Below are 115343 nucleotides of genomic sequence, written 5' to 3'. Positions count from 1 at the left end.
CAAATCTTGCTCAGGTTGTAAATCGACACTGCCCATATCAAGAAGACTATCGATGGAGTCCGCATGGTCAGAATCTAAATGTACCGCCATATCGTCTAAATCGTCATCATCCATATCCATGATGGCGGTACCCGCAATCCCAGCGGCACCGGCGGCCATAACCGCTTCTTGTGTCTGCATTTCACGACGTTCTTTATTGCGTTTACGGCGCAGGAACCAGAACACAGCAAGCAGTAAGAACAAGGCAGGGATCACAGCCGCGGCAATCAATAACACAGGACTGTTAAGGATATTGCGCCACAAGTCATCGGGCTCAATAGGTGCCTCTGCCTCTACTTCAGCTTCAACAGCTGTCGTCTCTGGCACTTGCGCAGCTTCAACTTCGGCTTTCAAGGCTTGGTTTTGTAGTTTGCTGGCTTGAAGTGTTTCTTCCAGCACCGCAATCCGTTGATTTAATTCTTCAACTTTAACTTTTAGCGCTTCAACATCTGAAGTGCGCACTGAGAGTTGATCTTGCGTGCGGGCTAATTCATCGGTTAATGACAGATTTTTGCTTTCTGCCGCTTCTAACCGCGCCGTCACATCTGAACTCAGCATCTTGGGCTTTTCTGGAACAGGTGTTTCAGCAACCGCTTTAGGTGGTGTCACTTTCGTTTCAACAATCACCGCAGGAGCCGTGACTGGCGCTTTAGCTGTCGTCACCTTAGCTGGCGGTTTAGATGTTGCTTTCGCCGGAGCCCTAGATTGTCTATCACTTTGCTCTGCTCTGGCTATCGCCATACGATTGGGGATCGACAGCATGACTTCTTTAGACGGAATGAGCAGGATCATACCGCGTTCTAAACTGTTATAACTGGCAGAGTTAAACGCATGAGGGTTAGCATCGTATAAGGCGGCCATCACCTGATAGACGCTAACACTGGCATCAGGACGGACTTTTTGCGCTATGCTCCAAAAAGTGTCTTTCGATGTCGTTGGACCATATTGATGGTTAACTTGACGGATCTGTCCGTCTGGCCCCATGATTTTTAAGGGTTTTAATCTTGGTGTATCTGCAGCAACGGCGGGATCAATAAAATAAGCGGTAGAAGAAACAGCTAAAACAGTGGCCATTAGACCCACAAGATACGAAGTGCGAAATTTCATCAATCCTTCCCTTTGAAGCGCTATAAAGTTATCTCACTGATAACAGGCTTTAGGCAATTGTATTTATTGAGATTACTATAAACCAGAAATCCCCGCCCTGCTACTGTTCACAATTGTAAAACAAAAAAAGCCTGCTGACAGCAGGCTTTTCAATGGGCATCAAATGCAATCTAATGCTTAGTAATAATCTCTCACTAAGATCTCGGCAATTTGCACACTGTTCAAGGCTGCGCCTTTACGAATATTGTCTGACACAACCCACAAGTTAATCCCGTGAGAATGAGAAATATCCTTACGAATGCGACCCACATAAACCGGATCGGTTCCTGCGGCATCGGTCACTGCTGTTGGATAATCCTCATCGGATTCAAACAATACCACTCCTTCGGCATTACGCAGTAAAGCTTTAACGTCTTCGGCATCAACAGGCTGACGAGTTTCGATATTAATGGCTTCTGAGTGACCATAAAATACAGGGACACGTACGGCAGTCGCATTCACTAAAATCTCATCGTCACCGAAAATCTTCTGGGTTTCCCAGACCATTTTCATTTCTTCTTTGGTATAGCCGTTATCCATAAATTTATCGATTTGTGGCAATACGTTAAAAGCAATTTGTTTTGGATAGACTTCAGCATCAGCAGGTAAACCTTGCAGTAATTTAGTGCACTGATGCGCTAATTCTTCAATGGCTTTTTTACCTGTGCCCGATACTGACTGGTACGTTGCCACATTAATGCGGCTGATACCATAGGCATCATAAATAGGCTTAAGTGCCACCAGCATTTGAATCGTTGAGCAATTTGGGTTAGCAATGATATTGCGATTGCGGAAATCAGCGATAGCATGCGGATTCACTTCAGGTACAACCAAAGGAATATCGATGTCGTATCTAAAGTGAGAGGTGTTATCAATCACAACACAGCCTGCTTCAGCGGCAATCGGTGCCCATTTGGCGGAAACATCACCACCTGCAGAGAAGAAACCAATTTGAGCTTGGGTCCAATCGAAGGTTTCTACGTCGAGAATGGTAATTTGTTTGCCATGAAAGCTGACCGTTTCACCGGCGCTGCGGCTACTGGCTAAAGGGTACAAATTGGCAACCGGGAAATTACGCTCTTCGAGGATCTCTATCATAGTTTGACCCACTGCGCCCGATGCACCTAAAACGACAACATTAAATTCCTGTGACATAGCTACTGACCGACTCCTGAAAAACCTAAATTGGACAACCAATCTACCTCAGATTGACCGTCATAAGCCAGCGCCAATGCACTAAATTCGCGTCTATGTTGGTGATTTTTTCTCATAGTGTCGAAGCCATTCTCATTTAAGAATGTATTTCTGAACATCTTGTCATCATCGCGCAAATCATAGACAAAACGCGCGAGCTGTAATAACGCTTTTTCATTCGGCGCAGTCGCAAGTTCGACCGCCTTAATGTTAAAGCTTGGCAAGAGATCCAGCAGAATTTTATCGGCAGTAATATTAAGTAACTGACACAGCTTTTGATAGAGCATAAAAGTGCCGCGCGCCTTACCTTCTAAGCTGTAACCTGCAATATGCGGGGTGGCAAATTCAGCCAGTGGTACGAGTTCAGGCATCGGTGTTGGCTCGCCTTCCCACACATCGAGCACTAATTTAAGATCATCACGCTGGCGTTTAACTCTGACAAGTGCTTTGTTATCTATCACATCACCACGACAGCAATTCACTAACCAAGTATTGGGTTTGAGCGCCTTTAAGCGCGCCTCATCGAATAAATGTTTGGTTTTATGCTCGCCCGTTCGCGTGATTGGCACATGTAAACTGATGATATCGGCCTGCGCCATGATGGTTTCTAAGCTCACAAAACTGCGCGGATCGCCCTGTTTCTCTTTGATGGGATCATTAAGCAACACGCTAATACCGTAGGCTTGCAAACATTTTGCTGTTGCAGTACCGGTATTGCCCGCGCCCACTATGCCGACGACCTTGCCCTTAAGCGGCGAATCAAACCGCTGTGCTAGCTCCAGCATAGCGATAAAAGCAAATTCCCCAACCGCAGTCGCATTGCAACCTGGCGCATTAGAGAAGGGGATATTACGCTCGGCAAGGTAGGCTAAATCCACATGATCTGTGCCTATAGTGGCACTGCCGACAAACTTCAGTTGATGATTGTCCGAGAGCAACTCGGCATTCACTTTGGTGACTGAGCGCACTAATAACACATCGGCATCGCGCACTTGCGCTGCGGTTAACGTGCGGCCATTAACAGGAATAATTTCCCCGAGATCGCCAAATAGCGGTTCAACATAGGGCATATTTTCATCGACTAAAATCTTCATGGGCACCTGATCTAAAAAAGTGGGAATGGAAGGCATCAAGATGCTCGGTATTCTAACAAGACTAATGGGATAAATCCTTGTCGATGCAACAGGTTTACAAAAAACGCCCATAAAAAAGGGAAGCCTAAGCTTCCCTTCTATCGTGTTTGATAAACAAACTTATTTGAATTTGCGCATCACTAGCGTGGCGTTTGTACCGCCAAAACCAAAGCTGTTACTCATGACTGTAGTCAGCTCAGCATCACGATACTCACGCACGATAGGCATATCTTTCGCCGCTTCGTCCAGATTTTCGATATTGATGCTTGGGGCAATAAAGCTGTTTTCCATCATGATTAAGCTGTAAATCGCTTCATGTACGCCTGCGGCGCCTAATGCATGACCTGTCATAGACTTAGTCGATGCAATCGGTGGGCACTTGTCTTTGAAAACTTCACGTAGCGCTTCTAATTCACGCACGTCGCCTACTGGCGTTGAAGTGCCGTGAGTATTGATGTAATCGATTGGGGTATCGACATCCATCATCGCCATTTGCATACAACGCACAGCGCCTTCACCCGATGGCGCCACCATGTCATAACCGTCTGAAGACGCGCCATAACCAATCACTTCAGCGTAAATTTTTGCGCCGCGAGCCAGAGCATGCTCTAACTCTTCAACCACTAAAATACCGCCGCCGCCAGAGATAACAAAACCATCACGGTCTGCATCATAGGTACGAGAGGCTTTTTCGGGTGTGGCATTGTACTTGGTTGACAGTGCGCCCATAGCGTCGAAGCCCATGGTCAGTGTCCAATCCACTTCTTCAGCACCACCGGCAAACACCATGTCTTGCTTACCCATTTGGATAAGTTCAACGGCATGACCAATACAATGGGCGCTGGTAGCACAGGCTGAACTGATAGAATAATTCATGCCTTTAATTTTAAATGGCGTGGCTAAACAAGCGCTGGCCGTGCTCGACATGATGCGAGGCACAATATACGGACCTACGCGTTTAACGCCTTTTTCTCGCAGTGTATCGGCAGATTGTACTTGGTTAGACGATGATGCGCCGCCTGTACCCACAATCAAACCTACGCGCGGATCTGAATACTGCTCTTCAGTTAAATTGGCATCGGCAACCGCTTCTTGCATAGCAATGTAGGCATAAGCTGCCGCATCACCCATAAAACGCAATGCCTTACGATCGATATGCTCAGCAGGGTTTAACTTGATGTCACCCCATACATGGCTACGTAATTGCATCTCTTCAAACTGAGCTGAATGCGTAATACCACTGCGGCCCGCTTTCAGTGACTCGGTCACTTCTTGCTTGTTATTACCGATACTTGAAACAACACCCATTCCGGTGATCACGACTCTTTTCATTTTATTGCTATCCATTGTGTACATGTCAGTACCTACTTTTCGCTGAGCCAATAGTATCTGTTTTGACTCAATTAAGTGGTCAGCTTTCCATAAAGGCGAGTAAAATAATGCCAATTATGAGACCGAGAGTAAATTTCTTTGACTGCAGAGCCCAATAAACCTTGCCAAATTAAGCGCGATTACCCGCAATTAATCAACCTTTATCCCGCAACAGCTCACACTGATGCACACTATCTCAGCAAGTTGAGCATTTATCAGCAGCGGGTATTTGAGGCTCATTCACAGCAAAAACTCTTAGTATTAGGGCAAATTGGTTTAGGCAACGGGCTTGAACTCTTATCTTGGTGGCGCACTCAGACGAATCCTAACCAACGATTACTCCTTAACGTATTCGAACCCAATCCGATTAATGCGTACGAACTTAAATTACTTTGGGATCAATCCGCCAGTTTAACCAAAGTGCCTGAACTTGAGCCACTTGCCCAACGCTTACTTCATACAGAGCCGACGGCTATTATAGGTTGTCAGAGATTAATTTTTGATGACGGTCGTACCACAATCGACCTGCACTTTGGTGATATTCAATCCCAGCTCTGTTCACTCATCCATTCTCCGCTTCACCCCGTTCAGCACTGGCTGGTATTGCCCCATCTACAAAATGGGTTAAATCAGCAGATCCATTGGCAGATGGCAAAACTCAGTGACGATGGCGCCACTGTGACAACTATTGGATTAAACGAATCAAGCGGATTAAGCGAAACACCTGTGAGCCGTTTCCAAGCCTGTGGCTTTGAGGTGAGGGATTTTACCTGCGCTGCAATACAGACAAACCATCAGCCTGATGCCATTTTGTTACACGAGCGCCACGTCTTACGCCAGCAAGATGCTAAAGCCTATGCCTTTAATCCTATGGCTGCAATCTTACCCTCGAATGCGCCCAGCTCGATTGCCATCATAGGCGGCGGGTTAGCCTCGGCGCATTTGGCACTGTCTTTGGCGGAACGCGGCCAAAGTACGCAGCTCTTTTGTAAAGATGCCAAGCTCGGCCAAGGCGCCTCGGGCAATCGCCAAGGGGCGATTTATCCGCTGCTGACACCGGAAAATGATGAATTAAGCCGCTTCTTCCAGCAGGCATTTTTATTTAGTCGACGTAGAGTACAGGCGCTGACTTCTGTCCCTGCCCCAAATCAAACGCCGATTTCCCATGATTTTTGCGGGGTATTGCAAACTGCCCACGATAAACGCAGCCAATTACGACTCGATAAAATTATTCAAAGCCAGAACTGGCCAAGTGAAATTGCCTATCGAGTCGATGCGCAGCAGGCCAATTCTCTTGCGAACATTAATATTGACAAATCAGGCTTTTTCTATCCGCTGGCTGGCTGGGTTTGTCCGTACGAATATGCCGAAGCCGCACTACAAAAAGCGCAACAGCTTACTGAGGTCAAACTCCATTTGGAGACTGAGATCCTTGAAATTGAGCATCAAAGTGAAGGTTGGTATTTAACCACCGCTAAGCATAGCTTTGGCCCCTTTGCACAACTAGTGCTCGCCAATGGCGCAGAACTAACGCAATTTGATGCCAGCAACAAATTACAAATTAGCCCTTTTCGCGGCCAAGTCAGCCATGTGCCCGCTCTATTTCAATTAAGTCAGCTCGCGACTGTGCTGTGCGCCAACGGTTATTTAACCCCGAGTCACGAAGGACTCCACTGCCTTGGCGCGAGTTACGTTAAAGAACCTAAGCATTTAGATTTTTGCCCGCAGGAGCAACAAGAAAACCTCGCCAAAATGCACGAGAGTTATCCCAATCAGCCTTGGCTTGAAGATATCGACATGAGTGGCAACAATGCCCGTGTTGGCGTGCGTATGGTCACGCGGGATCATTTCCCTATGATGGGCTGCGCGCCCGATGTGCCAAAAATTATTAAAGATTATGCGCAACATCAACTAACTAAAGAAAGTCGCCACTACTGGCAAACCACGCCAGCGCCGGTGCATCAAGGGCTGTATATTCTCGGCGGGTTAGGCTCACGAGGGTTAAGTTCTGGACCACTTGCCGCCGAATGTCTCGCGGCGCAGCTTTGCGGCGAGCCAATACCACTCGATAAAGCAACTCTGTGTAAACTCAACCCTAATCGTATGTGGCTGCGAAAATTGCTCAAGGGCAAAGCGCTCTAGGCAATCAATCGCTAGAAAAATAACGTTTTTGAGCGCTATAAAAAAGGGATTAAGCCTTGGCTTAATCCCTTTTTTAAAATGTTATTTTTAAACCACTTAAGCGGCTGTGATGACTATTGCGTTGTCAATGCTGCTAGGTTCAAGGCTGCTAGACCCGACACTACTGGATTCAACATGTCGAGGTTTTCGCGGCGCTCTGGGCACTTTCACCCGAGTACGATTGTTGTTATCACGACTCTGACGGATGAGCGCATCGCCGCTTAAGTTCGAAGGTAGACCAGATGCTAGGCTCGATGTCAGGCTTGCAGCCTCACGGTGGGATTTAGCTAATCTGTCGTATAACAGCACATTGACCGAAGCCGCAAGATTCATGCACCCGACCGTAGGCACATACACTACGGCATCGGCTTTATCGATAATCTCTTGGCCAATGGTGCCATCTTCAGGACCAAACACATAAAAGGCTTTCGCGGGATGGACAAAATCCGGCAGCGGCGTTGCGCCCACCACCAAATCGACACAGATAAGCTGAGTGTCCGCCGGAATCGCGGCTAACAATGAAGTGACGCCCGTGAGCGGAATACGCTCTCCAGCATCTTTAGTATCAACATGGTATTGCACTGCGCCTGAACGCGCGGCTAACTCGTAGCGCCTGCCAGTGTAAAATACGCCATCGACGCCATAACAACCCGATGCGCGCATAATGCCACCGACGTTAACGGGTGTTTTAGGATTCACTAAACCGATAAATACCGCGCTAGCATCGAGCGTTTGCTCACAGGCTAATTCAGCACTCGGCATTTCTACACTCGTTACTTCGGTATTAGTCACGTGCTCGTTGTCAGTCATCGGCTGGGAGCTAGGTAACATCCAATTCGCCTTGAATCTTTGCCTGCAGCTGTGCCCATGCCTGTTCAACCAAGGCATAATCGGTATCGTTTAATTCTTGGCGCGCGAGTGCTAGACAGTCGGTCATTTTTAGCATTAACGCATCAAGATCCGTTTCACCCTGTGCTTCCAATTGGGATAACACTACGGCCACATGGCCCTGTAAGTAGCCACAGGCAAACAAAGCATCGTCATCACCATGACTAACAATGCTGGCGATCCACTGTTCTAATGCGTCTTCGTAATGCTCTAACATGGGTCTAACTCTCCATTAATACTGGATTGGCCGACACATCTGCTGCGACCAATAAATCTGGATTGGCCACCTGATACATGACGTAATCATGGTAGCCCGTCGTCACTTTATAATAGCCGCCAAGCTCGCTATCTAATTTAGGGTCGCCACTATCCACAATTAGTGGTCGTCCATCAAGTGCTTTTAGCTTAGTTTTTGTGGCAAGGATAATAATATTGTCTTTTCCGATGCGCCGAATGAGCTCGGGCGACAATTGTTGATTACCGCGCCCTAAGATATGGCCTTGACCGCCAATCAGAGTGATCACCAACTTAGTCGGCTTATCTTGGGTCAGTTCGAGTAATTTGTTCGCGGTTAAGTCACTGCCGACTAAACTTTTATTTTGAATGAGATCAACACCGAGCAGGGTATTATCGAGGCCTAACTCTTCCATCACAAAGGCAACCGTACTGCCAGAGCCCATGATGTACAGTTCATCTTCCATTTGATTGATCACATCGGCGGCGATATCGGCCAGCACGAGTTCATCGACTTCCTTGCCGCCCATCTTCACCGCTTGCACATAGCGCGGCTCGGCGGGCACTAAGAGCTCACCAAATCGTTTAGCGCGCACTGTACCTTGGCGAAAAGCCACTTCGTCAATATCCATCACATCGGCGGACATCAAACTGACAAGTTCGCCATCGAGTAACATCTTGACCACCATGCCAGATGCATGGGGCGTAATACCGTAAACGCCGGAATGAATTTTCACCCCAGCAGGCACACCGAGCACAGGGAGTTTGTCGTCGATAGTGGCTTGTTCAAATACGGAGTAAACATCGCGGGCCGTGCCATCGCCACCGGCAAAAAGGAGTAAATCCAGCGGTTCATCCAGCAGCGCACGCACAACAGCCTGCGTATCCAGTGCCTGAGTTTTATCCGGAGTTTGATACACCACTCGCGTGGTAAAACCGAGTGTTTTAGCGGCGTCTTCACCCATGATGCCTGAAGCAGTAATGACTTCAATGTCATCACTATAATCACGGATAACCTCGAGGGCCTGCATCATACGCAAGGCGGCTTTGGGTTCAGCGCCTAAGGCGATCGCCTCTTCGGCAACGCCATCGCTGCCCTTAAGGCCAACACAGCCACCTAAGCCAGCTAATGGATTGATAACTAACCCTAAACGAAACCGAATCACCCTTTACCTCACTTAACGCAATCTTTTGATTTTTTTTATACTTTTATCTTAATGGATATGACTAGGCCGTATGGGCTGCAACACTCGGTTTATCCTTAGGGATAAAGAATACCGCCAGCATAGCGGCAAAAGCGCATACTGCGGCAAATACCCAAGACCAAACCGCCCCGCTACCATCGCCCCAAATATAGCCACAAATCCAAGTACCGAGCGCGCCGCCAACCCCAAAACTTAAACTGGCGTATAGGGCTTGACCTTGGCTTCTGTGACTCGCATCGAAATGTTTATGCACAAATTGAATCGATGCAGCATGGGTTAAGCCAAAGGTAAAGGCATGTAATAATTGGCTAAAGCCAAGCCACAACACGCTATCTACCCCAAAGGCAACCAATAACCAACGCAAGCAAGTCATGCCGATACTGACAATCAATAGGGTGTTTACACCATAGCGACCGAGTAAACGCGGCGCGAACATAAACATCACGATTTCGGCCATAGCGCCAAGGGCGACAAATATGCCCGCCGAGGATTCGGAGTAACCCGCTTGCTTTAAATATAAAACGAAGAAGCCGTAGAAAGGTCCCGCGCTCATTTGCAGCAACATCGCCGAGACTAAGAACCAAATAATCGCCCGATTCCATTGCAATGGCGGCCGCACTTGGCTGGTGTCGCGCACTAAACGATTTGCTGGTAGTGGCAACGCACAGGCTAACATGCCGATAAATAATGACAAACCGATATAAGGCAACACCTCAGTGCCCCACTGACCAATGGCAAAGCCCGCACCGACAACAAGACAGATATAACCGACACTGCCCCAACTGCGAATTTGACCGTAGCGGCTGGCATTCTCGCCTAAGGTTTCTAAGGTGATCACTTCAAGCTGGGCGAGGATCGCATTCCAAAAGAAAGTATAGAGGGCCAAACTCAGCGCCATATACACAAAACCACCATGGTAGAAGAAACTCAAATACGCCAGCGCGGCGGCTCCCGCGCCCATTTTGATCAGCTCGGCGCGCATCCCCGTTCGGTCAGCCACTTTAGCCCACACATTCGGCGCAACGATGCGCGTCGCCATCAGGATGGCGAGTAAAAAGCCAATTTCTTGAGGATTAAAACCGCGATTTTCGAAGAAGACCCCAAGATAAGGGACCATAGTGCCGAGAATAGAAAAGAAGAAAAAATAGCAGGCACAAAGCCAGCGCAATTGCCGGCTTGTGCTAGAAGAAGTTGACATTAACGCATTCCATTTATCTCATGCCACTCATTGTATCGTTATCGCATACCAGCTATTTCATGCGCCTATCTTATACCCCTATCTCATTCCGAGAACGGGCGTGTGACTACGCACATCCTGATTTTGCGCTCTGTGTCTTAATAAGTGATCCATCAACACAATGGCAAGCATAGCTTCGGCAATCGGTACCGCGCGGATCCCAACACAGGGATCGTGACGACCTTTAGTGACAACTTCGGCCATTTCACCCTGCGCCGTCATACTTTGACCCGGCACACTGATGCTTGATGTGGGTTTTAACGCAATATGGGCAATAATCGGCTGACCCGACGAAATCCCACCGAGCACACCGCCCGCATGGTTAGATTCAAAGCCTTGCGGCGACATTAAGTCACGCCCTTCGGAGCCCTTTTGCGTCACGACACCAAAACCATCACCAATCTCAACACCTTTGACGGCATTAATACCCATCAGCGCGTGGGCGATATCGGCATCGAGTCTATCAAATACTGGCTCACCTAAACCCACTGGCACACCTGTCGCGATAACGGAGATTTTCGCGCCAATCGAGTCACCGGATTTTTTCAGCTCACGCATGTATTCATCGAGCGCTTCCAGCTTGCTAGCATCGGGGAAGAAAAAGGCATTTTGCTCAATTTGGTCAAGATCAATAGTCTGCGCACAAATAGGACCCAGCTGCGACATATAGCCGTAGATCTCGATACCGTGAACTTGCTTTAAATACTTTTTAGCCACAGCACCCGCCGCAACCCGCATCGCAGTTTCACGGGCTGAAGAGCGGCCACCACCGCGGTAGTCACGCATACCGTACTTTTGCTGGTAGGTATAATCGGCGTGCCCAGGGCGAAATAAATCTTTGATATTAGAGTAATCTTGACTGCGTTGATCGGTATTTTCAATCAAGAGTCCAATCGAGGTACCCGTGGTTTTACCTTCGAAAACGCCGGATAAAATCCGCACTTCATCGGGCTCACGACGGGCCGTAGTATATCGGGATGTCCCAGGACGACGGCGGTCAAGATCGTGCTGCATATCGGCTTCGGTTAATTCAAGCCCAGGAGGGCAACCATCAATAATGCAACCCAGTGCAACACCGTGACTCTCACCAAACGTCGTCACTACAAAATTTTGACCAATACTGTTTCCAGACATCCGCTTTGTACACCTTAGGTTATTTGTTCATCGCTCCGTGTCCAGCGACCACTGGACAATTTATTTTCCCGCTGCAAGCCTAACTGGCAGCGGGAAAAGTCTCAACCTAATTTGCTATCTTAGGCTATTGTGCGTCGCGATAAATGCCGAACACTGACTGATTTTCGACCAGTTGATCGCGGGTCAATACAAATACGCCATCGCCGCCATTTTCAAAGTTAATCCAAGTGAATGGCACTTCTGGAAACTGCTCAATCAAATGCACCATAGAATTACCGACTTCGACTACGAGCAAACCCGTTGGTGTTAGGTATTGCGCGGCATTGGCCAGTATGCGTTTGGTTAAATCTAAGCCGTCGCGACCTGAGGCTAAACCGATGGCAGGCTCATGGTGATATTCATCTGGCATGTCGCCAATGTCTTCGGCATCCACATAAGGTGGGTTTGAAACAATCAAATCATACTGAGGCCCTTCTGGAATGGCCGAAAACAGATCCGATTGCATCGGGAATACTCTGTCCATCACACCTAAGGTTTCGATATTGATTTGCGCTACATCTAAGGCATCCTCGCTGATATCCAGCGCATCGACTTCGGCGTCTTCAAATTCATAGGCACAGGCAATCGCGATACAAGCGCTGCCAGTACATAAATCTAAAATACGTGTGACTGGCTTGTTATATAACCAAGGACTAAAACGGTTAGCGATCATTTCGGCAATCGGTGAACGTGGCACTAACACGCGCTCATCGACGTAAAATTCAAGCCCAGCAAAACGCGCTTTGTTGGTCAAGTAAGGCACAGGTAAGCGTTCTCTCACCCGACGAATGATCAACTCGACAATTTTATGCTTTTCACTGCTGGTCAAGTTACTTAAAATCACTTGCTGACCGATTTCTTCGGGTAAGTGTAAGGCATGGAAAACTAAGGCGATGGCTTCATCCCACGCATTATCAGTACCATGACCATAATACACATTGGCATCGTTAAAACGGCTCACGGCCCAACGTAACATATCGCCAATAGTACGTAATTCTGTCACAGCTTCATCTACAAAGATCTTATCCAAAACGTGCTCCCGCTAGTTTGTTCGCAAACATTGTAACTGAACTCTATTCAGAAACCATAGGATTCAATAGAATACCCGCCATGAATAAAGACGACGACAAAGAAGGCTTGGCGATGTTCTCAAAGCTTATTGATGGAATTAAACCCATCACGCAAAATAAGCGACACTTTCCCATGCCCTTAAAAACCAAACAAGAAATAGAACTAAAAGAGCAGCAACTGCATGCTAACAGTTATTTCTCAGATACTTATCAGCCACTACTGCCTGTACAAGGGCCGATGCGTTGGTTGGAAGAAGGTGTTGACAGTTTAGAACTCAAACGCCTCAGACGTGGCGATTACCAGCCAGATTTACTGCTGGATTTACACGGCTATCGCCAATCAGAAGCCAAACTTGAGTTAGCGGCACTGATCCAAGCCTGCGTTAAACAGCAAAGCCTGTGCTGCTGCATTATGCATGGTTATGGCAGTGGCATATTGAAACAACAAGTTCCCATGTGGTTAGTGCAGCATCCTATGGTGAAAGCTTTCCATCAGGCCCCTAAAGAATGGGGCGGCGATGCGGCGTTATTAGTGCTGATTGATATTGGTGAGCAGCCGCATAGACGTTAGCTCGCTATCGGCTTAGGCTTTAACATTTACTATTTAGCGGAAAACGAACGGCCCATTTAATGTGGGCCGTTTGTTTTGTAAAAGAGATATAAACCTAGATTAGCTAATACTATGCGGGGCGTGCTGCCACACAATCGACGCTTGCTCGGCATGTTTATCAATAAGCGTAATGCCTGACGTCGCGAATAATGGCGGCTCAACGCCAGCCACTAACTCACTGACTAAGTAACCCAGTAACGGCATGTGAGCAATCACGAGTACTTTATCCGCCTTGTATAACTCAGCATAAGCCACAACCAAGGCGGCTACATTGGCGGGATCGCCAGAAGGCACAAGATCATCGGCGACTAACCACTTACGCGGCTCAGGAAAATGCTGACTCAGTTCCTGCCACGTTTGCTGTGCTCGTAAGTAAGGACTAACTAAAACAAGATCGAAATCAGCCACACTGCGAGCTAGCCAGTTGCTCATCAACACAGTATGGTGCCTTCCAACATCGGTCAGTGTTCTGTCTCTATCAGACTGAGCATTAAATCCGGCGTCACCATGTCTCATCAAAAATAGCTGCATACTTCTCTCGCGACTCAAACTTGTTTTTGTTTTATCCCAATTGTAGCCCTAAAATCCGTTTCAACAAACCTCACAAGACTTAATCTTTAGTCGATAAACACAAGAGATATTTGCTAAAAACCATTAAGACTATCAATATATAACAAGCTATCGTTACCGGAGTGTCTCTTTGCAAGCCTCTCAGTCCATATATAAAAGTCCAAATGATCACCGCCAGTATCGTTATCTTGTATTAGATAATGCGCTCAGGGTGTTATTGGTTGAAGATCAAGATGCTAGCCAAGCTGCCGCATCTATGGCTGTAGGCGTGGGTCATTTTGATGATCCCGCAGATAGACCCGGCATGGCGCACTTTTTAGAGCATATGCTCTTTCTAGGTACTGAGAAATTCCCAGACTCAGGCGAGTATCACGCCTTTATCAACCAACATGGCGGCAGCAATAACGCTTGGACGGGCACAGAGCACACTAACTTCTTTTTCACCATCAATGAAGAAGTGTTTGCCGACTCCTTAGACAGATTCAGCCAATTTTTTATCGCCCCCAAATTTGATTTAGATTTAGTCGATAGAGAACGCCAAGCAATTGAATCTGAATTTAGTTTAAAACTAAAAGATGATATCCGTCGAACCTATCAAGTACTCAAAGAGACAGTCAACCCACTGCATCCATTTTCGAAATTTTCCGTGGGTAACTTAGTCACCTTAGGCGGAGAACAGGCACAGGTACGTAGTGAATTACTCGATTTCTATCAAAGCCATTACAGCGCCAACTTAATGACCTTGTGCTTAGTCGCTCCGCTTTCCCTTGATAAATTACAAGATTTAGCCTGTCACTATTTTAGTGGGATCCGAAACTTGAACTTAGTGAAAAACTATCCTCAAGTACCACTATTTTCAGAAAAAGAACTGTTGAGGCAAATCGATATTGTGCCGCTTAAGGAGCAAAAACGCTTAAGCATCAGTTTTAATTTCCCAGGAATTGATCACTACTACAAACGTAAGCCTTTGACTTATATCAGCCATATTTTAGGCAATGAGAGTCATGGCAGTCTGTTGTCGTATCTAAAAGAACAAGGATTAGTGAACAACTTGTCTGCGGGCGGCGGTGTAAATGGCTATAACTTCAAGGATTACAGTATCGGTTTACAGTTAACCGATAAAGGGCTAGGCAATCTCGATGAAATTATCAGCTGCTGTTTTGAGTATATTGAACTTATCAAAACCCAAGGCTTAGATGAATGGCGTTATTTGGAGCGTGCAAACCTGCTCAAAATGGCGTTTCGTTATCAAGAGCAAGTTAAATCACTCGATTTAGCCAGCCATCTCAGTATCAATATGCATCACTATGAAGTCGAAGACTTGGTCTTTGGCGATTATCGGATGGATGGGCTGGATATCCCTGAAACCATTGAGCTACTTGAGCTCATGGTGCCACAGAATATGCGCCTGCAGCTTATCGCCCAATCGGTTAAAACGGATCGTAAAGCTAACTGGTATCACACGCCGTACAAAATCCGCCCAATTGCGCCACAGTCCCTAGCTCGTTGGCAAGTGAACAATATTCGCCCTGAATTACAGCTACCGGCTGCAAATCCTTTTATTGTCGCCGACTCGATTGCCCGTCCGGATAAGAGCGATGTTGACGTGCCAGTGATCGTTGCTGAATCAACTGGATACCGCATTTGGCATAAGAAGGATGATGAGTTTAATGTGCCAAAAGGTCACATGTATTTATCGCTGGATTCAGAGCAGGCAAGTAAAACGCCAAGGCATGCCGCCCTCACCCGCTTATATGTTGAAATGCTACTCGATTATCTCACCGAGCCAACCTATCAGGCCGAAGTTGCTGGATTAAGCTATAACATTTATCCGCATCAAGGCGGAATTACACTGCATTTATCGGGCTTTACCGGCAATCAAGAAACGTTATTAGCGCTATTAATCCATAAAGCCAGAGAGCGCAATTTTACCGAAGAGCGCTTTGCCCTCATAAAATCTCAGCTTCTGCGCAGTTGGCAGAATCAAACACAGGCTAAACCGATTTCACAATTATTTACTAGCCTGACTGTTACACTGCAAAAAAGCAGTTATGAACCAGCACGCATGGCTCAAATGTTGGAAGATATTAGCCTAGAAGATTTACATAACCATGTACGCGCCTTCTACGAAAAGATCTATCTTGAAGGGTTAGTCTACGGGGATTGGCTAGTCTCTGAAGCACAAGCTCTTGGCAAACGTTTAGAGCACATTTTATCTTTAGTTTCGACGCCGAGCGCCGAGTCCACCAGAGAATTAGTGAATTTAACAGGCCAAGGCACGTTACTGAGAGAACTCGCAATAGATCATCAAGATAGCGCAATTATTGTGTATTACCAATCTGCCGTGGCAACACCCGAAAAAATGGCGCTATTTAGCTTACTGAATCACACTATGTCGTCCACCTTCTTCCATGAGCTGCGTACTGAAAAACAGTTGGGCTATATGGTAGGCACAGGTTATCTGCCGCTCAATCGTCATCCTGGACTTATTTTCTATATTCAGTCACCCACAACTGGGCCACTGCATTTATTAGAAGCCATCGACGAGTTTATTGCCGACTTTAATTATGCAGTGATGCAAATCACCAACGAAGAATGGGAAAGCACAAAGGTAGGTCTGATTAATCAAATCATGGAGCACGACGCGAACCTCAAAACTCGCAGTCAACGTTATTGGGTCAGTGTCGGCAATAGAGATTATCAATTTAACCAAAGAGAACTCGTCGTAGACGAAATCACTAAGTTCACCCGCACTGATTTACTCAAATTCATGATGCGTAAAATGCGTACTAAGCACAGCGATCGCTTAGTGTTATTTAGCACAGGTGAACAACACAGAACCCAAGCGGCGTTACAGTCAGAAAAAATGATCACAGATCTCAAAACGTTTAAGCAAACGGCAGAGAAGTTTAATTTCTAAACAAAAAACACTTTTGCTCACACATTTGTGAGCAAAGTTAGGTAAACAAACAGAACCGCTACAAATCAGTCCAACTATAGTCGTATCTTTCAGTGTTGGACGTAATCCTGATGTAAAACATGGCTAGCCCATGTTCTACCACTTCAGCACCGAACAATTTTACTGCATCTACATGCTGTTAAAAGGATTTTCTGCAGACTCTACTTTGACAAACCGCTCACTTTCTGGAAAAGTGATGTAACACAATTGTTTCATGGCATCCTCGGATAATAAGAACAAACACTATGCCTAAAGCACTCTTTAAAATCGTCTTGCTCGCTTTTTTTAGCTTGCATGCATTCGAAGACGTAAACGCATCTCCCTTTTCTGATAAATCTCCTATTATTCTCCAATCACAATCTTTTGGTGTCCCAGAAGGACTTTCCCAAAGCACTGTTACGTCTATCGTTCAAGACAATGATGGTTATATATGGATAGGAACATTTAATGGATTAAATCGATTTGATGGGAAAAACTTTAAGCATTTTTATGCTAATGATACTAGAACAGGCCTTCCCAGCTCTTTTATTAGAAGTTTACTTATTGATGATAAAGGCATTTTATATGTTGGAACAGATAGTGGCTTAGTCGTATATGATAAACTTCAAGAATCCTTTTCTCATTATGGCCTGTCGGTAAAAAACTCTCCTGTTTGGAGCCTCAACTCAAGTGATAAGAGTTTAATTGTTGGAACTAACAAAGCAATTATAGATATAAATAGCAAAGAAAAAACATACGAACTTTCAAATGAAGGCCTAAGTGAAATCAAAAAAACGATAAAAGTAGGCGACGATTATTATATAAGAGATTATGCAGGTACGTTATTCAAGTTAACCCAGAATAAATTAAAAGAGATAGCTAAAAAAACAATTGATTTCGAGCAAGAAGATCACTCAACACTACTCATATCATTAAGTGATGGACTATATAAGTATAAGGACAATAAAATAGTAAAAATTGATCCACGAGTATTTTCTCAACTCACGAAAAACAAAAACACTATTTATGGTATCACTAATAAAAATATAGTTAATATTTCTAAAAATAGCATTGTAGGACTTCTAGCCACAGATAGCACAGATAAAACATCTTCATTTTTTGCAACCGAAGATATGTTTATACTTGGCAGTATTGATCAAGGTGTTGTTTTTATAAAAAAAGTAAAAAATTTAGTACAACAAACTAATTTAATAAAAGATAACACTTGGCATCTTACAAAAAATCCACAGGGTTTTCTAGTATCATCTGAATCTGAAATGATAGAACTTTTTGACGAAAACTTTAATTTAATCGAAAGTTTCGACACTCAAAGCCAAGGATATAAATACGCTATATTGAATGATGACGGGCTCTATTTTGGCACTAGCACGGGGCTATTTCTGAAGACTGCTGGAACTATAAAGTTGATTAGTGAAAAATCAATATCATCACTATCTAGTAATAAAGACAACTCGTTAATAGCTGCTGGTACATCTGATGGAAAGGTATTGATTATCAGTAAAGGAGAAGTAATCCGTAGTGTTGATACTAAAAAAAATGAGCCTATTTTTGACATTGAATTAGAGTCGACAGATGTTATCTATACTGCTGGTCAGGGAGGCCTTAAAGAATATAAAAATGGGCTATTAAAAAATTTAAGTGAAGAAATAACATACAGCATAGTAAAAGGTGATCATGGAATTTATTTTGGAACATCTACATCATTAATGTTCTACAATAAAAATAACAATAAAACTTCTGAAATATTTTCTAACAAAAAAGAAATTTACTCCATAGTTAATAGCAATAACTTTTTGACTGCTGCATCATTAAGCGAAGTGATTATATATGAAAAGAAAAATGAGAAATCATACACTTTAAAAACGTCAAATGGAAGTCAGTATGAATATAACTCGCCGAGTGGAATAGATTTTAATGGTTATGTTTTACTTGCAGGTATCAATGGAGTTAGCTTGGTATCTCCTATTAATGTAGTAAACTACATTAATAATAGAAAAACAAACAAAACGGAAATATCAGAGTTCTTAGTCTTTAATATCATACAAGAAAATGAAAGTAACTTTGTTAACAAAAAAAATCCAACTAAAAACGAAATAACCTTAAAGTATTCAGATTATCCATTCTCATTTAATTTTATATCACCTATGTCAGACGACTCATCTACCAACTACCATTATAGGATGTATGGCCTTTCTGATACATGGATATCAGCAAATGGAACGAACTCTGCTACATATACAAACTTATCACCTGGAAAATATACTTTTCAAGTTTATGCCGTTGATTCACTTTCCGGTGAAAAATCTGTAACAAAAGAGCTTGATGTCATTATAACGCCTCCTTGGTGGTCATCATTTCAAGCAAAATCGATATATGTAGTAATTACAATATTTATTTCATTTATAATAGTAAAAGCCATTTTACGTCGTAGAGAAACGCAAAGACAAATTGTCCTCAGCGAAGAAAGATTAAAACTTTCCCTTTGGGGAAGTGGTGATGAAATGTGGGACTGGGACATAGAAACTGGCAATATTTTTCGCTCCAATATCTGGGGAGCTCTTGAATTTCCCCGTGATGGGCATCGTTCTGGAAAATCGGATGAAGAGAGTAATATACATCCTATGGATCAAGAACGTGTCCGTGAAGCGCTTAATAAGCATTTTTATGGTGAAACAGATCATTTTGAAGCCGCATATAGGGTAAAAGGCAAAGACGACAATTGGGTATGGATCTTAGACCGTGCCAAAATTGTAGAGCGGGATGACAAAGATAATGCCCTGCGAATGACTGGAACGATTAAAAATATTAGTCAGTTTAAACAAAAGGAAGAACAACTAAAACTCTTTGAAAAAGCAATTGAAAACATTTCGGAAGGTATGTTTATCCTCGACAACGAATACCGTTTTGTCGAAGTCAACGAAGCTTGCTGTAAAATTTCATTACGTAACCGAACTGATTTTATTGGCAACTTACTCACATTTGATTTATATCCAGAAACCTTCTCCACCCAAATTAGAACTATGTTAAAACAGCAAGGTCGCTGGGCAAATGAAGTCGAAGCAGCCAGAGGAGATAACAGTCACTTCCATATGGAGCTCACGATCGATGCGATCTATGATGAGTTAGGCGAATTATCACACTATGTCGGTGTTTTTTCTGATATATCAAGACGTAAGCAGCAAGAAGAAGAACTTAGAAAATTAACCAATAACGATCTCTTAACCGGACTACCTAATCGCTCCAACTTACAAGTGACCTTAAATAACCTAGTGAATCGAGAAATAGCTCATGCGCTTATGGTGCTTGATCTTGATAATTTTAAACGTATTAATGATTCCCTAGGCCATCAAATTGGGGATACTTTATTAAAGCTCGTTGCTACCCGCATTAAGTCCTTACTTCCTAAAAATACCAGTATTTATCGTCTAGGCGGAGATGAATTCGCCATTGTATTAGACAAGGGTTCAGATATAAGCGCCAGTGCAGCAATAGCTAACCGTATTATTGAAGGGCTAAAACCTGCATTTGACGTTAGCAATGAACAGCTAGTCCTAGGATTAAGTATTGGTATAGTGCTGTTCCCAGAAGATGAACAAAGCGAGCAAGCATTACTGAGAAAGGCTGACATTGCTATGTACCATGCTAAGTCTGCGGGAGGTAATTGCTACCAGTTTTATTCTGAGTCCTTGAACCAACATGCAATTAGGCAATTAGAAATAGAAAATCTTATCCGTGAAGGCTTAAAAGATGATCTATTTGAAGTTTATTATCAACCTAAGGTTGATCTTAAAAGCGGTAAAATTGCAGGTATGGAGGCTTTAGTCAGATTAAATCATCCAATACATGGTTTAATTCCCCCCAATGACTTTATTCCACTTGCTGAAGAAAACGGTTTGATTGTTGAAATTGGTGAAATTGTCTTACGCAAGGCCTGTTTCGCAGCGCAAAAATGGCGTGAACAAGGCATATTCAGCGGCAGAGTCGCCGTCAATTTATCGTCACGTCAATTTGCACTGCCTGATATTCAACAGCGAATAGAGTCAATATTAAGACTCACTAAACTCCCCGCATGTCATCTTGAATTAGAAATAACTGAGGGAACCGTCATTAAACAGCCGGAAACGGCGATTATCGTCATGCAGCAATTGGCTAAAATGGGCGTCAGTTTAGCACTCGATGATTTCGGCACAGGGTACTCGTCCCTTTCATACTTAAAACGCTTTCCTATTCATACTTTAAAAATTGACAAAGCCTTTGTTGACGATATAGATAAATCTGATCGCGATCTCAAAATGGTCGATTCTATTATCACCATCGCCCATAACATGGGGCTTTCTGTTGTGGGTGAAGGGGTAGAACAAACAGCACAATTGAACATTTTACGGGCACTAAACTGTGAAGAAATTCAAGGCTATATTTTTAGTAAGGCCATAAAGGAGACCGAATTTACCCTGCTACTCCAAGAAGACATGGCAAAGCCAAACACTAGGAGTAACATTACTTAATCATTTACTCTCAATTTGATTTTGATTTACAACATTGGCACAACAAGTGCAATAGCACTATCAGTGTCAATAATAAATCAATATCAACTACCCTGAGAGAATTAGAATGATTAAAGGAATCCTAGTAACAGTTACTCTATTATCTTCAATTGGCTTTGTAGCAAATTCTGCAGCACTTGAAGCGACTTCCAATTCTGGACAAACATCGCTTGAAGCTACTGGTCATCCTGCGGTCAAATTCAAACCACTCAAAGTTGCTGGCCATCCTGCTGTGAAGTTCAAATCACTTGAGGTCGCTGGTCATCCTGCAGTCAAATTCAAACCATTCGAAGTTGCAGGTCATCCAGCTGTTAAGTTCAAATCACTTGAAGTTGCTGGCCATCCTGCTGTGAAGTTCAAATCACTTGAGGTTGCTGGTCATCCTGCTGTGAAGTTCAAATCACTTGAGGTTGCTGGTCATCCTGCTGTGAAGTTCAAATCACTTGAGGTTGCTGGTCATCCTGCTGTGAAGTTCAAATCACTTGAGGTTGCTGGTCATCCTGCTGTGAAATTCAAATCACTTGAAGTTGCAGGTCATCCATGCGTGAAGTTCATTAACTCTGAAGTTGCATAACATTAATCAGGTTAAGGATAGTGACTATGTTAAATTCAATCAAAAAAGCACTCGGTTTATCCAAGCCAGCGCGTAAAAAAGTTAAGTTGCCTGAAGGCTTGAATCACCTTGAAGTGATTTCTGCAAAAGGTTGGTGGAACTAATTTAAGTTCTGTAGACATGAGTCTAACTCATGTACAGTGATAGTTAATTAAGTTAGCGCGACTTAGAAACAATAAAGGGAGCATTGGCTCCCTTTAGTTTTAAGAGAATATAAAAGTACTAAATAGTCATGTAAATTACATAACAGATTGATAAATTAGCTATTTAATATTCCTTCCTCACTACAACGGATTTTCCTCAAGGCTAAATGGAGGTGTGTCGTAAAGAGTGGATAAGCCAGAGGCCCGAGCACAAAACCCAGCAGCACCCAATGCTTAACAGTAAGACCTGCGGTAAATGCAGCTAAGCCGAAGTACCAAGCCGAGATTAATGCGATAAAGATAACCAGCAAAATCACAAACCACCTCTTTAAAAACAACTAAATAAATCATAAAGGTAGAGAAATTAATTCCTCATCAAAATGCGAATGCTACTCGCGTAGTCTTGGTGATTGATGCACATGTTAAATACGTCATTTTAACGGCAGGATAAAAAGTTTTCCGCACTATGCATAAACGAGCAACACTCATTCATCGCTACGCTCTCAGTACAGAACACGTAACACCGAACTCTCGATAAAGGGCTCGGATTATACAAGATCCACATCCCCAATGTGAACATTTTTTAGGCAAAAGCATGCCTTGTGGCAATAAAAAAAGCGGCAATAACCTGCCGCTTTTTTGTTCAATTTTGATTAACTAAGACCTAGATTAACTATGACTTAGATTCACTGAAACTTAGAAAAAGTGCGCGTTTTCTTGCGCCATGGTTTTTAAGCGCTCACAAGGTTCGAATCTGTTACCGAATTGACTTTGATAACCTTCAAGGATCTTCACTAAGTTCGCGGCGCCTAAAGTGTCAATATAATGGAATGGGCCACCGAGGAATGGCGGGAAGCCAATACCGAAAATTGCACCAATATCGCCATCTCTTGGCGATGCGATAATACCATCATCTAAACAACGCACCGCTTCATTGAGCATTTGTACGACACAACGCTCAGCAACCGCTTTTGCGTCTTTATTGGTGCCAGGCTTAATGCCTAACACGCCATAAACACTCTCATCGACGACTTTCGCTTTCTTGCTAGAGTCTTTTTGGCCGTATTGATAAAATCCTTTGCCATTTTTGCGGCCTTTACGATCGTCACCTAAAAGCTTGTCAAATGCGGCTGGCGCTTTAAAACGTTCACCCAATTCTTTTTCAAGGATCGGTGAAATTTTTGCGCCCACGTCGATACCCACTTCGTCGAGCAAAGTAATCGGTCCCACAGGGAAGCCAAATTTCACTAAAGCTTTATCCAAATGCTCAACACTTTGGCCTTCGAGTAATAATTGCGCAGCCTCGTTCATATACAGCGCCAGAATACGGTTCACGTAGAAACCCGCACCATCCTGCACCACTATCGGTGTTTTACCTTGCTTACGGGCAAATGCGACAGTAGTCGCAATGGTTTCTGGCGACGTTTTAGCGTGGGCAATCACTTCCACCAGCGGCATTTTCTCTACTGGCGAGAAATAATGCAGACCAATCACATTTTCAGGACGCGTCGCCGCCTCGGCGATTTGGCTAATCGGCAAAGATGAGGTGTTTGACGCAAAAATCGTGTGCTCACCACACTCACGCTCAATGTCTTTCACCATTTGATGCTTAAGCGCTAAGTCTTCAAATACCGCTTCCACAACGATGTCGGCATCTTTAACGCCTTTATACTCAGTGGTTGTGGTCATCAGCGCCATTAAGTTGTCACGGGCAGCAGGCGTCATATGGCGGCGCTTTACCCCTTTATCCAACAACTTATAAGCGTAGGCTAATGCATTGCTTAAACCTTTTTCGCTGATGTCTTTGACGCGAACGGGGATTTTAGCCTTAGTAGTCGTCACAGAGGCAATGCCTCCGCCCATTAAACCGCCACCTAAGATCACCGCTTTCTTCACTTTGCGCGGTGTAGCACCCTCAGCGCCGGTTTCTTTCTTCATTTCAGTGGTGGCGAAGAAAATACTGCGCAGCGCTTCAGATTCTTTTGATACCACTAATTCAGCAAAGTGACTCGCTTCGACTTCTAGCCCTTTTTGCATCCCCTTCGCAATCCCTTGACGTACGCAGTCAATAATCTTGGCTGGTGCTGGATAATTACCTTGGGTTTTCTTTTCGACTTGTTTAGTCGCTTGATCAAAAATAATGTTACGGCCAAAGCTCGTGCCTTCAAGCACTTGATTAACGAGTGACTTTTTAACAGGTTTCGGTGCACGTTTACCTGCAAGCGCCATCTCAACTGCGGTTTGCAGCAAAATGGTCTGCGGTACAACATCATTCACTAAGCCCATTTTCAAGGCTTGTTTAGGACGGATTTGTTTACCGGTCAACATCATGTCTAAGGCGGTGGTAATACCGACTAAACGAGGCAAACGTTGAGTCCCACCGCCTCCAGGTAATAAGCCAAGTTGAACTTCCGGTACGCCGAGCATGGTTTTACCATCGTCGCTACATACCCTTTGATGACAAGCTAAGGCTAACTCTAAACCACCACCTAAACAGGCACCATGGATTGCCGCAACCACAGGAATTTTTAAGGCTTCTAACTCATTAAAAACCACATGCCCTTGCTGGGATAAGGCTTTGGCATCGCCAGCCGTTTTACAGGCATCGAGCATGGAAATATCCGCGCCCGCAACGAAAGAATCTTTTTTGCCAGAGATCAGCACGAGTCCACGAATATGAGGATCGCTTTTAATCTCGGCCAGAATCTCACTGATTTCAGGGCCAAACTGCGCTTTTAGGGTGTTCATGGTTTCACCAGGAACATCCATAGTCAAGATGGCAATGCCGTCGTCGCGGCGGGTTAAATTAAAGGTCTTTTCCATGCCGATTACTCCACTTCCACTATCATAGCCACGCCCAAACCACCGGCCGCACAGGCCGTTGTTAGGCCAGTGCCACCACCGCGGCGCTTAAGCTCACGACACACTTGAGTGATCAAACGGGTTCCCGTTGCAGCAAAAGGATGGCCGTAGGCAAGCGAGCCACCGAGCACGTTAAACTTGCTCATGTCGATTTCGCCAATCGCGCGGTTACGGCCGAGTTTTTCTTCGGCAAATTTTTTCGAAGCAAACATCTGCATATTCGCTAATGTCTGCGCCGCAAAGGCTTCGTGCATTTCAATCAGGGTAAGATCTTCTAGTTCCATTCCAGCACGCTTCAGCGCCAGTGGCGTCGCGTAGGATGGCCCCATCAGCATATCTTGCCACACATCAATGGCGCTAAAGGCGTAACTCTTAATGTAACCAATAGGTTGATAACCTAAGGCTTTGGCTCGACCTTCACTCATCAGGATAATCGCTGAGGCACCGTCCGTCAGTGGCGTACTATTGGCCGCCGTCACAGTACCGTGTTGTTTGTCGAATGCAGGGCGCAACTTAGCATATGACTCCAGTACCGAGTTTTCGCGGATATTGTTATCACGATCGATAAACTGCTTATACGGCGGTATATGCGCGACCATAACTTCGTCACGCAAATGGCCCGAAGCCCAAGTTTCACTCGCTAAGGTATGTGAGCGGTGCGCTAAGGCATCTTGATCGGCACGACTAATATTGTAGGTTTTTGCCATCTGCTCGGCGGTTTGTCCCATAGACAAGCCCGTTGAGTACTCTGCCACCGCAGGCGGCACAGGTAATAAATCCTTTAAACCTAAACGGCGGAAAATTTGTAACTTTTGCCCAAAGCTACGGGCTTTATTCAGATCGACTAACGCATGGGCTAATTTTTTCGATACACCGATAGGCAATACAGAGGAAGAGTCGGCGCCGCCCGCAATACCGATTTCGATATTACCCGTCATGATAGATTCAGCCACGTTTACGGCAGATTGAAAGCTAGTTGCACAGGCGCGAGTGACACTATAGGCATCGGTCGACACATTCATGCCAGTACCGAGTACGATTTCACGGGCAATGTTAGGTGCAGCCGGCATTTGCACGACTTGTCCATACACTAATTGCTCAATCAGCTTAGGATCGAGTTCAGAGCGCGCCAATAATTCATTGACCACCATTTTGCCCATATCGAGCGCCGATACACCGTGGAATGCCGTGGCTTGCTTTGCAAAGGGGGTTCTTAAACCCGCTACAATGGCGATACGTTCACCCTTGGCGTTCGTAACCTGTTGTCTATCACTCATTTGTCACCCTCTTTATGTGCGCAATCGCTGAGAGATTTCAGGCGGCGCTAGCTATTTCCGTGTTTGACCCATTGTTTTACGGCGAAAAACGCCCAATAACAGGTCTGACCATTAAAGTGTGATCTGATTCTAACTTCTTGTCAGCAAGTTTTAAACACCTGTTTGTTTTTTTAACACTAGCCAAACCCTAAGGGAATTCTTTACCATAGCTGTTGTCTATAGCCCACACACGTATTTTCAATATAATAAAACGAGTAGCATCATGCCTTTGAGTCGCTTCCACGCATTACGCACTTACCTAAATAAGGTTGTTTTAGGGCAGCCAGTATTGACCGAAAATCTGCTCATTGCCTTAATTGCCAATGGCCACTTATTAGTTGAAGGACCTCCGGGACTGGCAAAGACCCGTGCAGTGAAAGCCTTATGTGACGGGGTTGAGGGCGATTTTCACCGCATTCAATTTACCCCAGATCTACTGCCCGCCGACTTAACCGGTACAGATATATATCGCTCGCAAACTGGCACCTTCGAATTTGAAGCCGGACCGATTTTCCACAATTTAATCTTGGCGGACGAAATTAACCGTGCCCCAGCCAAAGTTCAGTCAGCCTTATTAGAAGCCATGGCCGAAGGTCAAATTACAGTTGGCAAGCACAGCTATAAACTTCCACCGCTGTTTTTAGTAATGGCCACCCAAAACCCATTAGAGAACGAAGGCACTTATCCGCTGCCCGAAGCACAGCTTGACCGTTTTCTGATGCACTTAAACCTTGATTACCCGAGCGGCGAGACTGAAATCGAAATTCTGCGTCAATCCCGCAAAGAAGCGCTTACCCACGAATTGCCAACCACTGAGCCGATTGCACAAGCAGATGTGTTTGCCGCCCGTGACGAAGCCATGGAAATCTATCTTGCCGAGCCGCTCGAAAAGTACATAGTCGAAATCGTGATGGCGACCCGTGAGCCTTTACGTTACAGCGAAGACTTAGCTAAGTGGCTTGAGTACGGCGTCAGCCCGCGCGCAACTATTTCATTAGAACGCTGTGCCCGCGCCCGCGCTTGGCTGCACGAGCGGGACTTTGTTTCACCGGAAGACATTCAAGCTGTTGCGCCAAATGTATTACGCCATAGACTCCTACTCAGCTACCAAGCACAGGCCGAAGGTGTCAGCCGCGATCACGTGATCAACCACATCTTAAGTCAAGTTGCAGTACCTTAACGGTGAAGATAAAGGTGAAATAAGATGAGTGACACAGCGCGACTCTCAGCCTCAGTCGATGGCTTGCCGCTTTTTGCCGATGGCTTGCATTTAACCGAGCAAGAGCTGCTGGCGTGCCAAAATATCGCCCGTGCTATGCCAGAGCGTTATAGCCGTGCCCGCGCTAACTTAGCGGGCCATCGCAGCAGCTTAATCAAAGGCCGCGGTATGGAGTTTGCCGAGGTGCGCCACTATCAACAGGGCGACGATGTGCGCACCATTGATTGGCGCGTTACCGCTCGTACGGGCACAACTCACACTAAGTTATTTGTCGAAGAACGTGAACGCCCTATTTTATTGTTAATCGACTTGAGCCAAAGCCTCTATTTTGGTTCGAGTTTATTGCTGCAATCGGTGCAAGCAGGACACCTTGCCACCACCTTAGGTTGGAATGCGATTAACCATGGCGATCGACTCGGCGCCTTGATCGCCTGCGAGTCTGAGCATCTAGAGCTCAAACCCCGCAGCCGTCGTCAGGGCATATTGCAATTGATCTCAGGCCTGCGCCGTGTGCACGAAAATCAGCTCAATCATGTTGGCAGTGGCCAGCGCGATCCTGACCATATCCTGCGTGCCTGTCAGCGATTACAACGTATCGCCAAACCCGGCTCCTTAGTTTGGATAGTGACAGATGGCAGCCATTTTAGCCCCCAATGTATCGCGCCTCTCACCGAGCTTAAGCGTCATTGCGATGTGGGCGCCTATCTTATTACCGATCCTCTGCGTCAAGGCACACTGCCGTTACCGCACAACTTTAATTTGCCGGTACGGGATGGGGATGAGGACTTAGTGCTTACCCGCCACAGTTATCAGGCTTGGCTCGACATTCAGCTGCGTCAACAAAACAACTTTATCGCCATGATGCAGCAACTGCGCGTACGTACCCAGCTCATCGATGCGGGTGCTCCCCTAGCCCATCAATTGGAATTATTGCGTTAACTATGGATCCAGCAACAGTGAATTCAGAAATAGCAAATCCACAGGCAACAGTACCTATGCCTTCTACGGCGTCAAACCCAGCCCTTGCACAACTGCAGGATATTATTCATCCCGATCCGATCGGCGCTTGGCCTTGGGCAATCGGTTATTGGCTGGTTTTAGCACTTGTGATTGCCCTCATCACACTCTTAGTTATCTGGCTAAGAAAACGCGCCCGTGACTTAGCGCCGAAAAAAGCCGCTAAACAGTTACTCAATCAGCTCGATAAACAAGCGACTTCCTATGCCTCTGACGTCAACACCCTATTAAAGCGCACCGCCATGAGTTACCTCAGCAGAGAAGCGATAGCCTCCTTAAATGGCGAAGCTTGGGCGACTTGGTTAGACAGCTATTTACCCGAGCATAAACGCCAACGTATCGGCCCCTTATTAGCCAAACGTCATCAGGCAACGCCATTGACCTTAGCTGAAGCCAATGAATTACATCAACTCGCACAGGCTTGGTTGGCATCGAAAGCAAAACTGAGTGCGCCTGAGCCGAATCTTGTTCAAGCTAAGGGCTACGTTCAAGCTAGTGGCGACGCTCGAGCTAAAAGCCAAGCGCCAACCCAGCAAACTGACACTGAAAAAGCGGAGGCACAATGTTAACAATTGCATGGCCTTGGCTATTGATATTATTGCCTTTACCTTTGATTTTTTGGCGCCAACACACAGTACAAGTGGATGGTGGCCGGCTGCAATTACCCGGAATAAGTCAAACGGGCAAACAAAGCTTAGCGGCCAACACGCGCCAGAGTCGCAAACGCTACTGGCTGATGTGGTGCCTGTTAGTGCTCGCTATTGCTCGTCCGCAATGGCTTGGTGAACCTATCGAACTGCCAAGCCAAGGCCGTGATTTGATGATGGCGGTGGATTTATCCGGCAGTATGCAGATTGAAGACATGGTGGTGAATGGCAAAACCGTCGACCGTTTCACTTTAATTCAGCACGTCGTCAGTGACTTTATCGAGCGCCGCAAGGGTGATCGTATCGGCTTGATCCTCTTTGCCGATCACGCCTATTTACAGGCGCCGCTCACCCAAGACAGACGTTCAGTCGCGCAATTTTTAAAAGAAGCACAAATTGGCTTAGTCGGTAAGCAAACCGCCATAGGTGAAGCCATCGCGCTGGCGGTAAAACGCTTCGATAAAATGGACGAGAGTAATAGAGTGTTGATTTTATTGACCGACGGTTCTAACAACGCGGGCAATATCGAACCAGAGCAAGCAGCGCAAATTGCCGCGAATCGTAAAGTTACCATTTATACGGTTGGTGTGGGCGCAGATGTAATGGAGCGCCGCACACTCTTTGGCCGCGAGCGGGTTAATCCTTCGATGGATCTGGATGAAAACCAACTTAAGCATATCGCCGACGTCACCCACGGCCGTTATTTTCGCGCCCGTAACAGCCAAGAGCTAGACCAGATTTACCAAGAAATCGATAAACTCGAACCTGTGAGTCGCGACCAGTTAAGCTATCGTCCGCAGGCAGATCTGTTCTATTGGCCGCTGGCACTGGCATTACTGACGAGTCTGTGGATTGCCTTAGGTCAATTGCCACTCTTTGCAGCGCGCCGCGTTAAACCCTCTGTCGCAACCACTTCACAGGGGAACATCAAATAATGAGCCTACATTTTATTCGTCCCGAATGGCTACTCGCCCTAGTGCCGCTAGCCTTAGCCTTGTTGAGTTTATGGCGGCAACACGAGAGCCACAGCGCTTGGAATCGTTATATTGCGCCGCACTTAGCCAAGATATTGGTCACCCAAGGCAATAAGAAATCCCGCCGTCCGTTGCATTTATTAGCCTTCACTTGGTTGATTGCGACCTTAGCACTCGCCGGACCTGCAGTTAATAAACAATCCTTACCTGTGTTTGCCGCCGAGCAAGGCCGCGTACTGGTGATGGACATGTCCGTATCTATGTTCGCCACCGATCTTGCGCCGAATCGGTTAACCCAAGCCAAATTTAGGGCAACGGATCTCCTGCGTAATCTTAAAGAAGGTGAAACAGGTTTAGTCGCCTTTGCCGGCGATGCCTTTACTATCAGCCCATTAACCCGTGATACCGGCACATTACTCAATTTACTGCCGACCTTAAGTCCTGAGATCATGCCCGTTCGTGGCTCAAACTTAGCGGCAGGATTGACCCAAGCCAAAACGCTACTGGCTCAGGGTGGCCATATTCGCGGTGATATTATCCTGATGACAGATGGCATCACAACAGCCCAGTTTGATGAGGCTAACTCGGCATTAAATGGCACGCAATATCGTCTTGCCGTCGTCGCTTTTGGTACCAGCCAAGGTGCGCCAATCCGTCTACCCGATGGACAATTACAACGCGACAGCAGCAACGAAGTCGTTGTGGCCAGCACTGATTTCGCTCTGCTGCAAAAACTGGCCGTGAATAACAAAGGCGTTCTGATCCAGAATCGCACCGACGGTAATGATCTCGCCCAATTACAGCAATGGTTAAGCGATGCTGGCGATGCGAAAGCCACAGATCTTGATGGTGAAACTTGGCAGGATCTCGGTCCCTACCTCGCCTTATTATTACTGCTACCCGCCCTTTTCAGCTTTAGACAAGGAATCGTGGCCAGTGTTGGATTTGTCACTCTTGCTGGCAGCTTACTGCTCGCGGCTGTGCCTCAGCCAGCCCATGCCAGTGTGTGGGACAATGTGTGGAAAACCACAGATCAACAAGCGATGCAGGCCTATCAATCCCAAGATTACGCAAACGCCGCTAAGCAGTTTGAGTCGCCCCAATGGCGTGGCAGCGCCCAATACAAAGCCGGTGATTTTGCGCAAGCACTGAAAACCTTCGAGCAAGATAGTTCAGCCCAAGGCCTCTACAATCAAGGCAATGCGTTGATGCAACTCGGTAAACCCGATAAGGCCAAGGAGCGCTATCAAGCCGCGCTTGAGAAACAAGCTGATTTCCCTGCGGCCAAGGCCAACCTTGAACTTGCTGAAAAGTTATTGCAGGAACAGCAACAACAGCAAGGTAAAAACGAGCAACAGGATAAGAACCAAGATCAACAAGGTGATCAGCAGTCTGGCGACCAACAATCCGGTGACCAAAAATCGCAGGATAAACAGCAATCTGACCAAGATAGCGCTCAGAAAGATAAGCAAGATCAAGCGGGACAAGAGCCTCAGGATCAACAGGACGATGCCGACGCGGATCCAAGCCCTGAGCAGCAAAAAACGGATGAGCAACAGTCTGAGCAAGATAAGCAAAATGGCAATGCTCAGGATCAGCAGGATGAAGCCAAGCAGCAAAATGGCGAGCAGGATGCGCAGGAAAATGAGCCTGCAGACAATGAAGCTAAGATGCAAGCGCAGGCTAAAGCCGATGCTGAAGAGCAAAAGTCAACTGAGCAAGAAAAGCAAAGCGTTGCCGCCAAAGAAGCTCCTGAGCAAAATGCGCAAGATAAACAAGAGGCTGCTATGAGTGAATCGGTCGAGGCACCGCCAACCAATAGCGAGCCACTGCCCGCAGAAATGCAGCGAGCACTGAGGGGCGTGAGTGAAGACCCGCAAGTGTTACTGCGCAACAAGATGCAGTTGGAATATCAAAAACGCCGTCAAAATGGCCAAATATCAAAGGATAACGAACAGTGGTGACGAGACAATTTTTTATCCTGCTACTCCTTGCCATCGGAGTGGCCCATCCCGCCTTTGCACTTAGCAAAATTGAGGCCTCGGTCGATCGCAACCCTGTGATGGAGGGCGAATACTTTGTGCTCAACATCAGTGTCGATGACGAAGTCGATACCGGAAAGCTTGACACATCCGCACTACTGAAAGATTTTATTGTCGGCCGTACTAGCGTGAGTCGCAGCACGCAAATCATGAACTTCGATGCGGTCAAAGAAACCCGCTGGCAAGTACTGCTCGCGCCAAAACAACAAGGCCAGTTAACCATTCCTGCCTTTAGTATTGACGGCGTCAGCTCATCGCCTATTCCTCTCAAAGTGGTCGAAACCGGTAGCCAGCCCGCGCAAATGAACAATCTGTTCATTGACGCCAAAGTCTCGACCGACGAAGCCTATGTTGGGCAGCTCATTACCTACAAGGTGAAACTCTATCTGGCGGTAGAATTACAAAGGGGCGTATTGAGTGCACCAGTAATCGAAGGCGCACAGATCAAACAAATCGGTGAAGATAGGGATGGTTCAGAGATAGTCGATGGCCGACGTTACCGCGTGATTGAACGCACCTATGGCATCATTCCCGATTTGCCCGGCCAAGTGAATATCAAAGGTGCAACCTTTGCTGGCGATGTGCTGGTAGAATCCCAACGCCGCGGCGGCATGTTTGGCTTTAATGAAAGCCGCCCAATGCAAGCAGGCGCGCCCTCACTGACAGTTCAAGTGAATCCCGCACCAACAAGCTTCCAAGGCCAATGGCTGGTTGCCGATTTAGTAGCGCTAAAAGAAAACTTCCCTGAGGATATTAAAAAGTTTACCGTCGGTAGCCCTATCACCCGCACTATTACGCTATTGGCTTCCAATGCCGATGAAAATAGTCTGCCTGATATAGTGCAAACTCTGCCTAATGAACTCAAGTCATACCCAGAAAAACCTCAGCGGCAGACCTTTGTGCGCGATGCACAAATTGTTTCGCAGTACAGTATTACTTCGGCAATCGTTCCCAGCAAAGCAGGCACCTTTACCTTGCCCGAAATCAAAGTGCCTTGGTGGAATCCGCGCCTTAAACGTCAAGAAACTGCAACGCTGCCCGCACGTACCATAATCGTTGAAGGTGGTGCTGTCAGTGATACGCCAGCTCAACCAACATGGGAAACCAACTCCGCGGCAGATAAGGGCTGGTCTTGGCTAACCACGGTTTTTGCTGCGCTATGGCTGGTCACTCTAGTCGCTTGGATTATCACCTTAGTCGCTTGGCGCCGCGCCTTAAAAAATCAAACGGCCGCCCCAATTGCAGTAAACTCTTCAATCAGTTCAGCACAATCAGTGACTGCCTCCGGCTTGGAAGGATTAGAGCAAGCCTGCGCCAGTGGCGATGTGAGTCGAATTATGTTGCAATTGCAGCGATATTTCAGTGAGTTACAGCAAACGCCTATGACATTAGATAAGATTGCTGAGCAGTCACCACAACTGGCAGCAGCGATACAGCAACTGCAAATCAAAGCCTACAGTGCGAAGGCCGATAAGAGCCACCATACTGACAGTGCTAATACGAGCAGTGCGAATTCTAACAATACAAATAGCCACTTAAGCGCCGAATGTACCGCCTTACTTAACGCGGTTAAGGCCTGTGAGCATAAACATTCAAACCCAAAATCAGCGCCATTAAGCCCACTGAATCCTAAATAAATGATGGGGTTAATGACAAAGAAGCGAGTGCTACTATGCTAAATATTCCGCCAAAAAGCCCAAAGATAAAAAATGTTTGCTAACTGGCGCAAGAAATCCGTCGAGCCCGCGGTCTCTTCTGACATGCTAAGCAAACAACGACGATACAACAGCCTAGTCAAGGCGCTACATGCAGACATTTTCCGCTACGCCTATTGGTTATGCGGCGATAAGCACGTGGCTGAAGACATTACCCAAGAAACCTTCTTGCGGGCGTGGCGCGCTTTGGATTCCCTCAAGGATGATAAAGCGGCGAAAGCTTGGCTGATCACGATTCTTAGGCGTGAAAATGCGCGGCGTTTCGAGCGTAAACAGTTCGATTATTCCGACGTTGAGCAAGATACCTTAGAGGACAATATCTCCAATAGCAGTGAAGAGCAGACCGAGCAATATCTGATCCGTCGACAAATTGGCAAGCTGGATATCGAATACCGCGAACCACTCTTACTCCAGCTCATTGGTGGCTTTAGCGGCGATGAAATCGCCGAGCTGATGGAGCTCAATCGCAACACCGTAATGACGCGTTTATTTCGGGCGAGGAGCCAATTGAAAGAATTACTTGAGAAGAATGATGTGAGAGGTCAATCCAATGGATGAGCTTAAATTTAGACGTCAAGCTTATGAAGATCCTCATAATCAAGATGCTGACTTTCTGGCACAAATCAATGCCAAGTCAGAAAACCAAGCCCTAATCAATGAGCTTAAAAACCTTGATGCCAAACTGAGCAACGCATTGAAAGTAGATGTGGCTGAGGATCTCGCCGACAAACTCATTTTGCGTCAGCAGTTACAACAGCACCATAAACAGCGCCGGCAAACGTTTTTTTTAGTGGCCATGGCAGCCTCGGTCGCGTTTGTGGTAGGGATCAGCTTCAGCCTATTACGCTTAGGGCCTATTGATTTGGCTGAACATGCACTGGCCCATGTCTACCATGAAGATATTGCCTTGCATGTCGATCAAAATGTCAATTTTAGTCAAGTCAATGCCCAGCTTGCGTCGATAAAAGACTTTGGCAATGCCAAATTTACCCAACAACCGGGCAAAGTGTATTACACCTCTTATTGCGATTTTCAAGGGGTAAAAAGCCTGCACTTAGTACTTCAGGGCGAACAAAGTAAGGTGACACTCTTTATCGTGCCACTCGAGAAACGTATGGTGTTGGATAAAACCTTCGCTGACGGTAAATATCAAGGAATGGGCTTTGAAACGCCCGATGCATTTATTTTGCTCATAGGTGAGGATCAAGCTGACCTTAGCTATATAAAAGACGAAATCAAGAATATATTTATTTAACTCATTGTTATAAATTGCATTTAAAAATCAATCTCCGATATTTTCATGTTATCGGAGGTTAGATTTCAATCACACTTACATCTGCTAATGGGCGCACGTTCAAACATCTGGTAGCATGCTTGCCACTTTTAATAATAAAAAGATGGGAAAAGGCAAGATGACGATTGAAACCCCGATTTTAATCACATTTGTTGGTTACTTAGTATTGATGATGGGCATAGGTTTTTGGGCTTACCGTGCTACCGATACTGTTGATGATTATATTTTAGGTGGCCGCAAAATGGGCCCCGCAGTGACCGCACTCAGCGTGGGTGCATCTGACATGTCAGGTTGGCTGTTACTGGGGTTACCCGGCGCAGTTTACTTAAGCGGCTTAGGTGCAGCCTGGATTGGCGTAGGATTAATTATTGGTGCTTGGCTAAACTGGTTATTTGTTGCCAAGCGACTGCGCATTTATACCCAACTCGCCGATAACGCCCTCACTTTACCGGATTTTTTCGAGAAACGTTTCCACGATACCCAAGGCTATCTCAAGCTCGTTTCCGCAATCACTATTCTGGTGTTTTTTACTTTCTATGCTTCCTCAGGCATGGTCGGTGGCGCGATTTTGTTTGAAAAAGTCTTTGGGCTTGATTACACAGCAGCCCTCGTGATTGGCTCGGCCATCATAGTCGGTTACACCTTTATTGGCGGTTTCTTTGCCGTGTGTTGGACTGACTTTTTCCAAGGCAGTTTAATGCTCATCGCCCTATTGATTGTCCCTTTCGCCGTTTTCGCTCACCCCGAAAGCCATGCGGGTATTGAAACGATCGATCCCGCGATGTTGGCATTAGTCAATGACAAAACCACTGCCATCGGCATGTTATCTTTGCTCGCATGGGGCCTAGGTTATTTTGGTCAGCCACATATTTTGTCGCGTTTTATGGCGATAGGCAGTGCCGATGCCCTGCCCTTGTCACGCCGTATTGCCATGAGCTGGATGGTGTTATCTCTCATTGGCGCGTTAGCCACAGGTATTGCAGGCTCGCTCTATTTCGCCAAAGAGCCATTAGCCAATTCTGAAACTGTGTTTATCCATTTAGCTCAAGCGGCGTTTAACCCATGGATTGGTGGGCTATTAATCGCCGCTATTTTATCGGCAATCATGAGTACTATCGACTCACAACTCTTAGTCTGCTCAAGTGTCATCACCGAAGATTTCTACCGTAAATGGTTACGCCCAAAGGCCGATGATCGCGAGCTAATGATGGTAGGTCGTTTAGGCGTACTCGCTATCGCTGTGATTGCAGGTGTGATAGCACTCAATCCTGAAAGTAGCGTACTCAGCCTAGTGAGTTATGCTTGGGCAGGCTTTGGTGCGGCCTTTGGTCCCGTAGTCTTGTTATCCTTGTTTTGGAAGCAATACAGCCGTAATGGCGCTATCGCCACTATTATTGTCGGTGCATTAACCGTGGTGATTTGGAAGCAACTCACTGGTGGCATTTTTGAAGTATACGAAATCCTTCCTGGGTTTATATTCGCGACTATTGCGGGTATTTTAGTCAGTAAATTCTCTGCTCCAAGTGAAAAAGTAACGACAGAGTTCGAACAATTTAAGTCTGCACTCTAATCTAGATATGCTTCCATATGTTTAAAAGCGCACAAGTGTGCGCTTTTTACATTTTGTATCCTTTTAAATACCCTACACACCATTACAAACCGTTAACTTCAATTGAAACCCATAGCAGCACCCAAAGCCCTTCATATCAAGCATCTGGCCAGACCATTCAAGCATACTAAAGTATCACTCTTGTTTTAAAGACTTTTAATTAACTTAAAATTAACATATTTCACTTCTGGTCGGACTTGTTGAGGGTACATTGAATCCATAAGATGCCGGAGACTAATAAATGGATTTAAATACTTTCGGCGGACTAGGACCGAATAAAAATCCAATACTTATAAAAAATAGAGAGAATAATAATGAAAACATTCAACAAGACACTCATTGCCGTTTCTGTCGCATTAGCAAGCACACAAACCTTAGCTTCAGGTTTTCAACTAAACAGCCAATCAGCAACGGGTATGGGCCGTGCATTTGCGGGTGATGCGGTTATTGCCGATAACGCTTCTGTGTTATCACGTAACCCTGCTGCTATGGCATTATTCGATAAAGATGCGATCTCCTTCGGCTTAACTTATGCCGATATTACTGTTGATGTTAAAGACGTTAACTTTGCCGGTGGTGCCGTTGACTTAGGCAGCATCGATGACGCGGGTAGCTCTAAAATTATCCCTAATATTTTCTACATCCACCCCATCGACGATAAGTTCGCCGTAGGTTTTGCCGCTTTCTCTAACTTTGGTACCGGTACCGATGCCAGCTCACTTTCAAAGAGTTTACCAGCAGGCTCACCAGCACCTTATGATCTGCTTGGCGAAACAGAAGTAACAACGGTTAACTTTAACACCAGCCTTTCATACCGTATTAATGACATGTTCAGTATCGGTGCTGGTATTGATGCCATTTACGGTGAAGGCCGTTTAACCCGTAACATGGGCGCGACACCTCTAGTTGACGTCGACGCTGACGGTTGGGCATTTGGTGGTATTGTGGGTGCCACAATTGAGTTAGATAAAGACAATCGTTTCGGTATCAGTTACCGCTTCAGCCCAACAGTGAATGTTAAAGGTGATGTTAATACCATTACATCAACCAATATACCAAATGTTGGACAAGTGGCTGTTGCCACCAGTTTTGATAGTTTAGATGTACCGCTAGCGGATATCTTCCAAGTTGCAGGTTTTCATCAAATCACCCCTAAGTTTGCTCTGCACTATACAGCGCAGCACACCCAATGGGGTAATTTTGAACAAATCACAGCTAAAGATGGTGTTGCAACCATTCCAGCTGTTGGAGTGACTCAAGCCGTAGGTGATGTTGCGCTGAAAGAATACCAATGGAAAGATTCATGGTTATTCAGCCTAGGTGGTACTTACACAATCAACGAACAATTCACTGTACGTGCAGGTTATATGCATGACCAAGGCGTTGTGGACGAAATCAGCTCTATTTCATTCCCAGACTCTGACCGTAACTGGTATACAGCGGGTATGAGCTACCACATCAACCCACAAAACACGGTTGACTTTGGTATCGCTTATATTAAAGGTGAAGAAGTTCACCTGATCGAAAACAGCGCAATCGCAGGCCCTGTTAATGCGATTACTGAATCAAGTGGTATGTACTACTCAGTTCAATACAGCTACCAGTTCTAAGATAAATTCCTAACACCAAAGCCGCATTTTTTGCGGCTTTTTTGTATCTTAAGCATTTATTGCCTAAAGTTAATTCATACTCCTGTAAATGCAGCTACGGCTATGGCTAAAGTCATTGGACTCGGTGGAATTTTCTTTAAAAGTGTCGATCCCGTTGCCTTGGCAACTTGGTACAAAACCCATCTTCAAGTCCCTATTGAAAACTGGGGAGGCGCCGCGTTTTATCACACAGATAAATCAACTCTTGGCTACCATGTTTGGACTCCTTTCGCCCATAGCACGGACTATTTCGCCCCCTCAGATAAAGGGTTTATGTTCAACTTTGTCGTTGACGATTTAGAGCAAGCACTCCTACAAGTAGAGCAAGGTGGCGGTCAACCGATTGGTGGTATTGAAGATTCAGAATTTGGCCGCTTTGGCTGGTTTATTGACCCTGATGGCAATAAAGTCGAATTATGGCAGCCAAGCGCGATTCCTCCTGAAAAATAAATGCTTTAAACAGATATTTCAAAACTCATCTCTCAACATAATCTCCTCTGCCTTAAGCGGCATCTATTCCGAATAAACCCAGTGCATGACTGAGGTTTATTCGGTATCGTAGACTGAGTTCATCTAATCAAGAGATTCTTTTTATGGAAAAAAGTAACATCCTTCCTGCCCTGCTGTTAGGTGGTTTCCTTTGCGCTGGACTTGTTTATGTAGGCCAGACAGCAAGCTCAGCACTATTGCAAATGAAAGCCATGGAACGCACTGTCACGGTAAAGGGCTTAGCGGAAAAAGAAGTCAAAGCCAATGTGGCAATTTGGCCAATCAATTTCACTGAGGTCGATAACAATCTGCCTAAACTCTATGAGACGGTTCAGCAAAAAACCGATCGTGTTGTGGCGTTTTTAAAGGAACAAGGCTTTAGCGACAGCGAAATTACTGTCTCTTTGCCTTCAATTGAAGATCGCCAAGCCCAAGGTTATGTCGATCCCAACGTCAGATACCGTTACTCGGCAAAAGTGAACCTATCAGTTTATACCCCACAGATTGATCTCATGCTGAACACCCGTAAGCAAATGATTAACTTAGTAAAAGAAGGTATAGCGATCGCTAGCCAAGATTATGATAATCGCACTGAGTTTCTGTTTACCGATCTCAACTCAGTCAAACCTATCATGGTGCAAGAAGCGACTCAAAATGCCCGCGAAGTGGCTGAAAAATTTGCTAAGGATTCGGATTCTCGCCTCGGAAAAATTAAAAGTGCGAGTCAAGGCCAGTTCACCATTTCAGACCGCGACAGCAGCACGCCTTACATTAAACAAATTCGCATCGTTTCCACACTAACCTATTATTTAAATGACTAAATTTTAGGCTTAATTTGAAGCTCTGAAGCATGAGGAATAAGGCGCTATAGGCCTTATTCCTTATTCCTAAATTAGGTAAAAACACTACATTAAATTTTTCTAATAAATATTGATTGCCTATTGAAAACAACTCCATTAGAATTTTCTCATAAATTACATCTGGGGTGATATAAGTTATGACATCAATTTCTCGTGCTTTTTTCTTACTGCTGGCACTTTCCAGTACTCAAGCTCAGGCTGCCTCAGTCGAAACCATCGAAGTCTTAAATAAACCCTATCCGAATTGGGTCACCTTAGACGCCACCATTGAAGCAGTAAAAGCGGCGACGGTATCGGCGCAAACCTCTGGTCGTATTGTCAAACTCAACTACGATGTTAACGATATCGTCCCCGAAGGAGCCGCCCTACTGGAAATTACCAGTAAAGAGCAAGGCGCTGAACTGGCAAGCTTTGAGGCTGATCTAGCCAAAGCGAAGGCTTTAAATGTCGAAGCTCAGGCACAATACAAACGTTATAAAGAGCTATTTCCCCAAGGCGCGATTTCTAAGGGCGCGATGGATGAAGCCACCGCCAATGCTAAAGCAACAGAACAAGCCGTCAGTGCAGCACAAGCCCGTGTCATCAAAGCCAACGAATCCTTAAAATACACTGTCGTTTCAGCGCCTTTTAGTGGCATAGTCACTGAGCGTTTTGTCGAACTTGGCGAAACCGTAAGCCCAGGACAAGCACTACTTTCAGGGTTTTCCGCGAGTCAAATGCGCGCCATTACCCAAGTGCCACAGCGTTACATTAACCAACTTAAAAATTCCCCCGAATTTCTCGTCCGTTTAAGTGATGGGCGCGAGTTCACCTCAACCGACCTCACGATTTTTAGTTTCGCCGATCCTGTCAGCCACAGTTATCAAGTGCGAATTAATCTGCCAGAAAATGAAGCCAATCTTCAACCCGGTACTTGGGCAAAAGCTTCCTTTAAAAATGGCGATCGGGAAAAAATCCAACTGCCCGCCTCTGCACTGCTCACAATGAACGAACTGAGCAGTGTTTACCTTAAACAAGGCGAAGCCTTTGTGCTGACCCAAGTCCGTGTCACTGAGCCCTTAGATGGCGAGGTAGAAGTGCTTGCGGGCCTTAAGTCGGGTGACAAGGTGGCCGTTGATGCCTACCAAGTGTTGCTCAGCAAGAAGCAATAAATTCCCTAGCGACTTAAGCTTTGTCGAGGTTGTTTTATGAAACATGCTCCAGTACCACAAACCACACTTGGGATTTCCGGACGAATTGCCGCTGCCTTTCAAAATAGCGCCATCACGCCGCTATTAGCACTTCTCGGGCTCTTACTTGGCTTATTCGCCATTTTGGTGACACCAAAAGAAGAAGAGCCACAAATTGATGTCACCTTTGCCGATGTGTTTATCCCTTTTCCCGGCGCGACACCCACGGAAGTTGAAAACTTAGTCACCCTGCCAGCGGAACAAGTGATCTCCGAAATCAAAGGCATAGATACTCTGTACTCGTTCTCCCAACCCGATGGCGCGCTGATCATCGTCATCTTTAAGGTCGGTGTTGCGCGCAATGATGCCATCGTCAGCCTATACAACCAGATTTATTCCAACATGGATAAATTACCAAGGGGCGCTGGCGTGGGTGAACCGCTAATTAAACCCCGCGGCATCGATGATGTGCCCATTGTCAGTTTGACCTTATGGTCAAAGGACAGGCAAGTGTCTGCTGAGCAGCTAACCCATGTCGCCCTTGGATTAGAAACCGAAATTAAGCGTATTCCCGGCACTCGCGAAATCGATACCGTTGGCCAGCACGATATGGTGGCCAACATACGTATCGATCCCGCCAAGATGAACAGCTTTAATCTGACCTACGACAAGTTAAGACAAAGCCTGAATGACAATAATATGGTCTCTATGCCTGCATCCTTAGTGCAAGGCAATCAAGAGATAAAGGTCCAAGCTGGGCAGTTTTTACAATCCATCGACGATCTCAAGCAATTAGTCGTCAGTGTCTATCAAGATAAACAAGGCAAAAATATTCCGATTTATTTGGCGGATATTGCTGAAATCAGCTTAAAAAGTGATATCCCGAAACAGAGCGTTTGGCACGCAGATAAAACCGACATTTATCCCGCTGTCACAATCGCAATTGGTAAACAAGCAGGCCAAAATGCCGTCGACATCGCCGACAGTGTGATTGAGCGGATAGCTAAGGTCGACAATGTGTTGATCCCAGCAAATGTCGAAGTCACAGTGTCACGTAACTATGGCGAAACCGCGGCGGATAAATCTAACACCCTTATTTTAAAACTGATTTTTGCCACCAGCGCCGTAGTCGTACTGGTCTTTTTAACCATGGGCGCACGCGAATCCTTAGTCGTGGGTGTAGCCATTATTATCACGCTAGCGATCACCCTTTTCGCCTCTTGGGCGTGGGGATTTACCTTAAACCGCGTGTCCTTGTTCGCCTTGATTTTCTCCATCGGCATCTTGGTCGACGATGCCATAGTCGTAGTAGAAAACATCCACCGGCATATGGCGCTCGGCAAAAAGTCCTTCAGCGAGCTTATCCCAGTGGCGGTCGATGAAGTCGGTGGCCCGACGATTCTGGCGACATTTACAGTTATCGCAGCCTTGCTGCCGATGGCTTTTGTATCGGGCTTAATGGGGCCTTACATGAGCCCGATCCCCATCAACGCCAGTATGGGCATGTTAATTTCCCTCGTTGTGGCATTTGTGGTCACTCCTTGGCTCAGTCGTAAACTGCTGAAACATAATGACCAACACGATACTGCCCAAGCCTCGCACGAGGATGAAGCTGAAACTAAGATGGTGCGCCTCTTTACTCACTTAATTGGTCCTTTCCTGCTGGGTAAAAATGCCCGTAAGGCAAGAATAGGACTGGCTGTCGGCGTATTTGTGTTAATCGGCATCGCCGTCGCGCTCCCTGTCGGTCAGCTCGTGGTGCTTAAAATGCTGCCCTTCGATAATAAGTCCGAGTTTCAAGTGATGGTGGACATGCCAGAAGGCACTCCCGTAGAGCAAACACAAAGAGTATTGCAGGATTTGAGTCGCTACCTAACAACCGTCCCTGAGGTCGAGCATCTGCAATTGTATGCGGGCACTAACGCGCCAATGAACTTTAACGGCTTAGTGCGCCACTATTTCCTGCGTCACAGCCAAGAGCTTGGCGACATCCAAGTGAACCTAGTGGATAAGAAACACCGCAAGCGCGACAGCCACAGCATAGCGGTATCGGTGCGAGACGAACTGCAGCAAATTGGCGAGCAATATCAAGCCAATATCAAAGTGGTTGAAGTGCCACCTGGACCACCAGTGTGGTCGCCGCTGGTTGCAGAAGTGTATGGCCCAAGTCCCGCTATTCGCGAGCAAGCCGCATATGAGATGCAGGCGCTGTTCCATGAAACCAAAGATGTGGTCGATATCGATATTTTCTTGCCCGCCGCCCAGCAAAAATGGCAAGTGATGATCGACCGCAGTAAAGCCAGCCTGATGGCCGTGCCCTACAGCAATATTGTCGACTTGATTGCCACCTCAGTTGGCGGCAAAGATGTGAGCTATTTACATCAAGCCCAGCAAAAACAACCGATACCGATCCGCCTGCAATTAAACGAAGGCGCGAAAGTCGATTTAGAGCAAGTGCTGAATATGAAGTTACTGAGCCAAACGGGGCAATCTGTGCCTGTCTCTGAGCTGGTGACCATCAAACGCGGCAAAATCGATGCACCAATTATCCATAAGAATATGATCCCTATGATCATGGTCGTCGCCGATATGTCGGGGCCATTGGACAGCCCACTCTACGGTATGTTCGATATGGCGGGCAAAATTGATGGCACCGATGGCTTAGGATTTGATCAGCATTATATTCACCAACCCACAGGGTTAGACTCAGTCGCCGTGCTCTGGGATGGCGAATGGAAGATCACCTACGAAACCTTTAGAGACATGGGTATCGCCTATGCCGTTGGCATGATTGCGATTTATTTATTGGTGGTCGCGCAGTTTAGATCTTATCTGGTGCCGCTTATCATCATGGCGCCAATTCCACTGACTGTGATTGGCGTAATGCCTGGACATGCCCTGCTCGGAGCGCAATTCACGGCGACGTCCATGATAGGCATGATAGCGCTGGCGGGGATTATTGTGCGTAACTCGATATTATTGGTCGATTTTATTAATCAAGAAACCGCATCCGGTGTGCCCTTTGAGCGGGCAGTGATCCACTCTGGCGCCGTGCGAGCTAAACCTATCATGCTGACTGCATTTGCAGCCATGATAGGGGCATTGTTTATTCTTGATGATCCGATTTTCAATGGCTTAGCGATCAGTCTGATCTTTGGTATTTTTATCTCGACCATACTGACCTTAGTTGTCATCCCTGTGCTGTACTACACGGCCATGAAAAACCGTATGAATACTGTTCAGATACAAACACAAACACAAAACTAACCACAACAAAGGCCATCACCAAGATGGCTTCAAGGAGTAAGGTATGTCATTAGAACGCAGTATTATGGCTTTTGCTGGATTGATGGTGTTACTGTCACTGGTGTTAACCGCCTATGTGCACCACAACTTTCTGTGGTTAACCGCATTTGTTGGCGCTAACCTATTCCAAAGTGCTTTTACCGGTTTTTGTCCTGCCGCCATGGTTTTACGAAAATTGGGTGTAAAATCAGAGGCTGAAATTGCTAAACAAAGCTAAGCCACATACAGTCACTACTTAAGAGTTAAGATAAGAGATAAGAGATAAGAGATAGGTGAGCAAGTACACGCTTGGCTAATACAAGCGTGCCCAAAAGCCGTCAAGGAGAGATAAAGTGACCCACAACCTCGTAACCCGTGGCCAAAGTCTAATGCGCTTAGCCCTATTAAGCTTGCAGTCACTGGTACTCATGCCACTGCTGCTAATGCCCATGATAGCCAGCGCCGCCGACCAAGATCCTGCAATCGCATGGGATAAAATTGCCGCAGGCGCTATGGTGCTCGATGTTAGAACGCCTGAAGAATTTGCCGAAGGTCATTTAGCGAATGCGGTCAATATTCCCTTTGAGCAAGTGACAGAGGAGTTTGCTAAGCGTGGCATCGCCAAAGATGCTCCCGTCGTCTTGTATTGCCGCAGCGGTCGTCGTAGCAGTATTGCGACCGAAGCCTTAGTCGCTGCCGGATACACCCAAACCTATAATGGTGGCGGCTATTCCACCTTAGTTGAAGCGCAAAAAACGTCCGCTAAATAATTAACAACCATCAAATTGGCTCTAGTGTGGGGAAGTAAGAATAAATCACTTTAGTACTCTCACCTCGCTCTAGCCATTCAAGGCTTAACGGCTAAAAGCGCCCTAGGGCGCTTTTTTATTGTCTAAATAAAATATCGAAATTAAGCAGGGGGTGGATTAATAAGTTTTTACCAGATTCATTGTGGACGAAAGAACACAGGATTTTTTAGTAGTTCTATAAAATAAGTAACACCCGTATTCCCAAAAGCCTAAGTAAAGTCAATCAATTGGCAACCGCCACCCTATTGACAGCCTTTTGCAACAATTTCGCATAATCAATCACTTGAGAAAATATTATCATTATGATGAAAACTTAAAGTTTGTTTTTGTTATTTTTAATTACAAAAAAATATATATATAAATTTCAATACATTGATAACGGTAAAATCAATCAAAAGCCCTCATATGAAGTCGTAAATTCGTATTCACTTATTCACGTTTATCACATAAAAAAACAAATATTTTAATAAAATTTGGTTACAAATCGTTACAACTTGAATTTATATGCACTATAAATGCCTATTAAATCTAAACAATTACCAACCGCCATACTGTTAACAATTGATTTACAAATGACGTGGTCGCAGATAAATTCACTAACCGAGTAGCATCTGAGTCGTAGTTATTCTTATGAAACATAAAATAATAATGATTAACACTAAATTGACCATGGAAGAAGAACATGACAATCAACAGAACCACTAAAATAGCGTTAAGCCTTTCAAGCTTAGCTATTGCGATCTCAGCTGGTGTACAAGCAGCACCACAAGCCCCAGGTTTTGCCGCAGCATTACAAGCACAAACCTCCCCACTGCCAAAGCGTTACATTGTGAAGTTTAAAAACACTGATGCCGCGGCCATCATGTCAGCCAATAGTGTGCAATCAACGAGTGATCTGCAGTCACTCAATGACGCGACAACAGATACGCTACCAACCACAATGAATTATCAGCCACAAATGGCTGAAATCAGTGCCCAACATACCGCATTAAATAAAGTACAAGCGAAGGAAATGAAGCGTATCGGCCGCAGTAACAGTTACTCGGTGAAACTCGATGCCAAAGGGATCAATGCCTTAAAAACCCGTGCTGATGTGGAATATGTCGAAGAAGATATGCCACGCCGCTTTCTAAGTGAAAGTACGCCTTGGGGCCAAACTTTTGTGGGAGCAACCCAGCTAAGCGACAGCCAAACGGGCAACCGCACTATTTGTATTATCGACTCAGGCTACGACCGTAGTCACAGCGACTTAGGTGGCAACAATGTCACAGGGACCAATAACTCAGGCACGGGTAACTGGTTTGAGCCGGGCAATAATAACGCCCACGGTACCCACGTTGCGGGGACGATTGCGGCGATTGCCAACAATGATGGCGTGATCGGCGTTATGCCAAATCAAAATGCCAATATTCATGTGATCAAAGTGTTTAATGAATCTGGCTGGGGCTACTCTTCATCCTTAGTCGCTGCCGTAGACACTTGTGTCACCAACGGCGCCAATGTTGTCACTATGAGTTTAGGTGGTTCAGGTTCTAGCACCACTGAGCGTAACGCTCTGGCCGCCCACTATAATAATGGTGTTCTCCTGATTGCTGCTGCGGGTAACGATGGGAATAGCACTCACAGCTACCCAGCATCCTACGATGGCGTCATGTCTGTCGCCTCTGTGGATAGCCATAAAGACCACTCAGCATTCTCCCAATACACCAACCAAGTGGAAATATCTGGCCCTGGTGAAGCAGTTCTATCGACTGTTACCCGTGGCGAAGGCCGTTTAGCCGATATCACTATCGGCAATCAGTCTTACTTTGACTCAGGTGTCGTACCGCACAATCGCCTGATACCTTCTGGTAGCAGCTATGTCCCCGCACCATTTAACGGTACCAGCACTGCAACTTTGGCAGAATGTACCGTTAGCGGCACAAGCTTCAACTGCGGCAACATGACCAATAAGATTTGTTTAGTGGAACGTGTTGGTAATCAAGGCACTAGCTACCCTGAAATTAACGCAGCTAAAGCCTGTAAGAATGCAGGTGCCAGTGCGACGATTGTTTACAGTAACGCGGCATTACCCGGCTTACAAAACCCCTTCCTTGTCGATGCTAACAACGAAATCAATATGGTTTCTGTATCTGTTGATCGTGCAACAGGCTTAGCACTGCGCAATCAACTGGGCGCCACAGTCACTGTCAGCAACCAAGGCAATAAAGATTACGAGTACTACAATGGTACATCTATGGCGACACCGCATGTGTCAGGTGTTGCGACCTTAGTGTGGAGCTACCACCCAGAATGTAGTGCGGCGCAAGTCCGTAACGCATTGAAAATGACCGCCGAAGATCTCGGAACTGCAGGTCGTGACAACTACTATGGTTACGGTTTAGTTAATGCAGTTGCAGCAAAAGCCTTCCTAGACGCATCTTGTACTGGTCCAACGGGTCCTGTCGATCCAACTGAACCGGGCGATAGTGTTCTGGTGAACGGTGTGGCGAAAACAGGTTTAGCAGGCGCAACAGGTGAAGAATTACATTTTTCATTTGAAGTTCCAGCAGGTGCAACGAACCTAGGCTTTGTGATGAACGGTGGCACAGGTGATGCGGACTTGTATGTGCAATATGGCGCGGCGCCAACCACCACTAATTACGATTGCCGTCCGTATAAAAGTGGCAATAGTGAGTCTTGTCCAATCACCAACGTACAATCAGGCACTTACTATGCCATGGTGAAAGGCGATTCGGCTTTCACTGGTGTGTCGTTAACGGCGAACTACACAGCGTCTAATGGCGGCGGTACGCCAACGAGCTATAGCAATACTGATAACTATAATATTCCTGATAACAAAGCGGCGGGGATCACTAGCCCAATCACGGTTACTCGCACAGGTGATTCAAGTACTGTGACTGCAGTCGTGAACATAGTCCACCCTTACATTGGTGACTTAAAAGTGCAGCTGATCAGCCCTTCAGGAAAAACGGTTACCCTGCATAACAACACAGGTCTTGGTGCAGACAATATCAATAAGAGCTATACCGCAGATATGACAGGTGCTAATTCGAACGGCGTATGGAAGTTAAAAGCCGTAGACAGTGGCCGTGGTGATGTTGGTTATATCGATAGCTGGGAACTGAGCTTCAAATAAATCAAAATCGATACTCTTACTGATATTTAAAAGTGATAAACGGAAAGAGCCTGCAATTGCAGGCTCTTTTTTTACAAAACATGTTATTCAATATCTTTGAGGATTTCAGGCTCAATCAACACGCTGGTTTCATTATCCGATAACCAAATTTGGCCTTCACTAATCGAAACTTGCAATGCCATATTACGCCCAACAAAGGCCTCCATCGCCGTGACGGACTCTTCGGCAATATTCCACACTTTTAAATTCTGATAACGCTCTAACGCTTGCTGATTCTGTTTCCACCAAATCGGTACACTGCGACCACCATAGGTAAAGAGCTGCACGACTTTGGCACGGCCGCTGGCCTTTCGCAGCCATTTTTCATCGGCCTGACCAAACTCAACCCACAACTCAATTTCACCGGATAGGGTTTTGTCCCATAGCTCTGGCTCGTCATCGACGCACAGACCTTTACTAAAACTTAAGGTTTCGCTGGCATTCACAATAAACGCGAGTAAACGCACCATCATGCGGCCATCGGTTTCGGAAGGATGCTGTGCAAGCGTCAATTGATGGTCTTGGTAATAATTCCGATCCATATCGGCTATCTGTAAATTGACTTTAAACACGGTCGCCTTGAGGGCCATAGTCATCCTAAATGCAGAGTGAAATCCTGAAACAGCGAAATCCTAAAATAAGGCTGCCGAGTCTACCTGAGACTCGGCATTAGCTCAAACGAACAATAGAATACGCCCATGAAATCGAACATAAAGTGCAATTGAACAGAAGGTTAAATCGAACCCAAGGCTGAATCGGTAAGAAATTAAATCGCTCCGGGTCGCAGATGTTTAGCCATGGGAAAATGGGCTTTCAACAAGCTGATTTTTTGCGTATCCGCTACCAGTAGCATGCGCGTACCCAGCTCATACTGTTGACTCAATTCACTGAAAGCGGGTAAAAAACCGCGATCTGCGTCGCGGCGAACAAGTTCAGCGAGTTCGACACTCAAATCGCCTTGGCTGTATATCCAATCGAGGCGCTGCAATAGCGGCATGGCGGCGAGCGGCAATAAGTCCACAGACGTTGCATCATCCAACAAAAGGATTTCGCCGCGGCTGACTAAGTTATTAAACGCATTATGGTAATGCTCAGTGGTACGACTATCGAAACGGTCACCATTGGTATCAAAAAAACGCTCCCAAAATAAGCGGCGTTTCGAGGTTGAATCGAGTTTATCTTGTACTTCGACGCGTCTATCGGCGACAAAATCGAATAACGGTTTGAGTGACTGCGGTAGACTAGATTCTAAACGCGAGCGAATCGTGCGTGCAAATACTGGTGCTGCGCCCGCAGTGCTGATCGCGACCACTAAACGACCTCGATCCACAATAGAAGGAGTGATAAAGCGGCAAAAGGCGGGATTATCAACAGCATTAACCCAGATACCACGCGCAGTAGCTAAGGTCGCTAACTCGGCATTAAGACTGTCGTTTGCCGTAGCTAAATACACCAAATCATAATTTTGAATGTCGGCATGGACGACTTCACGCTGGGATAACAAAATACGGCCAGCATCTGCATAACGTTGCACTTCTGGGTTCACCTCTGGCGCTACCACGTGGATATTGGCTTCGGTACGTGTCAGCAGTGCTAACTTACGGCTAGCCACATCGCCCGCGCCCACCAGTAGAACATTCAAATTAACCGTATCGACAAACAAGGGAAAATATTGCATTAGATGAGATCCTGAACGCTTAGTCCTGCACCACTGGCAGTTGACGCTGTACCCAGCCCTTATAGCCACCAATCATAGAGGCAACGTGGGTGTAACCCATAAGTTGCAGATTATGGGCAGCCAAGGCGGAACGCGCACCACCCGCGCAGTAGAGTAATATGGGTGTATTTTTATCGGGGAAACGCGCTTCGATATCACGCTCTAAAATACCCCGGCTTAAATGTTTCGCTTGGGGTAAATGATCTTGCAGCCACTCACGATCCTCACGCACATCAACAAGGTGCCAGCGGTCATCGGCCTGATAAGCTTCGATTGTCACTTCAGTGATATTAGGCAGAATAGCGTCAACAAGGGCGGAAAATGCATTGGGATGCTGCATCACTAACTCCTAGATAAGATATTGAATGACATAATGAATGTCAGCTTATCAGCAAAGTGTAATCTTCTCATCCTGCAGACGCAATCTTTCAGCCTCACCGCAAAGCTGAGAAGGTTGCCAGTGAAAGGCTAGTTGTGGCTTTCGCTGCGCTCTGAGCTACATTGCCAGCAAAGCTCAAAACTGCCTTCATTAGTCTCATGGCATTGCACACACTGCCATTGCGGACTTTCAACATCCAACGCATTCAATTGAACTTGTGCCGACGCGTATTGGGACTCACCTACCCATAACTCGACGTTTTGCATCCCAGTAGGGAGTTCACCAATGCCGCCTAATAACGCTTCACCTCTGAGTTCAACATGAATGCCACAGGCCTCCAATAAACCTTTCCATGTGTGGGCCTGCAATAAATTACCACCAGCAACTAACACTTTACGTTCTTCCATGCGACATCCTACGGCTACAACTCTCTAGAATATGGGTTGCCGACATCCTACTGCTAAATAGCCGAGGCTGTCGAGCGCTGATTTTTACATCAGTTGTTAAATAAATTAACATTCACTTTTTACAGCATAACTGACTATAACTTTGTGAGTTTGCTAGCAGAATGTCAGATACGCCTCAAAATTGATGCAAAAAAAAGCCACCTCATAGGTGGCTTTTTAACTCCAAATTAACCTTTAAGGCATCATAGGAGGTTGGTCTGCGCCTTCTTTCTCAATCTCAACTGGCATCATGTGTTCACGATTGATACCCAGTTTAACGGCCAAGAAGCTCGCCACATAGATAGAGGAATAAGTACCCACAAAAATCCCCAACAGCAATGCAGTCGCAAAGCCATGGATCATAGTGCCGCCCTTAAGGAACAAGGCCACAACAGTCACCAAAGTCGTGCCCGTTGTAATAATGGTACGGCTCATAGTTTGAGTGATTGAAATGTTAACTATTTCTTCAGGATCGCTCTTACGCAGCTTAAGGAAGTTCTCACGGATACGGTCAAATACCACAATAGTATCGTTAAGTGAGTAACCCACCACCGTCAACAAGCCCGCCAATACGGTCAAGTCAAATTCCAATTGGAATAACGAAAACACACCTAAGGTCACGATGACATCGTGCGCCAGTGCCGCTACAGAACCAAACGCTAAGCGCCATTCGAAACGAAACGACACATAGATCATGATACAAATCAGCGCAACTAATACCGCCAATGCACCTTGCTCTGCCAGTTCTTTGCCCACTTGTGGGCCAACAAACTCAACACGCTTCTGCTGCACTTGTGGGTCAACTTTCTGTGCGGCTTCCATGACAGACTTAACCTGCACATCGCTCTTAACGCCTTCTTTCACCTGTAAACGTACAAGTACGTCACGGCTAGAACCGAAGTTTTGCACGATCGCACCTTCGGAATCTGGCGTCGTCAGTTGCACACGCAGCGCATTCAAATCAACCGGCTGAGTAAACTCCATTTCAACAACAGTACCGCCAGTGAAATCAAGACCCCAGTTAACGCCATTAGTTGCGAGCGATATCAGCGAGCCCAGCACTAACACTGCCGACATAATGCTAATAGGCAGTGCATGGCGGAGGAAGTTTACTGTATGTTTTAAGGATAAAACTTCAATCATTGTCACTTCCCCTTAGATAGACAGAGTCTTCACGCGCTTACCACCCCAAATCGCGTTAACGATTGAGCGAGTACCCACGATGGCGGTAAACATAGAAGTCGCAATACCTATCATTAAGGTCACAGCGAAGCCTTTAATCGCACCAGTACCTACGGCAAACAAAATGAGCGCAGTGATGAAGGTGGTGATGTTCGCATCGGCGATAGTTGAGAAAGCATTACCATAACCTTCATGGATAGCCTGCTGCACGCTACGTCCGGCACGAAGCTCTTCACGAATACGCTCATAAATCAGCACGTTGCCGTCAACCGCCATACCGACCGTCAACACCATACCGGCAATGCCGGGTAGGGTTAACACAGCGCCAGGGATCATAGACATAACGCCCACAACCATGACTAAGTTTGCGGTTAAAGCCAGGTTAGCAATAAGCCCAAAGCTACGGTAGTAAACCAACATAAAGAGTAAGACAACTGCCATACCCCATACCATAGCTTGCACACCGCTTTGAATGTTTTCAGCACCTAAGCTTGGACCAATGGTACGTTCTTCAACAATTGATACAGGAGCAATCAAGGCTCCCGCACGCAGTAATAGCGCAAGGTTTTGTGCTTCACCATGACTTAAGCCAGTGATCACAAAGTTACGGCCTAAACGGGCTTGAATGGTCGCGACAGAAATCACTTCTTGGATTTTCTGCATCTTAACGCTGCCATCGGCATTGCGATCACCACTGTCTTTATATTCGATGAACAAAGTCGCCATAGGCTTGCCTATGTTGTCTTTAGTCACGTCAGAGAAAATGGTACCGCCTTTAGCGTCGAGGTTGATACTGACCTGAGGACGACTGTACTGGTCAAAGCTAGGTTGCGCGCCAGTGATATGATCACCCGTCAACATCACTTCTTTCTTCAATATCACAGTGCCACCTTCGCGGCGCTGATACACTTCAGAACCTGCAGGTACACGACCTGATTGCGCAGCATTCGGATCGGCTTTGTCATCCACCATGTGGAATTCAATTGATGCGGTTGCACCTAAGATTTCCTTAGCGCGAGCCGTATCTTGCACACCTGGCAGCTCAACGATAATGCGCTCGGCGCCTTGACGTTGTACTACAGGCTCAGCCACACCTAACTCGTTAACACGGTTACGAATTGTGGTAATGTTTTGTTGCAGTGCTTCTTCTTTAATCTGCTTTAGATAAGCTTCACTCATCACAGCTTGCAGCGCGAAATCTTCGCCACGGCTAGCGTCGGTGAACACCATATCTTTATTGCGAGTCTTAAGGAAACGCTCGGCAGTCGCTAAGTTTTCAGCATCACGGAACTTGATTTCAATTCCAGTAGCATTAACACGAATACCAGCATAACGAATGGTTTCTTCACGTAATTGTGAACGGAAATCAGCGACTTTAGCTTCTTCCATCTTACGAATCGCTTCGCCCATGTCCACTTCCATGAGGAAATGCACACCACCGCGAAGGTCAAGACCGAGCTTCATTGGGCTGCCGCCCATGGACTCGAGCCACTTAGGCGTCGCAGGCGCTAAGTTAAGTGCCACAGTAAACTTGTCACCTAAACTGTCAGCAATGATTTCTTTCGCCAGTAGCTGTTGATCCGCATTTTGCAAACGGACCAACAACTGACCTTTTTCAAGCTCAGAGCGCTTTACCGCAATGCTCTTACTGGCTAACAGCTCGTTCACACTGGCTTGGGTAGATGCTGTTACTTCAGCACCTCGAGTCGCCACCACTTGCACCGCATGATCTTCACCAAAAAGGTTAGGTACGGCATAGAAACAACCTATGGCGATGACGAGCATCACCATAATGTTTTTCCACATTGGGTATTTATTTAACACGCCTGAGCCCTCTTGGCTTACAACGACTGGATAGAGCCCTTAGGCAATACAGCTGCAATATAGTCTTTTTTGATCGTGATTTGTGTTGTGTCGTTCAAGCTCAGTAACACGTAATCGCTTTCGTCGCTGATTTTTGCAATCTTGCCTAAAATCCCACCACTGGTTAACACTTCATCGCCTTTGCCTAATGAAGACATTAGATTTTTGTGCTCTTTAACGCGTTTTGATTGCGGACGGAAAATCATGAAATAGAAAATCAGGCCGAAAATCGCCAGCATGAAAATCAGTTCCATCGTGCCGCCACCTTGTGGTGCGCCGGCAGCGCTTGCATATGCATTTGAAATAAACATAGTTTTTCTCTTCTTATTAGCAAAAAATCAATCGACTAACTCTGGTACTTCGCGACCTTGACTGGTATAGAAGTCCGCCACAAAGGCGTCTAATGTACCCGTCTCAATCGCACCGCGCAAACCTTCCATTAACATTTGATAGTATCTCAAGTTGTGAATGGTGTTTAAACGCGCACCCAGAATCTCATTACAACGATCTAAGTGGTAAAGATACGCCCGTGAATAATTTTTACAGGTATAACAATCACACTTAGTATCAAGTGGTGACGTGTCATCTCTATGACGCGCATTGCGTATTTTGATCACACCTTCACTCGTAAACAGATGACCGTTGCGGGCATTACGGGTTGGCATCACACAGTCAAACATGTCAACACCACGACGTACACCTTCAACTAAATCTTCTGGTTTACCGACCCCCATCAGATAGCGAGGTTTGTCTGCAGGAATTTGCGGGCAAATATGCTCAAGAATGCGATGCATATCTGCTTTAGGCTCACCTACGGCCAAACCACCGACGGCATAACCGTCGAAACCAATATCGACTAAGCCTTTTAAGCTTTCGTCGCGTAAATCTTCATACACACCGCCCTGAATAATACCGAAGAGTGAGTTAGGGTTCTCTAAACGGTCAAATTCATCACGCGAACGTCTTGCCCAACGCAAAGACATCTGCATTGACTTGCGCGCTTCATCTTCAGTGGCAGGATACGGGGTACATTCGTCAAAAATCATCACCACATCACTGCCCAATGCATCTTGAATTTGCATTGATTTTTCAGGATCTAAGAAGATTTTCTCACCATTTATAGGCGAACGGAAATGCACACCTTCTTCGGTGATCTTACGGATATCGCCAAGACTAAACACTTGGAAACCGCCCGAGTCCGTTAAAATAGGACGCTGCCAGTTCATAAAGTCATGCAAGTCACCGTGCTTACGCATGATTTCTTCGCCTGGGCGCAACCATAAATGGAAAGTGTTACCGAGCAAAATATCCGCGCCAGTGGCACGAACTTCTTCCGGTGTCATGCCTTTCACTGTGCCGTAGGTTCCTACCGGCATAAAAGCGGGGGTTTCTACTGTGCCACGATCAAAAATTAACCGACCACGGCGCGCACGCCCGTCGGTAGTGTCTAATTCAAATTTCATAATTCACCTCGCCAGATAAACAGTCTGACTACATTTTTAATGGCTAATGCCATTTTGATTAACAATAGAGATGGGGACAGGGTTAAAAGGTTCAATCTTTTAACGAAAAAAATTGCCGCACAATCTCACTTTGGGCGGCTATTTTAAAACAAAATCTTGGTCTAGTGGGCTTTTTTCGTCACAAACATCGCATCGCCATAGCTAAAGAAGCGATATTTTTGCGTGATAGCATGTTGATACGCCGCCATAACATGATCAAAACCGGCAAAAGCACTAACTAACATGATCAAAGTTGATTCAGGTAGATGAAAATTTGTCACCATAGCATCGACCACTTGGAATTCATAACCTGGGTAAATAAAGATATCGGTATCGCCGCTAAAAGCTTTGAGTTCGCCAAGGCTTGCGCGTGCCGCACTTTCTAAGGAGCGCACTGACGTCGTCCCTACGGCCACCACACGTTTACCCGCAGCTTTGGTTTGCGCGATTAAATCAACCACGTCCTGCGGTACATTCGCCCACTCGGAATGCATCTTGTGTTCAAGAATGGTATCGACACGCACTGGCTGAAATGTTCCCGCGCCCACATGCAAGGTCACAAACGCGACATTCACGCCCTTGGCTTTTAATGCATCGAGCATGGCATCGTCAAAATGTAAACCCGCCGTTGGCGCGGCAACTGCACCAGGGTTTTGGTTATACACAGTTTGATAGCGCTCTTTGTCGGCATCTTCATCGGGTCTATCGATATAAGGAGGCAAAGGCATGTGCCCTACTGCTTCAAGCACTTCTAAGATGGTTAACTCGGATAACAACTCAAGTTCAAACAAAGTATCGTGACGGGCGACCATCTTCATCTGATAGCCACCATCGAGATGGATTAACGAATCCACTTTAGGGGATTTAGAGCTACGAACGTGGGCGAGGATGCGCTTATCATCGAGCATACGCTCAACTAAAATTTCTAACTTACCGCCACTGGCCTTTTGACCAAACATGCGCGCGGGGATCACTCGGGTATTGTTGAACACCATTAAATCACCGGGATTAATCATCCCCAGCAAATCGGTAAACCGTTTGTCGCCTAACGCGCCAGAGTTGCCGTCTAAGGTTAACAGACGGGATGCGTTACGCTGCGCCATAGGATAACGAGCGATCAGCTCATCGGGAAGATCGAAAGAAAAGTCTGCAACGCGCATATTGGCCTCTAGATAGCTTAGAACGGCGGCTAGTCTATGGTTAGAGGCCAATAAGATCAAGATTACTTATTGCCAGTGTCCACTTCTTGCTCGGGTTCCACTGGATTGATGCCATCTTGGGGCTGATTGTCATCGGCATCGAATTTTAGCCGCGAGCGACTAAAGTCATCCATGCTGAAACGGTGTTGTTCAAAGGGGATTTCTATTAGCACTTTTTTGCGCTTCTGCTGCTCGTCTTTACCAAGCATTTTGGTGAACCAGTTCCACATCATCCATGATCCTAAAAAAGGTTATTGATTTTATTTCACTTTCCCTTATCGATTACTATGTCAACGTTTAAGTCAGCCATAATTATTCACGGCGAATCAAATGTCATTATCAATAAAAAGTGAAAAAATACTGCATTTTTAGCTTCGGCGCTTTCCTAAGCGCGCTTGTGCATGATACCGTGAACCGACGTGGTTAACCAAGCACAAATAATGAACTTTCTTACACACTTACATCTCGCCGACATCAGTAAAACCCACCTTGCTGCCAACGTAGCAGGTAACTATATTCAAGCGCCAATTGCGCAAGCCCCAATGGAGTTACGCCAAGCCTTATGGCTAAACCAAGAGATTAATACCCTCTGCGCCAGCCATGAATTGACGATTGAATTAATGGAAGCTTTCCCTGCGCCCTTAAGAAGCATAGCAGCAGAACTCATGGCGGTGAGTTTCGATCACTATTTAGCTTACTATTGGGAAGAATATCACCACCAACCCTTGGATGAATTCAGCAGCAAGGCCTATGACGCGTTAGATGCTTTTGCCACGCAAGGCGTTGATCCATACCATCCAGAGGCATTATTTACACTCTTGCCCACAATGCGCAGCGCCGATTGGCTAGGCAGCTACACCACCGAAAAAGGATTACAACAAGCCTTAGCACAAGTGGCCAAACAGCATCCGCAAGCCGCACTGTTTAAAGATGCCCATAAAGTCATCAATAAAATGCAGATAGAAATCGAAACCGCGTTCCGCACTTTTTATCCGCAGCTGATGGCTTATACCCGTATTTGGAGCCGTAAGACGCCTGTAGAATATTTGCCCTCACCCCTCTAAGAATAAGCAAGCATGAGATTATGCTGTGTGCCTGCGTAAATTTTGCTAGTATGGCCGCGCAAAAATGAGGACAAGATGCAGATATTTGATTACCAGCCCCCAGCAGTTCCTTGGCTAGACATACGCTATAAAGATAGAGATCTGATTATAATCAATAAACCTTCGGGATTATTATCTAATCCGGGTCGAGCGGCTCACACCTTCGATTGCGCGTTAACCCGCTTACAAGCCCTTTATCCAGAAACGATTTTAGTGCATAGGCTCGACTGCGCGACCTCGGGCATTATGGTGTTCGCCCGTAATAAAAAAGCGGAGTCGCATTTAAAAACACAGTTTCAAGATAGACAGAGTAAGAAAGTCTATATTGCCGAAGTGATGGGACATGTGCTGCAAGATCAGGGGATTATTGACCTCGCGATAGTGCCAGACACTGAACATCCGCCCTATCAAAAAACGCTACAGGCGGGAGAGACTGGCGGCAAAAGCGCCCTCACTCACTACCGTGTATTAGAGCGCCGAGAAAACAGCACCTTAGTCGAGCTTTCGCCAGAAACAGGCCGCACCCATCAATTGCGTGTGCATATGCTTGCCCTAGGCCATGCGATTTTGGGTGATGAGTTTTATGGTGATGCCGAGGTTATCAAGGCCAAACCGCGTTTATGTTTACATGCACAAAGCTTAAGTTTGACCCATCCCTATTCGGGTAAACCGCTGTTTTTTAGCAGTAAACATCCATTTACTGAATAACTTAAGCCACTCGCTACAATTCCATAAAAGCAAAAGGTCGCGACTTAGCTCTTAGCTATCGTGCGACCTTAGTTATTTACAGATTCGACTGTCGTCGTTTAAGCGACGCGTATACCTTGACCAAAATCGACATCAGCCGCTAATTTTTCTGCTTGGAAATAACAGCCCTGCTCATTACAAAATTGTAATTGCTGCGACGATGTCACGATAAAAAATTCACCAAAGAAATTGCCGCCAACATCTTCCAGCTTATGGCCCTCAGGAGTTTGCGTCATATAGACTTCATCTAAACTATGGCAGCCATCGCTAAACCAAGTTTCTAAAAAATATTTATCGTCTTCTTTATAGAGGGTAATTTTGTCACCCAATAAAGGACGCCCATCTAACCAACGACCTATAATTTCACGATTTTGCATATCTGTCTCCCGCCAATGAAGGCGACGGCGTTTTTCAATCCCAGACATCCTGATATCCTTATGCAATACCCAATCACCTAAAGTGAATGTCAGTTGTGGTAGTACATTAAGCATAGAACCCATTTAACTCTTTACTCCCCACAGCAGCAAATTACTTCAAATCGCCCGTCAAATGTAATTTTTTGGTTAATTTAAATTTGCTAAATATTTAAAATATAAAAGATAAATACCTTTGACTAATTAATCGGCAGTGTAGCTCAATCTAAAAATAAAAACGCGATCTTTATCACTATTTACTTATCGCTAAAGTAAAGGCAGCTAAAAGACTTATCCTCCTAGATGAATGAGGTTTGTTACATCTTTTATTGCCAATTTTAATAGGGTTTCTGATATAACCCATAAGTGAATTACCGCACAAATAAGACCAAGTGATATTTCAATATCCCTACAAAACAAAAATAAAGCAGGAAGCGCTATGCATAACATTCATCGTCGTCATTTTCTTAAGGCAGCGGGTGCCGCTACCGCCGGACTCGTCACAGCCAATATTGCCCTCAACGCCTACGCCAGTAGTGTTGCCCCTAAACCGCAAGCGGGTAAATCCGTTATCGGACTCATAGCACCCAAGATGGACGTGGTTCGAGTTGGCTTTATCGGTGTTGGCGAGCGTGGCTTTAGCCATGTCGAGCAATTCTGTCATTTAGAAGGCGTTGAACTTAAAGCTATTTGTGATACTCACCTAGCGGTGCTGGACAGAGCCGTGGATCATATCGTTAAACAGAATCGGCCAAAACCGGCTGTCTATACAGGTAATGACCTGAGCTATCGCGATCTCTTAAGCCGCGATGATATTGATATTGTGATCATTTCTACTCCATGGGAATGGCACGCGCCTATGGCGATAGAGACGATGGAAAGCGGTAAACATGCCTTTGTCGAAGTACCGTTAGCACTCACAGTAGAGGAATGCTGGCAAATTGTGGATACCGCTGAACGCACTCAGAAAAACTGCATGATGATGGAGAACGTCAACTACGGCCGTGAAGAACTTATGGTTCTCAACATGGTACGCCAAGGTGTGTTTGGTGAGTTGCTCCACGGTGAAGCCGCTTATATCCACGAGCTACGTTGGCAGATGAAGGAAATAGACCATAAGACGGGCTCATGGCGGACTTATTGGCATACCAAGCGCAACGGTAACTTGTACCCGACCCACGGTTTAGGACCAGTTTCCCAGTATATGAACATCAACCGCGGTGATAGATTTGATTATCTAACCTCGATGAGTTCGCCCGCTCTTGGCCGTGCGCTCTATGCTAAACGTGAATTCCCCGCCGATCATGAGCGTAATCAGCTCAAGTACATCAATGGGGATATCAATACCAGTCTGATTAAGACCGTTAAGGGCCGGACCATCATGGTGCAGCATGACACGACGAGCCCAAGACCTTACAGTCGCCACAATTTAATCCAAGGGACAAATGGCGTGTTTGCGGGTTTCCCGAATCGTATCGCCGTCGAAAATGGTGGCTTTGGTCAAAGTTACCACGAGTGGGATATGGACATGCAAAAGTGGTATGACAAATATGATCACCCTCTGTGGCAACGCATAGGCAAAGAAGCTGAGATTAACGGCGGCCACGGCGGCATGGATTTTGTGATGTTATGGCGCATGATTTATTGCCTGCGCAATGGCGAGGCCTTAGATCAGGATGTGTACGATGGTGCGTCTTGGTCGGTGGTGAATATCTTAAGTGAACATTCAGTCAATAACCGCAGTAATTCAGTCACCTTCCCAGATTTTACCCGCGGCGCGTGGCAAACGGCCAACCCCTTAGGGATTGTAGGCGCTTAAGCAGCGGCTTTCGCCAAACTCATTATGATGGGTTCACCATAAGGATAAGTGCCTCGGCCTTATCCTTTTTCTTAAATGAAGCCTAGTGATGCCCGCACCATCAATAGCAAGCAATAAGGGACAAGCAATTAGGGGCAAAAAACTCATGATAAGAAACCACCTATAAACGCTAATAGTAGCCAATTTCTTTGATTTTCAAAGAAAAATCACCACTCTGCTGGGCACCAATCACTAACCCTAGACTACAAACTTGGCTTAAATCCATTGCCACTCGGGAAATCGGTTTACCCCGACATTGGGGCAAGAAGTCACTGAAGGGAATTTCTATCCGCTGCCAATTCATGACTCTAGCGCCACTCACACCAAACGTTTGATGACTTGGCGCTGGCATAGGCGCTTGATAAACCGTACTTTGTGGTGTGTCGATATCCTTTAAATTCACTTTATAATCTTTAGGTCGGTCGCCATCGAGTTCGACATAGATCCCAGTAAACCCACTGACATCAATAGGGTTAAACTCACAACGCACTGAAGCAAACCCGCCGCCATTGGCCAGCGATACATGGCCACTAAACTCACCATAGCCTAAAGGTGACACCGTCATCTTACTGCGAGACAAACCGCCCATCACAGTGTCATTTATCCCATACCAGGGCTTTGCAGCATCTAGCACTCTAAAATCAAAAAAGATCATAACGACTCCCATAAAAAAAGCAGCCACCTAAGTGACTGCTTCCATAATACTTTTCAATACGAATAACAGCACTCGTTAACTCAGTTTAGCTTTATTCTCAGCGGCTTCACAAGCGGCAGCGGTAAAGATAACGTCTGTAGAGCTGTTCAATGCGGTTTCGGCTGCATCTTGAACCACACCAATAATAAAGCCGACAGCGACCACTTGCATGGCGACATCATTAGAAATACCAAACAAGCTACAAGCCAGTGGGATCAACAGTAATGAACCACCCGCTACACCCGAGGCGCCGCAAGCCGAAATAGCGGCGACAACGCTCAATAACAATGCGGTGAGTAAATCGACTTGAATGCCCAAGGTATGCGCTGCAGCTAAGGTCAATACCGTAATAGTGATCGCCGCGCCGCCCATATTGATGGTGGCACCTAACGGAATAGAGACTGAGTAAGTGTCTTCATGCAGATTTAATTTTTCACACAGCGCCATATTCACCGGAATATTCGCCGCACTCGAGCGGGTAAAAAATGCCGTCACGCCACTTTCACGCAAACAACGAAATACCAACGGATAGGGATTACGTTTAATCTTCACGTAAACAATTAAAGGATTAACGATTAAGGCAATAATGGCCATCGCACCTAATAACACAGCCAATAACTGCGCATAACCCGCAATTGCGGCAAAACCGGTTTCAGCAAACGTCGCAGCAACTAAACCAAAAATACCAATAGGTGCTAAACGAATAATGAAATGCACCATTTGCGAAATGCCGTGGCTCATGTCGGCAAATACTTGCTTAGTCGAATCGCTAGCATGATGTAAGGCTAAACCTAAACCCACACCCCAAGCAAGAATACCAATATAGTTGCCCGTCATTAACGCATTCACTGGATTATCGACCAGTTTAAATAATAAGGTATGGATCACTTCACCAATACCTTGTGGAGGACTTGTACCTTCCACACCAGCAACCAAAACTAAAGTCGTGGGGAAGATAGAGCTTAAAATCACAGCAGTTAACGCCGCGGCAAAGGTCCCCAATAAATACAGGATCACAATTGGGCGCATATTGGTTTGCGTATTTTTCTTTTGATTTGCAATCGACGATGCTACTAAGATAAATACCAGTATTGGAGCAATCGCTTTTAATGCTCCAACAAATAAACTGCCTAAGAAGGCGATATCTTTTGCACTATCGGGTGAAAAACTCGCTAACACCACACCAGCGATAATCCCTAATAAGATTTGTAATACGAGACTGCCATTAGCCAACTTAGCTAATAATGATGATTCTTGTTTCATGGTTTAACCTATCGTTATTATATTTCGGTTGAGATCCCCAACGCGCACCTTCGGAAATGAGGCCAATAAGGTTTTTATAGGATGTGACTAGACTTGTCTAGTTTTGCGGGGAAATAAGCTAACTAAATTACCCTTGTCCCGCAAAAAGCATACAAAAAACTAACAAGCGCCTTATTGGCGCTGCTTCATGGCTAAATCGGCACCACGCAACATGGCATCAATCAACTCGTGAGCATCGAACTTAGTCAGCGCTTCATTTGCCCCCACTTGGTGGGCCTGACTCACGCTTATTTCGCTGGATAAAGACGTGTGTAAAATGATGTAGGCCTTGGCGGTCAGTGGATTATCACGCACCTCAAACGCCAGTTCGTAACCATCTAGTCCCGGCATCTCAATATCACTCACCAGAATATCTATGGGATGATGCTCTAGTGCCGCTTGTTCCATCATGACTAAGGCTTCTTTACCGTCGGCGGTCACTCGATAAGGGATGTTGATCATATCAAGGGCATCGGATAACTGCTTACGTGCCACCTTAGAATCATCCACTAACAGGATATTCATGGGTTTGAGTTTCTCACGCTGCACATCGGTCAAGATTGCCCGATTTGCCTGTGGGTTATTCGGGAAAATTTTCGACAGCAATAACTCAACATCGAGCAATTGTACTAACTGGTCCTCAAAACGAGTCACGCCAGTCAAGTAAGCATTCTTGCCCAAATTGGCAGAAGGTGCCTCAATATCGCGCCAATTACATTCGATAATCTTATCGATACCACGCACTAAAAAGCCAATGATCATCCGCTGACAGTCAGTGATGATGATGTAGCATTTTTCGCGCTCTTCAGGGGCTATAGGCCGATAGCCAATCGCAGCCGCCATATCTATGATAGGAATCGTATGGCCACGAATCGTTGAAGCGCCAAGAATCGTCGGATGAGATTGGGGAATTTTGCTTAGCTGTGTGTACGGCACCAGCTCACGCACTTTCAACGTGCCTAAGGCAAACACTTGAGTCTGTGATAACCGAAACAGTAGTAATCCCTGTGACTGACTTGCCTTACTTTTCATAATTAGATAAATAACTCACTAAAAACAACCTTCGGATAGCTTAACCTTAACACAGTAAAATTTTGATGACTAAGGTCAAACGAATGAAACTATTATTACCTATTTATTAATAGGTTCGACGCCAATCGCCGACAAGTGCTTAGTCTTGTAATGCATACAAGACATCAAAGGCAAATTGATCCCAACCTTCGGCAGTAAAAGCGATATCGCGAATATTACGAACTTGGCTCACCGCATGTAATGGCGCAGCACCATTGACCATCAAGTAATAGGCCATGATAAGACTGGTGCGATCCTTGCCCGAGCGACAATGGATCACGACAGGCAGCTCATCGGCTTCACATTGCTGAATAAAGGCGAGTGCCTTAGGCAACTGAGCGACACAAATCGCCACATCCCCATCTTGGGGCGGCACATTGCGCGAAAAGGGAATACATTCGTAACGTAAATCAAGCTGCTTAAACGCACTCGGCTCGCAGCCCTCGCCCCCATTGACCGACAGAATGGCACCAATACCGGCCTCTTTGAGCGCTTGTAAATCCCAAGGATCTTTATTAGGGCCACTGCGCCCTGCGACTTTACCTTCAACTAACCAGAATAAGTGTTGCATAAACCTTACCTACGACAAGTGAGATGACAAGGAACGCCAGAGATAAGCTAAGAATAGCTTGTTTCCAACGACTTAAGATTTTTTACCCCAAAATTCAGCATTGGCAGGCGGTAACTGTTTACGTTTTTTTTTACCCATACCTTCAGGCTTGGCGACAGGTTTAGCTTGTTCTAACAGTTCGGCTGGCATTTCATCATCGGCTTCAAAACCGACAATTTGCTCACGCACTAACTTAAGTTTGTTCTTTTTCTCTATCACGCCAAAGTGGTGATAATCCTCATGGGAAATCAAGGTCACGGCTAAGCCTGCTTCACCGGCGCGGCCACTACGGCCAATACGATGCATATAATCTGCAGGGCTCCTTGGTAAATCAAAGTTGATCACCACAGGCAGTTTATCGATATCGATACCACGGGCGGCAATATCGGTCGCAATTAACACACTGATCTCACCATTTTTAAAGCCATCGAGCACCCGCGTACGCGCACCTTGGGCTTTATCGCCATGGAACACTTCGGCAGTGATCCCACGTTTAGACAGCTTTTGCGCTAAGTGATTACAGGTATTTTTGGCACTCACGAAAATCAACGCCTGTGACCACTGATGTTCTTTAATCAGATGCGCCAATAATGCGGTTTTCATCGGACGATTAACCGTAATCACCCGTTGATGAATCGTGCTTTCTTGCTCACTTTGCAATTGATATTCAAGTGGATTATTAAGCAGTTTTGCCGTTAACTCACGGACTTCTTCAGGGAATGTCGCAGAGAATAATAAGGTTTGTTTCTTGACGGGCAAAGCGTCGAGCACTTGAGCTAATTCTTCAGTAAAACCAAGGCTTAACATGCGGTCAGCTTCATCTAGCACTAAGGCGCTGACACGATTGAGTTTGATGGCATTACTGGACAACAGATCTAACAAACGACCCGGCGTTGCTACTAGGACGTCGGCACCAGAGCGTAGACTCTGCATTTGCGCATTCACCGACACACCGCCAAACGCAGCGACAATTTTTAGCTTGCCATTAAGATGTGAGGCATAGGATAAAAAGCTGTCAGCGACTTGTTGTGCTAATTCACGGGTTGGGACTAAGACCAAACAACGAACATAAGCGCCTGTCTTATCCTCTGTTTTTGCGTCAACAAGTTGTTGCAACAGCGGCACGGCAAAGGCTGCCGTTTTACCCGAGCCCGTATTAGCACCGGCTAACACATCGCGCCCCGCAAGCACAGCGGGAATCGTCGCCGCCTGTACTGGTGTGGGCGAAACATACGCTAATTCGGTTAATCGATTTAGCAAGGGTGCAATAATGCCGAGTTGGGCAAAGCTTGCCGCAGAGGAAGAAGCCTGAGTCATAGAAAGTTTAACTGCTCACCAATATCTTAATAGGCGGCTATTCTAGCTTAAATATCGAGGCAATGCTTGGCAGTTTCCAGCGTTAATAACTGCTGTTTCATCGCAAGCCCATAGGCGTAACCCGTTAACTTGCCATTTTTGCCTATCACTCTATGGCAAGGCACGATAATCGCAATGGGATTGGCACCATTGGCAGCGCCCACGGCGCGCACAGCCTTAGGCCGACCAATTTGCTCGGCAATCTGCCCATAGCTGCAGCTCTGACCATAATCGACATTGAGCAAAGCTTGCCAAACTTCACGCTGAAATTCAGTGCCTTTGGGCGCGAGCTTTAAATCAAATTCAACGCGCTCACCCGCAAAGTAATCCGCAAGCTGCGCCTGAGTTTCACGAATATGCGCCTTAGCTTGATTGAGGACATCCTCACTCACCTTAGCAAGCGCAATCTCAGTGCGATCCGAGCCGACAACCGTTAAATGACTCAGTCCATAGGCATTGGCATTTAACTGCAATATTCCGGCAGGACTCATAAAAGTATCTACGGCACAGGGCTGATACGCAGCAATACTCGGCGCTTGGCTCAATTGACGAATCGCATGTTTCATAATCTGTCTCTTTGTTTGCTCTAAATTTGGTTCTAAATTGGCTCTTAACTTAACGCTAAATCATCTTTTTAAACTAGCAGTTAAATGTGAGGCGGCTTGCTGGTTATTGATGCCAAAGCTGAAAAGTTAAATAACTGCCCCAAGGCGCGATGTCTTGACTCAGCTGCTGACACAGCTTCGGGTAGTTGACTGCACCCGCAGCGGCTTCTTCTAGCCTATGGGTCTTGCCATACAAAGCAAGCAAATGCTTTTTAACAATCAAATCGGTATGCAAAAACACATTGGGATCGCCCAAACCGCGAAGCTTAGCATACGCGATTGTCCAAGGACCTATGCCCTTAACGCTGAGCCAATCATCGACACTCGCCTCAGGATGATCGCAGATAAACGCCGCGAGCGCATTGAGGGCTAACTTACGAGCGCCGGGCATTTTTAGCTCAGTTAGACTCGCCTCACGAATGGCCTCGGGTGTAGGAAATAAACGATACTCGCAACCATTGAGACTAAAGCGCTCGCCATAGGCTTCAACCAATTGATTAAGTAGCTTAGTCGCCTGCACTACCGTCACTTGCTGGCCTAGAATCGCGCGGCAGGCCGCCTCAAATAAGGAGCCTGCACCGGGAATGCGCAATCCCGAAAACGGTGTTAATCCTAAACTCGGCAGCGTACTTAAACCTTGTTCAATCTGTTGCATATCCGCATCGAGATCTAAAATGCGTCGCACTTCAGTGACCAGCAATTGCAGCTCATCGACAGGAGAGTCTTCGGTCAAAGCAATCGCGAGTTTGAAGCGATTCAGCTTAGGCTCATGGATAATGTGCACTGTGCCGCGCATCTTACCTAAGGCAAAACAGCGACCATATTCGAGCCCATTATCGCCAGCTTTGGCCTCATCTACCACGGACGCCTCATCGCCAACGACATCGCTCGCTTGTGGATGACTCATCTGCGGCGTGAACCATTCCATCCCTGTTACCGCACGTAATCGATAAAACGCCAGCTGCGATGCCCAATCCAATGGCGGCCGATAATACTGATACAAGGTTAATCCATAGTGCGGCACAAATTCACCCATAGTATCAATCTCATCTAATCCTGTTGATGGCTCACTCATGGACTCCTTTGCCGCTTTGGTTAATGCACTCTTTCTTAACTGCGTCGGCGTCAATTGCAAGGTTTGCTTAAACGCCTCATTGAAACGGCGAATACTGTTGAAACCCGCCGCCATCGCGACTTGAGTGATGGGTAATTGGGTTTGATGCAATAATTGTTTAGCAAACAGTAACTGCCGATATAAGGCATATTGTTTTGGCGAAGTGCCAAAGCCTTCAGTAAAGAGCTTATTGAGATAACGACTGCTGATCCCTAATCGGTCAGCCAATTGTGTTACTGTCGAGGCTGGCTCTCCCGATGATTTTCCCGCTAAGGCGCCCGCTTCGATTAAGCTAATGGCCCTCGCTAACGTTGTGCCAGTCCCCTTCCAAGGATTCGATCCCGGCGCACTGTCGGGCCGACAACGTAAACATGGGCGTAATCCCGCCTGCGCGGCTTTAATGGCCGAATCAAAATAACGCACATTTTGCTCTTTTGGTGCCACGGCAGGACACACAGTTCGGCAATAAATGCCGGTCGTTAATACGCCCACAAAAAACTTACCATCAAACCGCGGATCGCGGCTCATCCTCGCTTCACGGCAAATGGACGCAGAAAGTTGCTCCGAACTGGACTCCAGCGAATGCACCGAATCTATTTCATCACGCTTATTTGCACTCTCAGGCACTCTATCTGTACTCATTTTTCATCACGCCCGACAATATTCGCTCACAATTAATTTCTTGTTCATTACTTTACGTAAAACTAGCATGTAGCACTAGCGGAAAACGGAACTCAATCATTTCAATGCTTTTAGGGCATGAAATCCTATATGCTATACGCGACTATTTTATCTCACCATAGAGTTAATTCATGTTTAAACGATTTGAATCTTGGGTTGAAGCCCTACCCGATGATGAACCCACTAAACCACCCACAGGGGTTTATGCTTTTTGTCGCCACTATACTAAGGGCTACGAACTGCCACTAATCTTAATGTCAGTGCTGACCGCCATGCTGGCCATGCTTGAAGTGTCACTGTTCGGATTTATGGGCCAATTAGTGGATTGGCTTGTGAAAAAAAATCCCGAAACCTTATTTCAAGACGAAGGCACGACCTTAATGCTGATGGGGGGCATGGTGCTGATTGTGATGCCAATCTTGGTATTACTGCATGCGCTTATCATGCATCAAACCTTGCTCGGCAATTATCCTATGTCGATCCGCTGGCTTGCACACCGTTATTTGCTAAAACAAAGTGTATCGTTTTATCAAGATGATTTTGCTGGCAGAATCGCCACGAAAGTGATGCAAACATCCTTAGCCGTGCGCGAAACTGTGATGAAATTGCTCGATGTGTTGGTATACATTTTAGTGTATTTCACCTCTATGCTAGTGATGATCGCCAGCGCTGATCTGCGCTTAGTCATACCTATGCTCGTCTGGCTTGCACTGTATGTTGGTCTGCAATGGTACTTTGTGCCTAGACTAAAAAGTGTCTCTACCGAGCAAGCCGATGCGCGCTCAACCATGACAGGCCGTATCGTCGACAGCTATACCAACATCACCACAGTGAAGCTATTCGCCCACACACAGAAAGAAGCCGAATACGCCAAATCCAGTATGCGGATATTTTTAGACACGGTTTATCGCCAAATGCGCTTAGTGACGGGCATCAGCGTCAGCGTGCAAATCATCAACTATCTGTTGGCCTTTAGTATTGCAGCAGTATCGATAGCCCTATGGACCGATAGCGCAATCACGGTCGGCGCCATCGCCATTGCGGTCAGTTTAGCACTGCGCTTAAACGGCATGTCACAGTGGATAATGTGGGAAATCAGTTCGTTATTCGAAAATATCGGCACGGTTACCGATGGAATGAACACCTTATCGAAAACAACGATCATCCAAGATGAGCCAAACGCCAAGGCGCTGGTCGTCAATCATGGCAAGATTGATTTCAACCAAGTGTGTTTCCATTACGGTGAGCAGACTGGCGTGATTGAAGATCTGAATTTGAATATTAAAGCAGGTGAAAAAGTTGGCTTAGTGGGGCGTTCTGGCGCGGGTAAATCGACCCTAGTGAATCTACTAATGCGATTCTACGATGTTGAAAAAGGTCAGATTAATATCGATGATCAAGACATCAAGATGGTTATGCAAGATTCACTGCGTTCGCAAATTGGCATGGTGACCCAAGATACCTCCCTCTTGCACCGCACCATTCGCGAGAATATTCTTTACGGCAATCCCAGTGCCAGTGAAGAGCAACTTGATCGCGCGATTAAACAAGCTCAAGCCTATGACTTTATTCAGGAACTCAGTGATCCTAACGGTAATCATGGCTTAGATGCCCAAGTGGGTGAACGCGGCGTAAAACTCTCTGGTGGCCAAAGACAGCGTATCGCCATCGCGCGGGTTTTATTGAAAAATGCGCCCATTTTACTGCTTGATGAAGCCACATCTGCACTAGATTCCGAAGTCGAAGCTGCTATTCAAGAAAGTTTGTATGAATTAATGCAAGGCAAGACAGTGATCGCGATTGCCCATCGACTTTCTACTATTGCCGCGATGGACAGGTTAATTGTATTAGATCAAGGCCGAGTCGTTGAGCAAGGCACGCACCATGAACTCATCGCCGCAGGCGGGATTTATGCTCAATTATGGGCCCACCAAACCGGTGGATTCTTAGGTGTAGACTAAGCCAAAGGTTAGATGACGAAAGGCGACACTCAGCAGTGAGTGTCGCCTTTTTTATCTCAAATAAGTTTCCACCTAATTCTGCCCTCTTCCCACAAAGCTTCACTCTTACACTCGCCCGCATATTCACTGTAGTGGCACACTGAATTTGGCCACCTAATAAGAAATGTTATGATCCACTCATAACCCATTTAGGTGACAACATGAATAAAAGTAAACGTGCACGATATAGTGCTGCAATTAAGCTCGAAACCGCTCAATTAGTCATAGATCAAGATTACACACAAGAAGCGGCGGCGAAAGCCATGAACGTGGGTAAATCAACGGTCAGTAAGTGGGTAACACAGCTTCAGGTTGAGCGCCAAGGGCTTGCTCCTAAAGCCTCACCCATGACACCTGAGCAAATTGAAATTAAGGCACTTAAACGTGAAATTGAACGGATTAATCTCGAAAAAGAAATCCTAAAAAAGGCTACCGCTCTATTGATGTCGGACTCGCTGAACAATTCTCGATAATCGAGAAACTCAATCAGAGCAACAAATACCCTATTTCAGTGTTATGCCATGTATTTAACGTGAACCGGAGTAGCTACCGTTATTGGGTGAGCCGTGAACTTGTAGCGACACCTGAACAGCGGATTTTAGAGTGTGAAATCAAAGCAATACACGCTGAAAGCAAACAGTCTGCTGGTGCAAGAAGTATCGCAACAATCGCCTCTGAACGTGGCTTTGCGTTAAGTCGTTATAGGGCGACTCGGTTAATGAAAAAGCTTGGATTAGTGAGCTGCCAACAACCCAAACACCGCTATAAGAAGGCTGAAAATGAGCATGTGACCATCCCTAATTTACTCAAGCGACAATTTGCCGTTGTCGAACCAAACACCGTTTGGTGTGGCGATGTGACGTATATTTGGGCGGGTAATCGTTGGTGTTATTTAGCAGTTGTGCTGGATTTATTTTCGAGAAAAGCCATTGGTTGGGCGATGTCATTTTCACCGGATACAGAGTTAACGGTGAAGGCCTTAGATATGGCCTTTGAATCTCGTGGGAAGCCTAAAAACCTGATATTTCATTCAGATCAAGGCTGTCATTATACCAGCCTGAAATACCGTCAGCGGCTGTGGAAATATCAAATCACCCAGAGCATGAGCCGTCGCGGTAACTGCTGGGATAATGCGCCAATGGAGCGGTTTTTCAGAAGTTTAAAAACGGAATGGCTCCCGACACAAGGCTACAAGAGTTTTAGCGAAGCTAAACAAGATGTGACCGATTACATCATTGGTTATTACTGTGAAGTCAGGCCACATCATTACAATGCAGGATTGAGCCCAAATGAATCAGAGCGACGATTTTGGGAAGATTCTAAAGCTGTGGCCAAATTTAGTTGACCATATATGGACGCCTCAGCTTTTACAACACTTTTGAATGATTGGTTCACTACCATATATTCGGCGTCTAAATAGGCTTTTTACCCGCGCCATGATGTAAATCCGAAACCTATTACCTTATCACTACATCGGCATTTAATGCCTTGGTCAAGTCAGGCTCTAATAGGTACGGTTGACCGTTTATTCATCAGTGCATATAAACTTTTACGTGATGCTTAACGTCTTACGCAAACGCTTTATTAACGTCGAAATTATCGTTACTCGTGAGGATCCGCCATCCTATACGCGCTATTTTATTGGCCAATGCGACAACGGCTTTGTGTCGACCTTGCCTTAACGCAAGTGCATTAAACCATCGCCCAAGTCTATCATCACGTTTGCTCGCAAATCGGCCAACGGCTCTGGCGCCATGGATGAGTAAAACACGTAGTTCTGAGCTGCCATTTTTCGTGATCGATCCTAGTCGAACTTTTCCACCAGAACTCGATTGCGATGGCACTAAGCCACACCATGCAGATAATTGCCGGCCATTTTTAAATTGATGAGCCGAACCTAATTCACTCATAAAGCTTGCTGTGACTAATGGTCCAAAGCCAGGGATCGACAGCAATGCATTGTAGCGAGGTTGGATTTGACATAGCGCTTTAATGTCGCGCTCGATTTGATTAATTCTCTCATTTAAAACACATAAATCTTCATATAAAAGTTTTAACAGGTAATGAAGCGTATGAGACAGTTCATGCTCATTATTTGCTAAAATACGGCTAAGTGACGCTTGTAATTGCAACCTGCCGACAGAGAAGATCACACCAGACTCGCTCGCTAGGCTTCGAATTTGATTGACCATGGCGGTTCGATTTTTGAACGAGACGACTACGTACACAACGTAATGCTTTAATGTCTTGTTGCTCAACAGTTTTAACTGGAACCATGTGGATATTAGGTCTGAAAACCGCTTCGCATATAGCGAGGGCATCGTTGGCATCATTCTTTTGGTTTGCAACAAATGGCTTAACATGTTGAGCAGGGATCAATTGCACTTGATAACCAAGAGCTTGAAATTGTCTTCCCCAGTAATGCGCCGTACCACAGGCCTCCATAGCAATAAGACTACCTTCGGGGAATTGTCTAATTTTATCGAGCAGCTTGTTTCTGTTAACCTTTTTGTTACTCATGACAGAGTTATCCATAAGACAAACACAAACTTGAAAAACATTTTTGGCTAAATCGATACCAATAACTTTAATATCCATGATGGATACCTCCAGAACTATTTGTCAGCTTTAAGCTTGGCATAATACTGCAAGCTTAGGTGCTGAGGCGTCCATCACATCACTACACACCGCAACGATACGCTATTCAGCTATTACAATAGCTACCGTAAGAACGGTTCACTTCAAATTGCGCTCGTTTAGCGATTGGAAGCATGAGATAAATCGCGATTAACGATTCAACTTATCAGTATTGAAAGTGGCAGCATTCAAAGTGCCAACACACTGAACAATCCGAAAGGTGAGTTTGAGCCATGGATTAGCGCAAAGTTAAGCAGGAAAACACTTCAATAATCTTTGTCACACGATTGAACAGAATGACTTCACCACAGGAAGTAAGCCTCTCGAAACATTATTTATCTTAATGTGGATGGTTTGAATTGTTGGGTAAATTCGGCAAATAACTCGGAGCGTATGACTCGTAAATGAATCGGGGAGATCTCGATTTAATATTCAAAATTCAGACACAAAAAAACCACCTTGAGGTGGTTTATTGTCTTTAACCAAAGTTTCGATAAACCTTGATTAAAATTGGTATCCCCTAGGGGATTCGAACCCCTGTTACCGCCGTGAAAGGGCGGTGTCCTAGGCCTCTAGACGAAGGGGACCCGGACTTATGATTTAACTCGTAACCGAGCTTTGTAACATATTCACTTCAGTAGGCTAGGAAGCAAATGCCTTGTTCTTACCAAACAACTCGTTAGTTATTTGCTAGGAACCACTCTCTATAAAATATAGATGGTATCCCCTAGGGGATTCGAACCCCTGTTACCGCCGTGAAAGGGCGGTGTCCTAGGCCTCTAGACGAAGGGGACCCGGACTTATATTTTAACTCGTAACCGAGCTTTGTAACACATTCACTTCAGTAGGCTAGGAAGTAAATGCCTTGTTCTTACCAAACAACACGTTAGTTATTTGCTAGGAACCACTCTCTATAAAATATAGATGGTATCCCCTAGGGGATTCGAACCCCTGTTACCGCCGTGAAAGGGCGGTGTCCTAGGCCTCTAGACGAAGGGGACCCGGACTTATGATTTAACTCGTAACCGAGCTTTGTAACACATTCACTTCAGTAGGCTAGGAAGTAAATGCCTTGTTCTTACCAAACAACACGTTAGTTATTTGCTAGGAACCAAAATGTGGTATCCCCTAGGGGATTCGAACCCCTGTTACCGCCGTGAAAGGGCGGTGTCCTAGGCCTCTAGACGAAGGGGACCCGGACTTATGATTTAACTCGTAACCGAGCTTTGTAACATATTCACTTCAGTAGGCTAGGAAGCAAATGCCTTGTTCTTACCAAACAACTCGTTAGTTATTTGCTAGGAACCAAAATGTGGTATCCCCTAGGGGATTCGAACCCCTGTTACCGCCGTGAAAGGGCGGTGTCCTAGGCCTCTAGACGAAGGGGACCCGGACTTATGTTTTAACTCGTAACCGAGCTTTGTAACACATTCGCTTCAGTAGGCTAGGAAGCAAATGCCTTGTTCTTACCAAACAACACGTTAGTTATTTGCTAGGAACCAAAATGTGGTATCCCCTAGGGGATTCGAACCCCTGTTACCGCCGTGAAAGGGCGGTGTCCTAGGCCTCTAGACGAAGGGGACCCGGACATATTAATTTGAACTTAACGTTCCCGTTTAACATCTACGGTCTCATAGGCACTCTTCTAAGTAGAGAAGTGTGCCTTGGGTGTATTAATTTAAACTTTCGTTTCTGCTTAATAAGGCAGTAAATTGGTGGAGCTACACGGGATCGAACCGTGGACCTCTTGCATGCCATGCAAGCGCTCTCCCAGCTGAGCTATAGCCCCAAATTTTTGTCAACACAGCTAACTTTAGCAGTATATGTATCAGCAGAAATTTAGACTTTGTTCTTACCAAACAACACGTTAGTTATTTGCTAGGAACCAATATTTGGTATCCCCTAGGGGATTCGAACCCCTGTTACCGCCGTGAAAGGGCGGTGTCCTAGGCCTCTAGACGAAGGGGACCCCGGACATATTAATTTGAACTTTTCACTAGATAAAGGTTCCCGTTTAACATCTACGGTAAGTTTGGTGGAGCTACACGGGATCGAACCGTGGACCTCTTGCATGCCATGCAAGCGCTCTCCCAGCTGAGCTATAACCCCAAACCTATCGAACTACATTTAAGTGCACTGCAAGCATTTGCTCGACTGTGTCTCAACTGCGTGGCGCATTCTATGCAGCGCACCTAAAAGTGTCAACTCGTTTTTTTAGGAATTTATTCTATCTGCTACAAATTCAATCGCTTTGGATATTCTTTGCTCAGAACGGCTTCTTCCAATTAAAAATAGTGTGATATCTAAGCCTGGAGACTGCCCTGCCCCTGTTACTGCAACACGTAAAGGCATACCGACCTTACCCATACCCACATCTAATTCAGTCGCTGTATCTTCAATTGCCTGATGAATAGCTTCAGCTGTCCACTCAGTTAATGCCGATAATTTCTGTTGCACCAGTTGCAATGGCTCTAACGCAACACCGCGTAAATGCTTTTTCGCCTGTGCTTCATCAAACTCAGCAAAATCTTCATAGAAATAGCGGCTAGATGCGGCTAACTCTTTTAGAGTCTTAGCGCGCTCAGCTAATGCAGTGACCACTTCAGCTAATGCTGGGCCATTTGACAGATCAATTTTTTGATCGTCCATGTGCCATTGTAAGTGTGTTGCCACATATTCTGGATCTAGGCTCTTTATATAGTGTTGGTTCAACCACACCAGTTTATCGGTATTAAAAGCAGAAGCGGCTTTGTTGATGTCACTCAACTTAAAGAATTGCTTCATTTCTTCTAATGAGAAAATCTCTTGATCGCCATGTGACCAACCTAAACGTACTAAATAGTTCAGCAGTGCTTCTGGTAAATAGCCATCGTCACGGTACTGCATTACGCTAACAGCGCCATGGCGCTTAGACAACTTAGCGCCGTCATCACCTAGAATCATAGATACGTGTGCATATTCTGGGATCGGCGCCCCTAATGCTTTAAGAATGTTGATTTGACGCGGGGTATTGTTGATATGATCTTCACCACGCACCACACAAGTGATCCCCATATCCCAATCGTCAACCACCACACAGAAGTTATAAGTTGGCACGCCGTCGGTACGGGCGATGATCAAGTCATCTAATGCATCGTTAGAAAATTCAATCCGACCACGAACATGGTCATCAAATACCACTGAACCACCGATTGGATTTTTAAAACGCACCACAAATGGTTCATCAGTCTCGCGAGCGGGTAAGTCGCGACAGCAACCATCATACTTTTGTGCTTCACCGTTAGCGGCCTGTGATTCTCTTAAGGCATCGATTCGCTCACGTGAACAGTAACATTTATACGCTGTGCCCTTTTCTAACATTTGAGCAATGATTTCGTTATAACGGTCAAAACGCTTAGTTTGGTAATATGGGCCCTCGTCCCATGTCAAACCTAGCCAGTTCATGCCTTCTAAAATCGCATCGCAAGCGGCTTGAGTCGAACGCTCAATATCAGTGTCTTCAATACGTAATACAAACTCACCGTTATTGGCACGGGCTTGTAACCAAGAATAAAGTGCAGTACGGGCACCACCAACATGCAAGAAACCGGTAGGACTAGGGGCAAAACGCGTCTTAGTTGTCATAATGGGACACTAACCTATATAAAGTCGTCTAGATAAAGACAATCACGATAAAAAAAGTGGGCTTATTCTAACAGTCAAAGCAGGCGCTGCAAATGGGACAAGCTTCACAGTATCACTTATCTGGTTAAATCGTGTCGCGAATCCCTCCCTTTTATAGGGAAGCCAATATAAAGCGATATATAAAGGTGGCACTATTGCTATCACCACCATTGATGAATGCTAACACTTGAGAAGATTTTTCAGGCTTTATATTCCAACCCCTAAATCTCTACACCTATATTCCTTCGACTATAAATATCTGCGCCATCGAACACGCGCATCTATACACTATCAATGCACTCATGCTGTTAGTGCGTTAATTTTTATAAATCACTCACTTCCTCAGCACTTTTACCACAAAAAAGTCAGGTGAATGGGATGAGTTCAACTCGTATTTAATCGCGAGCGTCCAAATTACGTACCATTGACTGGCGAATTAAATAACACTTTGATCGGCGGCGTGATTAGCATTAAGCCAATGTGGACAAAAATAGCGCGACCAATGCTTTTTTCACTAAAAAGCGTTGACACTAGATCGAACCTCCCTATAATACGGCTCCACACAGCGAGGTCGATTAGCTCAGCTGGGAGAGCACCTCCCTTACAAGGAGGGGGTCACTGGTTCGAGCCCAGTATCGACCACCATATTTTCTACAAAGAAATTATGGCATACAAAACGTTATATCCCAGGTCGCTTAGCTCAGCTGGGAGAGCACCTCCCTTACAAGGAGGGGGTCACTGGTTCGAGCCCAGTAGCGACCACCATATAACTTGATGTGTTAATGTGTAAAAGTCATTCCCAGGTCGCTTAGCTCAGCTGGGAGAGCACCTCCCTTACAAGGAGGGGGTCACTGGTTCGAGCCCAGTAGCGACCACCATTCTTTAGTGAAGAATGACTTAAAAATTGTGTAGTTTAAGAATGCCCAGGTCGCTTAGCTCAGCTGGGAGAGCACCTCCCTTACAAGGAGGGGGTCACTGGTTCGAGCCCAGTAGCGACCACCACATTCTGCAATACACATGTTATATCCCAGGTCGCTTAGCTCAGCTGGGAGAGCACCTCCCTTACAAGGAGGGGGTCACTGGTTCGAGCCCAGTAGCGACCACCATATTCTGCAATACACACGTTATATCCCAGGTCGCTTAGCTCAGCTGGGAGAGCACCTCCCTTACAAGGAGGGGGTCACTGGTTCGAGCCCAGTAGCGACCACCATATTTCTCCCACAATAAACTTTACCCACGTGCTCACTCAACTATGCTTAATCTCAATCAGCGAGTGCTAAATTGTGCTGTTCGGCATTTTATATTTCGTTAAATACTAAGCACTATCGACACTCAGCCTGATTTCATTCTGCTCTAGCATTTTTGGAGATCAACATTATGGCCAGCGTCAGTCAATCAGCTTCTCTTGCCAATATTGCCACTTATTTAAAGCATACCCACGCCTGCGATGAGCAAACGGCTCTAAAAGAAGCGCGGGAAGTCATGCATAATCTCGTCAGCATGCGCCAAAAAGGCTTTATTACCGGTTGGTACTTTGATGAACAAGGCCATTTAGCCTTGTTACCTAGCGATGCTATCCTTAAACGTATTCTTTTAGAGGATGACTAACAGTCATCAAATGAATTGTGTCTTGATTGACTACGATAGCTATCGACTTAACCTCCATAGACTCCACATCTCACCTACACTTCTTCTCCTAAAGCAGCTCACCACAATATTTGTCGTTATATCGCATACTTTTACGGCTTTTTTTGATCTCAAAATAACTAAGTTTGTTTAATTTATCTGCAACGACAAGAGCCGTCAATTTGGGGCCGATCTTCACTATGGGTGGGTTTCCACCCAAACACAAAATCACTGTGAGCGAGATCTCACCCACCAAACTAAAAGTGTGACAAACATCAAATGAACTACACTTTAGTAACCAAACACTTACAGAAGCCAGTGTAAGTTGGCGTGGTATTTGCCTTTAGTAAGACAGACCTCAGGGAAATCAAGGCTGTATTCCTACTCAAACTTGGTAACAAACTAACCAAGACTGAGGACAAATCCTAACAACAGAAAAAGGAACTCAAGATGATATTGAATCAACAAACTGGATTGACCCGTCCACTCAAAACCTTAGTCAAAATACTCGCTGTTGCCTCCGTATTTGCGACCAGTTTTAACGTATTTGCAGAACCGATTGAAATTAAGTTTTCACACGTAGTGGCAGAAAACACACCTAAAGGCCAAATGGCACTTAAATTTAAAGAACTCGTTGAACAACGTTTACCAGGTGAATACAAAGTCAGTGTATTTCCTAGCTCACAGTTATTTGGGGATAACAACGAACTAGCGGCACTGCTGTTAAACGACGTACAATTTGTCGCGCCTTCACTCTCAAAGTTTGAACGTTACACTAAACGCCTACAAGTATTCGATTTACCATTTTTATTCAATGATATGGATGCCGTGAACCGTTTCCAACAAGGTGAAGCAGGTCAAACATTACTGAACTCAATGAACCGTAAAGGGATTGTCGGACTGGGTTATTTACACAATGGTATGAAACAGTTCTCCTCTAACACACCACTTAACAATCCAGCAGATGCTAAAGGCTTAAAATTCCGCGTAATGGCGTCTGATGTTTTAGCGGCTCAGTTTGATGCCATCGGTGCGATGGCTATAAAGAAACCGTTCTCTGAAGTCTTTACCCTGCTGCAAACCCGCGCTATCGATGGTCAAGAAAACACTTGGTCAAATACTTATTCACAAAAGTTCTATGAAGTGCAAAGCCAAATCACTGAGAGTAATCACGGTGTTCTCGACTATATGGTCGTGACCTCTGACACTTTCTGGAAAGGTCTACCAGCTGACAAACGTAAGATCATCAAAGAAGCTTTAGACGAATCTATCGCATTAGGTAACAAGATTGCTGCTGAAAAAGACAATGAAGACAAAAAGTTAATCCTTGATTCTAAACGTTCACAGTTAGTGACCCTGTCTCCTGCTGAACGTCAAAAATGGGTTGAGGTAATGAAACCTGTTTGGGCTAAGTTTGAAGATCAAATCGGTAAAGATGTGATTGATGCTGCTGTTGCTGCAAATAAATAATAATGATGATAGCCGCTTAAGCTCAACCGAGCTTAGGCGGCCATTTCAGCGAGGGGATTATGGCTGTGATATCGCGAATATTTGGTTATATTGAAGAAGGTGTGCTCAATTTATTGATCACTCTGATGACGCTGTTAGTGTTTTCAGAAGTCGTCGCCCGCTTCTTCTTCAACACGGGTTTTCTTTGGATCCAAGAACTTACATTAACCTTTTGCGGTTGGTTTGTGTTATTTGGTATGTCCTATGGGGTTAAAGTCGGTGCCCATATTGGTGTCGATGCGTTTGTTAAAAATTTAGCGCCAAAGGCTAAAAAGATAGTATCTCTTATTACTGCCTTTGTTTGTATCGTCTACTGCGGACTCTTTTTAAAAGGCAGTTGGGATTACTTAAGCCAGATGTATCAAATCGGTTTGCCTATGGAAGACATTCATTTCCCACAATTTATATTAAAAAGCCTTGATCCAGATTTTGCTTGGAACACTTTAAAAATAGATATTGAAGATGGCGCAATACCGATTTGGTTATCTCAAAGTATTTTAATCATTGGCTTTTTTATGTTGACTTGGCGTTTTGTCGAACTCTTTATCGCCATTCTGCGTGACCAAGTCTCAGGCTTCCAATTTGCCGATGAAGCGAAAGAAAGTATGCATTTAATCGATGAGAACGCTAAAAACGCTAAAGTAGATCCAGTCTCTGACCAAAAGGAGGCTAAATAATGGCTATTGCAACCCTATTTACTGCCCTATTCGTATGTATGTTTCTCGGTATGCCTATCGCTATCGCATTAGGTTTTTCCAGCATGCTGACGATTTTATTGTTCTCGAATGACTCCTTAGCTTCAGTTGCACTCAAGCTGTATGAGTCTTCATCTGAGCATTACACTTTACTCGCAATCCCCTTCTTTATTCTGTCATCCGCCTTCCTATCAACGGGTGGTGTCGCTAGACGGATTATCGATTTTGCCATGGACAGTATTGGACATGTCCGTGGTGGATTAGCGATGGCATCCGTTATGGCGTGTATGCTGTTTGCTGCGGTTTCTGGATCTTCTCCTGCGACTGTTGCGGCAATTGGTTCTATCGTCATAGTCGGCATGGTAAAAGCAGGTTATCCCGAAAAATTTGCTGCAGGCGTGATCACGACCTCTGGCACTCTCGGGATTTTGATCCCACCTTCAATCGTCATGTTAGTGTATGCCGCAGCAACGGAAGTGTCGGCTGCAAAAATGTTTATGGCAGGCTTAATCCCAGGTTTAATGATGGGATTTATATTGATGATCGTCATTTATATCGTTGCCCGCTTTAAAAACTTGCCCTCACGTCCTTTTCCTGGCGTTAAACAACTGGGGATTTCAAGTGCCAAGGCAATGGGTGGATTAGCACTCATCTTTATCGTATTAGGCTCTATCTATGGTGGCGTAGCTAGCCCAACCGAAGCATCAGCTGTGGCTTGTGTATATGCTTACCTTATTGCGGTATTTGGCTACCGTGATATCGGGCCATTAAAAGACGTGGCATGGCGGAATCAAGGTGAAAACTTAGCCAAAGCAACTGCGCGTAACTTAGGCCATATGTTCTTAGGACTGATTAAAACGCCTATCGACAAAGACATACGTCATGTTGTGCGCGATGGTGCCAAGGTCAGTATCATGCTGCTGTTTATCATAGCTAACGCTATGCTATTTGCGCATGTATTAACCACAGAGCGTATCCCTCACATTATTGCTGAGTATATTGTTAGCATGGGTTTACCCGCCTGGGGATTCCTGATCATCGTTAACTTACTGTTGCTTGCTGCCGGTAACTTTATGGAGCCATCGGCGATTGTACTCATTATGGCGCCAATTCTGTTCCCTATTGCAACGCAATTAGGCATAGATCCTATCCACTTAGGTATCATCATGGTCGTGAATATGGAGATCGGTATGCTAACGCCGCCGGTGGGACTCAATCTCTTTGTCACCGCGGGGATAACGGGGCGCAGTATTGGTTGGGTGATTCAGTCGGTTCTGCCTTGGTTACTCGTGATGCTAGCCTTCTTAGCCCTGATTACTTACGTACCACAGATTTCACTCTTCTTACCTGAATGGTTGGATTCGATGCGTGGATATTAGTCTGCAATTCAAGGTTGTGAGATTACCCCTTGATTACAGATAGATTTTAAGCGAGCCTAGTCAGGCTCGCTTTGTTTTATTATGCGCAGTATCAGTTATTGATCCCGTTGCTTTATCAGGATAACCACCATGTTGCCCATGACGCCTAAGGCCAAGAAACGCCTCTTTCTGACCGTTGTGTTACTTGCAGGCCTATTTGCAACCCTCAAACTGACCTACTGGGTGCATTTGCATCAAGGTAAAATCGAGATCCAAAAGCAATCGGAGAAACAACTAAAGGAATTAGTCAGTTTTCTCGATGGTGCACTATCGCGCTATGAAAGTATTCCCCACGTGCTCTCGACTAACCCAATGCTCGCCAATGTCCTGAACGACCAGCAGAATCTAGATAAAGTTCAAGAGCTTAATTTATATCTCGAAGAAATTCAGCATGTCACCGAAGCATCCGATATCTATCTGATTGATGCCTTAGGTATCGCCATTGCCGCCAGTAACTGGCAACAAAGTTTTTCCTTTATAGGCAAGGACTACTCCTTTAGACCCTATTACACAGATGCTATCTCGGGCAATCTAGGCCGTTATTACGCAGTGGGTACCAGCTCAGATAAGCGCGGATTTTATTTCTCTTACCCTATTTATCAACAAGGTGGTAAAGGCATACTTGGGGCCATCATAGTCAAAGTTAACATTGCCGACATAGAGCAACAAAGTACCAGTATCGCGATTGCGGGTCAGTATCAGTTCCTTATCAGTGATCCTGAAGATATCGTCTTTATTTCCAGTATCGATGAATGGCGGTTAAAATCACTAACCCCGCTTACCCAAGCCAAGCAATATGCCCTTAATGCCTCTAAACGCTATGCAGAACGTCCCATAGGAGAGTTGTTGATGAAGCCGCCCTATGAAAGTGGTAGTCAAGCTATGCTCTACCAGCTGCAAACGGGTACAGACCATGAACAATACATGGACATCCACCAATCAATGGCGAAGGCAGGCTGGCGAGTACACATCTTAGCGCCAATCAAACCTTTACTGACCTCTTTGCCCGCACTGATGTTACTGTCAGCCAGTATTTATCTTTTGCTGGCACTCAGCATCCTATTTAACGCCGAGCGCCGTCGCAATCTACACCGAATGCAACTAGCGCAAAGCCTATTAGAACAGCGAGTTGAAGAACGCACTCAGGACTTACAGCAGGCCAACAATCAACTCAAAGATACTCAAGATGAGCTGATCCAAGCGGCAAAACTGACAGTGATAGGCAGTTTATCTGCCAGTATTAACCATGAACTCAATCAACCACTCGCGGCACTTCGCAGCTATGCCCAAAATACCCAAACTTTTCTCGCCCGTGATATGCAAGATAAGGCACTGGATAATATCAAGATTATTATTGAACTTACCGATAGATTAGCCGATATTGTTGGGCAATTTAAAAGCTTTACCCGCAAGAGCCAAGGCGCTGATAGCGCAACCGATATTGGCCGCTGTATCAAGCAAGCCCTGACCATAGTTCAACCTGCAATTGATAAACAGGGTGTTGAACTCGATGTGCAATTACCCAACGGCAACTATCAGGTTTGGGGCGATAAGGTTAGATTACAACAAGTGTTTGTCAACATTATGAGCAACGCCATTGTCGCTATGCAACAATCGGTTAAACGCCAATTGGTTATCCGCGTGACCAGTGAAGATAAGTTTTGCATCAGTATCCAAGATTCAGGCCCTGGTGTACGTGAAAGCCAAATGGAGAAAATCTTCGAACCCTACTTTACCACCAACGAACGGCACGGACTGGGGCTAGGCTTATCGATTTCACAACGTATTATCGAATCCATGCAAGGCCAAATTAACGTTGCCAATGCCGAAGAGGGTGGCGCTATTTTCCAGATTATTTTACCTATTTACTTGCTCGAGGAACGTTAGTTTTATGAGTGTGCCCAATTCAATTCAAGATTATTCTGTTCTCATCATCGACGATGAGCCGCACATAGGCACAGTTCTCGTTCAACTATTTGAACTGGAGGGCATTAAGGCGCTTGCCACCACAGAACCCAAAGGTATCGCTAAGTTGCTGCATAAAGATTGGGCGGGAATGGTGATATCGGATGTCAACATGCCACAATTAGACGGCATCAGCTTAATGCAACAAATCCGTCTGCAAGATCCCGATCTCCCCGTTGTCCTACTCACTGGTTTTGGTGATATTGCCATGGCAGTCAATGCGTTAAAGCAAGGCGCCTACGACTTTCTCGAAAAACCCTTTAATAACGAACATATACTCGATGTGGTTAAACGCGCCTTAGAAAAACGCAGTCTGACCTTAGAGAACCGCAAGCTTAAAAAGGATCTCGAAAGCCAAAGCGTACCGGGCCCTCGTATTTTGGGTAACAGTGTCGGCATCAACCGTATGCGCCACATCATAACGCAAGTGATAGATACGCCTGCGGATGTGTTAATTGAAGGCGAAACCGGTACAGGTAAAGAACTTGTTGCCCGCTATTTACACGACCACAGTAGCCGCAGCCAAGCCAACTTTGTCGCCATAAACTGTGGTGCGATCCCCGAAAACCTGATTGAAAGTGAGCTCTTTGGCGCCGAAGCGGGTGCCTTTACCGGCGTCGATAAGATGCGCATTGGTAAGTTTGAATATGCCAATGGTGGCACGTTATTTTTAGATGAAATTGAGAGTACGCCACTGTCGCTGCAAGTAAAACTGCTGCGAGTGCTTGAAGATCGTAAGGTTGAACGTTTAGGCTCTAACAAGAGCATCAACTTAGATATTCGCGTGATTGCGGCTACAAAAGTCGATTTAAAAGGTCTGTGTGACACCGGGGAATTTCGCCAAGACTTGTTGTATCGCTTAAATCTGGTGACTGTGCCCATCCCTCCCCTGAGAGATCGCCGTGAAGATATTCCGTTACTCTTTTTACACTTTGCCCGCGTCGCATCGGCACGCTATCACAAAGCGCTTATCGCCTTAAATGCGGAGCAAAACGCGATACTTACTTCCCACGACTGGCCAGGCAATGTGCGTGAGTTACGTAATCTCGCCGAACGCTTTGTGCTGCTGGGCGGAGAAGCCGCCTTTGCTGGCACATTAGGCAATACTCCAAGCCTGCACTCGAGTATGTCCTTGCTACAAAGGGTAGAGTTTTTTGAACGGGTACTGATTGAAGAAGCACTTAGCCACAACAAGGGCAGTATTAAGCAGACAATGGAGCAGCTAGAACTGCCCCGAAAAACCCTCTACGACAAAATGCGTAAATACGATTTAGACCGCAAACAGTACATTAATTCCGATGACTAAAAGGCATATTTAAGCTTTAGACCAACGCCCGTTTGACATGAGTTTGATGGTAATGCAAACGGGTGATAGCTAAGGCGATCAAGGCTAATAAGGTTAACGATCCCATCACCACACCGCGCCACTGTGCCTCGTGCCAAAACATCATCAAATAAGGGCCGCCAATCGCAGCACCTAAGTAATAACAGCATAAATAGAGTGATGTTGCCTTAGCTCGATCACGACTGGCCCGCATTGCAACAAAGGAATTACAACAACTGTGGGTAAGGAAGAACCCACAGGCGGTCATTAAAAAACCTAAGCTAATGGTTAAGGTCGTATCAAACAGGGTCAATAAACTACCGAGTAACATCACGCACCAAGACCACTGATACAACTTATGTTGGCCAAATTTGGCGAGCCATTTAGCAGTAAAATATGACGCAACAGTGCCGCTGGAATAACACAGGAAAATCAAGGTAGCTTGGAAACGACTCCATTCATAGGGTGGAGCCATCAAATGCAGTTGAATAAAACTAAATTGATTCACCATCATCATGAAGGTCAAACCACCAATCGCGTAGACTAAACGCATTTGCGCATCGGTGAGATGATGACTAAAGCCATGAAGATCTTGCGCTAAACGGGCGCGTTTTGATAAGGAAGGCTCAGTGTTACTGGGTGACATCGACTGCGCATCGGCAAGTGAAGGCAGCAAATAGTTCACTAAAGCCACCCCCGCTAACGTCACGAGAAACAGCAACCACATAGATTCTTGCCAAGATAAAAACTGCGACATTAAACCACCGAGCAGACGTCCAACAATCCCGCCAATACTGTTCGCCATAATATAAATACCTGCGGCTTTCAGCATAGTGCTCGGTGATAATTGCTCCTTAAAGTATGCCATGGCAATCGCAGGTACGGCAGCGAGTAATGCACCTTGTAGCAATCGCACTAGCACTAATCCATTAAAATCCGGCGCCCAGATTAATAGTAAGTTAGACAATGCCAATAACCACAAGCTGACAATAATTGGAGTGTGTCGACCGATACGATCTGACAGTACCGCATACAAGAGCAATGAAAAGGCTAAGGAAAAACTGGTCACCGACAGGATCAAGGTTGCTTTAGAGCCTGATACCGCAAAATGTTCCGCAATCAGCGGCAACATGCCTTGCATTAAATACAAGTTGATATAGACCACCACTGAAGCGACGCAGAGCGCCCACATCAATCGGGTGTCACGCTGTTTATTGTCAATCATAGTATCTAATACGGCTTGCACGGGAGCCTCGACCAAGTATCACTCATAGGATAGACAAAGATTATCACTGGGCATAACATAACAATAATAGATAATTTCTATCGTAATCATTGATTTTTGTTATAGAAATAGCGCACCAAAAGTACACTTCTTGCCACTGATAAAATAGTACGAGCCCGATTAATGGATATTCGCCAACTCAAACATTTAGATGCCCTTGCCAATACCGGCAGCTTTACCGCCGCAGCCAAGAAACTGAATATGGCTCAGCCCGCGTTAAGTCAAAGTATCAAGCGCTTAGAGGTCGCACTCGGCGTCACCTTAGTCAATCGTACGAGCAACAAGAATGATAAACTGCTCACACTCACGGCCGAAGGTATAGTCCTGCATCAACACGCCACTTTGATCCTAAAACAAGTTAAGCAGGCCGAAGCGCAAATCCGCGCCATGGCCAATCTCACCTCGGGAGAGGTCCGCATTGCCGTGCCGGGCATGCTGGGTTCTTTCTATCTCCCCTCGCGCTTAATGGCTTTTCGGCATAAATACCCCGAGTTGAAACTATCACTGTTTGAAGGCGGGACGCGGGATGCACTGCGCATGTTGCAACAGGAAGAAGTGGATATTGCGATCATTACCGCCCAAGACCTACAACCCGAATTTGATAGTCAGCTGTTGATCCGTGAGCAAATGGTGATCGCCATGGGTGCTGAACACCCTTTAGCAGAACATAGCGCTGTGAGTCTACATGACTTTTTCGACCATGAATTAGTGATGTTCAAAACAGGTTATTTCCACCGTGAGTGGATACTCTCTCAAGCCAAAGAATTAGGCAAAAAGCCCAATATTGCCTTCGAGACCAATCTTATTAATCTGATTAAACAGATTGTTTCCCAAGGATTTGGGATCACCAGTGTACTTGAGATGGCGATAAGCTCAAAAGATGACATTTTAGCCAAACCCTTCGATCCACCGGTATTTTTAAACCTCCATATTGCATGGAAAAAGCAGCGCCCCGTCAGCCAAGCAGACCGCGCCTTTGTCGATTTTTTAATGTCAAATCGCTAACCCAAACCAGCAAATACAAAAAGGGCTGATATCAATATCAGCCCTTCACTCTTACCATTAAACCTTCCGATTTTACTCTGAGGGTTTAGCCTTGTTTACGACGACCAAAAGCAAAAGGTAGCAACAACAAGCTTAACCAACCTAAGGCACCACCATCATCTTTCTTGGCTGGTGTTTCAGTCACAGATACAGACACAACACTTGAATCTTTATTGCCGTGGTTATCAGACACTGTCAGTTGGAATGAAACCGTCTGAGCAGAGCCACTCACGTTTGGTGCAACGAGATTAAGCTTGGCCGCATTAGCGTCAAAGTTAAAGCTGGCGCCCCCTAACTGAGTCCATTTGTAGGTCAAAGGATCATTGTTGGCATCCGACGACTTGCTCGCATCGATGAACAAAGGTTTACCTTCTTGGACAGTGGCAGGAGCTTCAATCACAGCGACTGGCGCCACTTCTGGAACATCAAATTGATACTCCTGCTTCAAGATTTCAGCCGAGTCGTTATTCACTTTGTTGGTCAATGCCACTATGTTGCCTTGACTCGCCTTACGTGGCACTAAGTCAAAGGTGACATCTAATGCCGCAGCAGCTGAGGCCATTTCGATAGTCCAAGTGATCTTATTGCCCACTTGTGCGCCTTGATGGCTAATATTAGCCACTTCGTGACCTTCTGGTAATAACGCCTCTAGGGTGTAAACACGGGTTTCTTGCGTTTTGTTCGCTTCAATACGTGTCTTCATCACTTTAGCGGTGCCAGGTGTTAATTCACCAGAAACAGTACTGCCTAGAGGAGGTAATACGTCATCACTAACGCGCTCAAATACGACCGGAATTTTAACAGGTGCGACTTTGTCATCAGTGGTGGTCAGCGTCAGCATAGCTATGCCAGCATCTCCCACTAGCATCGCTTGTTTCCATGCTAAGTTGACATTGAAATCTTTATGATCACCCGTAAGATTTGCAGTTAAGTTATCACCCGCTTCATCGTATAAGGTTACTTGTTTCAAACTAAAGGCATCATCCGCATCGGCTGCAGATGCCTGATAGTTTTGTACAACGACAATATACTCACCCTTCACTGGGTTCTTAATGGATACACTTTCCTTTGAACCGCCAAACGCAGAAGATGCCGCGATAGAAAGCTTGCTACCGTCTTTCTTATCGAGTATCACAAACATGTCTAAGTCAGGAGAGGTTGTATTACCGATTGATGCATTGAAATATAAAGCTTTATCTTCAACATTAAAGCTAAATACTTTTACGCCATCGGCCAAATCATCAAATGCACTATCGGTATTTGAATCCTGTTTCACACTTGATTCATAAGTAGCGCTTAATTTAAGTGCAGTCACTGTCGCCGCAACACCCGGTAGATCAATCGCTTTCAAGTGCGCCAAATTACGTTCATCTGCATCACGTGAGGCTGAAACATTAACCAAAGCAGGTAAATCGCGTTTAGCTATCTTAGCTACGATCGGCATATTAGCCGTTGGGAAAGTATCGGACGTTAATACTAAGTTACCAAAGCCCCAACTTGCACCGACGTCAGTCACATCCGCAGTCACTGTAATCGTTTGGCTTTCACCTTTTTTGAGATTAAAGCTTTCTGGCGTCACAGTTAACGCGAATTTATCCGTTGCGGAAACGCCTTTTGCAGTCCAGCTACCATCAGCCGTTGCAGTAACAATACGTGTCCAAGTACAAGTATCAATACAACGTGAATCAGCCATGCTTGGAATGTTTAGCTTACGTGGATCGCCACCTGTCGAAGGATTAGCAATCTCGTAGTTTAAGGCACTTTCATCCATCACTAAGCCCGTTTTTGCCGCTAAATCAACACGAATACGACCGGCTCCTACGTCAAACGGATCAGCAACGGTTTTACCATCGGCTTTTTTCATGGCTTGGGCTGTCGTTGACGTCATCATTAGCGCAGAACGAATGTTGTCTGGCGTCCAATCCTTATGCAGCGATTTAAGTAACGCACCAGCACCGGCAACGTGAGGACTCGCCATTGAAGTACCTGACATCAAAGTGAAATCAGCAGGATCTGTACCTGTTTCATCATGGCCAAACTGTTGGTCGGAATAAGCAGCGTAGATGTCACTGCCCGGTGCAGCGACATAGGGTACGAGTACATCGTTAGTCAGGTTAGGTCCAATCAATGAACTGGCAGATAAAACATCCGCTTCTTTACTGGCAACTTTAGGGGTTGGAGACAGCATGATTTCAAGAGCAGGATTTGCCGCCATAGCAGCAATCAATTCTAAGCCATCAATATCACCAATAAATACCGCTGGAATATTCAATTTATCCAGCCCCGACATAGTCAGACGCGCATTATTTTCACCATCTCTATTGAAAACAATCACACCCTTAGCGCCAGCTTCCATTGCTGCGGCCACTTTGATATCGAATGAGCAAACACCGCGTCTTAAAACGGCGATCTTGTCTTTAAAGGCATCTGCTGGGAACGGTTTACAGGCTTCAAAATTGGTCGCATCAATTGCGCCAGCATAAAGGGGAACACCTTTGAGCACTTCAGTTTGAACCGGACCAGAACCAGCAGTGTAATGATAGTTTTTACCATTAAATTCCACGGCGCGTACTATGTCACGGTTATGAGTCGAGTTAGCGACCGAAGTATACCAAGGTGCATTTTTAGGCGTAGAGTAAGGTGTTTGATTAATCGCAGGGCTCGTGCTTGTCGCAGCACGTGTGTTACCCGCAGCCACTGCAGCAAAAATCCCCGCATTACGCGCGGCTAAAAAACCTTGTTCCGTCGCACTATTCCACGGGTTTCCACCACCACTGATAGAAAAGTTCAGCACATCGACGCCATCTTTAATCGCATCATCTAAGGCTTTTAAAATCGGTGCACTTGGACACCCTGAATAAGTGTCGCCCGCATTACCCGGATTACAAATTTGATAGGCTATGATGTTCGCGTGGGGGGCCACACCTGAGATTTGTTTAAATTCAAGGCCTGTCGCAATGCCATCGCTTTCTAACTTACCTGTTTCACCTTGCACATAAGGCACATTCACTAGGATGTTACCTGCTGCGGTACTCGCAACGTGAGTACCATGCCCACCGTAATCCTCACCATTTTTAGCTGGAGGGGTGTCACCAAACACTTTTGCATCGTCGTAGTTATTTGTTATCTCAGAGTAACTGCGAACTCCAATCAACTTGTCATTACACATGCTCGCGAAATCAGTTTTACAATCACCAATATAGATGCCTTGACCTAATGGGTTTGTGTGGTCATAGCCATCTTGGCCAACATCAGCGAAAGAAGCATGATCTGAGTTAATACCTGAGTCGATAATACCGACGATCACGCCTTCACCCATGGCTTTCGTGCCCGTCGCGCTGCCATCCCATACATTAGGAGAACCGATAAGCGCTTGACTGACGTCGGTTTCCATTTGCTCCATGCGCTCGCGCTCAACAAACGCAACCTCAGGTAACTCAGCCATTTTCTTCGCTTGAGCTTGAGTCATGCGAACCGCCATACCATTTAACGCATACTGATATGTCGTTAATGGTTGCAGATTGGTGCCAATAGCCGCACTCGCGTTAGCTAAAAATCGGTTCTGTTTTACTTTCAAATAACTAACATAACTTTTGACTTCAGCTTTAGAAGCATCAAGTTTACCGTTCACAGCAACTTTTGAAGTACCGTTTACCTGCACTCTTTGTGAACTAGTCGCTTTCAATCCTGGAATAGTTCCTTGGTAATTAGCAACCGAACTATCGCGTAAACGGACGATATAAGTATATTCACCCTCACCTAAATCTGCTTCTGGTACAAACTTAACCTCCGCTCCGGCAGCGTTACCGCGTAATGAAGTGACTTGTAATTCACTTGGAATATCTAACTGCAGGGTTTCACCCGTAGGTGATAATACGGTTTGTGCATTTGTCGCCGACGATAACAGTGCCATAGACACTGCTAATGCTATTTTAGTTTTCATTGTGACTTCCCTAATTCTTATAAGTTGTATGATTTATAAAACTCAGGTTTGGGTGGCATGAAAACGCTGCGACAACCAAAAACATCACCCGTAACTGACATTTTTTATGAATAACCATTCAATTTACTGTGATGATGATCACTGAGTTTTATCGCGACAATTTGTAACACGCGATGATACAAATTAAAACAGCAAATTAACAGAACGTAATTCAGTAAATGATGAACAACCTCATACCTTGTTAAAATAAATCCATAGAACCTTTATCCGACTGTTTTATGTCCCAACGATAAGTCGTAGTATAAAGTCGATAAAAACAAATAATAAACATTAAATCATAGCGTTAAAATTAACCTTTAAGTGTCGGCTCAAAAATAGCATTAGGTTAAACAGAATAAATCCCCGTAAATAAATACTCTCTTTTATAAATATCATTAGTTACAAAATAAACACAAAATACCATAAGCTGAAACAACAGATCACCAAAAAACGAAACGTTAAATTAACAAATTGTATGCATTTTGTATTTGTATAATATTTTACAAAATGATACCCCTTATAAAAAATTAACTAACTTATGCATTAATATTCTTAATCCTGTATAGAGCAAATTAATACTTAATCTCACATTTACAGCATAGCAAGCGGATTATTGACCACAAAAAAGCCCTTTCAATATCGAATTGAAAGGGCTAAATCTTCATCAATATAAAAACAATATTATTGCAGTTATGGCCAGTGGTTAATTCGCCATAACCGCTTTCATTAACACTTCTGTCGTGAACTTATCATTATTGATAACTGGGAACCTGTCATAGGTTTGGAATATCACTTGGTCTTGAAACTTGATCATCGCCACTACGCCATATTGGATACTTTTATCGATCGATTTAGCGGGCAATGTAAATTTAAATGGCACAGGTGCTCTGGCGATATTGAAGGTTTTTTGTGCGACGATGACACCTGGAGTATTCAAATCAATAATGGCAATAATGATTTGGCAGCCTTGAGGTAATGGGATCTTCTCTAGATAGCCAGCTGCGCCATTGATGATAATCGGTTGATCAGGTGTTACAGTCACGCAGCCATTGAGCAAGACAGCCATGAGAGAGAACAATATAAACGATTTTATTTTCAGATACATACTAACGTCCTTTTACCATGCGTATCAGGCCTTCTTGGGTAGAAGAAGCCACTAACTCGCCTTGTTGATTGAAAAACTGCCCTCTGACGTAACCTCTGCCACCGCTAGCATTAGGGCTATCGATACTGTAAAGCAACCACTCTCCCATATTAATCGGGCGATGGAACCACATCGCATGGTCGATCGTCGCCATTCGTACCCCAGGACTTAAGAAGGATACACCGTGGGGCTGAGCTGCCGTGACTAAAAAGTTAAAGTCTGAGGCATAGGCGAGTAAATATTCATGGATATGGGCATCATTTGGCATAGGACCATTAGCCCTCATCCAAACATAACGGTACGGCTCGGTTTCTTTAGGCGCAAAAGGGTGCAGTGGATTGACCAATCGCATCTCAATTGGCGCATCGGCCATAAACTTTTCAAGTATGCTCGGCGGTACTTTATCCCGCATCGTCAGCGCCAATTCCTGCTGATTCAACAAACCTTCAGGTCCGGGCACTTGCGGCATAGCGGCTTGATGACTAAAACCTTCCTCAGGTTCTTGGAAGGAGCAGGTCATATGAAAAATTGGTCGACCTTTTTGAATAGCACTAACCCGACGAGCGCTAAAACTACCGCCATCACGCATATTTTCCACTTCATAAACAATCGGCAACTTCTCGTCACCAGCACGTAAAAAGTAAGAATGTAATGAATGGATCTTACGCTCAGCAGCTACAGTCTGTTTTGCGGCGCTCAGTGCTTGGCCCATCACTTGACCACCAAACACATGCCCAAAACCCAGATCTTGGCTTTGACCACGAAAGAGGCCAATTTCAATTTGCTCAAGGGAAAGTAATGATAAAAGATCGTCTAATACCTGACTCATGGGATCCTACTGCGTAATTAGCAATTAATCTTAAAGGGTAACTCAGTTAGCATTAAGCTGACCAGTCTTCTATCGATTATTCACAATCAAATCATCACTCCAACGGTGAGGAATTAAACGAGGCACGCTGGAGTGTCTATGTTATTTATTGTGGTTAGCATTTACGGCTTTATTGAGCCACTTACTGCATTTAAATCGCTATAGATGCAGGCTTAGTTCAAATACAAGCATGATGAATCAATCGATTTTAATGTGATGTTCTAGCGCACTTAACTTAGACCAAGACAAAACCTTATCCTCTCCACAGGAGTGCAAAGTCACGGGGAAGGATTGGTGTAACTGTGGCCACTGCTGCGCGAGGTTATCTGGCGTAAAAAGACCTTCATTAAAATACATAGGCTGAAATTCGACAAACATGCCGTGGCTAACACTGCCCGCTCCGGCGAGTAGATGTTGACCATTTGGCGCCTGTTCACTCACCAAGAAAGCCGTAGTAGCAGTTAATGATTCAAAGGAAAATAGCGGCTGAATCGCACTCGCTAAATGTTTGGCCGTCATCGCGGTTACGGCCTGAGGGCATAAACTATTGACTCGAATATTATGAATTTCACCTTCTAATGATAAGCTATTCACCATGCCGACCAGCGCCATCTTGCTTGCACTAAAACCAACTTGGTGCAAGTCACCGAACAAGGCCGAGGCTCCCGTTGTCATCATTATCCGGCCAAAATGCTGTTGTTGCATATAAGGCCAAACAGCTTGAGTGAGATAAAAGCTGCCATTGAGATCGACATCCAATTGCCGTTGCCACTGCTCAAGTTTAATGTGCTCAAAGGGACAAGCACCATAAACGCCCGCGTTATTAATCAAGATATCAATGCGATGCCAGCGTAGGATCACCTCTTCAATCATGCTATTCACTTCATTTCGCTGACTCACATCAAGCACAAAATAAATGCAATCTCCACCGAGTTTAATAATGCTGCAATAGGTCTGCATTAATTCTAAGTTAGCTTGGCTCGTCTGAGCGCCGTCGGTGGAAATTGACTCATAAGACGATAACGGCTGGTCGACGAGTATCACTTTTGCCCCCCGTTCAGCCAACATGATGGCATACGCTCGACCTAACCCAGCCGCAGCCCCAGTGACTAATGCCACCTTATTGTCAAAACGCATCCAAATATGTCCTTATCGGCATTGTTGTAGCGGCAAAAAATAACGAGCATAGGGTAACAACCGCCTATGCTATCTACTAAACAGAGTATTTAGCGTTACGCCTATGTCATGGACAGCACAAAGCCTCCATCAACATTAACTATGGAAACACAGACTTTTTTGATTTTCTTTGAACTTAACGACAAATCTCATCCTGCATCAGTGAACATATGTGCGCCAATTCAAACTCTGTTAAATGCGTTTATTAGATAGTGCTCACTTTCGTGTTAAATCTTGTTATGCTATGCGCTAATTGAGCCCTTGCTCGGTACCATTCCCATTTACCAATAATGACTGGACGCCATGAATCCTTGGATTTTAGCAATAAGACCCCGTACGCTACCCGCGGCCATAGGTCCCCTACTGATAGGCAACATTCTCGCCCTGCATCTTGAGAGTTACAGCTGGTTAATCGCTGCCACTTCAATGTTGTGTGCTGTCTTATTACAAATCGCCGTCAACCTCGCTAACGACTATTTTGATTTTAAAAACGGCATAGATACAGACGAGCGCTTAGGGCCCGTTCGCGTGACTCAAAGTGGTTTAATTTCACCAACAAGCGTTCGCAATGCCATGATATTTTGTCTCTTAATGGCGCTTGCCGTGGGATCATATCTGATTTGGCACGGAGGCTGGCCCATCGCCATTCTCGCCGCAGCCGCTATTTTAGGTGCTCTTGGCTACAGTGGTGGCCCCTATCCCCTCGCCTCCCATGGGCTCGGTGAAGTAGCGGCATTTGTCTTTTTTGGGTTAGTGGCAGTGGTGGGCAGTTATTATCTGCAGGCGGGCGATACGACTGTTAATGCGTGGTTATTAGGCTGTGCGATTGGCTTATTTAACGCTGCGATAATGTTGGTGAATAACACTCGCGACATCCGTACCGACACCCAAGCGGGCAAACATACTCTAGCGGTACGTATTGGCGAAGCTCAGGCAAAAGTGCTTTACCAAGCCTTAATCTATTTGCCCTTTGGTCTAGTCATCGCTGGCTTTTTATTCGGTATTTTACCCGGTTTACCAGTACTACTTGCGGGATTATCTCTGCTTATTGCCCGCAAACTCAGTAGCGATTTTTATGCCGTTTCTGGTGAAGCCTTAAATCCGTTACTCGGCCGCACAGCTAAGTTAACCATGATTTTCAGTACCTTGTTTAGCGTGGGTTTAGTGTTTACCGCATAAGAGTAAATCCGCTAAGCTAATGCTACACCACAGCTCAATGCTGAATATAAAAAGGTTCATATCTTCGATAGATACGAACCTTTTTTATTGGCCGCAGCACGACTTCAATTTGGCTTATTATCGACGAGGGAAATCCTACCCCATTTATTGCCAGATATAACCAGAGATCAGCGTGTTTAACAAAATACCATTAAAGTTGCGTTCGGCATGGGATGAACCATTATGGCCTGCACCAAAACACACGTGTAGCGGTAATAAATGTTCTTCCCGCGGATGACTAAAACGCGCTTCAGGGGCTGATTGCCAATGAGTTAACGCTGTTTTTACCTCGGCAGAACTAACACTTGCCGTTAAAGTTTGCGTCAACCAATGATCAAATTCTGCACTGCGGCTTTGCACTGTGAGATCGCTTGAGAAAAATGCCCGCATATTGTGAAACGACATGCCAGACCCCACGATCAACACCCCTTGGTCCCGCAGCGGTGCTAAAGCCTCCCCAATCGCTATATGGATTTTAGGATCGAGGCTGTGGACTAACGACATCTGCACCACGGGAATATTCGCCTCAGGATACATCAACTTAAGTGGTACAAAAGTACCGTGATCAAATGCGCGTTCGCTATCTAAGCGGGCGGCGATGCCCTTATCCGCTAGCATATTCGCAATCTGTGCGGCTAATTCTGGCTCACCGGGTGCAGGATATGTCAGCTGATAAGCCTCAGGTGGAAATCCATAGTAATCATACAAAATACTTGGCTTTGGGCTACTCGACAAAGTCACCACAGATTCTTCCCAATGGGCAGTGATCAACACAATCGCCTTCGGAGTTGGCATTGGCGCTGTTACTGAAGTTAAAAATGCACGCAACTCCCTATGATTAACATCATTGAGCAAAGGCATAGGGCCACCACCATGGGGCACAAATAGCACAGGCATACGACTCGCGTTAACTTGCATCATAATCCTCTCGTGTTGATTAACTTATATCTGTACTACTGGCTTTAAACTCAGCATTTCTCGCTTAACTCACTGTTCTACATAACACTTCAATGCACGCTTAAAATGCGGAGCGATTCAGCACCAACTGCCGCTGAAATTGCACTAAACGCTCAATAATTTCATCCAGTTTGATAACCAGAAAGAGGCCAGCCGATAAACTCAATGCCGGCAGTGCATTAATCGGCGCTTCATAGTTAAAGTGGAAATAAATCGCCCCCAACATAATCGCCAGTAAACCGCTCGCCGATAGCACTCGGTAGTCACGTAGACACAACCCAAGGGCGCCAATCACTTCCATCAAACCAATAAAATAACCAAAACCAGTGGGAAGATTCATTAATGTGAACGGAACATGGAACATAGACACGCCAAATAACTTGGCAAATCCCGAGATGAAAAACACTATGCTCATCGCCAATGTGACGGTTACAGCGGCGCGATTAAGTGTATTGGCACAAAGGAATAACTTCTGTGTATCAACCTCTGCAACTAAGCCATTGATACTTGAACCCTTAGTATCACATAAGTTTGAAAATCGCATCGCACACACCCCATTAAACGTGATATTTGCCGTCAGTCTTGGGCATAAATTCGCAGACGACGAGTGAGAATGGAATCGATTATGAGCCGATAAAAAATAAATAAATATGGAATAAAATCTAATATCTCATAAACTAATAATTTATAACTTGCGAGCAATCCTTGTGACCTTAGACCAACTGCTGATGTTTAAAACCGTAGCTGAGGCGGGCTCACTCAAAGCTGCCAGTGACAAGCTACATAAAACCCAACCCGCCATTAGCCAAAGTATCAAACAGTTAGAATCCCAACTCGATCTTATCCTGTTTAATCGCGAAGGTTATCGACTCGCCATCACTGAGCAAGGTCGAAAACTGCTGCAACATACCCTGCGGGTACTGAATGAAGCGCAAGAAATGAAGCAAGTAGCGAAGCATTTAGCCAAAGGTAACGAAGCAAGCATCACCTTAGCTTTTGAAGCCTCCTTTAATCTCGCTCGAATTTTGCCGATTTTAGAGCTGACTCAAAATGAGTTTCCCTATACCCAAATTATTCTCAAACAAGAGTTTTTAACTGGTGCACTCGAAGCGCTGAATCAAGATAAAGCTGAAATCATCATCTCTGCGGGCGGAATTGAACCCATACGTTCGAGCCATTTAGAATTAGCCTATCTTTTTTCCGGTAGCCTTCTCGATGTTGCCGCGCCGCGCATGCTTGAGCGTCATCCAACACTGACCTACGCACGAGAGCTCGTTAATGAATACCAAATAGTGATCCAAGATACGGGCTCAGGCACTGCGAATATTGAGTTTGGGGTACAGGCGGGGCAACGACGTTGGTATGTTAATGATTTTTACACCAAAAAAATGCTTATTCAAAGTGGTATGGGCTGGGGCAAACTGCCGCACTATATGATTGAAGATTCACTCAAACAGGGCGCGTTGATTGCACTGGATCTGCGTGAAAGGCAAAACAACATTCAACTCGATTACTATGTGATGCGAAAACCCCACTCACCTTTAGGCCCCGTCGCCAAAGCACTCTGGCAAAAGCTGATCGCCTTTTCATCTGAGCTGAATGCTTAAGACTTCAAGCTTCAGGTTTGGTTTTAGTGGCTTTAAATAAGGTGAAGTAACTAAGTTATATGCCCTTATAAAGTCATCGGCCATAAACAAAAATGCCCCTCGATAAGGGGCGTCTTTCATTTCAATAACAGGCTAAACCTTAGGCTTAAACCTTAGCCAAGGTGCGCTCTTTGGCACTCCAATCTAAGTGATATTTCTCGCCAGCAGGGGTATCGATACGCTCAAATGTATGGGAACCGAAAAAGTCACGCTGACCTTGGAGCAAGTTTGCTGGTAATGTTTCGCAGCGGTAACTGTCGTAATACGCCAGAGCCGAGCTAATACAAGGTGCTGGAATGCCTTGCATCACCGCAGTCGCGACTGCGGTACGCCATAGGCCTTGCTTTTCAGACAAGGCAGACGCAAAACTGTCCGCCATCAACAGATTGCTAAGATCAGATTTGTCTTCATAGGCTTGAGTGATTGATTGCAAGAAAGTCGCGCGAATAATACAACCCGCACGCCAAATTTTTGCAATTTCAGCAAAGTCTAACTGCCATTTTTGTTCATGAGCCGTCATCGCCATCAACTGGAAGCCTTGGGCGTAACAACACACTTTCGCGCAATATAACGCGCTTTCAAGGGCTTCAATCAACAGTGCTTTTTGTGCGTCATCGATAACAGGTGCATTTGGCCCAGCCAATTTCTGGCTGAGTTGTAGACGTAAGGATTTTTGGGTACTTACGGCGCGCGCATACACAGCTTCAGCAATCGTCGGCGCGGGACAGCCAATTTGTAAACTGCTCACGGCCGTCCACAAACCCGTGCCTTTTTGGCCCGCTTTATCTAAGATCATTTCCACCAGCGGTTTACCCGTTAATGGATCGGCTTGTTTTAAGACTTCGGCACTGATCCCCATCAAATAGCTGTTTAAACTACCTTTGTTCCAGCGTTCAAACACATCGCCCACTTCTGCAGCGCTCATGCCTAAACCGTCATGCAGCATTTGATAGGCTTCGCAAATCAACTGCATGTCAGCGTATTCAATACCGTTATGCACCATCTTCACATAATGGCCAGCACCCGCGGGGCCAATATAAGTCGTGCATGGCTCGCCTTCTGTCACGGGATTACCCGGCTCAAAGCGTTCGATAGGTAGCCCAGTTTTGGCATCAACCTTAGCGGCAATCGCTTTCCAAATAGGTGCCACGTGATGCCATGCATCGATATCGCCGCTAGGCATAAGTGAGGGGCCGAAACGCGCACCGACTTCGCCGCCCGAAACTGCAGAGCTGAAAAATACAAATTGCCCTTTGTATCGCGCTTCACGCTCAACAGTGTCAGTCCATAGGCTGTTACCTGTGTCGATGACAATATCGTCGGACTCAATTCCGGCAGAAATCAAAGCACTACAGACACCATCGACGGGGGCACCAGCAGGAACAGAAAGCACAAGAATACGGGGTTTTGTGAGACTGGCTAACATTTCGGTAAGATTAGCACAGCCAAGAATGCGAGATTCGAGTCCAGCACGTTCCTGTTTTTCTTGCTGTATAACACCATTAACTTTAACAGGATCGAGGTCAAACGCGCTGACGTGATATTGGTTATCTGCGATGTTTAGCGCAAGGTTTTTACCCATAACACCAAGGCCAATTACGCCGATATCATTAAGATTGCTGTGGTTTTGCATTATATTATTCCCACGGGTCACAGAGGTTAGAGCTAACCAATTTTGAGGGGTAATTATACCGATCTTTGTAACTTAATTACCAGAGACATACGATTGGCAATTTCGATTGTGCCGAAAGTACCAATCGTTTAGGTCTCATTTTATCTAGGGCGTGTTGACGTTTCAGGGTTGTTTTTGCAGCGAGTTGGCTGGCTTTTATGCAAGGCAAAGCCCGTGCAGTGTAGTTATTCTACATAAACGGGCGATAACGCAGCAGAAACGCTAGCCAAACGCTGCCCGAAGGGTTCGTCTGGCAAGCTCTTGCTCTTTGTCACTCGTCATTTGAGTAGAATAACTACACGTCACTCCTCGTTTCGTGATCACGAGCTTGCCAGAGCGAACAAAATTTAATCTCGAAACGTCAACACGCCCTAGTAGAACCGTCAATTAATGGGCAAGTTTAAGCCCTAAAACACCCAGTAATATCAATATCAAACTGGCGATTTTAAGTAAGCTAACGCCTTCTCCTAAGAGGATAATTCCCGCAATCGCCGTACCCATAGCACCAATGCCGACCCACACGCCGTAAGCCGTACCAATAGGCAAATGCTTAACCGCGAGTCCTAGTAGCAACACACTCACTGCCATCGACGCTACTGTAAAGATACTTGGCCACAAACGCGTAAAACCGTCGGTATATTTAAGCCCGATAGCCCAACCAATTTCAAATAAACCCGCAAGAACTAATAAGAACCAACTCATAGTGAACTCCCATAAAGGGGTCGTCCCCATGTTAGATTAGGCGTATTTAGGGTCGTCCCTAAGCCATTTGATTACAGTAAAACTGTAGGTGATATAGCTGTACGTGATGAGAATGCAAGACTAGCAAATTTGAGGTGAAAATTTCAATCTTTGATTTTGCCGAAATAAGAAATGCCATGCGCAAAAAGGCGATAGCAAGCTTGGTCAGTTTACTATCGCCTTGATATTTCAACTCTCTATAAGACCTTTACACTCTTTCTATAAAAGCCTTTACGCTCTATTTCTTACACTAAGGCATCGGCATAACCCATGCGAGTGAGCGCGGTACGCACTAACTCTAAGGTCTGTGGATCTTCTATGGTCGCTGGCGCAGTATATTGCTGATTATCGGCAATTTTTCGCATAGTACCGCGTAAAATTTTACCCGAGCGCGTTTTAGGTAATTTTTGAATCGCACTCACTAACCTAAAGGAGGCGACGGGACCAATTTCTTGGCGTACCAGGGTTATTAACTGTTTATGCAGCTCTTCATCACTGATCGTCACGCCTTTCTTGAGTACCACTAATCCGAGGGGAACTTGGCCCTTAAGCGCATCATCTACCCCAATTACCGCGGCTTCGGCCACATCAGGGTGTTGACATAACACTTCTTCGAAGCGTCCCGTCGATAACCTGTGCCCCGCTACATTTATGATGTCATCGATACGACTCATAATGTAGAGATAGCCGTCTTCATCGGTATAACCCGCATCGCCAGTTAAGTAGTAACCCGGATACATAGACAAGTAACTATCTTGATAGCGTTGATCATTTTGCCACAGTGTCGTCAATGTCCCCGGCGGTAGAGGCAATTTAATCACCACATTACCCGAAGTATTGGCCGCAACTTGCTCACCTAATTCGTCCAGCACTTCAACCGCATAACCCGGCACAGGTAAAGCTGGCGAACCTGGTTTAATGGTAACTGGCGCTGTGCCCATCAAATTTGCTGCGACAGGCCAGCCCGTTTCGGTTTGCCACCAGTGATCAATAACAGGTTTAGCGAGCTTAGTGTGTGCCCAAACTAAGGTATCGGGATCGCAACGCTCCCCCGCCAAAAACACATTTTTAAGACAAGCTAAATCAACACCTTGTAGATATTCACCATCAGGATCTTCACGCTTGATTGCGCGAATGGCCGTCGGCGCGGTGAAGAAGCTTTTGACCTTATATTTGGCAATCGTGCGCCAAAATGCGCCGGGATCTGGCGTTCCCACAGGTTTGCCTTCATACATTAAGGTGGTGGCGCCCACCAGCAGTGGCCCATACACAATGTAAGAATGACCCACAACCCAACCCACATCGGACGCCGCCCAAAACACATCACCCGCTTGAATATCGTAAATATGCTGCATCGACCAAGCCAGGGCCACGGCATGGCCACCATTATCGCGTACCACACCTTTAGGCTGACCCGTGGTGCCAGAGGTATAAAGCACATACAAGGGATCGGTAGCCTTGAGGGCGACACAATCGGCCTTAGGTGCAGTTGCTAATGCGGCTTGCCAATCTAAGTCACGACCCTCAAGTAAATCGGCCTGATACTGGCTACGATTCAAAATTAGGCAGTGATTAACCTGATGCACTGACTGAGCTAACGCTTTATCTAACAGAGGCTTGTAAGGGATCACGCCCGAAGGCTCAATGCCGCAAGATGCCGACAAGACCAATTTAGGCTTAGCATCATTGATCCGAGTCGCGAGTTCATTGGCGGCAAAGCCACCAAAAACCACAGAATGAATCGCACCTATGCGGGCACAGGCCAGCATAGCGAAGGCGGTTTCCGGCACCATAGGCATATAAATCACCACACGGTCGCCCTTCTCTATCCCAATAGATTGCATAAAGCCCGCAAGTCGGCTCACTTGAGCCTGTAGCTCCCCGTAGCTAATGCCGTATTCAGTGTCTGTCACTGGGCTCACATATTGGATAGCCACTTGATCACCGCGTCCGGCCAACACATGGCGATCAACGGCGTTATAACAAGTGTTCATCTCACCATCGGCGAACCAATGATAAAACGGTGCCTGCGATTCATCGAGCACCGTTTGCGCCGGCTTAATCCAATCGAGCGTTTTCGCCGCTTCTCCCCAGAATTCGGCTTTATTAAGCAAGGATGCTTGGTGCAACGCTTGATGTTTTTGTTGGTTCTGTTTTTGATTTGTGGCTTGCGCTACAGATGCATTTTGCTGTTCGGTCAACATATGTCCTCCAATCAGGACTGCGACTCACATCGTCAGCCGCAATAACTACCCCTTCCTGCTTCTATTATTAGCAAGGAGGTCTAAAGCCCACTATTAGACGTTAGCCTATAACCAGAAGATATTTGTGGTTTTATGTGAAAACACTAATTTAAAGCACACGTTTTAATCTCGCTGCACAGGCTGATGGCAATTGGGATTGACACTTTTTTGCCAACAGAATAAAAGCCAAAATCTTTACCTTTACGTAAACTTCATATATCTTGCTTAAAACTGATTATTTAGGGTGCATGAATGAGCGCAACGAACACACCACAAACGACTTACTCGATCAGTGATCTTTCAAAAGAGTTTGATATCACTACTCGTAGTATTCGTTTTTACGAAGACCAAGGTTTGCTTAAACCTAAACGCCGCGGCCAAACCCGTATTTATAGCCTCAAAGACAGGGTGCGTCTCAAGCTCATTCTTCGCGGTAAACGCTTGGGCTTTTCTTTGGCAGAAACCCGTCGCTTGTTCGAATTATACGATGCCGACAAGAGCAGCACCTCACAGCTCAATACCATGCTGGCGCTAGTGGAAGAAAAGAAATCCGCACTACAACAGCAAATGGACGACATCAAAGTCGTATTGATGGAACTCAATTCCGCCGAGCAGCAGTGCCGTTTAGCCTTAGAAGATAACAAAACGGCAAAAGCCTAAATCCCCGTTGACACAAAATCAAATCAATTTGATGGCGATAACGACTACGGATTTAAGTACAAGATTTAAAAGACTCAAGCACCTAAAAATCATAAAAACTATAACAATCTAAAATTAGAACATCTGAAAGGACACAAGTAATGAACTCTCTCTACACAAGTCTAAATTTTGGCCTAGGCGAAGACGTCGATATGCTGCGCGATGCAGTGCAGGATTTTGCCGCGAATGAAATCGCTCCGATTGCCGCGAAAGTGGATCACGACAATGCCTTTCCCAATGAACTTTGGCCTGTGCTTGGAGGAATGGGACTGCTCGGAGTAACTGTACCCGAAGAGTTCGGCGGCGCAAACATGGGCTACCTAGCCCACGTCGTCGCAATGGAAGAAATCTCCCGCGCATCCGCTTCTATCGGCCTAAGTTACGGCGCCCACTCAAACCTGTGTGTCAATCAAATCAACCGTAACGGTAATGCAGCGCAAAAAGCCAAGTACCTGCCAAAACTGGTGAGCGGTGAGCATATTGGCGCGCTGGCCATGAGTGAGCCAAACGCGGGTTCTGACGTGGTTTCGATGAAGCTACATGCCCGTAAAGAAGGCGACCGATTCATCTTAAACGGCAACAAAATGTGGATCACTAACGGTCCAGATGCACACACCTATGTCATTTACGCGAAAACCGACTTAACCAAAGGCGCACACGGTATTACCGCCTTTATCGTTGAACGTGATTCGAAAGGTTTTAGCCAAGCGCAAAAGCTCGACAAACTCGGCATGCGCGGCTCTAACACCTGCGAACTGGTGTTTGAAGATGTAGAAGTACCAGAAGAAAACATTTTAGGCGGACTCAATAACGGCGTAAAAGTGCTGATGAGCGGCCTCGATTACGAGCGCGTCGTACTGTCTGGCGGTCCGCTGGGGATCATGAATGCCTGTATGGACATCGTTGTGCCTTACATCCACGAGCGTGAGCAATTTGGTAAATCGATTGGTGAATTCCAACTAGTGCAAGGCAAGTTAGCCGACATGTACACAGGCATGAATGCCGCCAAATCCTATGTCTATAACGTGGCAAAATCCTGCGATCGCGGTGAAACCACCCGTAAAGATGCCGCAGGCGCCATTCTTTATAGCGCAGAACTCGCCACCAAAATGGCACTGGATGCAATTCAACTGCTAGGCGGCAATGGCTATGTCAACGAATACGCCACTGGCCGCTTACTGCGTGATGCCAAGCTGTATGAAATCGGCGCCGGCACATCAGAAATTCGCCGCATGCTGATTGGCCGCGAACTGTTCAATGAGTCGAAATAACGCGAGTTTAAATAATCTCTCACAAGTGAATGGGTAGCACCTCACTGTAACTTACAGTTTGCGCCACCCATTCGAGCAAGGTGATACCGAGTTTCCGCTTTATAAGGACAATCAAAGTGACGCAAATAAGCAGTCGTATCAACGCCCGTAGCGATGAATTTAAAGCAAAATCAGACGATATGGCCGCCCTAGTGGCCGATCTTAAAACTAAACTCAATAAAATCGAACTCGGCGGCGGCCCTGTGGCGCTAGAGCGCCATTTATCTCGCGGTAAATTACTGCCACGTCAGCGGGTTGAAAAGCTGCTTGATGCAGGCTCGCCCTTTTTAGAACTGTCGCAATTTGCGGCGTTTGAAGTTTATGACGAAGAAGTGCCCGCAGCAGGCATTATCGCTGGTATCGGCCGTGTAAGCGGTGTTGAGTGCATGATCATCGCCAACGACGCTACAGTTAAAGGCGGTACTTACTACCCAATTACCGTTAAAAAACATCTACGCGCCCAAGATATTGCGAGCCGTTGTCACTTGCCTTGTATCTATTTAGTCGACTCGGGCGGCGCTAACCTGCCCCGCCAAGATGAAGTCTTCCCCGACCGCGACCATTTCGGCCGCATCTTTTACAATCAAGCGCAAATGTCCGCTAAGGGCATTCCCCAAATTGCAGTGGTGATGGGCTTATGTACCGCAGGCGGCGCCTATGTGCCGGCCATGGCGGATGAATCGATTATCGTAAAAGATCAAGGCACTATCTTCTTAGCCGGTCCGCCATTAGTCAAAGCGGCCACAGGTGAAGAAGTCAGCGCCGAAGAACTCGGCGGCGCCGAAGTGCACACTAAAATTTCCGGCGTAGCGGATCATTTAGCCCAAAACGATGAGCATGCGTTAGAGCTTGCACGCCGCGCGGTATCACGCCTGAATCATCAAAAAGAAATCAAATCACTCTTAAGTCCTGTCAAACCACCGAAGTTCGACATTAGCGAACTGTACGGCATTGTCGGCACTGATTTGAAAAAGCCCTTTGATGTTAAAGAAGTGATCGCCCGTATCGTCGATGATTCTGATTTTGATGAGTTTAAAGCCAACTATGGCGCAACCTTAGTATGCGGTTTTGCCCGTATTCACGGCTACCCCGTCGGCATTGTCGCCAACAACGGCATTCTTTTCTCTGAGTCGGCGCAAAAAGGCGCGCACTTTATTGAACTGTGCTGCCAGCGCAAAATTCCGCTGCTGTTCCTACAAAATATCACCGGCTTTATGGTGGGTAAAAAGTACGAACACGAAGGCATAGCCAAACACGGTGCCAAAATGGTAACCGCGGTGTCTTGTGCCAATGTGCCTAAATTCACTGTGATTATCGGCGGCAGCTACGGCGCGGGTAACTACGGCATGTGTGGCCGCGCGTTCGAACCGACCATGATGTGGATGTGGCCTAATGCCCGTATTTCTGTGATGGGCGGAGAGCAAGCCGCAGGCGTTCTCGCCACAGTACGCCGCGACGGTTTAGCCCGTAAAGGTGAAGAATGGTCACTTGAGGATGAAAAAGCCTTTAAAGCGCCGATTGTCGCCCAGTACGATAAAGAAGGTCATCCGTATCATGCCAGCGCCCGCTTATGGGATGACGGCATTATTGACCCGGCGCAAACCCGCGATGTGGTCGGCCTTGCCCTATCGGCAGCATTAAATGCTCCTATCGAAGACACCCGCTTTGGTGTGTTCCGTATGTAAAAGGCACATGTGAAAAACATATGCCACACAAGAAGATAGGAAAAAAATAATGACAGACACATTAAACAGCGCTAGCGACGCAAAGGATTTAAGCAACTTACAGCACGTGAGCCATGCACTCAATAACGGCGTTGCCGAGCTTATTTTAGATCGCAGCGATGTGCACAACGCCTTCGATGAAGTGATGATTAGCGAGATGATTGCTGTGCTTAGCTATTTTGCTGAGCACAAGGATTGCCAAGTGCTGGTACTCAAAGCGAACGGCAAAAATTTCAGTGCTGGTGCCGATCTCAATTGGATGCGCAAGCAAGCCAAAATGGACTTTGAGCAAAATCTAAATGATGCCAAAGCCTTAGCAAAACTGATGCAGGATCTTGATACCTTTCCTAAGCCCACCATTGCACTAGTGCAAGGTGCAGCCTTTGGCGGCGCACTGGGGCTGATTTGCGCCTGCGATATCGCTATCGCCACGACGCGCGCCAGCTTTTGCTTGAGCGAAGTGAAACTCGGATTAATTCCAGCAGTAATTAGCCCTTACGTTGCCCGCGCTATGGGTAATCGTGCATCGCGCCGCTACATGCTGACCGCCGAGCGTTTTAGTGCAGAAACCGCATTAAAGCTTAACGTCATTCATGAGATCAGCGATGACTTAGACGCCGCCGCAAAGCCGATGATTGAGGCGTTGCTAGCCAATAGCCCGCAAGGCATGGCATGGGTAAAAACACTACTGTCGCATCTTGAAGATGGCGTGATAGACCAAAACACCATTGATTACACTAGCGAGCGTATCGCCCGCATTCGGGTATCGACCGAGGGCCAAGAGGGCTTAAACGCCTTTTTTGAGAAACGTCAGCCTAACTGGCAACAAGCGCACTCAATGCCCTCTCCAACGCCAATGCAAAAGCCAAGTGATACCCAAGGAGCCCTTTGATGTTGACCAAGCACATGTTTACCAAACTATTGATTGCTAACCGCGGTGAAATCGCCTGTCGCATCATCAAAACGGCCCATGCCATGGGCGTTCGCACCGTTGCCCTATATTCCGATGCCGATAAAGAAGCGCGCCATGTCGCCATGGCCGACGAATCTTTCTATTTAGGCGGCAGTGCGCCAGCAGACTCCTATTTAAAGGGCGATTTGATTATCGACATCGCCAAAAAAGCGGGCGCCCAAGCCATTCATCCAGGTTATGGTTTCTTATCTGAAAACGCCGACTTTGCCCGTAAATGTGAAGCCGCAGGCATCGCCTTTGTTGGCCCAGGCAGTGATGCTATCGATGCCATGGGCAGCAAAAGCGCCGCCAAATCCATTATGACAGCGGCAAATGTGCCCTTAGTGCCGGGTTATCACGGCGATGACCAAACCGATGCGACCTTAAAAGCGGAGGCACTGAAAATCGGCTTCCCTATGCTGATTAAAGCGGCTTATGGCGGCGGCGGTAAAGGCATGCGTATCGTCGAGAATGAAGGCGAAATCATGGAAGCCGTTAACTCGGCGCGCCGTGAAGCGGCCTCTTCTTTTGGTAACGATAAGTTATTGATGGAGCGTTATTTACGCCAGCCGCGCCACGTCGAAGTGCAAGTGTTTGCCGACACCTTTGGCAACGCGATTTATTTATCGGATCGCGATTGTTCGATTCAACGTCGCCACCAAAAAGTGGTCGAAGAAGCGCCAGCGCCAGGGTTAAGCGATGCACTGCGCGCCCAAATGGGTGAAGCAGCCGTCGCGGCAGCCAAAGCTATCGATTATGTTGGCGCGGGGACTGTAGAGTTTCTGCTCGACACAGACAATAGCTTCTATTTCATGGAGATGAATACCCGTCTGCAGGTTGAGCATCCAGTGACTGAAATGGTAACGGGCCAAGATTTAGTCAAATGGCAGTTAATGGTCGCCAGTGGTCAGCCATTACCCCTTAAGCAAGATGAAGTGCGGATCCACGGCCATTCCTTTGAAGTGCGTATTTATGCCGAAGATCCACAGAATGAGTTTTTACCCGCCAGCGGTAAGCTCAACTTTTTACGTGAACCCGAACAAAGCAAATACGTGCGTATCGATTCGGGCATTAGTGAAAACGATGTGATCAGTAACTTCTACGATCCTATGATTGCCAAGCTTATCGTCTGGGATGAATCGCGCCCGCGCGCCCTGCAACGTTTAGTGCATGCCTTAGAGTCGTATCAAATCAGCGGTCTTAAGCACAACATTGAGTTTTTAGCGAACATTGCCGAACACCCAGCGTTTGCCAATGCCGACTTTAGCACTGACTTTATTGGCCGTTATGGCGACACCTTAATTGGCACAGCTTCAAGCGAAGCTGACACTGCCCTTGCCTTTGCCGCGCTGTATCAAGTGCTTGCCCGTAAAGAAGCCGCCAAAGCGCAAGCTGTCAACAGCGCCGATCCTTACTCGCCTTGGGGTCAAGTCAGCGGCTTTAGACTCAACAGCTGCAGCCAGCACAATATTGCCCTACTCGATGATGCCCATGAATTGCAGCAGTTAGTGATGCTCGATTTAGGTGGCATGTATCAGCTACCGCTGCACGGACAAGATTGGTTACTCAATGGCGAGCTGAAACAAGATTTACTGCTCGCTGAAATCAACGGCCATAAGAGTAAAGTGCCCGTTAGTGCCCAAGGTGATGACTTTACGCTGTTTTTATCCTCTGGCAGTTACCACTTTAAAGCAGTGCAAACACTCGTGGTCGAAGAACAAGCCAGCAATGCTGACAAGTTAAAAGCGCCCATGAACGGCACGGTAGTGACCCATTTAGTCGATATCGGCACACAAGTGAAAGCGGGCCAAGGTTTGCTGGTGATGGAAGCCATGAAGATGGAATACACAATCGAAGCCCCCTTTGACGGTATCGTCACTGAGTTCTACTTTAAGGCGGGCGAGCTAGTGACCGATGGCGCAACCTTGCTCAATGTAGAGCCGTTAGAGACAGACGAGCCAACCGCGATCAAGGAAGCCTAAGATGTCGTTAGCCAATCTAAGCCAAGCAGCGAACGCCAAAGACAGGGTCAGTATCTTCGAGATGGGCGCACGCGACGGCCTGCAAAACGAAGTCGCAGTGCCGACGGCAGCTAAAATCGCCTTGATTGAATCGCTGGCAGGTGCGGGGCTTAAGCGTATCGAAGCCGGCAGCTTTGTGTCACCTAAATGGGTGCCACAAATGGCCGATTCTGCCGATGTGCTCAAGCAAATACAGCGTCAAAGCGGCGTGGTGTATAGCGCGCTCACACCCAACGTCAAAGGCTTTGAACTGGCACTGGATGCAAAAGCGAGTGAGGTGGCAATATTTGGCGCCGCCTCACAAAGCTTTAGTCAGCGCAATATCAACTGCTCGATAGAAGAGTCGATTGAACGCTTTATCCCTTTGATGGAATTAGCAAAAAAACACAATATTCCGGTGCGCGGTTATGTGTCTTGCGTGCTCGGCTGCCCCTACGAAGGTGAGATAGCGGTCAGTGAAGTGGCCCGTGTGTCTGAAATCCTTTACAAAATGGGCTGCTACGAAATATCGCTCGGCGACACTATCGGTGTAGGCACACCGCAAAAAGCCCGTAGAATGCTGCAAACAGTGGCTGAGCGCGTCCCAGTCGAAAAACTGGCGCTACACTTTCACGACACCTATGGCCAAGCATTAGCCAACATTTTGGCCTGCTTAGACTTAGGTGTGCGGGTGTTTGACTCCTCGGTTGCGGGTCTTGGTGGTTGCCCCTATGCCAAAGGCGCATCGGGCAATCTTGCCACCGAAGACTTATTGTATATGCTGCACGGCATGGGATTCGAAACGGGTATCGATTTACAAAAACTCGCGTTAGCAGGGCAAGCGATCAGCACGCAGTTGAATCGTAAAAACGGTTCGAAAGTGGCCACAGCCCTGTTAGCAAAATAAAACAAAAACCATTAACGACACCAACAACCGTTATTAAAAACGCGCGTTATTTCCCGCGCGTTTTCTAAAGCATAAAAGGACATCACAATGGCAGGACTCAATAAAGTCGTCAGCAGCTATGAAGAAGCGTTAGCAGGCTTATCGGACGACATGACCATCATGGTCGGCGGCTTTGGCCTGTGCGGCATTCCAGAAGGCTTAATCAATCAAATGGTTAAGATGGGCGTTAACGGCTTAACGGCGATATCAAACAACGCTGGCGTTGACGATTTCGGCCTTGGCTTACTGTTAAAACATCGCCAAATCGCCACTATGATCGCCTCTTACGTGGGCGAAAATGCCACCTTTGAACAGCAAATGCTCTCTGGCGAACTCAATGTGATTTTAACGCCCCAAGGCACGCTGGCGGAAAAGATCCGCGCAGGCGGCGCAGGTATTCCGGCATTTTTCACTGCAACGGGCTACGGCACGCCGGTGGCTGATGGCAAAGAAACCCGAGAAATCAAAGGTCGCCATTACGTGTTAGAAGAATCGCTGACCGCAGATTTTGCCTTAGTGCGTGCATGGAAAGCCGATACCATGGGTAATTTGGTATTCCGTAAAACCGCCGCCAACTTTAACCCTATGATGGCGACCGCGGGCAAAATCACTGTGGTTGAAGCCGAGTTTATTGTTGAGCCGGGCGAGCTAGATCCAGATCATATCCACACGCCGGGCATCTATGTTGACCGAGTTATTCAAGGCAAGTTCGAGAAACGTATCGAGCAGCGCACGGTAAAAGCCGCGAAATAAAAGGCGCTGGCAAAACCTTGAAACACAGTTAACGCAATTGGCACTTAGCTCCCTAAAGTTAAAACTAAGGGTAAAAACCTAAGAATAAAGACCAAAGCGTCAAAGCCAAATAGAAAGGATAGATATCATGGCATTATCAAGAGAACAACTGGCTCAGCGCGTCGCCAAAGAATTAAAAGATGGCTACTACGTCAACCTCGGCATCGGCATTCCAACACTGGTGGCCAACTACATTCCCGAAGGCATGGAAGTCATGTTGCAATCGGAAAACGGCCTACTCGGCATGGGCGAATTCCCTACCGAAGACGCCATCGACCCAGATTTAATCAACGCGGGCAAACAAACCGTTACCGCAGTCAAAGGCGCTTCGTTTTTCTCCTCCGCCGAAAGCTTTGCCATGATCCGTGGCGGCCATGTGGACTTAACCGTACTCGGCGCCTTTGAAGTCGATGTGAACGGCTCTATCGCCTCATGGATGATCCCCGGCAAACTCATCAAAGGCATGGGCGGTGCGATGGATTTAGTCGCGGGCGCCGAAAACATTATCGTGACTATGATGCACGCCGATAAATACGGCAATTCTAAGCTGCTACCCGTGTGCGAATTGCCGCTAACAGGTTACGGCTGCATTAAACGCGTCGTCACAGATTTAGCCTTTATCGAAATCAAAGATGGCGCATTTCATTTGTTAGAGCGCGCACCAGGTGTCAGCGTAGAAGAAATCGTCAGCAAAACTGCTGGCAAGTTAATCGTGCCAGAGCATGTACCAGAAATGGTGTTTTAAGCGTTCTCTAAAATGCGCAAGTAACGTATAGCGGCTAAGGTTGAAACTCAAGTTAGTTTGAAGCTTTAAGCCTAAAGAGTTTTGAGCGTTAACCGACGTTTTACGATACCAACAAGGCCCAGAAAATGATTCTGGGCCTTGTTGCTTTTGTCATCCCCGCGAAAGCGAGGAACCATGAGTAAAATTCACCACCAGCTTGTTCACTACAAACCTTGTTTTTTGTGAGCTTTTGCAGTCTAGGTACTTTTTGAGAGCTTATCACCATAAACAGCACTAATGCTCTGGCGACACGCCGTAAATCCATCTTTGGGGGCTCAACGGAAAAGTCCCTTTTTCCGATGGTCGCCAACGCAAGAGTGCGGTTTACTCCCCATCCCAGCATATTCAATAATGAACAATGTCGCGCATTAAACTGATAACACCATATGTTAGTAAGGTTCTTTGCTGGCGAATGTGTGTTCACCATCGCTACAACGGAGTCGCTTAATGCTTGCTTCAAAAATGCTACAGATAGTCATATTTAGCGCCGTTACGGTAAACTTGACGCCAGCTAAGTAAAAAGGATACACAGAATGTTAGATAAGTTTCTCAATAAACGCAGCCGAAGCCGCAAGCTGATGCGCGATTATCCAAAAAACGTGTTTGAATACAACCAGTATTTGTTGACTGGTTATATTGATACTGGGATAGCGGAAAAATTCGAGAGATTAAAAGCATATATTGATTACCCTGATGATTTTCGCCAGTGGGAGTTATTTGGATCTGAGTTCGCAGTACCTGAATGTCATTGGAATTTTGCGGCACAACTTACGTATATTGAATCAGGCAAGCTCGAGGCGGCACCGCTGCTGCATTCGCTCGCTTACGGCTATTTTGATACCGCCATAGACTATTACAAATACTGCACTGCGGTTGAAAACACCGGTGGTTTTACTAATGCTAGTTGGGATACAACCCATGTATTCAGGCTGGTGCTGATGCTTTTTTCAGGGCTTAAGACTGAGGCCGACGAGCTGTATTATGCCAACGCAATGGCTTGGCGCTCAGGCTGGATAATTCGCTCCCACAGTTTTATAGGCGATTTTTTGGTGCTGCTGTATGGGCGCTATTTGGGCGTTATTGAGCCGCCTTCTGCCACGGAAGTGCAAGTGACACTGCGAAAAACGGCTCCTTTCCCCTATGCGCCATTTTTAGATAACTGGGATACACAGGATATCGAATTCATCAGCACTATGCTGCAAACCCTGTGTGATCATCAGGTAGAACAAGCAGTTATTGGGGATAAAATGTGCTTTTTTGAGTTCAATGGTGGGCCGCACACATATTTACCATTGACAGCGTTAATGCTGCTGAAACTGCGATCCCTTAGGGGTTTGCCTAACCCACAATTCAGTCATCCAGCCTTTGGCGAGATCACAGCCTTGTTTGAACAAGTATCCACATCATTTAGTGATTATGTTGCAACGTTAGGGATACAGCGGATTGAAGATGCTGCTGATGAGGTGTTAACCAACACATTAACCAGAATGCAAAGCCAAGATTTTGATGCCCATACTATTTTCGCCAAGCGACTGCCATCGTTTAGTGCTGGTTAAGATTTTGATTAACCAAATTTTCATAAAAAATGGATAACCAATAAATCATGATTCTATTCATATTGAGGACCCAAGGCTTAAAGCTGAGCGTATTCAAGCCTTAAGTCATCCACAATACAAGCCAGAGGAAAGCTTATGTACCAGATTGCGATTGTGATATTTGATGAATTTACCGATATCGATTTCTTCTTAATGCGCGATATTCTCGGCCGTACAAAAACCGATTGGACAGTAAAAGTTCTCGGGACAAAGCCTAGCCACAGGTCGAGTTTGGGGATGATGGTTGCAACCGATGGTCATGTGGCCGAAGTCGCTGATGCAGACGTGGTATTATTCAGCAGTGGTTACAAAGGCGTACCTGCGGCACTTGCTGATACTGAGTTTATGTCTGCCCTTAAATTAGATCCCACACGACAATTGCTTGGCAGTATCTGCGCGGGGTCATTCTTCTTTGCCAAATTAGGGCTACTCGACAATCTCTCGGCAACGACTCACCCCGATGCAAAACCTGCCCTAGTTGCCATGGGCGTCGATGTAGAAGACTGCGCCCTCGTGATTAATGGCAATATTGCCACTGCGGGCGGCTGCCTTTCCTCACTCTATTTAACCGGCTGGGTTGCGGAGCGTTTATTCGACAGTGCGAAACGCCGCGAAATTCACAGGCAGCTTATTCCTGCCGGGCAAACAGATATTTTTGAAGCATTAATCCAATCCTCCATCTCCGCGGCCATTCGTTAAAAGTGATGTAGATACTCTCGATGAATGAAAAAGATCCCATGATAAAACTTAAAAATCTTCTCGAGGCTATAAAAGCCGAGCATCAAATAACCACCCAGAATGAGCTTGTGGCCTTGCTATCGCAAAATGAATTACTCATTCAGCAAATCCAAACTGCTGATGCGCAGTATTGGGTCAATTTTGCTAAGAATACCTTCGATGGTTGGTATTGCATTCGAACACCTATGCTCAGTACCTTTCATGTTTACTACCAAGAACGTGGGCAAAACTGTTGGGGAGAAGATGTTTTTACCGAGCAAAGTGAAGCCATAGCAGCGGTTATTTTTATGTCTGGTATTTGGGACCAAGTCCCCTAGCACTAAGCAAATAAAAGCCTGCTCACTCATCCTATATTTTCACCTTCACGAATGGCGATATGTAACGAATCATTACGCGACTTTCAATATCGAAATCATCCTGTTAGGGTGAGTGCTTAGATTGACTCATAATAACAGACACATTTTTAGCGCTCTGTTTAACTCTCTCATTGTCCAAAGGAGCGGTATCTATGGACTGGCTTATTATTGCACTCGCGGGCTTTTTAGGCGGCATGCTCAATGCAGTTGCCGGTGGAGGCAGTTTTATTACCCTATTAGCGTTAGTGTTTGTCGGGGTTCCACCGATTGCGGCGAATGCCACGGGGACAGCCGCGCTGCTGCCTGGTTATATCGCCAGCGCATGGCGTTTTAGAAAGGATATCGAAT

The 115343-nt window shown here is 45.9% G+C and carries 91 protein-coding genes, 15 tRNA genes and 1 pseudogene (2 of these 107 cut by a window edge); 54 read left to right on the top strand and 53 right to left on the bottom strand.

All coding sequences use genetic code 11. The features are described 5' to 3' along the window. From HQQ92_RS06605 to fabB, 4 genes are all read right to left on the bottom strand, one after another. Nucleotides 1-1146: the 5' portion of a FimV/HubP family polar landmark protein gene (locus HQQ92_RS06605; protein ID WP_173244053.1), read on the bottom strand. It extends 2286 nt beyond the left edge of the window; the window shows 1146 of its 3432 coding nt (coding positions 1-1146); it begins with the start codon at nucleotides 1144-1146; its stop codon lies beyond the left edge, outside the window. A 177-nt stretch (nucleotides 1147-1323) separates the two neighbouring features. After that, nucleotides 1324-2340, bottom strand: coding sequence for an aspartate-semialdehyde dehydrogenase (locus HQQ92_RS06600; RefSeq protein ID WP_028761035.1), 1017 nt, complete (start codon nucleotides 2338-2340; stop codon nucleotides 1324-1326). A 2-nt stretch (nucleotides 2341-2342) separates the two neighbouring features. Continuing rightward, on the bottom strand, nucleotides 2343-3473 hold the full coding sequence (locus tag HQQ92_RS06595) for a 4-phosphoerythronate dehydrogenase (protein WP_173244050.1): 1131 nt from the start codon (nucleotides 3471-3473) through the stop codon (nucleotides 2343-2345). 159 nt (nucleotides 3474-3632) lie between these two features. Then, on the bottom strand, nucleotides 3633-4844 hold the full coding sequence (gene fabB, locus HQQ92_RS06590) for a beta-ketoacyl-ACP synthase I (RefSeq protein WP_168824238.1): 1212 nt from the start codon (nucleotides 4842-4844) through the stop codon (nucleotides 3633-3635). 138 nt (nucleotides 4845-4982) lie between these two features. Between fabB and mnmC the strand changes: the two genes are divergently transcribed. After that, a complete protein-coding gene (gene mnmC, locus HQQ92_RS06585; RefSeq protein ID WP_173244047.1) occupies nucleotides 4983-7025 on the top strand; it encodes an FAD-dependent 5-carboxymethylaminomethyl-2-thiouridine(34) oxidoreductase MnmC in 2043 nt (680 codons plus the stop codon). Nucleotides 7026-7121: 96 nt separating this feature from the next. Here the strand turns inward: mnmC and HQQ92_RS06580 are convergent, their stop codons facing one another. The 6 genes from HQQ92_RS06580 to prmB form a co-directional block, all read right to left on the bottom strand. Beyond that, nucleotides 7122-7895 (bottom strand): RNA methyltransferase, encoded by a 774-nt coding sequence (locus tag HQQ92_RS06580; RefSeq protein ID WP_168824242.1) that lies wholly within the window; start codon nucleotides 7893-7895, stop codon nucleotides 7122-7124. Continuing rightward, a complete protein-coding gene (locus tag HQQ92_RS06575) occupies nucleotides 7885-8169 on the bottom strand; it encodes a YfcL family protein (RefSeq protein WP_173244044.1) in 285 nt (94 codons plus the stop codon). Before HQQ92_RS06575 ends, HQQ92_RS06580 begins: the two co-directional genes overlap by 11 nt. A gap of 4 nt (nucleotides 8170-8173) precedes the next feature. Further along, nucleotides 8174-9352, bottom strand: a complete 1179-nt coding sequence (locus tag HQQ92_RS06570) for an ATP-NAD kinase family protein (protein ID WP_173244041.1) — start codon at nucleotides 9350-9352, stop codon at nucleotides 8174-8176. 61 nt (nucleotides 9353-9413) lie between these two features. After that, nucleotides 9414-10589, bottom strand: a complete 1176-nt coding sequence (locus tag HQQ92_RS06565) for an MFS transporter (RefSeq protein ID WP_105252091.1) — start codon at nucleotides 10587-10589, stop codon at nucleotides 9414-9416. Nucleotides 10590-10667: 78 nt separating this feature from the next. Continuing rightward, a complete protein-coding gene (aroC, locus tag HQQ92_RS06560) occupies nucleotides 10668-11762 on the bottom strand; it encodes a chorismate synthase (protein WP_028761043.1) in 1095 nt (364 codons plus the stop codon). A 124-nt stretch (nucleotides 11763-11886) separates the two neighbouring features. Next, a complete protein-coding gene (gene prmB, locus HQQ92_RS06555; RefSeq protein WP_011788895.1) occupies nucleotides 11887-12831 on the bottom strand; it encodes a 50S ribosomal protein L3 N(5)-glutamine methyltransferase in 945 nt (314 codons plus the stop codon). Between the two features lie 80 nt (nucleotides 12832-12911). Between prmB and smrB the strand changes: the two genes are divergently transcribed. Continuing rightward, the gene (smrB, locus tag HQQ92_RS06550; RefSeq protein ID WP_173244038.1) at nucleotides 12912-13442 is read left to right on the top strand and encodes an endonuclease SmrB; all 531 of its coding nucleotides are present in this window, start codon (nucleotides 12912-12914) and stop codon (nucleotides 13440-13442) included. 99 nt (nucleotides 13443-13541) lie between these two features. Here the strand turns inward: smrB and sixA are convergent, their stop codons facing one another. Continuing rightward, nucleotides 13542-14012 carry a phosphohistidine phosphatase SixA gene (sixA, locus tag HQQ92_RS06545; protein WP_028761045.1) on the bottom strand — a complete coding sequence of 157 codons (471 nt, stop codon included), beginning with the start codon at nucleotides 14010-14012 and terminating at the stop codon, nucleotides 13542-13544. A 169-nt stretch (nucleotides 14013-14181) separates the two neighbouring features. On the opposite strand from sixA, the gene HQQ92_RS06540 reads away from it, so the two are divergent. From HQQ92_RS06540 to HQQ92_RS06530, 3 genes are all read left to right on the top strand, one after another. Continuing rightward, nucleotides 14182-16971 carry an insulinase family protein gene (locus tag HQQ92_RS06540; RefSeq protein ID WP_173244035.1) on the top strand — a complete coding sequence of 930 codons (2790 nt, stop codon included), beginning with the start codon at nucleotides 14182-14184 and terminating at the stop codon, nucleotides 16969-16971. Nucleotides 16972-17255: 284 nt separating this feature from the next. Then, a complete protein-coding gene (locus HQQ92_RS06535) occupies nucleotides 17256-21515 on the top strand; it encodes an EAL domain-containing protein (protein ID WP_173244032.1) in 4260 nt (1419 codons plus the stop codon). Between the two features lie 106 nt (nucleotides 21516-21621). After that, nucleotides 21622-22128, top strand: a complete 507-nt coding sequence (locus HQQ92_RS06530) for a hypothetical protein (protein ID WP_173244030.1) — start codon at nucleotides 21622-21624, stop codon at nucleotides 22126-22128. 298 nt (nucleotides 22129-22426) lie between these two features. Here HQQ92_RS06530 and HQQ92_RS23675 read toward each other — a convergent pair whose 3' ends face one another. The 3 genes from HQQ92_RS23675 to fadI all read right to left on the bottom strand — a co-directional run bounded on the left by HQQ92_RS23675 (nucleotide 22427) and on the right by fadI (nucleotide 26449). Then, nucleotides 22427-22627 (bottom strand): hypothetical protein, encoded by a 201-nt coding sequence (locus tag HQQ92_RS23675; protein ID WP_309247075.1) that lies wholly within the window; start codon nucleotides 22625-22627, stop codon nucleotides 22427-22429. A 379-nt stretch (nucleotides 22628-23006) separates the two neighbouring features. After that, complete coding sequence (gene fadJ / locus HQQ92_RS06525; RefSeq protein ID WP_173244029.1) at nucleotides 23007-25133, bottom strand: fatty acid oxidation complex subunit alpha FadJ; 2127 nt, start codon at nucleotides 25131-25133, stop codon at nucleotides 23007-23009. A 5-nt stretch (nucleotides 25134-25138) separates the two neighbouring features. Further along, nucleotides 25139-26449: an acetyl-CoA C-acyltransferase FadI gene (gene fadI, locus HQQ92_RS06520; protein ID WP_014610833.1), complete on the bottom strand. Its 1311-nt coding sequence runs from the start codon at nucleotides 26447-26449 to the stop codon at nucleotides 25139-25141. A gap of 262 nt (nucleotides 26450-26711) precedes the next feature. On the opposite strand from fadI, the gene HQQ92_RS06515 reads away from it, so the two are divergent. The 17 genes from HQQ92_RS06515 to HQQ92_RS06435 all read left to right on the top strand — a co-directional run bounded on the left by HQQ92_RS06515 (nucleotide 26712) and on the right by HQQ92_RS06435 (nucleotide 48405). Next, nucleotides 26712-27668: a MoxR family ATPase gene (locus HQQ92_RS06515; protein WP_173244027.1), complete on the top strand. Its 957-nt coding sequence runs from the start codon at nucleotides 26712-26714 to the stop codon at nucleotides 27666-27668. Between the two features lie 24 nt (nucleotides 27669-27692). After that, nucleotides 27693-28646, top strand: coding sequence for a DUF58 domain-containing protein (locus tag HQQ92_RS06510; RefSeq protein ID WP_173244025.1), 954 nt, complete (start codon nucleotides 27693-27695; stop codon nucleotides 28644-28646). Nucleotides 28647-28648: 2 nt separating this feature from the next. After that, nucleotides 28649-29293: a DUF4381 domain-containing protein gene (locus HQQ92_RS06505; protein WP_173244023.1), complete on the top strand. Its 645-nt coding sequence runs from the start codon at nucleotides 28649-28651 to the stop codon at nucleotides 29291-29293. Beyond that, on the top strand, nucleotides 29287-30306 hold the full coding sequence (locus HQQ92_RS06500; protein ID WP_131525283.1) for a VWA domain-containing protein: 1020 nt from the start codon (nucleotides 29287-29289) through the stop codon (nucleotides 30304-30306). The genes HQQ92_RS06505 and HQQ92_RS06500 overlap by 7 nt, the downstream gene beginning before the upstream one ends. After that, the gene (locus HQQ92_RS06495) at nucleotides 30306-32309 is read left to right on the top strand and encodes a VWA domain-containing protein (RefSeq protein ID WP_173244021.1); all 2004 of its coding nucleotides are present in this window, start codon (nucleotides 30306-30308) and stop codon (nucleotides 32307-32309) included. The genes HQQ92_RS06500 and HQQ92_RS06495 overlap by 1 nt, the downstream gene beginning before the upstream one ends. Continuing rightward, the gene (locus tag HQQ92_RS06490) at nucleotides 32303-34024 is read left to right on the top strand and encodes a BatD family protein (RefSeq protein WP_173244019.1); all 1722 of its coding nucleotides are present in this window, start codon (nucleotides 32303-32305) and stop codon (nucleotides 34022-34024) included. The genes HQQ92_RS06495 and HQQ92_RS06490 overlap by 7 nt, the downstream gene beginning before the upstream one ends. A gap of 72 nt (nucleotides 34025-34096) precedes the next feature. Then, nucleotides 34097-34660, top strand: coding sequence for a sigma-70 family RNA polymerase sigma factor (locus tag HQQ92_RS06485; protein ID WP_173244017.1), 564 nt, complete (start codon nucleotides 34097-34099; stop codon nucleotides 34658-34660). Next, a complete protein-coding gene (locus HQQ92_RS06480) occupies nucleotides 34653-35357 on the top strand; it encodes a DUF3379 domain-containing protein (protein WP_105252078.1) in 705 nt (234 codons plus the stop codon). Before HQQ92_RS06485 ends, HQQ92_RS06480 begins: the two co-directional genes overlap by 8 nt. 157 nt (nucleotides 35358-35514) lie before the next feature. After that, nucleotides 35515-36966 carry a sodium/proline symporter PutP gene (putP, locus tag HQQ92_RS06475; RefSeq protein ID WP_105253092.1) on the top strand — a complete coding sequence of 484 codons (1452 nt, stop codon included), beginning with the start codon at nucleotides 35515-35517 and terminating at the stop codon, nucleotides 36964-36966. A 353-nt stretch (nucleotides 36967-37319) separates the two neighbouring features. Continuing rightward, nucleotides 37320-38615 carry an OmpP1/FadL family transporter gene (locus HQQ92_RS06470; protein WP_173244015.1) on the top strand — a complete coding sequence of 432 codons (1296 nt, stop codon included), beginning with the start codon at nucleotides 37320-37322 and terminating at the stop codon, nucleotides 38613-38615. 102 nt (nucleotides 38616-38717) lie between these two features. Then, nucleotides 38718-39104 carry a VOC family protein gene (locus tag HQQ92_RS06465; protein ID WP_173244012.1) on the top strand — a complete coding sequence of 129 codons (387 nt, stop codon included), beginning with the start codon at nucleotides 38718-38720 and terminating at the stop codon, nucleotides 39102-39104. 143 nt (nucleotides 39105-39247) lie between these two features. Further along, entirely contained in the window at nucleotides 39248-39964 is a 717-nt protein-coding gene (locus HQQ92_RS06460; RefSeq protein WP_028761062.1) for an SIMPL domain-containing protein, read from the top strand. Between the two features lie 176 nt (nucleotides 39965-40140). Beyond that, complete coding sequence (locus HQQ92_RS06455) at nucleotides 40141-41154, top strand: efflux RND transporter periplasmic adaptor subunit (RefSeq protein WP_173244009.1); 1014 nt, start codon at nucleotides 40141-40143, stop codon at nucleotides 41152-41154. Nucleotides 41155-41190: 36 nt separating this feature from the next. Continuing rightward, nucleotides 41191-44439: an efflux RND transporter permease subunit gene (locus HQQ92_RS06450; protein ID WP_173244006.1), complete on the top strand. Its 3249-nt coding sequence runs from the start codon at nucleotides 41191-41193 to the stop codon at nucleotides 44437-44439. Between the two features lie 43 nt (nucleotides 44440-44482). Next, nucleotides 44483-44695, top strand: a complete 213-nt coding sequence (locus HQQ92_RS06445; RefSeq protein ID WP_105252075.1) for a DUF2892 domain-containing protein — start codon at nucleotides 44483-44485, stop codon at nucleotides 44693-44695. 115 nt (nucleotides 44696-44810) lie between these two features. Further along, nucleotides 44811-45227 carry a rhodanese-like domain-containing protein gene (locus HQQ92_RS06440; protein ID WP_173244003.1) on the top strand — a complete coding sequence of 139 codons (417 nt, stop codon included), beginning with the start codon at nucleotides 44811-44813 and terminating at the stop codon, nucleotides 45225-45227. Nucleotides 45228-45948: 721 nt separating this feature from the next. Next, nucleotides 45949-48405, top strand: a complete 2457-nt coding sequence (locus HQQ92_RS06435; RefSeq protein ID WP_173244000.1) for a S8 family serine peptidase — start codon at nucleotides 45949-45951, stop codon at nucleotides 48403-48405. A gap of 83 nt (nucleotides 48406-48488) precedes the next feature. Here HQQ92_RS06435 and HQQ92_RS06430 read toward each other — a convergent pair whose 3' ends face one another. The 10 genes from HQQ92_RS06430 to HQQ92_RS06385 all read right to left on the bottom strand — a co-directional run bounded on the left by HQQ92_RS06430 (nucleotide 48489) and on the right by HQQ92_RS06385 (nucleotide 56965). Beyond that, complete coding sequence (locus tag HQQ92_RS06430) at nucleotides 48489-49034, bottom strand: YaeQ family protein (RefSeq protein ID WP_028761068.1); 546 nt, start codon at nucleotides 49032-49034, stop codon at nucleotides 48489-48491. Nucleotides 49035-49210: 176 nt separating this feature from the next. Next, complete coding sequence (locus tag HQQ92_RS06425) at nucleotides 49211-50122, bottom strand: bifunctional precorrin-2 dehydrogenase/sirohydrochlorin ferrochelatase (protein ID WP_168824282.1); 912 nt, start codon at nucleotides 50120-50122, stop codon at nucleotides 49211-49213. Between the two features lie 19 nt (nucleotides 50123-50141). Continuing rightward, nucleotides 50142-50501 (bottom strand): rhodanese-like domain-containing protein, encoded by a 360-nt coding sequence (locus HQQ92_RS06420; RefSeq protein WP_131523169.1) that lies wholly within the window; start codon nucleotides 50499-50501, stop codon nucleotides 50142-50144. 128 nt (nucleotides 50502-50629) lie between these two features. Beyond that, the gene (locus HQQ92_RS06415) at nucleotides 50630-50947 is read right to left on the bottom strand and encodes a DUF2007 domain-containing protein (protein WP_028761071.1); all 318 of its coding nucleotides are present in this window, start codon (nucleotides 50945-50947) and stop codon (nucleotides 50630-50632) included. A 234-nt stretch (nucleotides 50948-51181) separates the two neighbouring features. After that, nucleotides 51182-52129, bottom strand: a complete 948-nt coding sequence (gene secF, locus HQQ92_RS06410) for a protein translocase subunit SecF (protein ID WP_173243997.1) — start codon at nucleotides 52127-52129, stop codon at nucleotides 51182-51184. 12 nt (nucleotides 52130-52141) lie between these two features. After that, on the bottom strand, nucleotides 52142-53992 hold the full coding sequence (gene secD / locus HQQ92_RS06405; RefSeq protein ID WP_113941670.1) for a protein translocase subunit SecD: 1851 nt from the start codon (nucleotides 53990-53992) through the stop codon (nucleotides 52142-52144). A gap of 17 nt (nucleotides 53993-54009) precedes the next feature. Further along, nucleotides 54010-54342 carry a preprotein translocase subunit YajC gene (yajC, locus tag HQQ92_RS06400; RefSeq protein ID WP_007649452.1) on the bottom strand — a complete coding sequence of 111 codons (333 nt, stop codon included), beginning with the start codon at nucleotides 54340-54342 and terminating at the stop codon, nucleotides 54010-54012. 27 nt (nucleotides 54343-54369) lie between these two features. After that, entirely contained in the window at nucleotides 54370-55494 is a 1125-nt protein-coding gene (gene tgt / locus HQQ92_RS06395) for a tRNA guanosine(34) transglycosylase Tgt (RefSeq protein WP_006082277.1), read from the bottom strand. 161 nt (nucleotides 55495-55655) lie between these two features. Then, nucleotides 55656-56693: a tRNA preQ1(34) S-adenosylmethionine ribosyltransferase-isomerase QueA gene (gene queA / locus HQQ92_RS06390; RefSeq protein ID WP_173243994.1), complete on the bottom strand. Its 1038-nt coding sequence runs from the start codon at nucleotides 56691-56693 to the stop codon at nucleotides 55656-55658. A gap of 62 nt (nucleotides 56694-56755) precedes the next feature. Further along, on the bottom strand, nucleotides 56756-56965 hold the full coding sequence (locus HQQ92_RS06385; protein ID WP_105252070.1) for a hypothetical protein: 210 nt from the start codon (nucleotides 56963-56965) through the stop codon (nucleotides 56756-56758). A gap of 207 nt (nucleotides 56966-57172) precedes the next feature. On the opposite strand from HQQ92_RS06385, the gene HQQ92_RS06380 reads away from it, so the two are divergent. Together HQQ92_RS06380 and HQQ92_RS06375 are read left to right on the top strand one after the other, a co-directional pair. Then, nucleotides 57173-57796: an ACP phosphodiesterase gene (locus HQQ92_RS06380; RefSeq protein ID WP_173243991.1), complete on the top strand. Its 624-nt coding sequence runs from the start codon at nucleotides 57173-57175 to the stop codon at nucleotides 57794-57796. A 75-nt stretch (nucleotides 57797-57871) separates the two neighbouring features. Further along, nucleotides 57872-58543, top strand: coding sequence for an RluA family pseudouridine synthase (locus HQQ92_RS06375; RefSeq protein WP_028761077.1), 672 nt, complete (start codon nucleotides 57872-57874; stop codon nucleotides 58541-58543). Nucleotides 58544-58641: 98 nt separating this feature from the next. On the opposite strand, the gene HQQ92_RS06370 is transcribed toward HQQ92_RS06375, so the two are convergent. Further along, on the bottom strand, nucleotides 58642-59082 hold the full coding sequence (locus HQQ92_RS06370; protein WP_131523165.1) for a hypothetical protein: 441 nt from the start codon (nucleotides 59080-59082) through the stop codon (nucleotides 58642-58644). A 352-nt stretch (nucleotides 59083-59434) separates the two neighbouring features. On the opposite strand from HQQ92_RS06370, the gene HQQ92_RS06365 reads away from it, so the two are divergent. Beyond that, nucleotides 59435-60814, top strand: a complete 1380-nt coding sequence (locus tag HQQ92_RS06365) for a Gfo/Idh/MocA family oxidoreductase (protein WP_168824295.1) — start codon at nucleotides 59435-59437, stop codon at nucleotides 60812-60814. A gap of 169 nt (nucleotides 60815-60983) precedes the next feature. Here HQQ92_RS06365 and HQQ92_RS06360 read toward each other — a convergent pair whose 3' ends face one another. From HQQ92_RS06360 to HQQ92_RS06330, 7 genes are all read right to left on the bottom strand, one after another. Continuing rightward, nucleotides 60984-61508: a CIA30 family protein gene (locus tag HQQ92_RS06360; protein ID WP_173243988.1), complete on the bottom strand. Its 525-nt coding sequence runs from the start codon at nucleotides 61506-61508 to the stop codon at nucleotides 60984-60986. 75 nt (nucleotides 61509-61583) lie between these two features. Continuing rightward, nucleotides 61584-62810, bottom strand: coding sequence for a serine/threonine transporter SstT (gene sstT / locus HQQ92_RS06355; RefSeq protein WP_113941009.1), 1227 nt, complete (start codon nucleotides 62808-62810; stop codon nucleotides 61584-61586). A 171-nt stretch (nucleotides 62811-62981) separates the two neighbouring features. After that, on the bottom strand, nucleotides 62982-63881 hold the full coding sequence (locus tag HQQ92_RS06350; RefSeq protein ID WP_028761082.1) for a chemotaxis protein CheV: 900 nt from the start codon (nucleotides 63879-63881) through the stop codon (nucleotides 62982-62984). A gap of 139 nt (nucleotides 63882-64020) precedes the next feature. Next, nucleotides 64021-64491, bottom strand: a complete 471-nt coding sequence (locus tag HQQ92_RS06345) for a dual specificity protein phosphatase family protein (RefSeq protein ID WP_028761083.1) — start codon at nucleotides 64489-64491, stop codon at nucleotides 64021-64023. Nucleotides 64492-64563: 72 nt separating this feature from the next. Next, a complete protein-coding gene (locus tag HQQ92_RS06340; protein ID WP_173243985.1) occupies nucleotides 64564-65847 on the bottom strand; it encodes a DEAD/DEAH box helicase in 1284 nt (427 codons plus the stop codon). Nucleotides 65848-65894: 47 nt separating this feature from the next. After that, nucleotides 65895-66452, bottom strand: a complete 558-nt coding sequence (locus HQQ92_RS06335) for a methylated-DNA--[protein]-cysteine S-methyltransferase (protein WP_173243982.1) — start codon at nucleotides 66450-66452, stop codon at nucleotides 65895-65897. Nucleotides 66453-66555: 103 nt separating this feature from the next. Then, nucleotides 66556-68247, bottom strand: coding sequence for a DNA-3-methyladenine glycosylase 2 family protein (locus HQQ92_RS06330; RefSeq protein ID WP_173243981.1), 1692 nt, complete (start codon nucleotides 68245-68247; stop codon nucleotides 66556-66558). Between the two features lie 170 nt (nucleotides 68248-68417). Between HQQ92_RS06330 and HQQ92_RS06325 the strand changes: the two genes are divergently transcribed. Further along, nucleotides 68418-70247, top strand: a complete 1830-nt coding sequence (locus HQQ92_RS06325; protein ID WP_173243978.1) for an ABC transporter ATP-binding protein — start codon at nucleotides 68418-68420, stop codon at nucleotides 70245-70247. A 200-nt stretch (nucleotides 70248-70447) separates the two neighbouring features. Next, nucleotides 70448-71631 (top strand): IS3 family transposase gene (locus tag HQQ92_RS06320; protein ID WP_113941724.1). Its coding sequence is split into 2 segments (ribosomal slippage): nucleotides 70448-70706 and nucleotides 70706-71631, totalling 1185 coding nucleotides; the frame shifts between segments, so codons are not numbered across the junction. A gap of 223 nt (nucleotides 71632-71854) precedes the next feature. Here HQQ92_RS06320 and HQQ92_RS06315 read toward each other — a convergent pair. From HQQ92_RS06315 to gltX, 11 genes and pseudogenes are all read right to left on the bottom strand, one after another. Next, a pseudogene (locus HQQ92_RS06315) lies at nucleotides 71855-72884 on the bottom strand (IS110 family transposase). 550 nt (nucleotides 72885-73434) lie between these two features. Continuing rightward, nucleotides 73435-73510 (bottom strand) — tRNA-Glu (locus HQQ92_RS06310). Nucleotides 73511-73641: 131 nt separating this feature from the next. Then, a tRNA-Glu gene (locus HQQ92_RS06305) sits at nucleotides 73642-73717 on the bottom strand. A 131-nt stretch (nucleotides 73718-73848) separates the two neighbouring features. Further along, nucleotides 73849-73924, bottom strand: a tRNA-Glu gene (locus HQQ92_RS06300). A gap of 118 nt (nucleotides 73925-74042) precedes the next feature. After that, a tRNA-Glu gene (locus tag HQQ92_RS06295) sits at nucleotides 74043-74118 on the bottom strand. Nucleotides 74119-74236: 118 nt separating this feature from the next. Beyond that, nucleotides 74237-74312, bottom strand: a tRNA-Glu gene (locus tag HQQ92_RS06290). A 118-nt stretch (nucleotides 74313-74430) separates the two neighbouring features. Then, nucleotides 74431-74506, bottom strand: a tRNA-Glu gene (locus HQQ92_RS06285). Between the two features lie 130 nt (nucleotides 74507-74636). Further along, a tRNA-Ala gene (locus HQQ92_RS06280) sits at nucleotides 74637-74712 on the bottom strand. 104 nt (nucleotides 74713-74816) lie between these two features. Continuing rightward, nucleotides 74817-74892 (bottom strand) — tRNA-Glu (locus tag HQQ92_RS06275). 64 nt (nucleotides 74893-74956) lie between these two features. Beyond that, a tRNA-Ala gene (locus HQQ92_RS06270) sits at nucleotides 74957-75032 on the bottom strand. 105 nt (nucleotides 75033-75137) lie between these two features. Next, on the bottom strand, nucleotides 75138-76547 hold the full coding sequence (gltX, locus tag HQQ92_RS06265) for a glutamate--tRNA ligase (protein ID WP_105252064.1): 1410 nt from the start codon (nucleotides 76545-76547) through the stop codon (nucleotides 75138-75140). Nucleotides 76548-77155: 608 nt separating this feature from the next. On the opposite strand from gltX, the gene HQQ92_RS06260 reads away from it, so the two are divergent. The 12 genes from HQQ92_RS06260 to HQQ92_RS06205 all read left to right on the top strand — a co-directional run bounded on the left by HQQ92_RS06260 (nucleotide 77156) and on the right by HQQ92_RS06205 (nucleotide 85105). Next, nucleotides 77156-77231: transfer RNA gene (locus HQQ92_RS06260), tRNA-Val, on the top strand. A 44-nt stretch (nucleotides 77232-77275) separates the two neighbouring features. Next, nucleotides 77276-77351 (top strand) — tRNA-Val (locus HQQ92_RS06255). 37 nt (nucleotides 77352-77388) lie between these two features. Continuing rightward, nucleotides 77389-77464 (top strand) — tRNA-Val (locus HQQ92_RS06250). Nucleotides 77465-77512: 48 nt separating this feature from the next. Continuing rightward, nucleotides 77513-77588, top strand: a tRNA-Val gene (locus HQQ92_RS06245). A 28-nt stretch (nucleotides 77589-77616) separates the two neighbouring features. After that, nucleotides 77617-77692, top strand: a tRNA-Val gene (locus HQQ92_RS06240). A 28-nt stretch (nucleotides 77693-77720) separates the two neighbouring features. Continuing rightward, nucleotides 77721-77796, top strand: a tRNA-Val gene (locus tag HQQ92_RS06235). Nucleotides 77797-77963: 167 nt separating this feature from the next. Then, nucleotides 77964-78194, top strand: a complete 231-nt coding sequence (locus HQQ92_RS06230; RefSeq protein ID WP_105252063.1) for a hypothetical protein — start codon at nucleotides 77964-77966, stop codon at nucleotides 78192-78194. 468 nt (nucleotides 78195-78662) lie between these two features. Further along, complete coding sequence (locus tag HQQ92_RS06225; protein WP_173243975.1) at nucleotides 78663-79682, top strand: TRAP transporter substrate-binding protein; 1020 nt, start codon at nucleotides 78663-78665, stop codon at nucleotides 79680-79682. 59 nt (nucleotides 79683-79741) lie between these two features. After that, nucleotides 79742-80398 carry a TRAP transporter small permease gene (locus tag HQQ92_RS06220; protein ID WP_049821767.1) on the top strand — a complete coding sequence of 219 codons (657 nt, stop codon included), beginning with the start codon at nucleotides 79742-79744 and terminating at the stop codon, nucleotides 80396-80398. After that, the gene (locus HQQ92_RS06215) at nucleotides 80398-81795 is read left to right on the top strand and encodes a TRAP transporter large permease (RefSeq protein ID WP_028761090.1); all 1398 of its coding nucleotides are present in this window, start codon (nucleotides 80398-80400) and stop codon (nucleotides 81793-81795) included. Before HQQ92_RS06220 ends, HQQ92_RS06215 begins: the two co-directional genes overlap by 1 nt. A gap of 129 nt (nucleotides 81796-81924) precedes the next feature. Continuing rightward, nucleotides 81925-83721, top strand: coding sequence for an ATP-binding protein (locus HQQ92_RS06210; RefSeq protein ID WP_173243972.1), 1797 nt, complete (start codon nucleotides 81925-81927; stop codon nucleotides 83719-83721). Between the two features lie 4 nt (nucleotides 83722-83725). Beyond that, nucleotides 83726-85105 (top strand): sigma-54 dependent transcriptional regulator, encoded by a 1380-nt coding sequence (locus HQQ92_RS06205; RefSeq protein WP_028761092.1) that lies wholly within the window; start codon nucleotides 83726-83728, stop codon nucleotides 85103-85105. Nucleotides 85106-85121: 16 nt separating this feature from the next. Here the strand turns inward: HQQ92_RS06205 and HQQ92_RS06200 are convergent, their stop codons facing one another. Next, a complete protein-coding gene (locus HQQ92_RS06200; RefSeq protein ID WP_113941015.1) occupies nucleotides 85122-86369 on the bottom strand; it encodes an MFS transporter in 1248 nt (415 codons plus the stop codon). 162 nt (nucleotides 86370-86531) lie between these two features. Between HQQ92_RS06200 and HQQ92_RS06195 the strand changes: the two genes are divergently transcribed. Next, complete coding sequence (locus HQQ92_RS06195; protein ID WP_028761094.1) at nucleotides 86532-87413, top strand: LysR family transcriptional regulator; 882 nt, start codon at nucleotides 86532-86534, stop codon at nucleotides 87411-87413. Between the two features lie 85 nt (nucleotides 87414-87498). Here HQQ92_RS06195 and HQQ92_RS06190 read toward each other — a convergent pair whose 3' ends face one another. The 4 genes from HQQ92_RS06190 to HQQ92_RS06175 form a co-directional block, all read right to left on the bottom strand. Next, nucleotides 87499-91395, bottom strand: coding sequence for a S8 family serine peptidase (locus HQQ92_RS06190; protein WP_173243969.1), 3897 nt, complete (start codon nucleotides 91393-91395; stop codon nucleotides 87499-87501). A 742-nt stretch (nucleotides 91396-92137) separates the two neighbouring features. Beyond that, entirely contained in the window at nucleotides 92138-92539 is a 402-nt protein-coding gene (locus tag HQQ92_RS06185) for a YbaY family lipoprotein (protein WP_028761096.1), read from the bottom strand. Nucleotide 92540: 1 nt separating this feature from the next. Beyond that, complete coding sequence (gene tesB, locus HQQ92_RS06180) at nucleotides 92541-93407, bottom strand: acyl-CoA thioesterase II (RefSeq protein WP_028761097.1); 867 nt, start codon at nucleotides 93405-93407, stop codon at nucleotides 92541-92543. Nucleotides 93408-93644: 237 nt separating this feature from the next. Continuing rightward, complete coding sequence (locus HQQ92_RS06175) at nucleotides 93645-94583, bottom strand: SDR family NAD(P)-dependent oxidoreductase (protein WP_173243966.1); 939 nt, start codon at nucleotides 94581-94583, stop codon at nucleotides 93645-93647. Nucleotides 94584-94925: 342 nt separating this feature from the next. On the opposite strand from HQQ92_RS06175, the gene HQQ92_RS06170 reads away from it, so the two are divergent. Further along, nucleotides 94926-95801 (top strand): 1,4-dihydroxy-2-naphthoate polyprenyltransferase, encoded by an 876-nt coding sequence (locus HQQ92_RS06170; protein ID WP_173243963.1) that lies wholly within the window; start codon nucleotides 94926-94928, stop codon nucleotides 95799-95801. Nucleotides 95802-95945: 144 nt separating this feature from the next. Here the strand turns inward: HQQ92_RS06170 and HQQ92_RS06165 are convergent, their stop codons facing one another. Together HQQ92_RS06165 and HQQ92_RS06160 are read right to left on the bottom strand one after the other, a co-directional pair. After that, on the bottom strand, nucleotides 95946-96761 hold the full coding sequence (locus tag HQQ92_RS06165; protein ID WP_173243960.1) for a class III extradiol ring-cleavage dioxygenase: 816 nt from the start codon (nucleotides 96759-96761) through the stop codon (nucleotides 95946-95948). A gap of 97 nt (nucleotides 96762-96858) precedes the next feature. Then, the gene (locus HQQ92_RS06160) at nucleotides 96859-97341 is read right to left on the bottom strand and encodes a DoxX family protein (protein ID WP_028761101.1); all 483 of its coding nucleotides are present in this window, start codon (nucleotides 97339-97341) and stop codon (nucleotides 96859-96861) included. Between the two features lie 163 nt (nucleotides 97342-97504). Between HQQ92_RS06160 and HQQ92_RS06155 the strand changes: the two genes are divergently transcribed. After that, complete coding sequence (locus HQQ92_RS06155) at nucleotides 97505-98404, top strand: LysR family transcriptional regulator (RefSeq protein WP_173243957.1); 900 nt, start codon at nucleotides 97505-97507, stop codon at nucleotides 98402-98404. Nucleotides 98405-98549: 145 nt separating this feature from the next. Here the strand turns inward: HQQ92_RS06155 and gndA are convergent, their stop codons facing one another. The 3 genes from gndA to HQQ92_RS06140 form a co-directional block, all read right to left on the bottom strand. After that, on the bottom strand, nucleotides 98550-100076 hold the full coding sequence (gndA, locus tag HQQ92_RS06150; protein WP_173243955.1) for an NADP-dependent phosphogluconate dehydrogenase: 1527 nt from the start codon (nucleotides 100074-100076) through the stop codon (nucleotides 98550-98552). A 426-nt stretch (nucleotides 100077-100502) separates the two neighbouring features. Continuing rightward, nucleotides 100503-100817: a quaternary ammonium compound efflux SMR transporter SugE gene (gene sugE / locus HQQ92_RS06145; protein WP_011789592.1), complete on the bottom strand. Its 315-nt coding sequence runs from the start codon at nucleotides 100815-100817 to the stop codon at nucleotides 100503-100505. Between the two features lie 284 nt (nucleotides 100818-101101). Continuing rightward, complete coding sequence (locus HQQ92_RS06140; RefSeq protein ID WP_173243952.1) at nucleotides 101102-103060, bottom strand: propionyl-CoA synthetase; 1959 nt, start codon at nucleotides 103058-103060, stop codon at nucleotides 101102-101104. Nucleotides 103061-103351: 291 nt separating this feature from the next. Here HQQ92_RS06140 and HQQ92_RS06135 point away from each other — a divergent pair, with 291 nt between their 5' ends. The 12 genes from HQQ92_RS06135 to HQQ92_RS06080 all read left to right on the top strand — a co-directional run. After that, on the top strand, nucleotides 103352-103759 hold the full coding sequence (locus HQQ92_RS06135) for a MerR family DNA-binding transcriptional regulator (protein WP_006082318.1): 408 nt from the start codon (nucleotides 103352-103354) through the stop codon (nucleotides 103757-103759). A 140-nt stretch (nucleotides 103760-103899) separates the two neighbouring features. Beyond that, nucleotides 103900-105069: an isovaleryl-CoA dehydrogenase gene (locus tag HQQ92_RS06130; RefSeq protein ID WP_113940993.1), complete on the top strand. Its 1170-nt coding sequence runs from the start codon at nucleotides 103900-103902 to the stop codon at nucleotides 105067-105069. Nucleotides 105070-105185: 116 nt separating this feature from the next. Continuing rightward, nucleotides 105186-106793, top strand: a complete 1608-nt coding sequence (locus tag HQQ92_RS06125; protein WP_011847235.1) for a carboxyl transferase domain-containing protein — start codon at nucleotides 105186-105188, stop codon at nucleotides 106791-106793. 49 nt (nucleotides 106794-106842) lie between these two features. Next, the gene (locus HQQ92_RS06120) at nucleotides 106843-107724 is read left to right on the top strand and encodes an enoyl-CoA hydratase-related protein (RefSeq protein WP_173243949.1); all 882 of its coding nucleotides are present in this window, start codon (nucleotides 106843-106845) and stop codon (nucleotides 107722-107724) included. Next, nucleotides 107724-109766: an acetyl/propionyl/methylcrotonyl-CoA carboxylase subunit alpha gene (locus HQQ92_RS06115; RefSeq protein ID WP_173243946.1), complete on the top strand. Its 2043-nt coding sequence runs from the start codon at nucleotides 107724-107726 to the stop codon at nucleotides 109764-109766. Before HQQ92_RS06120 ends, HQQ92_RS06115 begins: the two co-directional genes overlap by 1 nt. 1 nt (nucleotide 109767) lies before the next feature. After that, nucleotides 109768-110691: a hydroxymethylglutaryl-CoA lyase gene (locus HQQ92_RS06110; protein ID WP_173243943.1), complete on the top strand. Its 924-nt coding sequence runs from the start codon at nucleotides 109768-109770 to the stop codon at nucleotides 110689-110691. Nucleotides 110692-110778: 87 nt separating this feature from the next. Further along, nucleotides 110779-111483: a CoA transferase subunit A gene (locus HQQ92_RS06105; RefSeq protein WP_028761111.1), complete on the top strand. Its 705-nt coding sequence runs from the start codon at nucleotides 110779-110781 to the stop codon at nucleotides 111481-111483. 127 nt (nucleotides 111484-111610) lie between these two features. After that, nucleotides 111611-112267, top strand: a complete 657-nt coding sequence (locus HQQ92_RS06100) for a 3-oxoacid CoA-transferase subunit B (protein ID WP_173243940.1) — start codon at nucleotides 111611-111613, stop codon at nucleotides 112265-112267. A 572-nt stretch (nucleotides 112268-112839) separates the two neighbouring features. Beyond that, nucleotides 112840-113862, top strand: a complete 1023-nt coding sequence (locus HQQ92_RS06095; protein WP_173243938.1) for a hypothetical protein — start codon at nucleotides 112840-112842, stop codon at nucleotides 113860-113862. A gap of 135 nt (nucleotides 113863-113997) precedes the next feature. Beyond that, the gene (locus HQQ92_RS06090) at nucleotides 113998-114600 is read left to right on the top strand and encodes a DJ-1/PfpI family protein (RefSeq protein WP_173243935.1); all 603 of its coding nucleotides are present in this window, start codon (nucleotides 113998-114000) and stop codon (nucleotides 114598-114600) included. A gap of 38 nt (nucleotides 114601-114638) precedes the next feature. After that, complete coding sequence (locus HQQ92_RS06085) at nucleotides 114639-114956, top strand: hypothetical protein (RefSeq protein ID WP_025008087.1); 318 nt, start codon at nucleotides 114639-114641, stop codon at nucleotides 114954-114956. Nucleotides 114957-115147: 191 nt separating this feature from the next. Next, nucleotides 115148-115343, top strand: partial view of a sulfite exporter TauE/SafE family protein gene (locus HQQ92_RS06080; RefSeq protein WP_173243932.1) — the start only. It continues 563 nt past the right edge of the window; 196 of the gene's 759 nt are visible here — the first part of the coding sequence; its start codon is at nucleotides 115148-115150; its stop codon lies beyond the right edge, outside the window.

Source organism: Shewanella sp. DC2-4 (assembly GCF_013248875.1).
Classification (GTDB): Bacteria; Pseudomonadota; Gammaproteobacteria; order Enterobacterales; family Shewanellaceae; genus Shewanella; species Shewanella oncorhynchi.
Note: the sequence above shows the minus strand (reverse complement) of the source record. Positions and strands in the feature narration are given on the sequence as shown.

Coding starts and splice junctions, on each gene's coding strand:
- HQQ92_RS06600 (WP_028761035.1), bottom strand. CDS start 2,340: ATGTCACAGGAATTTAATGTTGTCGTTTTAGGTGCATCGGGCGCAGTG.
- HQQ92_RS06595 (WP_173244050.1), bottom strand. CDS start 3,473: ATGAAGATTTTAGTCGATGAAAATATGCCCTATGTTGAACCGCTATTT.
- fabB (WP_168824238.1), bottom strand. CDS start 4,844: ATGAAAAGAGTCGTGATCACCGGAATGGGTGTTGTTTCAAGTATCGGT.
- HQQ92_RS06580 (WP_168824242.1), bottom strand. CDS start 7,895: ATGTTACCTAGCTCCCAGCCGATGACTGACAACGAGCACGTGACTAAT.
- HQQ92_RS06575 (WP_173244044.1), bottom strand. CDS start 8,169: ATGTTAGAGCATTACGAAGACGCATTAGAACAGTGGATCGCCAGCATT.
- HQQ92_RS06565 (WP_105252091.1), bottom strand. CDS start 10,589: ATGTCAACTTCTTCTAGCACAAGCCGGCAATTGCGCTGGCTTTGTGCC.
- aroC (WP_028761043.1), bottom strand. CDS start 11,762: ATGTCTGGAAACAGTATTGGTCAAAATTTTGTAGTGACGACGTTTGGT.
- smrB (WP_173244038.1), top strand. CDS start 12,912: ATGAATAAAGACGACGACAAAGAAGGCTTGGCGATGTTCTCAAAGCTT.
- sixA (WP_028761045.1), bottom strand. CDS start 14,012: ATGCAGCTATTTTTGATGAGACATGGTGACGCCGGATTTAATGCTCAG.
- HQQ92_RS06535 (WP_173244032.1), top strand. CDS start 17,256: ATGCCTAAAGCACTCTTTAAAATCGTCTTGCTCGCTTTTTTTAGCTTG.
- HQQ92_RS06530 (WP_173244030.1), top strand. CDS start 21,622: ATGATTAAAGGAATCCTAGTAACAGTTACTCTATTATCTTCAATTGGC.
- fadJ (WP_173244029.1), bottom strand. CDS start 25,133: ATGGAAAAGACCTTTAATTTAACCCGCCGCGACGACGGCATTGCCATC.
- fadI (WP_014610833.1), bottom strand. CDS start 26,449: ATGAGTGATAGACAACAGGTTACGAACGCCAAGGGTGAACGTATCGCC.
- HQQ92_RS06515 (WP_173244027.1), top strand. CDS start 26,712: ATGCCTTTGAGTCGCTTCCACGCATTACGCACTTACCTAAATAAGGTT.
- HQQ92_RS06510 (WP_173244025.1), top strand. CDS start 27,693: ATGAGTGACACAGCGCGACTCTCAGCCTCAGTCGATGGCTTGCCGCTT.
- HQQ92_RS06505 (WP_173244023.1), top strand. CDS start 28,649: ATGGATCCAGCAACAGTGAATTCAGAAATAGCAAATCCACAGGCAACA.
- HQQ92_RS06500 (WP_131525283.1), top strand. CDS start 29,287: ATGTTAACAATTGCATGGCCTTGGCTATTGATATTATTGCCTTTACCT.
- HQQ92_RS06495 (WP_173244021.1), top strand. CDS start 30,306: ATGAGCCTACATTTTATTCGTCCCGAATGGCTACTCGCCCTAGTGCCG.
- HQQ92_RS06485 (WP_173244017.1), top strand. CDS start 34,097: ATGTTTGCTAACTGGCGCAAGAAATCCGTCGAGCCCGCGGTCTCTTCT.
- HQQ92_RS06480 (WP_105252078.1), top strand. CDS start 34,653: ATGGATGAGCTTAAATTTAGACGTCAAGCTTATGAAGATCCTCATAAT.
- putP (WP_105253092.1), top strand. CDS start 35,515: ATGACGATTGAAACCCCGATTTTAATCACATTTGTTGGTTACTTAGTA.
- HQQ92_RS06470 (WP_173244015.1), top strand. CDS start 37,320: ATGAAAACATTCAACAAGACACTCATTGCCGTTTCTGTCGCATTAGCA.
- HQQ92_RS06465 (WP_173244012.1), top strand. CDS start 38,718: ATGGCTAAAGTCATTGGACTCGGTGGAATTTTCTTTAAAAGTGTCGAT.
- HQQ92_RS06460 (WP_028761062.1), top strand. CDS start 39,248: ATGGAAAAAAGTAACATCCTTCCTGCCCTGCTGTTAGGTGGTTTCCTT.
- HQQ92_RS06455 (WP_173244009.1), top strand. CDS start 40,141: ATGACATCAATTTCTCGTGCTTTTTTCTTACTGCTGGCACTTTCCAGT.
- HQQ92_RS06450 (WP_173244006.1), top strand. CDS start 41,191: ATGAAACATGCTCCAGTACCACAAACCACACTTGGGATTTCCGGACGA.
- HQQ92_RS06445 (WP_105252075.1), top strand. CDS start 44,483: ATGTCATTAGAACGCAGTATTATGGCTTTTGCTGGATTGATGGTGTTA.
- HQQ92_RS06435 (WP_173244000.1), top strand. CDS start 45,949: ATGACAATCAACAGAACCACTAAAATAGCGTTAAGCCTTTCAAGCTTA.
- HQQ92_RS06430 (WP_028761068.1), bottom strand. CDS start 49,034: ATGGCCCTCAAGGCGACCGTGTTTAAAGTCAATTTACAGATAGCCGAT.
- HQQ92_RS06425 (WP_168824282.1), bottom strand. CDS start 50,122: ATGCAATATTTTCCCTTGTTTGTCGATACGGTTAATTTGAATGTTCTA.
- HQQ92_RS06420 (WP_131523169.1), bottom strand. CDS start 50,501: ATGCAGCATCCCAATGCATTTTCCGCCCTTGTTGACGCTATTCTGCCT.
- HQQ92_RS06415 (WP_028761071.1), bottom strand. CDS start 50,947: ATGGAAGAACGTAAAGTGTTAGTTGCTGGTGGTAATTTATTGCAGGCC.
- secF (WP_173243997.1), bottom strand. CDS start 52,129: ATGATTGAAGTTTTATCCTTAAAACATACAGTAAACTTCCTCCGCCAT.
- yajC (WP_007649452.1), bottom strand. CDS start 54,342: ATGTTTATTTCAAATGCATATGCAAGCGCTGCCGGCGCACCACAAGGT.
- tgt (WP_006082277.1), bottom strand. CDS start 55,494: ATGAAATTTGAATTAGACACTACCGACGGGCGTGCGCGCCGTGGTCGG.
- queA (WP_173243994.1), bottom strand. CDS start 56,693: ATGCGCGTTGCAGACTTTTCTTTCGATCTTCCCGATGAGCTGATCGCT.
- HQQ92_RS06385 (WP_105252070.1), bottom strand. CDS start 56,965: ATGATGTGGAACTGGTTCACCAAAATGCTTGGTAAAGACGAGCAGCAG.
- HQQ92_RS06380 (WP_173243991.1), top strand. CDS start 57,173: ATGAACTTTCTTACACACTTACATCTCGCCGACATCAGTAAAACCCAC.
- HQQ92_RS06375 (WP_028761077.1), top strand. CDS start 57,872: ATGCAGATATTTGATTACCAGCCCCCAGCAGTTCCTTGGCTAGACATA.
- HQQ92_RS06370 (WP_131523165.1), bottom strand. CDS start 59,082: ATGGGTTCTATGCTTAATGTACTACCACAACTGACATTCACTTTAGGT.
- HQQ92_RS06365 (WP_168824295.1), top strand. CDS start 59,435: ATGCATAACATTCATCGTCGTCATTTTCTTAAGGCAGCGGGTGCCGCT.
- HQQ92_RS06360 (WP_173243988.1), bottom strand. CDS start 61,508: ATGATCTTTTTTGATTTTAGAGTGCTAGATGCTGCAAAGCCCTGGTAT.
- sstT (WP_113941009.1), bottom strand. CDS start 62,810: ATGAAACAAGAATCATCATTATTAGCTAAGTTGGCTAATGGCAGTCTC.
- HQQ92_RS06350 (WP_028761082.1), bottom strand. CDS start 63,881: ATGAAAAGTAAGGCAAGTCAGTCACAGGGATTACTACTGTTTCGGTTA.
- HQQ92_RS06345 (WP_028761083.1), bottom strand. CDS start 64,491: ATGCAACACTTATTCTGGTTAGTTGAAGGTAAAGTCGCAGGGCGCAGT.
- HQQ92_RS06340 (WP_173243985.1), bottom strand. CDS start 65,847: ATGACTCAGGCTTCTTCCTCTGCGGCAAGCTTTGCCCAACTCGGCATT.
- HQQ92_RS06335 (WP_173243982.1), bottom strand. CDS start 66,452: ATGAAACATGCGATTCGTCAATTGAGCCAAGCGCCGAGTATTGCTGCG.
- HQQ92_RS06330 (WP_173243981.1), bottom strand. CDS start 68,247: ATGAGTACAGATAGAGTGCCTGAGAGTGCAAATAAGCGTGATGAAATA.
- HQQ92_RS06325 (WP_173243978.1), top strand. CDS start 68,418: ATGTTTAAACGATTTGAATCTTGGGTTGAAGCCCTACCCGATGATGAA.
- gltX (WP_105252064.1), bottom strand. CDS start 76,547: ATGACAACTAAGACGCGTTTTGCCCCTAGTCCTACCGGTTTCTTGCAT.
- HQQ92_RS06230 (WP_105252063.1), top strand. CDS start 77,964: ATGGCCAGCGTCAGTCAATCAGCTTCTCTTGCCAATATTGCCACTTAT.
- HQQ92_RS06225 (WP_173243975.1), top strand. CDS start 78,663: ATGATATTGAATCAACAAACTGGATTGACCCGTCCACTCAAAACCTTA.
- HQQ92_RS06220 (WP_049821767.1), top strand. CDS start 79,742: ATGGCTGTGATATCGCGAATATTTGGTTATATTGAAGAAGGTGTGCTC.
- HQQ92_RS06215 (WP_028761090.1), top strand. CDS start 80,398: ATGGCTATTGCAACCCTATTTACTGCCCTATTCGTATGTATGTTTCTC.
- HQQ92_RS06210 (WP_173243972.1), top strand. CDS start 81,925: ATGTTGCCCATGACGCCTAAGGCCAAGAAACGCCTCTTTCTGACCGTT.
- HQQ92_RS06205 (WP_028761092.1), top strand. CDS start 83,726: ATGAGTGTGCCCAATTCAATTCAAGATTATTCTGTTCTCATCATCGAC.
- HQQ92_RS06195 (WP_028761094.1), top strand. CDS start 86,532: ATGGATATTCGCCAACTCAAACATTTAGATGCCCTTGCCAATACCGGC.
- HQQ92_RS06190 (WP_173243969.1), bottom strand. CDS start 91,395: ATGAAAACTAAAATAGCATTAGCAGTGTCTATGGCACTGTTATCGTCG.
- HQQ92_RS06185 (WP_028761096.1), bottom strand. CDS start 92,539: ATGTATCTGAAAATAAAATCGTTTATATTGTTCTCTCTCATGGCTGTC.
- tesB (WP_028761097.1), bottom strand. CDS start 93,407: ATGAGTCAGGTATTAGACGATCTTTTATCATTACTTTCCCTTGAGCAA.
- HQQ92_RS06175 (WP_173243966.1), bottom strand. CDS start 94,583: ATGCGTTTTGACAATAAGGTGGCATTAGTCACTGGGGCTGCGGCTGGG.
- HQQ92_RS06170 (WP_173243963.1), top strand. CDS start 94,926: ATGAATCCTTGGATTTTAGCAATAAGACCCCGTACGCTACCCGCGGCC.
- HQQ92_RS06165 (WP_173243960.1), bottom strand. CDS start 96,761: ATGATGCAAGTTAACGCGAGTCGTATGCCTGTGCTATTTGTGCCCCAT.
- HQQ92_RS06160 (WP_028761101.1), bottom strand. CDS start 97,341: ATGCGATTTTCAAACTTATGTGATACTAAGGGTTCAAGTATCAATGGC.
- gndA (WP_173243955.1), bottom strand. CDS start 100,076: ATGCAAAACCACAGCAATCTTAATGATATCGGCGTAATTGGCCTTGGT.
- sugE (WP_011789592.1), bottom strand. CDS start 100,817: ATGAGTTGGTTCTTATTAGTTCTTGCGGGTTTATTTGAAATTGGTTGG.
- HQQ92_RS06140 (WP_173243952.1), bottom strand. CDS start 103,060: ATGTTGACCGAACAGCAAAATGCATCTGTAGCGCAAGCCACAAATCAA.
- HQQ92_RS06135 (WP_006082318.1), top strand. CDS start 103,352: ATGAGCGCAACGAACACACCACAAACGACTTACTCGATCAGTGATCTT.
- HQQ92_RS06130 (WP_113940993.1), top strand. CDS start 103,900: ATGAACTCTCTCTACACAAGTCTAAATTTTGGCCTAGGCGAAGACGTC.
- HQQ92_RS06120 (WP_173243949.1), top strand. CDS start 106,843: ATGACAGACACATTAAACAGCGCTAGCGACGCAAAGGATTTAAGCAAC.
- HQQ92_RS06115 (WP_173243946.1), top strand. CDS start 107,724: ATGTTGACCAAGCACATGTTTACCAAACTATTGATTGCTAACCGCGGT.
- HQQ92_RS06110 (WP_173243943.1), top strand. CDS start 109,768: ATGTCGTTAGCCAATCTAAGCCAAGCAGCGAACGCCAAAGACAGGGTC.
- HQQ92_RS06105 (WP_028761111.1), top strand. CDS start 110,779: ATGGCAGGACTCAATAAAGTCGTCAGCAGCTATGAAGAAGCGTTAGCA.
- HQQ92_RS06100 (WP_173243940.1), top strand. CDS start 111,611: ATGGCATTATCAAGAGAACAACTGGCTCAGCGCGTCGCCAAAGAATTA.
- HQQ92_RS06095 (WP_173243938.1), top strand. CDS start 112,840: ATGTTAGATAAGTTTCTCAATAAACGCAGCCGAAGCCGCAAGCTGATG.
- HQQ92_RS06090 (WP_173243935.1), top strand. CDS start 113,998: ATGTACCAGATTGCGATTGTGATATTTGATGAATTTACCGATATCGAT.
- HQQ92_RS06085 (WP_025008087.1), top strand. CDS start 114,639: ATGATAAAACTTAAAAATCTTCTCGAGGCTATAAAAGCCGAGCATCAA.